This is a genomic window from Mycobacterium shunyiense (assembly GCF_058270075.1).
The window spans coordinates 1-102145 of record NZ_JBZDPU010000004.1 but is presented as its reverse complement, the minus strand read 5'-3'; the positions used below and the strand labels follow the sequence as shown (position 1 = coordinate 102145).

Below are 102145 nucleotides of genomic sequence, written 5' to 3'. Positions count from 1 at the left end.
CTACCTCTGCCTCGGCGGCCTGAACCCTCAACTACCCACAAGAACATGAGGAGTAGCACATGTGTTCGATATTACGCCGATGCACTGACACGCGTCGGCGAAACTATCGCTGACTACCCGGAATGCTCGTGCTCACCGGGTAGGTCGATCACCCCGGCCCGGACCAGGAACAACAGGCTGACCGCCAGCACCCAGGTCGGGAACGCCAGCGTCAACCACATGCTCAGATCGCCGGCAACCAGAAGCGTCACCGCGAGGAGGTATGTCACGAACGCCAACGGACGCGGCATCAGGCCGGTCTTCAACCAGATCGTGGCCAGCGAGATCATGAACACCGCTGCCATGCGGATGCCGTAGGTCTTGCTCAGCACCAGCAGCAACATCTGCCCGAACGTGGCGACCTCGGAATGCGCCGCGGCGTCGACCATCCCGGCCTTGCTGGCGATCAACGCGGCACCGACACCAGAGGACACGAACATCATGGCCAGGAACAAGATGCCGCTGCCGAGAAACACGGACGAGAAGAACCGGTCCTCAAACCGGCCGAACCCGTCGCGCACCACGCCGATGAACCACAGGAACGCTATGCCCGCGAACGGCATCAGGACGGACGCGATGCGCAGCCGGGTACTCGCTCCGTCGATCCACTGGGAGCCCGGCTCGGCACCCTCGGGCAGCGCGGTGCGGATCAGTACCAGCGATGCCCCGAACAGCAGGGCGAACAACACTCCCGCGATCGCCGCGGCGCGCGGCGTCGACAAACGGTGCAAAGGTCGTTGATCCACGGCGTCATAGTGACACCCCGACTCCCGAACTGCGATGACATTCGCCCCCTTACGATGACCCGGTGTCATTGAGTGGAAAAACCGCACTGGTCACCGGCGCGACGAGCGGGATCGGCCATGCCACCGCAATACATCTCGCGGAACGCGGCGCTCATGTTCTCGCGAGTGGTCGAGACGCCGACCGTGGGGCCCGGGTGGTGGCCGAGATCCGTGACGCCGGCGGCAACGCCGATTTCTTGTCGGCCAATCTGACCGACGCCACCAGTGCCCGAGACTTGGTGGACAGTGCACTCGCCGTCGCAGGCCAGATCGACATCCTGGTCAACAACGCCGCCATCGCGGTCTTCGGGCCCACCGCGGCCATCGCCGAAGACGACTTCGACGACTGCTTCGACCTCAATGTGAAGATCCCGTTCTTCCTCGTCGGAGCGACCGCGCCGGCCATGGCCAAGCGCGGAAACGGCGCGATCGTGAACGTCAGCACCATGGTCTCCATGTTCGGCACGCCAGGTTCGGCGGTGTACGCGTCGTCGAAGGCCGCGCTGAATCTGCTCACCAAATCATGGGCCGCCGAATACGGGCCCAAGGGTGTCCGGATCAACGCCGTCGCTCCGGGACCGACGCTTACCGAAGGCACCACGGCTCAGTACGGCACCGACCGGCTGACCGCCCTCGCAGCACAGGCCCCGGCGCGACGGGTCGCTGACCCCACCGAAATCGCAAGGACCATCGGCTTTTTGGTGAGCGAGGACGCCAGTTTCATTCACGGCGCGGTGCTGCCCGCCGACGGCGGCCGCACTGCGATCTAGCTCTAGGGCTGGCCCGGCAGCAATCTGAGCATGAGGCCGTTGGCCTCGGCGAGCAGGTTCTCGTCGGGGTCACGCAGTTCGGCGTTCACAAATGCCTTGCGCCCCTCCGACTCCCGCACCCAACCGCGGGCCGTCAGCACCGTGTCGATCGGGGTCACCTTGCGGTAGTCCACATGCAGGAACGCGGTACGGCTGATCGGCCGGCCCGCGGCGTGGATCACCATGCCGAATACCGAATCGAACAGCAGCGGAAGCACACCGCCGTGCACCGCATAGTTGCCGCCGACGTGGAATCGGCTGAACTCGACCTTCAATTCGACGCCCTCGGGCTCGAACTTCGACACGGTGAACGGCGGCATGAGCAGACTGCCCACACCGGGCAGGGACGGCACCCGGTTGGCCGGCCCGACGCCCTCGGCGGCCTCGTACGGGCTGAGCAGCTTGACGAGCTCCTCAACCCGATCCGCGGCGTCGTCCCAGGTGTCACTGTCTGGATCGGCCGACACGGCGAGATCCTGCGCTCGGCGCATCGCGGTCAGGAAACGCGCGAAACCCGGTCCGGGATCGGCTGTTTCGAATACCGGGAATCCGCCGTGCTGCTCAAAGACCGATGGCCGCTCGTCCGTCACTTGGCGGCCAGGATGTCACGGCGCACGATCGTCTGCTCGCGGCCCGGACCCACACCGATGCACGAAACATGGGCGCCGGCAAGCTCTTCCAACCGCAGCACATAGTCCTGAGCCTTGGCGGGCAGGTCGGAGAACTCGCGGGCGGTGGAGATGTCCTCCCACCAGCCGGGCAGCTCTTCGTAGATCGGTTCGGCGCGGTGGATGTCGGACTGCGTCATGGGCATCTCGTTGGTGCGCTTGCCGTCGACCTTGTAGCCGACGCACACCGGAACCGTCTCCAGGCTGGACAACACGTCGAGCTTGGTCAAGAAGTAGTCGGTGATGCCGTTGACCCGGGTCGCGTACCGCGCGATCACCGCGTCGAACCAGCCACAGCGCCGGGCCCGGCCGGTCGTCACACCGACCTCACCGCCGGTCTTGGCCAGGTACGCGCCATGCTCGTCGAACAATTCGGTGGGGAACGGGCCCGACCCGACGCGGGTGGTGTACGCCTTGAGGATTCCCAGCACGGTCGTGATCTGCGTCGGCCCGATCCCGGAACCGACCGCGGCACCGCCGGCGGTCGGGTTCGACGAGGTGACGAACGGGTAGGTGCCGTGGTCGACGTCGAGCAGGGTGCCCTGCGAGCCCTCCAACAGCACGGTCTCGCCCTTTTCCAGCGCCTGGTTCAGCAGCAGCCGGGAATCGGCGATGCGGTGCTTGAAGCCGTCGGCCTGGGTGAGCAGGTTCTCGAGCACCTCGGCCGGCTCGAGCGCCTTGCGGTTGTAGATCTTGACCAGCACCTGGTTCTTGAATTCCAGTGCCGCCTCGATCTTTTCGGCCAGCAACTGCTCGTCCAGCACGTCGGCGACCCGGATGCCGATGCGGGCGATCTTGTCCTGGTAGCAGGGACCGATGCCGCGACCGGTGGTGCCGATCTTCTTGCTGCCCGCGTAACGCTCCACCACCTTGTCGATGGCGACGTGATACGGCATCAGCAGATGCGCGTCGGCGGAGATCAGCAGGCCCGAGGTGTCGACGCCTCGCTCTTCCAGCCCCTGGAGCTCGGTGAGCAGCACACCCGGGTCGACCACCACGCCGTTACCGATGACGTTGGTTACCCCTGGCGTCAGGATGCCCGAAGGGATCAGGTGCAGTGCGAAGTTCTCCCCCGTGGGGAGCACGACGGTATGCCCGGCGTTGTTGCCCCCCTGGTAGCGAACCACCCACTGCACGCGGCCACCGAGCAGATCGGTGGCTTTACCTTTGCCCTCGTCGCCCCATTGGGCGCCGATGAGGACGATTGCCGGCATGGCGTAATCTCCCGCTCAATCTTCCGCACTAGTGTGGTGCAGCCGGTAGGTCACCTTATCCCAGCACACGCTGTGAACCACATTTTCTCGACCGCGAGGAGCAGTTTTGTCCGCCTCACCCGGGGTCGCATTGGTCGGCACAGGCCGTGTTCCGCGCCCGCTCCGCGACCTGCAGAGGGTCGGTGTCGATGAGCTCGGGGCGCACCGCAGGGTGGTCGTGACCGGCGGCGAAGCCGAACTTTCCGCCGTGCTCACCGCGTTGCTGCGGGCCGATCGGCTCGATGTCGAGGTCGCTGTGGCGTCCGGCAGCTGGTCGGCCCGGCGCGCACTCCGAGGATCTGCCCGGCGTGTCCCGCTGATCCGCGACGAGACGGGAACTGTGCTGGTCGGCGCGGCGCAGTGGCACGGGCCCGACGGAGCGGCGCTGCAGGGTGAGGCCATCGTCGACGACATCGTGCTGTTCGACGGCGAGGCTCCAGGTGTCCGGGTCGAGCCGACGACGAGCATGCCGGGGCTGCGCGCGAGCGTGCTGTCGGACCGTGGCCGCCCGCGCCGGTGGGTCGTCGGCCGCGCCGCGCAGTTGGGCACCCCGGGTGCTCAGGTGATCCGGGACGGGGTGGCCGCGCCGCGGACGGTACGACGCTCGACGTTCTATCGGCACACCGAAGGCTGGCTGCGGGTCGGCTGAGCAGGGCCGGATTGCCGGCCGAATTGCCGTAGCGTCGAATCGTGAACATCCGCCCGCTGCATCAGTCGGTACGGCCCAGCCCGGTCTTCTTGGCCGTCGTCGCGATCACCGCCGCAGGCGGGGTGGTGGCCTGGTTGGCCGCCGACACCGTGAAGCCGCTGTCGTACGTGGGCGTGTTCATCCTGGTGATCGCAGGCTGGCTGGTGTCGTTGTGCCTGCACGAGTTCGGCCATGCGTTCACGGCGTGGCGTTTCGGTGATCACGACGTGGCGGTGCGCGGTTATCTGACGCTCAACCCGCTCAAGTACTCCCATCCCCTGCTGTCCCTGGGTTTTCCGGTGCTGGTCATCGCGCTAGGCGGGATCGGGCTGCCCGGCGGCGCGGTCTATGTCCGGACCTCGTGGATGACGGCACGGCAGAAGACCCTGGTCAGCCTCGCCGGCCCGGCCGCCAACCTGGTGCTTGCCGTCCTGCTGCTGGCCGTCACCGCGGTCTTCTTCGACCCGGCCCACCTGGTGTTCTGGTCTGGGCTGGCCTTCCTGGGATTTCTGCAGGTCACTGCCCTCGTGCTGAATGTGTTGCCGGTCCCCGGGCTGGACGGCTACGGCGCACTGGAACCGCATCTGAGCGCGGACACGCAACGCGCGCTCGAGCCGGCCAAACAGTGGGGCCTGTTCATCCTGCTGATCCTGCTGTTCACGCCCGCGCTCAACCGATGGTTCTTCTCGGTGGTCTTCTGGTTCGTCGACCTCTCCGGCGTGCCGGGCCAGCTTGTGTCCATCGGCAGCCAGTTGACCCGCTTCTGGTCCGCCTGGCTGTGAGGGTTCGGCGCCCTCACCCACCTCGCCCGCTTCTTGCCACGCTGGCGTGACGCTCGACGGCGAGCGCCACTCTGGCGTGACAAAGTGCCCGCAGCTCGGCGCACCCAACCCGCCACCGCCACGCTGGCGTGACGCTCGACGGCGAGAGCCACTCTGGCGTGACACAGTGCCCGCCCGGCTCTGACGCTTGCCACATATGCGTACTTCCGCATATATTTCGGGCATGGGTGCCGGCCACGATCACAGTCACAGCAGCGATACCCGCGTCAGCAGAATGCTCATCGCGGCGGCGATCCTCAGTGCGTTCTTCGTCCTTGAACTGGTCACCGCGCTGCTGATCAACTCGATCGCACTCCTCGCCGACGCCGGCCACATGCTCACCGACCTGGTCGCCATGTTCATGGGATTGACCGCGGTGTTGCTGGCCAAGCGCGGCAGTACCTCCCCGGCACGCACCTACGGCTGGCACCGGGCCGAGGTCTTCACCGCCGTCGCCAACGCCGCACTGCTCCTCGGCGTGGCGGGCTTCATCCTGTACGAGGCCTTCGAACGCCTCGGCAATGCGCCCGACGTCCCCGGCGTGCCCATGATCGTCGTGGCGCTGGCCGGCCTGGCCGCCAACGCCGTCGTGGTGCTGATGCTGCGGTCGCACTCCAAGGACAGCCTCGCCGTCAAGGGCGCCTACATGGAGGTCGTGGCCGACACCGTCGGCAGCATCGGCGTGCTGGTCGCCGGCGTCGTCACCGTCACCACCGGCTGGCCCTACGCCGACGTCATGGTCGCCGTCCTGGTCGCGCTCTGGGTCCTGCCCCGCGCCATCGCGTTGGCCCGGGCAGCGCTGCGGATCCTGAGCGAGTCCTCCCCCCAGCACATCGACGTCGAAGAGCTGCGTACCGCACTGGGCGCGGTGGACGGCGTGACGGGCGTACACGATCTGCACGTGTGGACGCTGGTACCCGGCAAGGACATGGTCACCGCGCACCTGACCAGCAACGCCAACACCGCCCGGGTGCTCGACGACGCCCGCGCGGTACTGAATGCCCGGGGGCTGGCCCACGCCACCGTGCAGGTGGAGCCGCCCGAATCAGCGGACGACTGCTCCTGCGAGGCGAAGGACTGAAGCTCAGGCCAGGCCGAGTTCGGCCCGCGCCGACGGATCGCAGTCGTCGAGCAGATCGAGGCACCGCTGGAACTCGTCGGTCTCGCCGATGTCATCGGCGGCCCGGGCCAGCGAGGCCACACACCGCAGGAACCCCTGGTTCGGCTCGTGGGCGAACGGCACCGGGCCGAAACCCTTCCAGCCGTTGCGGCGCAGCTGATCCAGCCCACGGTGATAACCGGTGCGGGCGTACGCATACGCCGTGACGGCCTTGTCGTCGGCGAGGGCCTGCTCGGCCAGCACCGCCCACGCGATCGACGCCGACGGGTGGGCGGCGGCCACCACGGCAGCCTTTTCACCCGCAGCCAATTCGTCCTCGGCCTCGGGGTCCCCGGGAAGGAGGACCGGATCCGGCCCCAACAAATCACCCATCCGTGTCATGGGCCTATTGTGCACCGACCGATAAGCTCCACCGGTAGCGACGTACGGGAGGACCGCAGCAGGGATGTCGAACCCAACGGGACCTGGCGAAGACCGCACCGACCAGAGCGACACACCGACCGAGAAGGTCGAGTTACCTTCCACGGCCGAGTTGTCCGCCCTGTCCGAGCCGGCCACCGAGATCTTCAGCTCGGCCGACGAAGTCACCGGGGAGGTACACCTCGGTGAGGAACGGCGCTTCACCGCGCCGTCCGGCTTCGACAGTTCCACCCAGAAGATCGACACCCCGCCCGATCCGGAGACCGAGGTGTTCGCTCCGGCCGATGGTGACACCGTCGCCGCCGAGGTGCCGAAAGGTGCTGCCCCGAAAGTCATCCCGCCGCGCGAAGAACAGGAGCAGGCCCCGCAGACCACGACCCGCCGCAGCTGGGGATGGGTGGTGGCGGTCGTCCTGGTGATCGCGGCCCTGGTGGCGATCGCGGTGCTCGGCACGGTCCTGCTGACCCGCAAATCGTCGTCGGCGGCCTCCCAGGAGGACGACGTCCGCACCACCATCCAGGACTTCGACTCGGCCATCCAGCGGGGCGATCTCGCCGCCCTGCGATCGATGACCTGCGGCACCACCAGCGACAACTACGTCAAATATGACCAGAAGGCCTGGGACGAGACCCACGCCCGGGTGGCGGCCGCCAAGCAGTACCCCGTCGTGGCCAGCATCGACCAGGTGGTCGTCAACGGCGACCACGCCGAGGCCAACGTCACGAGCTTCATGGCGTTTGCCCCGCAAACCCGGTCCACCCGCAGCTTCGACCTCCAGTTCCGCGACAATCAGTGGAAGATCTGCCAGGCGCCTACCGGCTAATCTGGTCCGGTGACCCTGCGCGGACCCAAGCTCTGGTTGACCCTGTGCGCGTTCGGCGCGGTCATCGTGGTCGGCCTGGCCACCCTTCTGGTCCGCCAGCCCGGCGCGATCGACCTGCTACCAGGCAAACCCGTCGCCTTTCCCCAGATCGACCGCACCGCACTCGATCCGGGCCAGGCACGCATCGTCGACGTGCTGCAGGCACAGTACGACGCCCAACCTGGCGGCAGCCACTTCTCCGAAGGCGTCGAGGAGCCGTGGTGCGCGGACTTCGTCAGCTGGGTGCTCAACGAGGCGGGCCGGCCGCTGTCCAATCCCAACTCGGGGAGTTGGCGGATCCCGGGCGTGTACACACTGCAGGAGTACTTCCAGGCCGCCGGCCGGTTCGCCGAACCGCCCGGATACCGGCCCCAGACCGGCGATGTGGTCATGTACGCCGATGGCAGCCCGCTCGGGTTGCACACCAATTTCGTTGTGGTCGTGGATGACAACGCGATCACCACGGTCGGCGGCAACGAGGAGGGCGGTATCCGCGTGCACACCCTCGACGACGCCGAGATCGCGGGGATCTTCGGGTACGGCCGACCGGCCGCCTGAGGCGCCTAGCCCGCGGTGACGCTGCGCCCGGCGCTGTGCAGGTCGTTGCAGGCCTCGATGACTCGCTCGCTCATCGACGCCTCGGCCTTCTTCAGGTAGCTGCGCGGGTCGTAGACCTTCTTGTTGCCCACCTCGCCGTCGATCTTGAGCACCCCGTCGTAGTTGGTGAACATGTGCGCGGCGAGCGGACGGGTGAAGGCGTACTGGGTGTCGGTGTCGACGTTCATCTTCACCACGCCGTACTTGAGGGAATCTTCGATCTCGGACTTCAGCGAACCCGACCCGCCGTGGAAGACGAAGTCGAAAGGCTTTGCGTCACTTGCCAATCCGAGTTTGGCGGCGGCCACCCGCTGCCCCTCGGCCAGCACCTCGGGCTTGAGCACCACATTGCCGGGCTTGTAGACACCGTGCACGTTTCCGAACGTGGCCGCCAACAGGTAGGCACCCTGCTCGCCGGCGCCCAGCGCGTCGATGGTCTTCTCGAAGTCCTCCGAGGAGGTGTAGAGCTTCTCGTTGATCTCGGCCTCGACGCCGTCTTCTTCGCCGCCGACCACGCCGATCTCGACCTCGAGGACGATCTTGGCCGCCGCGGCGAGCTTCAGCAGTTCCTGCGCGATGCTCAGGTTCTCGTCGATGGGGACGGCCGAGCCGTCCCACATGTGCGACTGGAACAACGGATTGCGGCCCGCGGCGACCCGCTCGGCGGAGATGGCCAGCAGCGGCCGCACATAGGTGTCCAGCTTGTCCTTCGGACAGTGGTCGGTGTGCAGGGCGACGGTGATCGGGTACTTCTCGGCGATCACATGGGCGAACTCGGCCAGGGCGACGGCCCCGGTCACCATGTCCTTGACCCCGAGCCCCGAAGCGAACTCCGCCCCTCCGGTCGAGAACTGGATGATGCCGTCACTGCCCGCATCGGCGAAACCCTTGATGGCGGCGTTGATCGTCTCCGACGAAGTGCAGTTGATGGCCGGGAAGGCGAAGGAATGCTCCTTGGCCCGGCCCAACATCTCGGCATAGACCTCGGGCGTAGCGATCGGCATGACTTGTCCTTCCATCTGGACGCGGGTTATCGCAGGTGAAGACCGGTGGTGGGGCACAGGTACCCTAGGGAGTCGTGATCGACATCGCCCTCCCTGAGGCTACGACCAATCTGGCGCTCATGCCGGATTTCATGGATCCGCTGCACCTCATCGGATCCTTCGGCACCTGGGCCCTGGTGGGCATCCTCGTCGTCGTCTTCGTCGAGTCCGGGGTGCTGTTCCCGGTCCTTCCCGGCGACTCGTTGTTGTTCGTCGCGGGCATGCTCGCCGCGGGCACCGCCGCCCAGGGAACGGCGGTGGACGCCAACTTCGCGCTCTGGCAGCTACTGGTGTTCATCCCGCTGGCGGCCATCCTCGGCGGTCAGGCCGGCTACCTCATCGGCCGGTTCATCGGCGTCGAGATGTTCAAGCCCGACGCCCGGGTCCTCAAGCAGAAGTACCTCGACGAGGCCCACGCGTTCTTCGAGCAGCGCGGCCCGTTCGCGATCGTCATCGCCCGGTTCGTGCCGATTGTGCGCACCCTGGCACCGATCGTCGCCGGGGCCGCCAAGATGCGTTATTCGGTGTTCACCACGTTCAACGTGCTGGGCGCGATCGTGTGGGGTGTCGGCCTCGTCCTGCTCGGCTACTGGCTGGGCCAGTTCGAGATCATCCAGAAGCTGCTCGAGCCGATCTTCATCCTGATCGTCGTGGCCTCGGTGGCGCCGATGTTCTACGAGTGGTTCAAGCGCCGCCGGGCCGCCAAGAAGGGCACCGAGCAGGTTCAGCCGAACCCCTAACCGAAACCCAACGCGGCGGCCAGTTCACGCAGGGCCGGACGCGGATCGGCCGTCGGGTTTTCCCCCAGCGCCTGAACGACGACGTGGTCGGCGCCGGCATCCAGGTGGGCGGTGATCACCGCTGCTGCCTGATCGGCCGAACCCATGCCGACAAGTCCGCGCGCCAGCCGGTCCGAGCCGCCCCGCACCAGGTCGGATTCGTCGAAACCCTGCCGCAGCCACGAGTTTCGGTAGTTGGGCAGCCCGCTGTACACCTCAAGGTGCTTGTGCGCCCGAGCCAGCTGGTCGGCGTCGTCACCACCGATCGCGACCGCCTGCTCGGACACCACCCAGCGGTCCGGGCCGAGGAGCTCGCGCGTCGTCGCGGTGTGCTCGGGCGTGACCAGGTAGGGGTGTGCACCGTCGGCGTGGGTGCCGGACAACTCGATCATCTTCGGGCCGAGTGCAGCCAGCAGCCGGGGCGGGCGCCCGACGCCCGGTTCGATCTGCTCGGGCACCGCGGCCATCCGCTCCAGGTAGGTGCGCATCGTGGCCAGGGGCTTGGCGTAGGTGCCACCCAGTCCGTGCTCGACGAGAGGTCCGTGGCTGACGCCCAGCCCGAGCACGAACCTGCCCGGGTAGAGCGCCGTGAGAGTGCGTGCCCCCGACTCGGCCGCCGACGGCACCCGGACGTGGATGTTGGCGATGCCGGTGCCCACCACGAGGCGTTCGGTGGCGGCCAGGAACGCCGCTGACTGGGTGAGAGCCTCCTTACCGACCACTTCCGGAAGGAACAACGAGCCGAAGCCGAGAGCTTCGATGTCCCGGGCAACCTGCTGCGCGTCCGGCATCGACCAGGTGTCGCTGGCCCACCACACACCGATCTGGCTCGGGAAATCGATCTTGGCTCGTGTCACTGACCACTCCTCAATTCACTCGGTTCGTTGTGTTCGTGATGAATACGGCCACCAGTGTCCGCCAACGGTGTGCCGGTGCCGCCCCAGCGTTGGGCGATGATCTCGGCCGCGATCGACACCGCGGTCTCTTCGGGCGTCCTGGCGCCCAGGTCCAGTCCGATCGGACTCGACAGCCTCGCGAGCTCTTCGTCGGTCAGGCCGACTTCGCGCAGCCGGGCGATCCGGTCGTCATGAGTGCGCCGCGAGCCCATCGCACCGACGTAGCCGATCTCAGGCAATCGCAGCGCCACTTCGAGCAGCGGCACGTCGAACTTCGGATCGTGGGTGAGCAGGCAGATGACCGTGCGGCCGTCGATCGCGCCGGTGGAGGCCTGCGCGGCCAGGTACCGGTTGGGCCAGTCGACGACGACCTCGTCTGCGGTCGGGAAGCGGGCCGCGGTGGCGAAGACGGGGCGCGCGTCGCACACCGTGACGTGGTAGCCGAGCAGTGAGCCCTGACGGGCGACGGCCGCCGCGAAGTCGATGGCACCGAACACCAGCATCCGCGGCGGTGGCGCGAAGCTCGCGACGAACACCTCCATGCCCTCACCGCGACGCTCACCGTCGGGGCCGAATGTCAGGACCGCACTGCGGCCGGTGTCGAGCAGACCGCGCGCATCATCGGTGACCGCGCTGTCCGCGCGGGTCGAGCCGAGTGTGCCGGTGACCTCACCGGTGCGGATGACCAGTCGGCGGCCCAGCCACGCGGGATCGGGATGGGCGATGACCGTCGCGGTCGCGGCGGGCCGATGGGCTTCGATGTCGTCGACCAGAGCCTGCAGCTCTGGGAACGTCCGCTTCGACACCGGCTCGACGAACACATCGAGGATGCCGCCGCAGGTCAGGCCCACGGCGAAGGCGTCGTCGTCACTGACTCCGTAACGCTGCAGCACCGGCACGCCCTCGGCGACGACCTCACCGGCGAGTTCGTACACCGCGCCTTCGACGCAGCCACCGGATACCGAACCGGTCACCGTGCCGTCGGGGGCCACCACCATCGACGCCCCGGCGGGCCGCGGTGCGGAACGGAATGTGCGCACCACCGTCGCGAGGCCCACGGTGCCACCGGCACGCCAGACCGACAGTGCATCGGCGAGCACGTCTCTCACGATGACCAAAGTAGCCCGGGCTGGGCACATGCTCAGTTTCGGGTCGCACGTCCCGAAGGCAAGTCAGCTACCGACCGCGTGCAGATGGCGTTCGTGCACGTCGAGCCCGTAGATCGCGGCACGGGTCGCCGCACCGTGGTCGCCTCGTTGGATCGCCTGAAACAGATCGGTGTGGAAATCCCGGTATGCATCCTCGGGAACGCCCATGCACAACGCGCCGTGAGCCGGGTCGCGCATGGCATTTTCGAAAGAGCTGTAGAAATCGAGCAGCAGCGTGTTGTGCGAGGCGCGGGCCACACCGATGTGGAAGGCGACGTCGTGTTCGATGAACGCGTCCAGGTCAGCTCTGGCCTTCGCGGACCGACGTCCATGGAGGGCGACACGCAGCGCATCGATATCGGCCGCCGAGCGGTTCGTCGCAGCTTCGCGCGCGGCGAGCACTTCGAGCGTATGGCGCACCAACTGCACCTCGTCGCGATCCGCGGTGTCGACCACGCGCTGCAGCGCCACTGTCGTCTCGTCCTCGGCGACCACGTAGGTGCCGTCACCCTGCCGCGATTCGAGCAAGCCGAGCTGGACGAGCGACCGCACCGCCTCGCGGACCGATGGGCGGCTCACCCCCAGTGCCTCAACAAGTTTCGCCTCGGTGGGGATCTTGCTCCCGACCGGCCAACCACCCTTGCGAATCTCGTCGCGCAATCTGTCGACGACCACGTCGACTATGGAGGTCCGTGCGACCCGTTCCATTCAGGACCTACTTCACACATTCGTCAGACAGCTACACGGCCATTATGGTCTGACCATTTTTCTATTTGGTAGGCAGGTCTTGCCGGCGGGGATCACCCGGCGAGGGTATGCGCCGCCTCCATGAGCATCCACCCCGAAACCTGAACTGACAGATCACGTTCCGGGATCGCCGACGCGTTCACCGCGCCGTCGACGAACTGCGCTTCCTGACCTTCGGCCCCGGGCACCTCGGCGGTGCGATCCCAGAACGGTCCGAACAGCGGGAGCCCGTCGACGTTCTGCCGGTTGTCCCATGCCGCCTGTGCGGACTTGAGCACGAGCGACCGGGCCGTATCGCGCGCGGCCTGATCTTGTGCGTCGTCCCCCGGCAACATGGTGGCCACCAGTGCCAGGTACCGCGCCAGGATGCTGTTGAACAAGCCACCGTCGCCCCCGCCGGCGCCCTTGATGACACCGTCGGTGGCCATTTCCTTGTCCACCGCGGTCACCAGACGCCGGACCCTTTCGGCGTGCCGGGTGTCGCCGGTCCGCACCGCCAGTTCGACCTCCAACCCGAGCACCACGCCCTGGCAGTAGGTGTACTGCGCACGCACCATCGAGCCGGCCTTGATGCCGTCGAACACCAGGTGGGTCTCCGGATCGATCAGGGTGTCGTCGATCCAGTCCGCCATCTGCTGGGCCCGGCGCAGTCGATCGTCATAACGGGCCAGGAAGATCCCCGCCGGACCATTGGCCGGGGCATTGAAGAACTGGTCCTGCTTGCGCCATGGGATGCCGCCGCCGTCCTCGGGCACCCAGGCATCCACGAACTGCGCGCACAACTTCCTGAGCGCATGGGCTTTTTCCACCCCCACCAGGCGACCGGCCCGCTCGAGGGCCAATGCCAGCCAGGCCATGTCGTCGTAATAGCTGTTGGTCCAAGACAGGTTGTTGCGCATCCAGTGCCCACGGATCTGCCGCTCGATACGGGTTTTCCGCTCGGGCTGCGGATCACGCACCTGCGCATCGACCAGGGTGTCCAGCAGATGCGCCTGCCACCAGTAGTGCCACGTTCCGAACTTTCGGTACTTCTTGGTCGCCGGCCAGGCCACCACTCCGAGTTGGGTACCCGGCAGACCCCAGAGCTTGGTCAGGTGTCGTTGGGTGATCGCAGCTTCGGCGCTGGCCGCACGGTTAGCCCATAGCTGATCCATGTTGACGATCCTGCCTTACCAGGCGTTCGAATTGTCGGCATGTCGAGCAGTTTCCGGGCCTGCGTCAGGTCAGGATGCATGGTCCGCCGGGCGCACCACCCGGCCATCGTGCAGGACAAGCAGCCGCTCGGGATGGCCGGCCACCGCCTCGGCCGGGTTTGCCGCGGCGATCACCACCAGGTCAGCTCGGTTGCCGGGGTGTACGCCGTAATCGGCGAGCCCGAGCGCGGTGGCTGCCGAGTCGGTGACCAGTCCAACCTGCCTTGTTCGAACCATAGTGTCCAAGACGCATTTCTCATCGCAGCAATAGACGCCACCTATACATTGGGCCGATGGAGTTGCGTCACCTCCGGTACCTGCTCGCCGTCGCCGACCACGGCAACTTCACCCGAGCCGCCGAGGCCCTGCATGTGTCGCAACCCACCTTGTCGCAGCAGATCAAGCAGCTCGAACGGGAAGTGGGAGTCCCGCTGCTCGACCGCTCGGGGCGCACCGTCCGGCTCACCGATGCCGGCGAGGCATACGCCCAGCACGGACGACTGGCCCTACAGGATCTGGACGCCGCCGAGCGGGCGGTCCATGACGTACACGACCTGAGCCGCGGCCACCTGCGGATCGCGATGACACCGACCATCACCGCGTATCTCATCGGTCCGCTGGTGCGCCAGTTCCACGCCGAGCACCCCGGTGTCACCCTCACGGTCATCGAGACCACTCAGGACCTGATCGAAGCCGACCTGCTCGCCGACCGAGTCGACCTGGGCATCGCCTTCGCCGGCCCCCACGCTGCGGGGGTAGCCGCATCGGCGCTCTTCACCGAGACCCTCAGCCTGGTCGTGGGTGCCGCTCATCCTCTCCACCCGCGCGCCACGACGTTCGCCATCGCGGACCTTCCCGCCCAGCCGTTGGCGTTGCTCAGCCGAGACTTCGCGACGCGCAACTACATCGACGAGTTCTTCGCCGCCCAGAACGTCACGCCCCGCATCGCGATCGAGGCGAACTCCATCAGCGCGCTGATCGAGTTCGTGCGCCTCGGCACGCTCGCCACGGTATTGCCGGACGCGATCACGCAGGCGCATGCCGACCTTTATCCGATCCGGCCCGTTCCGCCTCTTCCATCACGCGAGGTCGTACTCCTACACCGGTCGGCGGGATATCAGTCCGCCGCCGCGCGGGCGTTCAGCGCGATCGCGGTGCACTACTCCCACCATCACCAGCCATAGACACGAACTATCGCTCCGATGGAAATTAAGTATTGGACGCTATAGAAGTTCGCGCGCAGGGTGGTTGATATACCGCCGGTTTTCCAAGTCCGGCTCCCATCGAATGGAGTGAACCCATGCACGCGCAGTTCGACCCGACCGCCCGCCAGGCCCTGGCCATCGCAGCGGTCGAGGCCAAGACCCGCAAGGATCTCACCTGGCAGCAGATCGCCGACGTTGCCGAGCTCTCAACGGCATTCGTGACCGCTGCCGTCCTCGGCCAGCACGCGCTGCCTGCCCAGTCGGCCGTCGCGGTTGCCGCATTATTGGGTCTCGACGACGACGCGGCAATGCTGCTGCAGACCATCCCGACCCGCGGTTCGATCCCCGGCGGTGTCCCCACCGACCCGACGATCTACCGCTTCTACGAGATGCTCCAGGTCTACGGCACGACGCTCAAGGCATTGGTTCACGAACAGTTCGGCGACGGCATCATCAGTGCCATCAACTTCAAGCTCGATGTGCGCAAGGTCGCCGATCCGGAGGGCGGGGAACGCGCCGTGATCACTTTGGACGGCAAATACCTTCCCACCAAACCTTTTTGATCGAGTCCGAAATCGAGGAGGTCTCATGGACTTCGCACAACACACCATCGACATCGCACGCCGGAACGTCACCGAGGGCGGCCGTCCGTTCGCCACCGTGATCGTCAAAGACGGTGCGATCCTGGCCGAGAGCCCGAACCTGGTTGCCCAGACCCATGATCCCACCGCGCACGCGGAGATCCTCGCGATCCGCAAGGCGTGCACCAAGCTCGGCACCGAGCACCTGACCGGTGCCACGATCTATGTCCTGGCCCAACCCTGCCCGATGTGTCTGGGCTCGCTCTACTACTGCTCGCCGGACGAAGTCGTGTTTCTGACCACCCGGGACGCCTACGAACCACATTACGTCGACGATCGAAAGTACTTCGAGCTCAATACGTTCTACGACGAGTTCGCCAAGCCGTGGAATGAACGGCGCCTGCCGATGCGCTACGAACCGCGCGACTCCGCGGTCGATGTCTACAAGCTCTGGCAGGAGCGAAACGGTGGCGAACGCCGGGTGGCCGGAGCGCCCACCCCTACCATGCCTGCGAAAAATCCGCGTGGCGAGTGATCCACGCGTGCATGGCAATTCCCGCGGCGACACCGGCGTTGATGCTGCGGGTCGAGCCGAACTGAGCGATCGAGACCGTGACGGCAGCCCCGCCCTGCGCCTCCGGCGTGATGCCCGGACCCTCCTGACCGAAGATCAGCAGGCAGTCGCGGGGTAACTCGGTCTGCTCAAGACGTACGGCGCCGGGCACGTTGTCGACTGCGACGACGGTCAATCCGGCGTCGGCGGCGAACGCCAGCAGTTCGGCGGTGCTGTCGTGGTGGCACAACCGCTGATAGCGGTCGGTGACCATGGCGCCCCGTCGGTTCCAGCGGCGCTTCCCCACGATGTGCACGGTGTCGACCGCAAAGGCGTTGGCGGTGCGCACCACCGCACCGATGTTGGCGTCGTTGCCGAAGTTCTCGATCGCGATGTGCAGCCGGTGCCGCCGCCGGTCGATGTCGGCGATGATCGCCTCACGGGTCCAATACCGGTAGGCGTCAACGACATTGCGGGTATCGCCGTCGCGCAGTAGGTCGGGATCGTAGCGCGCGGCTTCATCCCCGGAGGGTGGAGCGCCTACCCAGGGGCCCACGCCCGGGCTCTCGCCCCACTCGGTCGGGCCGACGGCGTCAGCCACCGGTGGTCCACAGTGCCGCGTGCGTGCCGATGACCGAAACCGACGCGTACAGCAGCGCCGCGGTCATCTCTCCCTGGGTGCACAACGAGGCCCGGACGTTGACCGCCTCACGGCTGGCTTCCGGCAACAGCAGCACCGACGAGCCGTACACCGAGCAGAGATGACTGAGCCCCGGCGGGGGCAGGGTAGGGCCGGCCACCACCATCAACGGTCCACCACGCCCCGCCGAATCCTCGGCGTAACGCTTTGCTGCACCGGCGATTTCGAGGCCGAGCAGCATGTAGCCCTTGCCGCTGAAAGCCGTGGGGTCACCGATCGCCGTCGGCGCCAGTTGCCCGCCGTCGGCACTGAACCCGTCCACGCTGGAGGTCCTGACGGTGATGCCCGTGTCGTTGACATCAGTGGGCAGCATGCCCACCGGGAAGGCCGCCGGGTAGGCCACGGTGGTCTTGGGGATTCGCTCGCGCGGCGAGTACACGTAGACCCCGCGTACCTGGCTCTGGTCGCGTTGCGGCCCCAGACAGACTGTGCCGCTGAGCTTGTCAGGGGCCGGCGCGGACAGCGGCCGGATCCCCAGGTTGGTCATCGCGTCGCAGCCGTGGAGTGCGTCGGCCTCGATCGGATGCGCCAGGGCACCGTACAGACCGAACCGGATGTCCTCGGGTTTGGCGTGGGCGTCACCGCCGGCCGAACCCTCGACGTCGACCAGTACGTGGTCAGAGTCGAATCGAAGATTCGACACCTTCAGGTTCCAGCCCAGGATGTCGAGCGACTTGCCGAGCGCAGCAGTCGAAGCCTCGTACGTGCGTCCCGGTTCATCGGATGTGCAGCCCGCGGTGACGACGAGAAGTACCGCCATCACCGCCGCGATCAGCGCCCGCACTGCCACGGCAGTTCTGTCCTAAGTTCTCCCACGACCTTTTCCCACTGCTTTTGTCATGGCGCGCACCAGGTTTCGCGGAGCCATCCGCCCCCCAGTGGTGAGCACCTTGTACTGCAGGCCGGGCACGATGACCACTTTGCCTGCGGCCACGTCGGCCAGGCATTCGCGCACCACGTCCTCGACCTGCAGCCACAGGAACGACGGTGTGCCCGCCATGTCGATGCCCGCACGGGCATGAAACTCGGTGTGGACGAACCCTGGGCACAGGGCATGCACCCCGACGCCGGTACCGCCGAGCCCGTTGGCCAACCCCTCCGTGAACGAGACCACCCAGGCCTTCGACGCCGAGTAGGTCGATCCGCGCCCCGGCACCAGACCGGCGACGCTGGCCACATTGATGACGGTGCCGCGGCCGGCCTCGATCATCGACGGCAGCGCGGCGTGCGTCAGTTCCATCACCGCGGTGACGTTGACATCCAATTGGGCCTGCAGCTGGACGAGGTCGGCAGTCCAGAATTCACCCGATGTGCCGAAGCCGGCGTTGTTTACCAGGACCTGCACCCCGGCGCGCAGCCGGTCGGCGACCTTGGCCCGGTCGGCGGCGGACGCCAGGTCCGCCGGGAGTACTTCGACGTCTACACCGACCTCGGCGTGCAGCTCGGCGGCGAGGTGTTCCAGCCGTGCCGCGTCACGGGCCACGAGGACAAGGTCATAGCCGTCGCGCGCGTAGCGGCGGGCGAATCCGGCGCCGAGCCCCGAGGTCGGTCCGGTGATCAGCGCGAGGGGACGAGGCACGACCTAGAGGGTACTTATCTGCTCTGCCGCGCCGGCTAGCGCTGGTAGTGCGGTGCGTGACGCCCGTTGCGGGCCGGCGGCGGGGTGCGACGGATCGCATCCGGGCGGCCCGGCTCCTGCCGCGGCTGGGTGTAGCGGCTCACGTCGCCACGTCCGGGTGCCGCATCGGCCCGGCCCGGAGGCAGTTCGCGACGCCCGGCCGGGGTCGGCGCCAACGGGCGGCTCGGCGAGCTGGCGCGACGAGCCAGTGCAGCCTGGCTGCCCTGACCGGACTGTGGTGCCACGCCGTTCTGCGGAACCGGGGGCAATACCCGCAGCAGGTCGTTGAACTGACGCACCGTGCGGAGTCCCTCGTCCCACTGGGCACGGGTGCTCGTGACCGGCATGCTGACGAGCGTCCAGTTCTGCTCGTTCCACATGATCTCGGCACAGTCCGGAGCCGTGTGGGCGAAAGTGACCATCCGGCGGTCGCACGCGCGACGGGCGGCATCGAGGTTGGTGGAGTACACCATCCGCGGACCGATCGCACCGAGCAGCCAGATGTCGCTCTCCCGGGGCTCCTTGATGCCCTTGAGCCGCAGATCGACGACGACGTTCGTGCCGACCTTGCGGTGCAGCGCGATCACTGTCGCGACTTCTTCGATGTCAAAGATGAACACCGCCTCGCCACGAATCTGGCCGAGGACGACGTTCTTGGCCGTGACGTCACCGACGGTCGACATCACCCCGCGCTTCCAGCGCTTGAGGATCTCGTGCGACTCGTGCTCGTAGTCGAAGCCATGCGACTTCGCCCACGACTTGCGGCGCCGTCCCAACCCACGCCGACGGTCGATGTCGACGTACAGCAATACGGCCGCACCCACGAAACAGAGTGCGGACAGCGTGAACCAGAGCGGGACCATCGGGCCTAGCCTACTTGTTGACGGCGGAAATGCCCCCACCTTGTGAGGTCACAACCCGGTTACTGGTGATCAGAGCGCTGTGACCGGGACGCTTCGAGGTAGGTGACGATCGCATTCGTGAGCCCCCGCCGGGCCACATCGAGGTCGGTATAGGTGCCGAGTTGACGCTCGGAGGTGATGCCGCGCATTGCGCCGGGGATGAAAGATGCCACCTCACGAACCCGCTCGGGATCCACGTCGAGGTCGGCGAAGGCCTGCTGGCAGGTCTGCAACCAGCTCTGCCCCCACGACGAGAGTTCGGCCGCGGTCTTCGGGTAGAGCCGCTCGAGTTCGGCGTGGTCCCGCGGTAGGGCTGCGCGCAGGTTCTCGATCGCCCGCGAATCGCTGGCCGTCAGACCGTCGTAGAGCAGGTCGATGATGCCGGCGACGCGGTGCCGCAGCGGCGCACCGTCGTCGCGGTGGCCCAGCATGCCCGCGCGGCGTTCCGCTGTGCGCTGCAGGACGGCCGCCCAGAATCCGTCGATGTCGCCGAACTGGTACTTCACCGCGCCCCAGGTGGCACCGATCTCTTTGGCGATCCGGTTGGCCGACACCGCGCCCGGGTCGCCGGTGGCCAGCGCCTTGCGCGCGGCTTCCAGCATGTTCTCCCGCGTGGCCAGGCCGCGTCGGTTGGTCCGCCGCGCTCCCGCCTCCGTCTCGGTCATCTCCGAGAGATTAGCCGGTCGGGGACGAGTTTCGCAGAACCCTCTACTAAACCCTTCACAAGTTTCACAGATCCTCCTACGATTCCCGTCATGGCCAAACCACCGTTGTCGATGAAACCGACGGGATGGTTCCAGGTCGCCTGGTCCGACCAGGTCGAGGTCGGTGCAGTGCATGCCATGAAGTACTTCGGCGAGGAGATGGTCGCCTGGCGCTCGGCAGCCGGGCAGGTGACCGTGATGAACGCCTACTGCGAACACCTCGGCGCCCATCTCGGATTCGGCGGCCAGGTCGTCGGCGAGGTCATCCAATGCCCGTTCCACGGTTGGCAGTGGAATGCCGAGGGCCGCAACGTTTGCATTCCCTACCAGGACCGGCCCAACCGCGGCCGCCGGATGCGCACCTACCCCGTCGCCGAGCGCAACGAGGCCATCTACATCTGGCACGACATCGACGGACGTGAGCCGTTCTTCGAGGCGCCCGACGTCTTCGCGTCGTTCGCCGACGGCAGCAGCGCCGCCGACTATTACCCCCAACAGCGACTATTTCGCGCCGGGCTCGAGCTGCATCCGCAGTACGTACTGGAGAACGGCGTCGACTTCGCCCACTTCAAGTACGTCCACCAGACCCCGATCGTGCCGGTGTTCACCCGCCACGACTTCGCCGCGCCGATCTCCTACGTCGACTTCACCATCACGTTCGAGGGCGATGACCAACAGTCGATCGACGATGTCCGCAGCGGTGTCGAGGCCATCAACGGCGGTCTGGGCATCGCGGTGACCAAGAGCTGGGGCATGATCGACAACCGCACCATTTCCGCGGTCACCCCTGTCGACGAATCCACCTCCGACGTGCGGTTCATGGTCTACATCGGCCGAACCCCCGGCAGGGACACTCCCCGGGCCGGCGAGCGCGCCGCCGAATTCGGCGACGAGGTGATCCGCCAGTTCACCCAGGACATCCACATCTGGTCACACCAGCGCTATTCCGATCCCCCGGCGCTGGCGACCGCCGAGTACGAGGGCTTCACCGCAATCCGCAAGTGGGCCATGCAGTTCTATCCGGACGGTCTGGGCGGATCCGCCGCAGACCTGGCAAGTGTGAGGAAAAAGGACACCCTATGACCGAGAAGATCCGGGTTTTCCAGGTCGCCACCGGCAATGTCGGCACGGAGATGATCAAACGCATCGGACACCGACCCGATCTCGAACTGATCGGATTGCACTGCTACACAACGGAAAAGGTAGGACGCGATGCCGGTGAGATCGCCGGCATCGATCCCATCGGGGTCACCGCCACCGGCTCGATCGACGAGATCATCGCCACAAAGCCTGACGTGCTCACTTTTCATGGCGTCTTTCCGGACGAGGACCTGTATGTGAAAGTCCTTGAGGCCGGGATCAACATCGTCACCACCGCCGACTGGATCACCGGCTGGCACCGCGACACCAATCACCCGCACCCCTCCGGCAAGCCGGTGTCGCAGCTGCTGGCCGAAGCGTGCGAAAAAGGTGGTTCCACGTTCTACGGCACCGGCATGAACCCGGGCCTCAACCAGATCCTGGGCGTGGTGTGCTCCGCCGATGTCGCCGAGATCGAGAATGTCACCACCATCGAATCCGTCGACGTGTCATGCCATCACAGCAAGGACACCTGGATCGAGGTCGGTTACGGTCTGCCAGTCGACGATCCCTCGATCCCGGGCAAGCTGCGCAAGTACACCGAGGTGTTCGCCGACAGCGTGTTAATGATGGCCGACTGCTTCGGGTTGGAACTCGACGAGGTCAAGTTCACCTACGAGCTCGGCGCCTGCACCAAGGACGTCGACCTCGGCTGGTACACGCTGCCCAAGGGATCCCTCGGCGGCAACTACATCAAGTACCAGGGCATGGTCGACGGGGTGCCGCGCGTCGAAACCCATCTGGAATGGCAGATGACCCCGCACACCGATCCCAGCTGGGACATCAAGGGCTGCTACATCACTCACATCAAGGGCGATCCCTGCGTCTACAACAAGCACATGATCTTCCCGAAACCCGGTGTGGACCTGTCCGATCCGGCCTCATTCGCGTCGATAGGCATGACCGTGACCGGACTGCCCGCGCTCAACGCGATCGCGTCGGTGGTCAAGGCACCGCCGGGATTGTTGACAAGTGCCGACGTGCCGTTGCGCGGCTTCGCCGGCCGGTTCAACATCTAGCACTCACCTCTAGCACTCACCTCTCGCGCCGAAACGGTATTCCAGCAGGCGTCCTCTCGAACTTTCTCTGCTGGAATACCGTTTCGCGGCAATGGCGGCTGGATCAGCCCAGGATCAGGCCTTCACCGTCCGCGCTGACATTGACGGGCACCACGTCGCCGTCGTGCACCTCGCCGGCCAACAACATCTTGGCCAGCTGGTCGCCGATGGCCTGCTGCACCAGGCGGCGCAGCGGGCGGGCACCGTAGAGCGGGTCGAAACCACGCTCGGCCAGCCACGTCTTGGCAGGCAGCGACACCTCGAGGGTGAGCCGGCGCTGTCCCAGCCGCTTCTGCAGCTGCTGCAACTGGATGTCGACGATCGACACCAGCTGCTCGGGATTCAGTGCGTCGAACAGGATCACGTCGTCGAGCCGGTTGATGAACTCCGGCTTGAACGCCGCCCGCACCGCCGCCATCACCTGCTCCTCGGTGCCACCGGCACCCAGGTTGGAGGTCAGGATCAGGATCGTGTTGCGGAAGTCGACCGTACGGCCCTGGCCGTCGGTCAACCGGCCCTCGTCGAGCACCTGCAGCAGCACGTCGAACACGTCCGGGTGGGCCTTTTCGATCTCGTCGAACAGCACCACCGTGTACGGACGCCGCCGCACCGCTTCGGTCAGCTGACCGCCCTGGTCGTAGCCGATGTATCCCGGAGGCGCACCGACCAGCCGAGCCACCGAGTGCTTCTCGCCGTACTCGCTCATGTCGATGCGGACCATGGCACGCTCGTCGTCGAAGAGGAACTCCGCCAACGCTTTTGCCAGCTCGGTCTTGCCGACACCGGTCGGGCCCAGGAACATGAACGAACCTGTCGGCCGGTTGGGGTCGGCCACCCCGGCCCGGGTGCGGCGCACCGCATCCGACACCGCGGTCACCGCGGCCTTCTGGCCGATGACGCGCTTGCCCAGCTCCTCCTCCATGCGCAGCAGCTTGGCGCTCTCGCCTTCGAGCATCCGGCCGGCTGGAATACCGGTCCACGCCTCGACCACCTCGGCGATGTCGTCGGGACCGACTTCTTCCTTCAGCATCACGTTCTCGCGTGCCTCGGCCACGGGAAGTGCGGCATCGAGCTTCTTCTCGACCTCCGGGATGCGCCCGTAGCGCAGCTCGGCGGCCTTGGCCAGGTCACCGTCACGCTCGGCCCGATCGGCCTCACCGCGCAACGTGTCCAGCTGCTCCTTGAGCTCGCGGACGATGTCGATGGCGCCCTTCTCGTTCTGCCAACGGGTGGTCAGCTCCGCGAGCTTCTCCTTGTAGTCGGCCAGCTCACCGCGCAGCTTCTCCAGACGTTCCTTGGAGGCGTCGTCCTCTTCCTTCTCCAGCGCCATCTCCTCGATCTCGAGGCGACGGACGAGCCGCTCGACCTCGTCGATCTCGACGGGCCGAGAGTCGATCTCCATACGCAGCCTGGATCCGGCCTCGTCGACCAGGTCGATGGCCTTGTCCGGCAGGAATCGCGAGGTGATGTAGCGATCGGAAAGCGTTGCGGCAGCCACCAATGCGGAGTCGGTGATGCGCACACCGTGGTGCACCTCGTAGCGGTCCTTGAGGCCGCGCAGGATGCCGACGGTGTCTTCGACGGACGGTTCGCCGACCAGTACCTGCTGGAACCGGCGCTCCAGGGCGGCGTCCTTCTCGATGTACTTGCGGTACTCGTCGAGCGTGGTCGCACCGACCAGTCGCAGCTCACCACGGGCGAGCATGGGCTTGATCATGTTGCCCGCATCCATCGCGGATTCACCGGTGGCACCGGCGCCGACGATGGTGTGCAACTCGTCGATGAACGTGATGACCTGCCCGGCAGACTCTTTGATGTCGTCGAGCACGGCCTTGAGCCGCTCCTCGAACTCACCGCGGTACTTCGCGCCTGCGACCATGGCGCCCAGATCGAGTGAGACCAGGGTCTTATTGCGCAGGCTCTCCGGAACATCGCCGGCGACGATGCGCTGGGCGAGGCCCTCGACGATGGCGGTCTTGCCGACACCGGGCTCACCGATGAGCACGGGGTTGTTCTTCGTGCGCCTCGAGAGGACCTGCACGACGCGGCGGATCTCGTTGTCGCGCCCGATGACCGGGTCGAGCTTGCCTTCCCGGGCGCGAGCGGTCAGATCGGTGGAGTACTTCTCCAACGCCTGGTAGCTGCCCTCGGGGTCGGGGCTGGTGACCCTGGCACTACCGCGCACCTTGGTGAAGGCCTCGCGAAGCGCCTCGGGTGAGGCACCGTGCCCGGTCAGCAGTTTGGCGACCTCCGAGTCGCCGGTGGCCAGGCCGACCATCAGATGTTCGGTGGAGACGTACTCGTCGTCCATCTCGGTGGCCAGGCCCTGGGCCGTGGTGATCGCCGCGAGCGATTCCCGGCTCAGTTGAGGTTGGCTGCTTGCGCCGCTGGCGCTGGGTAACTGGTCGAGCAGTCGTTGCGCCCCCGCACGAATCGTCGCGGGGTCCACGCCGACGGCCTCGAGCAGGGGTGCGGCAATGCCCTCGTTCTGAGTGAGCAGTGCCATCAAAAGATGGGCGGGACGGATCTCCGGATTGCCTGCGGAACTGGCCGCCTGCAACGCCGAGGTCAGCGCCGCCTGAGTCTTGGTCGTCGGGTTGAACGAGTCCACGACACCTCCCTTTTTCGATAGAGAAAATGCTTGTCGTGATCTACAACGTAGTCAAGGTTGAGTCTGTTCCGCTCAACTTTAGAAATTTTGTGACGCAGCTTTCAGACGACTCAGGACTCCCATGACGGGCGAGACAACCCGAACGCAGCCCTGTCGAAGAAGCTCTCTCGATCCTCCATCCGGTCATAGAAATAGTGAGCGAACAGCGCGGCCAACAGCAGGGCGGGCAGAGGCTGAGCTACTGCCCGTGAGCACTCCAGCTGGTACTCGAACCGATTCCGCTGCGGGGCAGGATTCCGTCTCCGCCGAGTCAGGGTTGCAATCACCGCGCCGGCCGAGTCATGGATCTGCTGATGAACCACATCGAGGCGGTCAACCGGGTTCAGGTAGAACTCGGTAGTGGCAAGACACTGCTGACTGTCCTGCAACCGCATGGACATCCGAGCACCGTGGACCCGTCGCCAGAAGGAACTGGTCTGAACAAGCCGGCCGTACTCACGGTGCTCGGGGTCGGTTACGGCGAGCTGCTGGGCCCGCCTCCCGCCCGTTCTGGTGATCAACCACAGCGGCTCACCTGATGGGGCCGTGACTTCAAACTCGACCGTGCGGGTGTCCCTACCGACAAACCCAGGGATCGGCGTCGCCGGATGAACGACGGCAAGTTGACGACCATGTCGGTCACCGATCGAACAATCGATGTCCTCGGCACGACGGCCCGGCAGCTCGCGAAGGAGAAGAACCTCCTGCCCGAGTGGGTAACCGAAACCTCGACGGTGCCCGGGAATCGCCGCGTCGGCAGACCATCCTGAGTGTGGCAACGTCATAGCAGCTCCCCCACACACCATGTCGATTCGCTCGCGCCAAACCCACCGTAGCGCGTGCATTCCGCCGAAATTGGCAGGCAGACTCGATCACGTGCACATCGCCGTCGTCGCCGCCTCCGCACCCAGCCATATGTACCCGCATTTGGCGGTGGTTCACGAGTTGGCGCGCCGCGGCCATCGGGTGAGCTACCTGGTCGGCGGGCATCTGGCCGGCCTGGTCACCCCGACCGGGGCGGACGTCATCTCCTGCACCTCGGTGCTGCCCGGTGCGCCCGGGGCACCGGAGAGCTTCGACGACGCCGATCCGGTGGCCGGCATGCGGATGTTCCTCGACGAGGCCATCCACGTGCTGCCCCAGCTTCACGCCGCTCTGGATGATGATCGGCCCGACCTCGTGCTCTACGACATCGGCGGCATGGCCGGTCCGGTGGCTGCGGAGCAGTGGGGTGTACCGGCCGCTCAGTTGTCACCCAGCGAGGTGGCATGGGAGGGCTATTTCGACGACATGGCCGAGATCCTCGGTCCGATCCTCGGCAGTCCCAGTGGCCTGGCTTACCGCCAGACGTTCGACGACTGGCTGATCGATTCGCGATCAGGTTTGACGTTCGACGAGGTGACCGGCATACCCCGACGTTGCCTGGCACTGCTCCCCCGCGTGATGCAGCGCAACGCCGAACGGGTCGGTGATCGCTATCGGTTCGTGGGACCGTGCATCGATCCGCGTCGCGAGGATCCGGGCGACTGGAGCCCGCCGGACGGCGACGGTCCGCTGGCCCTGCTGGCCTTCGGCACGGCCTACACAGACCGAGCCGACGTGTACCGCAACGTGATCGGGGCGCTCGACGGACAGGGCTGGCGCCTGGTGCTGGCCGCCGGCCGCGCCGACGTCGATGACTTGGGTGCCGTCCCTCCGTGGGTCCAGCTGCGCACTACCGTCCCCCAACCGGCGGTGTTGCAACGGGCCGACTGTTTCATCACCCACGCCGGAATGGGCTCGTGCACCGAAGCGCTGTGGTTCGGAGTACCGATGGTGGCGATGCCCCAGGCCGTCGACCAGCCGGCCAACGCCGCCCGCCTGGAGGCGATCGGCGTCGGCCGTCACCTTCCAGACGATCTACCCGGCACGACGGAGATCCGCGACGCAGTACTCGGCGTCGCGGGCGATCAGCAGATCCGGGCGAACCTCGACGCAATTCGCGACGAGATCCGTTCCCACGGCGGGCCCGGACATGCCGCTGATGCCGTGGAGGACGTTGCGACCGGACGTTGGTGAGCACTCACCTCCCAGGCGACTCGATGCTTGCTAGGTTTTGCTCGGGACTGCATCGAGAGGGCGGCAATGACTGAAAGCTGGGGTTCGGTGCTTGCCGAACTCATTCCACTGGCAATGGTGGTGGCGCTGTCGCCGCTGTCGATCATTCCCGCAGTGCTGGTGCTGCACACCCCTCACCCCCGGCCCGCCGGCCTGGCCTTCCTCACGGGGTGGCTCGTCGGACTGGCCGCGCTGACCACGATCTTCGTCGGCGTCTCCAGCATGCTCGGCGGGCTCAACGCAGCCCCGACCTGGGCCTCGTGGTTACGCATCGTGGTGGGCGCCGCCCTCATCGTCTTCGGCGTCTACCGCTTTCTCACCCGGGCCAAATCCGAGCACATGCCGGGCTGGATGACCAAGCTCAGCACGCTCACGCCGGTCAAGGCGGGGGCCGCCGGCGCGGTGCTCACCGTGGTGAATCCCAAGGTGCTGTTCATCTGCGCGGCAGCAGGATTGGCCATCGGTAGCGCCGGCCTGGGCCAGCCCGGGGTGTGGGCAGCAGGGCTCTATTACGTGTTGGCGGCCGGATCGACCGTCGCGCTGCCGATCCTCGCCTATGCGGTGTCGGGAGAGCGCTTGGACCCCGCGCTGGTCCGGCTCAAAGACTGGATGGAACGCAACCACGCCGTGTTGGTTGCCGCCATTCTCGTTGTGATCGGCCTGCTAGTGCTCTACAAGGGAATTCACGCGCTATAGGCGACGTATTCGGCGCAGGAGACGCTACGGTGTGCGCATGTCCGAATCCGGTTTCGGTGATTTCGAATTCGAGCGGAAGTTCTTTGTCCGCGAATTGCCCCCAGTGGCAGCATCGGATCCCGCACCAGCACTGATCGTCCAGGCATATCTGTTCGCTTCCGACGGATATGCGGTCCGCGTTCGCGTCCAGGGTCCCGCGCCCGCAGAATTGGGCGGCGCTCCCGCCGAACTCGTCGCGACATTAGGAGATGAATCGCTCGGGACCATGACTGCGAAAGGTCCCGCCGTCGGCGGCACCCGATACGAGGCCGAACGCGAGCTCGACCCATTGATCGCGGCGCAGATCGTCGGTCGATCCGAACATGTGGTTGCCAAGGTTCGCTATTCGATGTGGCTCGGCGAGGACGGCTGGATCATCGACCAGTTCCTGGGCCGGAACGCACCGCTATTGCTCTCCGAAGTCGAACGCGGCGGGCCGGTTGTCGATCTGGCCATTCCGTCATTCTGCGTTTCCGAGGTGTCCGAGGACGACCGGTTCCGCAATGAATACCTGGCACACAAGCCATTCGGCACCTGGGCCGAAGAATACCGGGGTGAGCTTGCGCGCCGCGGCCCTACCTTCGTGGATACGTTGGGCCAGAATCAGTTCGAGGGCAGCTGAGGTCCGCGGCCCTGACTGACGGTTGCCCGAGCGCGCCCAGATCACCGCTGAGGGCTGTCCGCCTCGAATTCCGGCAACCCCAGCTCCGCCGCATCGGCGGTGAGATAGCGAGTCACTGTCGGCGCGAGTAGCCGCACAACCTCCTCGCCGGACAACGTCGCCATCGGCGGCACGGCCATCACATACCGCAGCATCGCGGTACCGACAAGATTCGATGCGGCGAGCATGGCCCGTAATCGAGCCTGCTCGCCGCCACCAAGCACGCCGGACACCGCGGCGAGCACATAGTCCTGCATGAACGTTCGAAATGCCACGTGCGCATCGGAATTCGATGTTGCGGACTGCAGCATGACCCGCATGCTGGCTGCGGTGTCGGGTGATTCCCACATCGTCAGGTAGGTGCGGACCATCCGTTCGCCGATCTCCGCCTCCGGCCCTTCCAGGGCGGCCACCAGCACGTCGGGATCGAGGATCAGCCGCAGCGACTCCCGGAACAGGTCGGCCTTCGATCCGAACAGGTAGAGCACCATCGACGCGTCGACATGCGCGTCGGAAGCAATAGACCGCAGCGTCGTCTTCTCGTACCCCTCGGCCGCGAAGCGCTGCTTGGCCGCCGCAAGCACTGCGTCCCGGGACACCGGGTCGCCCTGACGGCGCCCCCGACGCGTGACAGTTTTCCCTGGTGAAGCCATACGTCGACAGTATCATTTCAACAGCTATTGAAATTTTACCCACGCAAGCCTTACCCTCACATCAACCGATTAATTCAACGCCGGATGAAAAGAGGGAATGATGCTCTCGACACAGGTCTCCACGCCCCACCACGCGGCACCTGAACATGCGCCACCCGCCGCCCTGCGCGCCATGGGTATCGTCGCCGCCCTGACCGTCGCGATCGCGGTCGTTGCCATCGCCTTCGCCCTGCCCGCCTCACGCTCCAAGCCCCACCAGATCCCGATCGGCGCGGCGGGCCCCCAGGCCGCAACCAGCCAGGTCGCCGAAAAACTTGAACAGCAGGCCCCTGGTGCGTTCAAGGTCACCTACTACCCCGGCGAGGCCACCCTGCGGGAGGCGATCCTCAACCGAAACGTCTACGGCGGCATCGCCTTCGGCCCCGAGGGCCCGACCATGCTGACCGCCACCGGCGGCAGCCCGGCCGTCGCTCAGCTGCTCACCCAGATCGGTGGGGGCATCGCGGCGCACTCGGGACTGACCCTGCACACCGAGGACCTGGCCCCACCGACCGCCCAGGATCCGCGCGGGACCGGACTGGCCGCCTCTGCCCTGCCGATCACGCTGGCCGGGATGCTGCCTGCAGTCGCTCTGACCCTGGTGCTGCGCCGTGAGGTGTGGACCCGCCTGACGGCGACCATCGTGTTCTCCGCACTCGCCGGCGTCACGGTGGCAGCCCTGCTGCGTTACGTCTTCGGTTCGATCGACTCGAACTTGTGGGGGGTGGCCGCAGGCCTGACCTTGGGAATCGCTGCCGCCGGATTGTTCATGCTCGGCTTGGGGTCGATGTTCGGCAAAGTCGGTTTGGGCGTGGGTGCGGCGCTGGCCCTGCTGCTCGGCAACCCGCTGTCCGGGCTGACCGCGGCGCCGGAGATGCTGCCGTCCGGCTGGGGCCAACTCGGCCAGCTGCTGCCACAGGGAGCCACCGCGACGCTGCTGCGGTCCGCCGCCTACTTCGACGGAGCCGGGGCCGACTCGGCGATCATCGTGCTCGGTTGCTGGGTCATCGTCGGCCTGTCATTGGTGATCATGGCCGCTTTACGGCGCCCGAGCCGCTCCGCGCCTATGATGCAGCTCCGTGGGCCTCGATGACCGTGCAGCACTGGAGACACTCCAGAACGCCGTCGACCTCGCACAGGGCTCAGAGCCGCTGATCCGCGATTTCTACACGCGCTGGTTCGCCACCGACCTCTCGGCCCGCGATCTGTTTCCCCCCGATATGGACAGCCAGCGCAAGGTCTTCGCCCGCGCCCTGACCTGGCTGTTCGGAGAGTTGATCGCCCAGCGGGCGGAGGAGCCGGTGGCGTTCCTGGCTCAACTCGGCAGAGACCACCGCAAGTACGGTGTGACGCAGAGTCATTACGACTCGATGCAGGAAGCGCTGTTCAACGCGCTGCACGACCACCTCGAGGCCGATTGGGACGACGCCCTGGCCGAGACCACCCGCGACGCGGTGGCCCTGATCATCGGGGTGATGCGCGGGGCCGCCGACGCCGAGGAATCTCCGGCGTACTGCGACGGCACTGTCATCGAACACCACCGGGTCACCCGCGATGTCTCGGTGATCCGGCTGCAGCTCGACCAGGCGCTGTTCTACTACCCCGGTCAATACGTCACGGTCCAGGTGCCCCAGTGGCCGCGGCGCTGGCGCTATCTGAGCCCGGCCATTCCCTCGGACCGCTCGGGAGCCATCGAGTTCCACGTCCGGTCCGTGCCCGGCGGCATGGTGAGCACTGCCGTCGTCGCGGAGACCAAGATCGGCGACCGTTGGCGCCTGTCCAGCCCGCACGGCGGCCTGCAGGTCGACCGCGATGGCGAAGATGTGCTGATGGTGGCGGGCAGCACCGGCCTGGCCCCGCTGCGCACCATCATCATGGACATGACGCTGCACGGCGAGAATCCCCGCGTGCACCTGTTCTTCGGGGGCCGCTATCCGTGCGACCTGTACGACCTGAAGACGCTGTGGCACATCGCCTCGACCAATCCGTGGCTGTCGGTCACCCCGGTGTCGGAGTACAGCACCGATCCCCCGTGGGCCGGCCAGTATCCCGACGTCCGGCCGCCGCGCGGGCTGCACGTGCGCCAGACCGGCACGCTGGCCGAGGTCGTGACGAAATTCGGCAACTGGGGTGATCGGCAGATCCTCATCTGCGGTGGACCGGACATGGTCACTGCGACGAAGGCCGCGCTGGTTGAGCGAGGTGCACCGGCCGAGCGCATCCAGCACGACCCGCTGACGCGCTGACGCGTGCCAGACTGGCGGCATGGCCGAGGTTCACCCAGTCACCTTGTCTGACCCGTCGTCGTCACTGACGGCCACCTACGTTCCGGACGCAGGGATGATCTGCACGTCGTTGACCGACGGCCCCGTCGAGTATCTGGGCCAGCGGCGCGGTCTGCACGCCTATGTCGCCGACGGCAAGACCATGGGGATTCCCATCCTGTATCCGTGGGCAAACCGACTGAGCGCCAACGAGTACCGTGTCGACGACACCACCGTGCAGGTGACCCCAGGGGTCAACGGTGTGCGCGCTGATGCGCACGGGGCGCCGATGCACGGTGTGCTGGCCGCCAGTCCGGACTGGCAGGTGATCGAAAAACTCGGGAACGTACTGATAGCGGAATTGGACTGGAGTGCCCAGCCAAGCCTGCTGGCGACGTTCCCCTTCCCCCACCGCCTCACGATGGCGGTGACGCTGGCCGACCGGACCCTTACGGTGGCCACCACCGTGACACCGACGGCCCAACAACACGTCCCGCTGTGCTACGGCTATCACCCGTACGTGACGATTCCCGATGTGCCGCGCGAGGATTGGCAGTTGCAGTCCCCCGCCATGCGGCACCTGCTCGTGGATGAGCGGGGCCTACCCACCGGCGAATCACGGCAGTGGCCGGGTGGGAGGCAACGTCTCGGTACCACCGAACTGGACGACGGGTTCGACGATCTCGAGCCGGGGGCGGTGTTCGCACTGTCCGGTGCGGACCGCCGCGTGGAGGTCACCTTCGACGCGGGCTACACCGCAGCGCAGCTGTTCGCGCCGGGCAGCGATGCCGTGGTGGGCATCGAGCCGATGACCGCACCGACCGACGCGCTACACCGCGGAAGTTACAAAATGGCCGCCCCCGGAAGTCCGGAGACGGCCACCTTTTCGATCAGAGTCAGCTAGCGTGCACCCCTGCGCGGCTGCCACAGGACCACCGCTTTCGACGCCACCGAAACGTCGCGCCGCTGGTCGGTGAGTTGGTCGACCTGTTGGGTCAACTCGGAAACCCGCGTGCGCAGCGCGTCAACCTGATTGGTCAGTTCGATGATCCGCTTGATCCCGGCGAGGTTGACGCCCTCGTCCTGTGACAGCCGCTGCACCTCACGGAGCAGGTCGACGTCACGTTCGGAGTAGCGACGCCCGCCGCCGGAACTGCGCTGCGGGCTGACCAGGCCGAGCCGGTCGTATGTGCGCAGGGTCTGCGCGTGCATACCGGCCAGCTCGGCGGCCACCGAGATCAAGAACGTACGGGCTTCCTCTTTCCGCTGGCTCATATGTTGCCTGCCCATCCGGCCCGCGGATCGAAACCACTGGCCCGTTCGGCTTTCGCATACGCTTCCAGCGCCTCTGCCGCTTCACCTTCCAGGTTCGGCGGCACTGCGACCTTCACCGTGACCAGCAGGTCACCGTGGCCGCCGGAGCGCTTGGGCACCCCCCGCCCGCGCACCCGCAGGATCCGGCCGTCGGAGGTGCCCTTGGGCACCCGCACACCGACCTTGCCTTCCAGGGTGGGAACGGAAAGCGTTGTCCCAAGAGCTAATTCGTGGAAACTGACCGGAACGCTCACTGTCAGGTCGTCGCCGTCACGCCCGAACACCTTGTCCGGACGCACGTGCACGGTGACGTAGAGGTCGCCCGAGGGTGCACCTCGTAGCCCGGCCTCACCCTGGCCGGCCAGCCGAATACGCTGACCGTCCTCGACACCCGGTGGGATCCGCACGTTGATCGTGCGGGTCCGGGTGGTGACGCCGGTGCCCTGACATTCGGCACACGGGTGCTCGATGATCGAACCGCTGCCCCGGCATTCGGTGCAGGGCTCGGAGAACCCGAATGCCCCCTGGTTGCGGTTGACCACACCGGAGCCGTTGCAGTTCGGGCATACCTTGGGGCTGGTTCCCGGCCGCGCACCGCTGCCGTGGCAGTTGGTGCACGGTGCCGGGCTGGTCAGCCGCAGCGGCATGGCCACGCCCTTGGTGGCTTCCAGGAAGGACAGCTCGGTTTCGGTTTCCAGGTCGTTGCCCCGGCGGGGCCGGCTCGGCCGCGGTTGTGCACCGCGCCCGAACAGCCCGCCGAAGAGGTCACCGATGTTGGCACCGCCGCTCTGGCCGGCCGCATCGAACAGGTCGCCCAGGTTGAATTCGGCTCCGTCGGAACCGAATCCGCCACTGAAGTTCCCGCCCTGGTTGAACCGACGCCCACCCCCGGCGAACAACCGGCGGGTCTCGTCATACTCCTTGCGCTTCGCGGGGTCCGACAGAACACTGTTCGCCTCGGAAACCGCCTTGAACCGCTCTGCCGCTCCCGCATCGGGATTGCGGTCAGGATGCAGTTCCGAGGCCAGTTTCCGGTAGGCCTTCTTGATCTCGTCGGCGCTGGCGTCAGAGGAGACGCCGAGTTCTTTATAGAAGTCCTTCTCGACCCACTCGCGTTGGGCCATGCGCCACCTCCTTACCTCTTCTCTCTAGTTGGATGGACTAATTGTCTGATTCTGCGGCCTGAGCGCCTGCGGCGTCAGCGTTATCCGCTGTCCCCGACGGGGAATCACCGCCGGACTCGGCCTCGGGCACCGTGTCGACCACGCCGACGAGGGCGTGCCTGACCACCTGGTCACCGATCTTGTAGCCGCGGCGCATCACGGTTCCGACAACGGGGTGGGTGCCCTCGCCCTCGTGCTGCACGGCTTCGTGCAGTGACGGGTCGAACTCGTCACCCTCCGCGCCGAACGCGGAAAGACCCTGCCCCTCAAGGGCACCGACGAGCTTGTCGGCAACCGACTTGAGCGGCCCGGATTCCAGGTCACCGTGGCTACGGGCCCGGTCCAGGTCGTCGAGCACACCCAGCAATTGGGTGATGACGGTGGCCTTGGCCCGGTCGGCGGTGACCTGCTGATCACGCAGTGACCGCTTGCGGTAGTTGTCGTATTCGGCCTTCACGCGTTGCAGCGTGGACTTGAGCTCGGCAACCTCGTCGCTGTCGCTCGCCGGCGCACCGGCATCGGAGGCGGCGGACGCCGGCCCACCAGGGGCCGGCGCCTGCTCACGAACCTCACCGGTGTCGGGATCGATGCGCCGTTTGTCGGTGATGGTCACCGGCTCGTGCGAATCGTTCTCGCTCACTTGGTCTCCTGATCATCGTCGACAACCTCGGCGTCCACCACGTTGTCATCCGCAGCACTCGAGCCTCCGGCTTCAGCCCCCGAGGCCTGCTCGGCCTGGGTGGCTTCGTAGATCGCCTGGCCCAGCCCCTGCGACTCGACGCCGAGCTTCTCCATCGCCGTCTTGATCGCGGAGATGTCGGTGCCTTCCAGCGCCGACTTGGCCTCGGCGATCGCGCCGTCGACCTTGGTCAAGGTGTCCTCGGGAACCTTGGACCCGCCTTCGGCCTCACGCTGCTCCTTGACGAACTTCTCCGTCTGGTAGACCAGCGACTCGGCCTGGTTGCGGACATCGGCCTCTTCGCGACGCTTCTTGTCCTCGTCCGCGTGCGCTTCGGCGTCCTTGATCATCCGGTCGATCTCTTCCTTGGACAGGCCGGAGCCTTCCTGGATCTTGATCGTGTTTTCCTTGCCGGTGCCCTTGTCCTTGGCGGTGACGTGCACGATGCCGTTGGCGTCGATGTCGAAGGTGACCTCGATCTGCGGCACGCCGCGGGGGGCCGGCGGGATGCCGGTCAGCTCGAAGGAGCCGAGCAGCTTGTTGTGCGAAGCGATTTCGCGCTCACCCTGGAAGACCTGGATCTGCACCGACGGCTGGTTGTCGTCAGCGGTGGTGAAGGTCTCCGACCGCTTGGTCGGGATGGTGGTGTTGCGCTCGATCAGCTTGGTCATCACGCCACCCTTGGTTTCGATACCGAGGGACAGCGGGGTGACGTCAAGCAGCAGAACGTCTTTCACCTCGCCCTTGAGCACGCCGGCCTGCAGCGCAGCGCCCACCGCGACAACCTCGTCGGGGTTGACGCCCTTGTTGGGCTCCTTGCCGCCGGTCAGTTCCTTGACCAGGTCGGTGACCGCGGGCATACGCGTCGAGCCACCCACCAGGACCACGTGATCGATCTCGCCGACCGAGATGCCGGCGTCCTTGATCACCGACTGGAACGGCTGACGGGTGCGGTCCAACAGATCCTGAGTGATCTTCTGGAACTCGGCGCGAGTCAGCTGCTCGTCGAGGAACAGCGGGTTCTTGTCGGCATCGACGGTGATGTAGGGCAGGTTGATCGAGGTGCTCTGCGAGGAGCTGAGTTCGATCTTGGCCTTCTCGGCGGCTTCACGCAGCCGCTGCATCGCCATCTTGTCCTTGGTCAGGTCGATGCCGCTGGTGGCCTTGAACTTGTCGACCAGCCACTCGACGATCCGGTCGTCCCAGTCGTCGCCACCGAGGTGGTTGTCGCCAGAGGTGGCACGCACCTCGACGACACCGTCGCCGATCTCCAGCAGCGAGACGTCGAACGTGCCGCCACCGAGGTCGAAGACCAGGATGGTCTGTTCCTTGCTGCCCTTGTCCAGACCGTAGGCCAGGGCGGCCGCGGTCGGCTCGTTGACGATGCGCAGCACGTTCATACCGGCGATCTGGCCGGCTTCCTTGGTGGCCTGACGCTGGGCGTCGTTGAAGTACGCGGGCACGGTGATGACGGCGTCGGTGATGTCCTCACCGAGGTAGGCCTCGGCGTCGCGCTTCAGCTTCTGCAGCGTGCGCGCGCTGATCTCCTGCGCCGTGTAGTTCTTGCCGTCGATCTCGACGGTCCAATCGGTGCCCATGTGACGCTTGACCGAACGGATGGTCCGGTCGACGTTGGTCACCGCCTGGTTCTTGGCGGGCTGGCCGACCAGCACCTCACCGTTGCGCGCGAACGCGACGACGGACGGGGTGGTCCGGGAGCCTTCAGAGTTTGCGACGACGACGGGGTCGCCGCCTTCCAGGACCGCCACGCATGAGTTGGTGGTCCCGAGGTCGATACCGACCGCACGAGCCATGGTGTTGCCTCCTGATACAGATAGGGGTCTGAGCGGACTGCGCTCAAGCTTGCTCCGGGTGACCATAGATTGTCAACCCAGACTTGAGTCATCCCCACTCAACTTGCTGTCGATGTGGTCAACGGGGGTTTCGGGGGTTTTGTTCCCGGGATTCCAGGAAATTTTTGCCGATCCGAACTCAGCATTCGACGACGTTGACGGCAACGTTGACCGCCAGGCCACCCGTGGATGTCTCCTTGTACTTGGCGCTCATGTCCATTCCGGTGGCACGCATCGTCTCGATCACCTGATCCAGGCTCACTCGATGGGTTCCGTCGCCCCGCAGTGCCATGCGGGCCGCGTTGATCGCCTTACCCGCCGAGATGGCGTTGCGTTCGATGCACGGGATCTGCACCAGGCCACCGATCGGATCGCAGGTCAGGCCGAGGCTGTGTTCCATCGCGATCTCGGCCGCGTTCTCGACCTGTCGCGGGGTCCCGCCCAGGATCTCGGCGAGCCCTCCGGCAGCCATGGACGCCGCGGATCCGACCTCCCCCTGGCACCCGACCTCGGCACCCGAAATCGAGGCCCCTTCCTTGTACAGCGCCCCGATGGCGCCGGCGGTGAGAAGGAATCGGACGGTCGTGTCGTCCGGCTCCGCAATTCCGACCGGGGTGTAGCACAACGCATAGTGCAGCACCGCCGGGATGATCCCGGCTGCACCGTTGGTGGGCGCGGTCACGATCCGGCCGCCCGAGGCGTTCTCCTCGTTGACCGCGAGTGCGACCAGGTTCACCCAGTCCTCGGCGAAGACCGGATCACGCTGTGGGTCTTCGGCATCGAGCCGGACATACCAGTCCTTGGCCCGACGCCGGACCATGAGGTTGCCGGGCAGGTAGCCGTCCCGGGACATGCCGTTGGCCTGACACGAGACCATGACGTCACGGATCCGCAGGAGACGGTCGCGTACCTCGGCTTCACTTCGGGCCACACATTCATGGCGCATCATCACCTGGCTCACCGACAGTCCGTCGCGTTCGGTCAGGCCGAGCAATTCGGCAGCCGTGCGGAAGGAGCGGTCGGCGTGTGGTTCCGGATCCTCGCGTTGGTCCCGCTCGGATTCGGTGACGACGAAGCCGCCGCCCACCGAGAAGTAGGTCTCCCGGAAGACCGGGTCACCAGCGGACGAGAATGCCGTCAATGTCATGGCATTCGGGTGCTGGGCGAGCCGGCGGCCGGGCTGCAGCTGCATGTCGGATTCGGTCAGCCCGATGATGATTCGGCCGGCCAACAGGATCTTGCCCTCGGCGCGAATGGCCGCAAGACGCCGTTCCATCTCGTCGGTCTCGATCGTCTCGGGCCGGTAGCCCTCCAGACCCAGCAGGATTGCCGGCATCGTGCCGTGGCCGGCACCGGTTGCCGCCAGCGAGCCGAACAGGTCCACCCCGACCTCGGCGACCCGCTCAACTACCTCGCGACCGACGAGTTCGTCGGCGAACATGCCCGCCGCCCGCATCGGGCCGACAGTGTGCGAGCTCGACGGGCCGATCCCGATCGAGAACAGGTCGAAGACACTGACCGCCATGAGATGACTCCAATTCCGGGCATCACAGCTTTGTGATGCATCGTGTGGTGACACCTCCCCGCTCTGTCCTGAAACCTGAGAGTTGCAGCGCGCCGCGCCTTTCCCCTTCGGTAAGCGCGACGCATGCGGCCGCACTGTTCTCCAGAGTTGTCTCGACACTGCGGTATTGGGCCTGAGAGATTCCCGGGGAGGATTTGCTCCTACGGCGCCTCCGGAAATCGGAGGTTCTCCCACAGTGCGTCGTCGACGTTTTGAGTTGTGTAACGGATGCTACTCGGCCGCGACTCCGCGGCGGCGAGACCGGAATAACTACGCCGGCTCCCCGGTTACACCGACCGTCAACAAAACTAAACTGATCGTACAGTTCAGTTAAAACCGAGAACAGGTGGTCAAAGACATGAGCGTTTGGTTCATCACCGGAGCTTCCCGCGGGTTCGGCCTGCAGATCGCCCGGGACGCACTGGACCGCGGCCATCAGGTGGTCGCGACCGCACGTGACGCGTCCGCCGTCACCGCCGCCCTAGGCAAGAACGACAACGTGCTGGCGGTGGCGCTGGACGTCACCAACGAAGAGCAGGCACAACAGGCGGCCCAGGCCGCCGTGGATCGCTTCGGCCGCATCGACGTCCTGATCAACAACGCCGGACGTGGGCTGCTGGGAGCTGTCGAGGAGGCCACCGACGCCGAGGTGCGGGCCGTGTATGACACCAACGTGTTCGGGCTGCTGACCGTCACCCGCGCGGTCACCCCGGTGCTGCGGGCACAACGGTCCGGCACCATCGTCAACATCTCGTCGGTCGGCGGATTCGTCGGCTCACCCGGCTGGGGCGTCTACGCATCGACCAAGTTCGCCGTCGAGGCGATCTCCGAGGCACTCAACGCCGAACTGAAACCGCTCGGCGTGCACGTCATGGTGGTCGAGCCCGGCTACTTCCGCACCGACTTCCTCGACTCGTCGAGCCTGCAGACCCAGCGCAATATCATCGACGACTACGCCGACGGGCCCGCCGGACAGATGCGCGTCGCCGCCGGTGAGCGCAACCACGACCAGCCCGGCGATCCGATGAAGGCGTCCCGCGCCATCATCGATGTCGTCGAATCCCCGCAACCACCATTGCGCCTGCTGCTGGGCAACGACACCATCGCGGCCGTCGAGGCCAAGATCGCCCATGTTCAGGCCGAGCTGGCACAGTGGCGAAGCGTCTCGGAATCAACGGATTTCGACGATGTCAGCCAGCACTGACGGAGCGGCCCGTGGGGCGGGCGAGTTCGTCCGCCCCACCGGCGCACGCAGCGACCGGATCCATCAGGCCATCCTGGTCGCCACCGCCGAGCTGCTCGACGAGGGTGGTTTCCCGGCGGCCACCATGGACGCGATCGCGGCGCGGTCCGGCGCCAGCAAGGCCACCCTCTACAAACACTGGCCATCGCGGACCGCCGTCTCGGCCGAGGCGTTCGGCACCACGATGGCCGAAGCGTTGCCCTTGCCCGATACGGGCAGTACGGCAGGTGATCTGACCGAACAGGTGGTCCGGGTCTCGGCGTTCTATGCCAGCCCCCGAGGCGAGGTGTTCGCCCAACTGCTCGCCGCCTGCGTCGAAGACGCAATGGGCGCAGCGTATTTCCGGGAGTACTTCCTGAGCGGTCGGCGCGCGGCCATCACCGAACTCTGGCAACGCGGACTGGACCGCGGCGACGCCGACGCCGGCACCGCCATCGACGATGTGATCGACATACTGTTCGGTCCGCTCATCTTCCGTCGGATGACCGGCCACTACGCGCTGACCGAGGAGCATGCCCGGCAACTGGCCGTGACGGCGTTGCGCGGATTGCTCCCCAACACCACCTCCTAGCTCACAAACCCCACCAACCACCTGGGACTTCGGCACCTCACAAGGCGACCAGGTACGGTGCCCACAGCTCGGGGACAGCGGTAGGTGGGGAGGCGATCGATCGGTCATGTCAGAAGAACTGTCGAAGAGGGGTCCGGACGACACGGCGTCTGATGACGCCCCGGCACGCCGCAAGAACATGCAGCGACGGGCGTTCAGGTTCGCCACACCCGTCGGCGAGATCGCCATCGCGATCCGCACCCCGCGCAACGAGCGCCCGCTTCTGCCGAAGCGGTACGACCCGTTCGGCATCGCCGATCGCGCGCTCGACGCCGCCAAGACGAGCATGAAGCTGGCGGCCTGGGGTGAGGAGCAGCTGGCCACACTGGTGAAGAACCGCCTGGAGGCCATCGATTCGGCGGCGCCCCGACCCGTGACCATCGCCACCCCCGAAGAGCCGACGCCCGAATCGCTCAACACCAAGATGGACCGCCTGCTGGACCGGGCCCTGGATCAGAGCACGTCGGGCAGTCAGGTGGAGCTGTACCACCGGCTGCTCGACCAGCTGGTGGCCGACGAAGCGCGAATCCTCGGCGCGCTCTCCGAAGGTGATGCCTCGCCGCTGGTCAACATCCACACCTGGACCCGATCGCGCACCCCGGGTCAGGCGGTGTTGGAGAACGCCTGCCTGATCGGACGCACCGCCAATGTGGCGTTGCCCGCCATGGTCCCGCAGTACGTCGGCCACCTGCTGTCGCTGGGTCTGGTCGAGACCGGTCCCGAAGACCCTTCCCAGAAGGCCGAGTACGAGGTGCTCCTGGCGGAGCCGATGGTGTTGCAGGCGATCAAGAACGGATCCCGCGGTCCGCTGGCCGCGCGGGTGGAGAAGCTGACGCTGACGCTGTCGGGGCTTGGGCGCGGCTTGTGGGAGTCTGCGGTGCAACGGAACGGTTTGTGACGCTCCAGCGAGAAGCCGAAGGCGGATCGCGCATGAACGTCAGCGAGAAGCCGAAGGCGGATCGCGCATGAACGCCAGCGAGAAGCCGAAGGCAGATCGCGCATGAGCACAACGGAGACGATCCTCGCCGTCCAGACGTGGCAGGAGATCAAGGCCGATTTCAGTGTCAACTGGCTGATCTATCTGTCCATGCCGTTCGTCGCTGCGTTTGTCGGCTGGAGCACCAAGATCGTCGCGCTGGAGATGATCTACCGGCCGATGGAGTTCAAGGGCATCGGCCCGTTCGGCTGGCAGGGCATCGTGCCGCGCCGGGCAGGCAAGGTGGGCTCGAAGACCATCGAGCTACTCACCCAGAACCTCCTCAAACCGGAGGAACTGCTCGAAAGGGTCGACGCGAAGGAAGCCGTCAACGCGCTGCGCGAGCCGCTGACCCAGGTGGTCGACGAGATCTCCCGCGACCTCGCCGAGCAGATCCGCCCCGGGCTGTGGGACTCGCTGCCCGATGCGGCGCGCAACGCGATCCAGGCCCGCATCCACGACCAGACCCCCAAGGTCGTGGAGAAGATGCTCAACGAGATGCGGGCGGACCTCAACCGGTTCGTCGACATCCAGTTCCTGGCCGTCACGACGCTCGTCCGCAACAAGGACAAGCTGAACAAGCTGATGCGCGGGCTCGGCGACAACGCCATGGCGTTTGTCCGGCGCAGCGGCATCTACTTCGGCCTGGTGATCGGCGTGGTCCAGATGGTGGCCTGGGCGCTGTTCCAGAACCCGTGGATCATGCCGGCATTCGGTTTCGGCGTCGGCTTCATCAGCGATTACATCGCACTCAACATGTTGTTCCGGCCCGTCCACCCGACGAAGTATCTCGGCTTCATCCCCTTCCAGGGGTTACTGCACGCTCAGCGCGACATCATCACCAAGGACTACGCGCGGATCCTGGCCGAGGACCTGTTCTCACCTGAGATCCTGTTCGACGGCGTGCTGCGTGGTCCGGGTGCCGACAAACTGTTCTCACTCGTCGGCAGGGAGGTCGAGGCGGCCATCGACGCGCAGACCGGCATCGCCACACCGCTGGTCAAGTTCGCGGTCGGCACGCAGCGCTACAACGCGTTCAAGGACAACCTGGTGCAGATGGTGCTGGAACGCCTCCCCACGACATTGGTCGACGCGCAGGACTACGCCATGGGCGCCCTCGATCTTGAACAGACCATCATCGACAAGATGGGTCAGCTCACCAATGAGGAGTACGAGTCGATTCTGCGGCCCGTGTTCAAGGACGATGAGCCGACCATGATCGCCGTCGGCGCCGTCCTGGGCGGTGTGGTCGGCGAGATCCAGGTGCAGGTCATCGAGCACTTCGGGCACGACCCCGAGTCGGTCGGTGCGCTGCCGGATCTCGTGCGGACCGTCCTGCACCACTAGACACAGCCGCAGGTCTCCCCGACCTTCAGCATCGGTACGAAACCATCGTCGGCGAGCGGGGAATCGCCCAGTAACCGGCCGAGAGCCTGATGGGCCAGCGCGTCGACCGGTTGCTGCACGGTGGTGAGCCGCGGTCGTCCGTAATCGGCAGCACTGCCGTCGAACCCGACCACCCGGATGTCGTCGGGGATCCGCAGGCCCGCATCCGCGACCGCACGGATCGTGGCGGAGGTCTGGCCGTAGGTCCCGACGACGAACGCCTGCGGCGCCCGTGCGTCACCGCGCAGAAACGCGCTCACCGCACCGTAGGCGCCGGACGGGGTGAGATCCGTGCGGATGATCGGTAGGTCCTGGCCGACGACGGAGGCGACGCCTTCGAATCGCTGCTGCACGGTCTCCCGGTCGCCGTGGCACACATCGGCTTCGGTGAAACCGCCGACGAAAGCGACGTCGCGACAATCGTGAACGTCGAGCAGGTGGCGAGCGATGAGTTCGCCGGCATGGACGTGATCGATTCCCACGATGTCCGCTTCGACCGCGCCCCTGATGTTGTGCATCCACACCACGGGAATGTGTTCTCGCCGACAAAGATTCGCTGTGCGTGGGGCGTTTGCCGCACCGACCACCAGCAGCCCGTCGATACCGACCTCGGCGAACGCGGTGGCGAACTCGAGCTCACGCTCGGGGTCGTATCCGGTGTTGCCGATCAGGGTCAGGTGATCGCGCGCCCGGGCTTCCACTTCGATGCGCCCCACGAATTCACCGAACAGAGGCAACGTGAGGTCGGGAACCAGCAGTCCGATCTGCCGCCAGCGCCGCGGCCGACGCAACGCGCGGGCACGCCCGTCCGGCCGATAGTTCAGGTCGTCGATCGCACGAAGCACCTTGGCCCGCAGAAACTCTGACACCGGACGCGGCCCGTCGTTGAGGACGTAGCTCACCACCGCCGTCGAGGTGCCTGCGCGGTTGGCCACGTCGGCCAGGGTCGGACGTTTACCACTCACAACGGCTGGAGCCTCCGCTCGTCGGTGACCGCTCGAAAGAGTTTGAATCACCTCGATTGTGACGGTTACGCCCACAATTCGCCTGCCTACGCTAATCGATTAGAACCGTAACGAGGAGGACCCGTGGTTGTAACCGGTCGTTGGTGGAGTAACTGACATGGCATTCGTACGACTCACCGGAGTCACCTATCTCGACCCCGAACTCGCCTACGACAGCTACGTCCTGTTCACCGGCGCCGACGGGGCCACCCGACTGATCGACCTCAACGGCACCGTGGTGCACGAATGGCCGTATGCCGGTGTGCCACCGCGCATCGTGGATCCGGCCCTCAACGGTGGGCGTTTGGGCGACGTCGGGGTGCAACTGTCCGACAGCGACGACGCCCGCGGTGGCATCTACGCGAACGGCACCGTCGGCCAACTGGACTGGGAAGGCGAGACCGTCTGGGAGTGGGGCAACCAGGCCCCTGGCGGAGCGGCCCGCCAGAACCACGACTGGGAGCTGCTCCCCAACGGCAATCGCCTGATCCTCACGACCGTTCCTCGAGTGGTGCCCGGTCTCGGTGACCACACCGTCGGAGATCAGGGGCTCTACGAAGTGACGCCCGAGGGTGAGATCGTCTGGCAGTGGCTTGCCGGCGACCACCTCGATGAGTTCGGATTCTCCGAGGCAGGTTGGGATGCGTTGCGCCAGACCGTGGCTCGCGATCCCGACGATCCATGGGGCTATCTGGAGATGAACAGCGCCAAGACCCTCGGACCCAACCGGTGGCATGTCGAAGATTCCGATTCCGTGTTCCACCCCGACAACATCCTGATCAGCTTCCGCAAGGCCAACATCATCGCGCTGATCGACAAGGCCTCCGGCGCGATCGCCTGGAAGCTCGGACCCTATTACGACACCGAGTTCGGCGCCCAGCATCAGCGCATCAACGTGCACAAGGTGCCGCGTCCGGTCGATCAGACGTCCGGCCAGCACAACCCGCACATGATCGCCGCGGGCCTGCCCGGGGCGGGCAACGTCCTGGTGTTCGACAACCAGGGCGGCGCCGGTTACCCGGCCGCTCCCCTGGGCATCTACGCGGGGTCCCGGGTACTCGAAATCGACCCTGCCACCAGGGAAATCGTGTGGCAGTACACCGCCGAGGACTCGGGGCTGCCGTCGTGGACCTTCTTCAGTTCATTCGTGAGCAATGCGCAGCGCCTGCCCAACGGCAACACCCTGATCACCGAAGGGATGCAGGGACGGTTGTTCCAGGTCACCCCGGACGGTGACGTGGCATGGGAGTACCACAGCCCTTATCAGGGCTACGGGGTGGCCGGTGAGCCCGAGGTCAAGCAGACCAGGGTGCCCGGGGTCGACCGCCTGACCCGCACGGCGCTGGTGTACCGGTCGCAGGCCGTACCGTTCGACTGGGTGCCCGCGGACACCGCGCGAGAACCACTGAGGGCCGTCCAGCCAGACCCGGAAGTCCTTCCATGACAGCCAGTTTGGCCGTCCTGGGCAAGGCATCGAACCCGCCACTGCACCCGGCTCCGGTCCGGCTGCGGTCGGCGTTCGCCCGGCTCGGTGTCCTCGGCTGGACGCTCACCGGACTGGGGATCGCCGCGGCCCTGTGGTCGTTGATCGTGGCGACCGGGCGGTTCCCGCGACAGCTGTTCCCGAGCGTGCCCGAGATCCTCGCCGCCGGTCACACCCTGTGGACCGAGGGGCTGCTGGCCGACGACATCCTCGCCAGCCTGCAAAGGGCAGCAGTCGGTTTCGCCCTCGGTGCCGGTATCGGCATCATCGTCGCCATACTCACCGCGACGACAACGGCCGGTCGCAATCTGCTGCAACCGGTGCTGCGGGTGTTCTCGCCGATCCCCACGATCGGTCTCGTCCCGCTGGCGATCCTGTGGTTCGGGCTGGGCGAGAACAGCAAGCTCCTGGTCATCGCGCTCGGAGTGTTCGTCCCGGTGTGGATCAACAGCCACTCCGGTTTGGCGAGCACTCCGGTCGACTATCTGAAGGCCGCCCGCTGCCTGGGTGCCGGCCGTTGGCAGACCCTGTCGCGAGTGGTGCTGCCCGAGGCGGCCCCCGACATCGCGTCGGGACTACGGGTAGGTGCCGCGATGGCATTCGTGCTCATCGTGGTGGCCGAGATGACCGGCACCACATCAGGTATCGGATATCGGATCTCTCAGGCGCAGTTGTTCTCCCAGGCCGATCGGCTGATCTTCTGCCTGATCGTCCTGGGCATCATCGGCGCCCTGTGTGACCTGTTGGTCGCCTCGGTCACGTCCCCGTTCACCCGTTGGGCCCAAGAGGAGCGCTGAGATGTCCATCCAGACCCACGACCTCGTGGTGAGGTTCCCCGGCAAGCAGGAGCCGACCCTGAAGGGCATTTCGCTGACCATTCCGGACGGCTCCTTCTCGGTTCTCGTCGGCGCCTCCGGCAGCGGCAAATCGACTCTGCTGCACTGTCTTGCCGGCCTCATCACCGCAACCTCGGGCGCGGTGACCGACAACGGCGAGACGGTCACCGCGCCGCATCCTCGCCGGGGCGTCGCCTTCCAGCGCGACGTGCTGTTCCCGTGGATCACGGTCGCGGACAACATCGACTTCGCCCTGACGGCCCGTCGTTTGCCGAAATCGCAGCGCCGGGACACCATTCACGAGTTGCTCGAGTTGGTAGGTCTGCGTGACGAAGTGGCCGCGCAGCGCCCCGGTGAGCTGTCCGGTGGAATGCGACAACGCGTCAGCATCGCCCGCGTGCTGGCCGGGGAGCCGTCCGTCATGCTGATGGACGAGCCGTTCGCGGCGCTCGACGCACTGACCCGGCTGCGCATGCAGGATCTGCTGATCGATCTATGGACGCGGCTGAACCGCACGGTCGTGTTCGTCACGCACGACATCGACGAGGCGATCCGGCTGGGGGACACCGTCAGCGTCCTGCGCGACGGGCAGATCGCCGATCAGATCACCAATCCGCTCAGCCGCCCCCGTCCGGCCGATGCGCTGGCAGACCAGCCCGGCTACAGCGAGATCCGCAAGACCCTGCACCACCAGCTCGGCATCGACCACGCCGTGCACTGACATCCACCCACAAAGGAACCCATAACGTGAAGACCCCTTTCCGGCGCATCGTCGCCGCAGCAGTCGCCGCTGCCGCCCTCGCTGCGACAGGCACCGCCTGCACCGACTCGGGCACCGCGAACGCCGATCAACTCACCGTCGGGTTCGTCGTCGACCCGTCCTGGGCGCAGGTCCCCGTCGCCGCCGGCACCGACCTGTTCGGCAAGCACAACGTCGACGTCAAGGTGGTGAACTTCCAATCCGGTGTCGAAGCACTGCAGGCCGCGGCCGCCGGTCAGGTCGACATCACCACCGCGGCGGACGTGCCCACCTCGGCGGCGCTGACCCGCACACCCACGCTGCGGGTGATCGCCGACGGATCCCGTTGGCAGGGCTCGCGGATCGTCGCCCGGCGCAGCGCGGGCATCAACACCGTCGCGGATCTGGCCGGCAAGTCGATCGGCACTCCGCTGGGTACCAGCGCCGCCTACTACGTGTCGAATGCCCTGGCGCAGAACAACCTCAAGGCTGAGCTGGTACAGGTCGCACCGTCGGCGATCGTCACCGCCGCCACCCAGCGCAATGTCGACGCGGTGTCGATCTTCCAGCCCTACCAGGCGCAGACCATCAAGGCACTCGGCGACGACGCGGTGGCACTGAGCGGCGGAACCTACAACCAGCACAGCCTGTTCATCGCGACCGAATCCGCCGTCGCAACCAAGGGCAACGCGATCGCCGCCTTCCTCACTGCCCTCGATGACGCAGGTGCCGCCCTGTCCCGGCACGACAAGGCCGCCACCGACGCCGTCGCCAAAGCCACCCAGCTGGATCCGGAGCTGCTCGGCACCGTACTCGGCGAATTCGACTTCACGCTGCAGCTGAATCCAGACCTGGCCGACAAGCTGGCCGAACTCGGGGCGTGGGCCAAAACCCAGAAGTCCATCGACCCCGGCACGCAACTGCCCGACTACGCCAAGTTTCTCGACAACCAGTTCCTGCCGCAGCCGAGCAAGTCCTGACAGCTAGGTGGCTCGAGCCCGCAGCTCGCGCCGTCGCAACAGCGCCGTACCGAACGCGCCGATCACGACCAGATCAGCAGCCACCCCACTGCTGACCGTGGCCAGCAGCCAGCCTGCGACACCGGTGGCAAGTACGAACGGCGGCAGCCACTCGAACACCCGCGACCATGACGGCACCGGGTGTAGCGCATGCGCAGCCTCCGTGGCGCGGGCGTAGTCGGGATAGAACTCGGTGACCGCCACCGCGAAGAACAGTGCCGCCAGCTGGAGAATCCAGCCGGTCCAGAAATTGTCGGTGCTGCCAAAGAACACATCCCCGAGGAAACCGACCGACGCCGAGAAGCCGAATGCCGCCGCCCACACCGCGGTCACCACCATGTTCGTGCGTTTGAACAGCGGCGTGTCCCAACGGTCCGACGGGGTGATGTCGCGTGCGTACGCCGTCGTATACGGCCGTCCGATGATCAGGCTGACCAGGGCGAAGATCGCTAACGACGCGTTCGTGATCTCCCCCGACCACATCTCCAGCCATGCCTTCTGCCCTCGGGAGGCAACCAGCCCGACAGCGGCCAGCACCACGAAGAAGGACACTCCGAGCATCTCCAGCACGTGGACCGGAATGTTGCGGCGACGGTCCAGTGCCAGCACCAGCAGCGAAAAACCGAGCGCACCCCACACTGCGATCTCATACCTGCCGGGCCCGGCCAGGATCGCAATCAACGCCCACGGCACGATCCCGGACAGCGGAGAGTCCAGGAACGCATCGAGGGTTTTGCCGAGCACGCGACGACCGTAAGTGACGTAGCTGGGAGATTCCCGGGCAAGTCCTGAGCTCTGTCGCCCTCCCACAACGACACCCGCGCTTTTCAGCCTTTCGCGACAAGCCCGCGCCGGCCCAACTTGGCTAGCGTTCCCCCGCGTGAACACAGCTACCGCGCGGGTCGCAGCCCATCTCACGCAACGGCTGCTGCCGTTGGTACCCACCCCGCGCAGTTTCAGCTCCGCGACACGGCGCGTCGCCCCACCTGAGACCGTCGAGGTACCGACGCGCCACGGTGCTGTCCGGTGCCTCATCTATTCGCCGCACCCCGACGCGCCGCTCGCCAGGGCCGGCGCTGACGGTCCGCCGGTCAACCTGCACCTGCACGGCGGCGCCTTCATCGTGCGCAACCCGCGGCAGGAGGAATACATCACGCACCACATCGCGGCGGAGGCCGGCGCGGTGGTCATCTTGGCCGACTACGCCACGGCGCCGCAGGTGCGATATCCGGTGGCCGAACAACAATGCTTCGACGTCGCGCTGTGGGTACGCGGCGAAGCCGCTCGCCGCGGTTGGGATGCGGCCCGAATGTCGGTGACGGGTGCGAGCGCCGGCGCGAAGCTCGCTGTTAACGTGTGCCAGCAGGCTTATCGCACAGGAGAAGTCGGGTTGCGCGCAGCGGCGCTGGCCTTCCCCGTCGTCGACCTCAGCCGGGCCGACCGCACCTCCGTCAAGGCGCGTCCACGCATATCGCGAAGGATCCAACGACTCGTGATCGACTCGTATCTCGTGGACACGAGCCGCTCACGGGAGCCGCTGGCCTCTCCCCGCTTCGATGACGAGCTGACGGCCGCGATGCCGCCGACACTGATTCTGACCGGCGCCCTCGACACTCTCGGCCCCGAGGGCGACGAGCTGGCGGCACGATTGTCCGGCGCGGGTGTCCCGGTCACGCACCATTGCTTTGAGGGCATCGACCACGGCTTCACGAGGTCAGAAGCGGCCACTGCGCATGACGCGACGAAACGCATTGCCGCCCATCTCGTCCAGCATCTGCGGTGAACACTCCCGATTAGCGCATCGCGACAACCGGCCGGGCACACGTTGGCTCATCCGCACGAGCGAGCGGCCACGCTGTGTCCATAGCGTCGGTGCATGCCCATAACTGGACCTCGATTCAAGACCGCCGACCTCACCGATCGGGTTGTGGTCGTCACCGGCGCCGGCAGCGGTATCGGCCGAGAGCTGGCGCTGTTGTGTGCCCGACGGCATGCCCGGCTGGCGCTGTGCGACGTCGACGAGGCCGGCCTGTCCGACACCGCTGAGGCGGCCCGCGCCCTCAGTGCGCAGGTGCTGACTTCGTGGGCAGATGTTTCCGAGACCGAGTCGATGACACTGTTCGCCGACGCTACCTCCGACTATTTCGGCCGGGTGGACCTGTTGGTCAACAACGCCGGAGTCGGCCTGGTGGGCGGCTTCTTGGATACCAACGTCAAAGATTGGCAGTGGCTGATCGACGTCAACCTGATGGGCGTGGTGCACGGCTGCGAGGCCTTCCTGCCCACCATGATCGGCTCGGGTCGCGGCGGCCACATCGTCAACCTGTCCTCGGCGGCCGGCCTCCTGGCCAATCCCCAACTGACCGCCTACAGCGCAACGAAGTTCGCGGTACTCGGGTTGTCGGAAGCACTGCGCATGGAACTGAGACCCCATGGCATCGGTGTCACCGCGGTGTGTCCCGGCATCATCAACACCGCCATCACGCAGAACAGCCCCATCCGCGGTGGCGGGGACGTCGACGAACGGCGCAGGCAGCTCGAGTCGACCTATCGGAAGCGCGGCTACACCCCTGAGCGTGTGGCCAGGAACATCCTGCGCGCAGTGGACCGAAACCGCGCGGTGGCGCCGGTCGCCGCCGAAGCGCACCTGATGTATGCGCTCTCGCGGACTGCCCCGCCGATGGCCCGGTGGATCGCGACACGCATGGCCGAATTATCCAAGTAGACAACATATTCGAGGACATGACATGCAACTTGAAGGCCGCAGCGCGCTGGTAACCGGAGCGACGGGAGGGATCGGCCGGGCCATCGCACGCGAGCTCGCCCGGCGCGGGTGCGCACTCACGGTGACAGGCCGGCGCGAACTGGAGCTCAAGAAACTGGTCGGTGAGCTGGGACCGCCCACGCGCGCGTTGACGGCAGATCTGACCGACCTCGGCGAGGTGCGGGATCTGATGGACCGTGCAGGCGATGTGGACATCCTCATCGCCAACGCCGGCGTCGGCATCCCGCAGGATCTCGCGATGCTGAGCGACAGTGAGATCGAAGAAGCCGTGCGTATCAATCTGCTGGCCCCGGCCGCGCTCGCCCGGGCGGCGGTGACGTCGATGCGACACCGCGGCCAGGGGCACATCGTCTTCATCTCCTCGGGAGCCGGACTCATCGCGACACCCGGCAACGGCGCGGTGTACACGGCCACAAAATGGGGCCTGCGTGGCCTCGGGCTTGCCCTACGTCAGGAGTTGCACGGCACCGGAATCGGCGTGTCCACGATCTTTCCCGGTCCCATCCGTGATGCGGGGATGTTGGCGGACACCGGTGTCACTCTTCCGCGAGGGTTCGGTACGAGTTCACCGGAGGATGTCGCCCGGGAAGTGGCCAGGGCCATCGAGCGCGGCACACCCGAGACCACGGTCGCTTCGTTAGGCGTGCGTATTCTGACCGGAATCGGGGCTGTCGCACCGGTTCTGATCGGTGACCTCGCGCGCGTGGCCGGGGTCGGGCGGGTTCGCGACGCGATGCTCGGCCGGGTCTGACCCGGGGCGCGAGCCAATCAGTTGGCCGTACGCAGGGAGGCGGGCGTCGTTTCGGAATCAGAGGTTTCGGTGACGACATCGGCCAGGGCCAGCGCGACACGCAACTCGAGGGTGCGCCGCTCCAACGACCTGCCCAACAGTTCCTCCGCCTGACGAATCCGGTAGGCGACGGTGTTGTCGTGGACGTGCAGCCGCTTGGCTGTCCGTCCACGGCTGCAGTTCTCGTCGAGATAGGCACGCACTGTGGCAGCCAGGCGACGGGTGGTTTCGTCCATCTCGCCGAGCGGTCCGAGTTCGCGTCGCACGAAATCGCGCGCCTGGTCGAGGTTGGCAGTCGCGATGGCCCGCAGCGACACATTGTCGTAGCGGGTGACGCTACCGGCCGCACGGCCGGCAAGGCGTGCGACTCGTTGCGCCTCAACCGCTTCCACATAGCTCGACCGGATACCCCCGATCCCGGGCGCAGGCTCGCCAATCGCGACCCGCACACCGGGCGCATTCGCAGTCCGGAACCGTAACTCGTCCAACACCTTCGACGGGATATGACTGTGTGAGCTGATCCAGGCGGCCGTCGACAGGATTCCGAGCGGATGCACAAGCGGCTTCTGATTGCCGATGGCCGAGGCGATGTCGCGGATCGCCGCTTCGAGGACGGCCTGCGTGTTGCGCCCTTCTTCGTGGGTTTCGAGCCATGCGATCGCGGCAACGTGGACCCGGCGGACATCGTGGCGAAGCCGCCGGGTCGCCACGTCGGTGTCGATGGGTTCACCGGCCAGGATGGTGGCGATGGTCTCGGCTTGGCTGGCGGCGGCGCTGCGCAGCCATCGGTCGCGTTCGGCGGTGTACACCTCCTCCACCAGGCACAGCGCGGCGTCGACATAGGCGAACATCCACGCCGACCCCAGCTCCGAGGCAAGGTGCAGTTCCTCGGCATTGCGCGAATGGTTCTGCAGAATCGCGTTGAACTGAGTCGCGGTTGCGGCGTGCGCGAGGCGATAACTGCGCATGAGCGTGGTGAGCGGGATGCCGTGTTGTGCACCGTCCCGTGCATAGTCGAGCGTCGGCGACTGCAGCTGCACCGCCGCCAGCGGATCTTCGCCGGACGACAACACCTGCGCGAAGTCGAGAATGCTTGCCTCGGTACTCGCCCGATTGACCTCGAGAGCCTGTTCGTCGGCCAGCAGGTCGCTCAGCCGAGCTCGGGTGTAATCGTTCACCGCTGCTGAGATTTCGCGGGCCCGCTCGGTGAGTTCGGCAGCGGCCGGCCGCAGCACCGCCGACCACACTCGTCGCTGCTCAGCATCCTGTGCGTCTGCCCAGGCCGGCTCCATGCAGTGCACGGTAGCGCCGCCCCCGGCCCACGGTAGGCAAATTGAACAACCACCGGGCGCGGCGTTGGCGCACGCAGACAAGAGAATGCCGGCCCCGCTGACAGACGATCTTCACATGCGACAACTGACCAGCCTCGACGCGCAGTTCCTGGCCATGGAGAACGATCGTGTCCAGGGGCACGTCAGTGTTCTCGGCATCTACGACTCCCACACCGCATCGGGCGAGCCGCTCGATGCCGCACTCGTTCGTGGAGTCATCAGCGAACGCCTGCACCTGCTGCCCACCTTCCGCTGGCGGCTGGCCCAGGTGCCCTTCTCCCTCGACTACCCGTACTGGGTCGACGACGGCTCCTTCGACATCGAGTACCACGTCCGCGAGCTGGCCCTACCCGCACCGGGCGACCAGCGCCAGCTGGCCGAGCAGGTGGCCCGGATCATCGGCCGCCAGCTCGACCGGGCGCGCCCGCTCTGGGAGGTGTACGTCATCCACGGACTCGAAGACGGCGGCGTCGCGGTGTTGACGAAGATGCACCACGCCGCGGTCGACGGAGTGTCCGGCGCCGAGGTCATGAGCATCCTCCTCGATGACGCCACCGGCCGTGAGCGCGAAGCTGCACCCACGATCGTCGCGGAGAAGTACCCGTCGGAGGTGGAGATGCTGGGTCGCGGTCTGGTCGGGCTGGCAAGCCAGCCGCTGCGGGTTCTGCGCGCCGGCCCCACGGCACTGCCGCACCTCGACGACGTTCCGACCATCCGGCATCTCCCCGGTGTGAAAGCGATCGCGCGCAGCAGCCGGCTGGTCAAGCGAGCCATGAAGGCCGGCAGTCCGGTGGCCGCGCTCCGGGGCAGCGACGTCACCGCTCCCCGGACCCGGTTCCAGGCGCGGGTATCGCCACACCGCCGCGTCGCTTTCGGCTCCATGCCGCTGTCCGAGGTCAAAGCGATCAAGAACGCCCTCGGCTGCACCGTCAACGACGTCGTGCTGGCGATCTGCACGGCGGGTCTGCGGGCCTGGCTCGACAAGCAGGGTGAACTGCCCGCCGAACCTCTCGCGAGTTTCATCCCCATGTCTGTGCGCACCCCCGAGCAGCAGGGCACCTTCGGCAACCGGGTGTCGGTGATGCTCACCCAGCTGCCCACCGATGAGGCGGATCCCGTCGAGCGCGTGCGCCGGATCAACGAGGCGATGAACACCGCCAAGGAACGGCAGCGCGCGTTGCCGGCCTCACTTCTGCAGGACGCCAATCACTTCATCCCGCCGGCCTTGTTCGCCCAGGCCGCCCGGTCGCTGTCCCGCCTGGCCGGGGTGCGCGGGCTCAATCAGCCTGCGAACGCCATGATCTCGAACGTCCCCGGGCCGGCTACTCCCCTGTACCTCGGCGGGGTCAGACAGCGCGCCCAGTTCCCGGTCTCCGGGGTGCTCGACGGGATCGGCATCAACATCACGGTGATGAGCTATCAGGATTCCCTCGAGTTCGGAATCGTCGTCGACCGCGAGTTGGTCGACGACCCGTGGCCGATCCTGGCCGCCCTCGGCGAAGGCCTGGAAGAACTGCGGAACGCCACCCGGGTCGTGCGCCGGAAGAAGACGACGTCGTGACCGCAAACATGTTGGGCAGCAACAGCATGGACGATTATCCGCTCACACTGACGAGCATCGTCGGTCGCGCCGAGCGCTTCCATTCCGACGTTGACGTGGTTTCGCGCAGGCCCTCCGGCACGGTCACGCGCACCACCTTCGGCGAATGCGCGGTCCGCGCCCGCCGCCTGGCGAGTGCGCTGAGTACCCTTGGCGTCCGCGAGGGCGATCCGGTGGCCACGCTGTTGTGGAACCAAAGCGAGCACCTGGAGGCATACTTCGCGGTGCCCGCCATGGGAGCCGTCATTCACACCCTCAACCCCCGGCTGTTTCCCGACGAGTTGGTGTTCATCGTCGACGATGCCGACGACAGGGTGATCATCGTCGACGAGTCCCTGCTGGACGTATTCGAAACTTTCAGTGCCCGACACGATTTCCGCCACGTCATCGTCGTCACCCACGATGGGGACGCGCCCGCGGGAACGCTCGGCTACGAAGCTCTGATAGCGGGGGCCGAGCCAATGGTCTGGCCCGCGCTCGACGAACAGCGCGCCGCCGCCATGTGTTACACCTCGGGCACCACCGGGCGCCCCAAAGGCGTCGTGTACTCCCACCGAGCGCTGGCCCTGCACTCACTGGTCGCGGCCCTACCCGACCAGCTGTCGGTATCGTCCAGGGACACAGTCCTTCCCGTCGTCCCGATGTTTCACGCCAACGCGTGGGGCCTTCCCTACGCTGCCGCTCTTGCCGGCGCGCGTCTGGTCCTGCCGGGCCCGCGCCTGGACCCGGAAAGTGTCCTCGACTTGTGTGCCCGCGAGCACGTCACGATGACGGCCGGCGTCCCGACGGTGTGGATGGGCATGCTCGCCGCACTCGATACCGACCCGAACAAGTGGGACTTGTCGGAACTCGACCGGCTGGTCGTCGGAGGCGCGGCAGTGCCGCGGTCGATGTTCGAAGGATTCGACCGCCACGGGCTGACCGTGGTGCAGGCCTGGGGAATGACCGAAACCGCTCCCCTGGGCGCGGTCTGCCGCGCTCCGGCGCACCTCGACGCGGGTGAGCGGGACGAGCAGTACGACTACCGCATGCGGCAGGGTGTCGCGAGCCCGTTCTTCGACATCCGGGGGCGTGACGAGAACGGTGATCTCATCGCCTGGGACGACGCCGCCATGGGCGAACTCGAAGTGCGCGGACCCTGGGTCGCGGGCAGCTACCACGGTGGCCGCGGGGCGGACAGTTTCACCGCCGACGGCTGGTTCAAGACCGGCGATGTGGTGCGCATCGATCCCCACGGTTGTGTCCGGATCTGCGACCGGTCAAAGGATTTGGTGAAGTCCGGCGGCGAGTGGATCTCGTCGGTGGACCTGGAGAACCAGCTGATGTCGCATCCCGCCGTCGCACAGGCCGCGGTGATCGCCGTGCCCGACGAGCGCTGGGGCGAGCGCCCGCTGGCCGTGGTGGTACTTGCGGACGGTGGCCGGGCCTCCGCCCAAGCGCTGCGCGACCACCTCGCACAGGACTTCGCCAGGTGGCAGCTGCCAGACCGCATCGAATTCGTCGAAGCGCTTCCCTGCACTGCCACCGGCAAATTCAAGAAATCCGAACTCCGAATCATGTTTCTCACAGCCTGAAAGGAAACGAAAAAATGAGTCGATACGACATCACCCAGACCAACCGAGCCGTGGAGCGCTTGATCGAGACGACGGACAATCCCCGTCACCTCTACATGCTGCACGCCTACAACCGGCACCGCTACCTGGAAATGGCCGGGCGGTACGAGGAGATCTTCGCCCCGGACATGACCGTCGAAAAGCCGGTGTACCACTTCAACATGCTCGGCAAGAGCGTCACGGTGGAAGGCACCGAGGCGGTCAAAGGGCTCTACCATGCGTGGAAGGACACCGCCCAGTGCATCTTCTATGCCGACGACGAGAAGCTGGCGATCAGCGATGACATGATCGTGTCGACGTCGTACATCTACCAGCAGACGCCGGGCGTCCTCCTCGCCGCCGAAGGAATGGCCGCGGATCCCGAGGCCACCTATCTGGTGAAGACCGCCGAGCACATGATCTGGCCCTACGACAACGGCCGGCTGGTCGGTGAAGACGTCTGGGAGTACGACGAGAGCGCGCGGGGGTTCATCCAGCTCGACCCGGCCGACGTCCTGAGTGTCGAACAGTCGGCGAAGCTGCTCGATCCGCTGATCAAGCCGCTGCCGGAGCACAACCCGTTCCTCACCTGACCCGACATCCCGGGAAACCCGCTCTGTGTGGTTTCCCGGGGCGGACCATGAACTCATGGCCTCCGACCTGGAAACCCGCGTCGACGAGATCTCCCCGGACACCTACCGGCTGTCCACCTGGATACCTGGGATCACCGAGCATGGCTTCACCTTCAACCAGTTCCTGCTGACCGGCGACGAACCGTTCCTGTTCCACACGGGCCAACGGTTCCTGTTTCCGCAGGTGTCGGCGGCCATCGAGCGAGTTCTGCCGCTGACCCGATTGCGCTGGATCGCATTCGGGCACGTGGAAGCCGACGAGTGCGGTGGGGTCAACCAGTTCCTGGCGGCCGCACCGCACGCCGAGGTGATCCACGGCCCGCTGGCCATCGGGCTGTCGCTGACCGACATGTGCGATCGACCGCCCGTCGAAGCACCTCTGGACGGCGTGCACGACACCGGTGGGCATCGCTTGCGGCTTCTCGCCACACCGCACGTACCGCACAACTGGGAGGCCGGGCTGTGGTTCGACGAGGCCACGTCGACACTGCTGGCCGGCGACCTGTTCACCCACACCGGCCAATGCCCGGCTCTGACTGAGTCCGATTGCGTGGCACCGGCATTAGCGGCCGAGGCGCTGTTCCACGCCACCGGCCTGACCACGAATCTGATACCCACGTTGACCCGGCTCGCCGAGCTGAGCCCCACCACTTTGGCCATCATGCACGGCGCTTCGTTCCGCGGCGACGGGGCCGCGCAGCTGCGGGCGCTCTCCGACGGATACGCGGGGTTGTTCGGCGCGTCATGACCCGCCGTGACCACCCGCGATGCGTAGCCTTGGCGCCGTGAAGGCGTGGCAATCTTTGGGCGCCCTGCTGGCTGCGGGTGCGCTGTTGTCCGGCTGCCAATCGAGCATCGAAGGCACTCCGGCCACCAGCCCGCAATCACCCACCGAGCCCAGTTTCCCGACCGCACGGCCCACCCGGTCCACCCCGGCGCCCCCGTCGAGTACCACCCCAGCTACCCCCAGTCCCTCTGCTGCAGCTCCGCCGGCCGGGGCCGCCCCATTACAACCGGAGAACGGGTACGTCTTCATCGAGACCAAATCCGGTCTGACCCGCTGCCAGCTGTCCAAGCAGTACGTCGGATGCGAATCCGACTTCACCGACGCACCGGTGATCGACGGCGAGCACGCGACCGGGGTCAGGCTGACGCCGGATGGCCAGATCAAGTGGGTCGTGGGCAACCTCGGTGACATTCCGGTGGTGACCCTCGACTATCGCAAGTACAGCGCTGTGGGCTGGACCATCGACGCGACCGAAGACGGCACCCGGATCAGCAATGACAGCACCGGCCACGGAATGACCATCGCTGTCCAGGGCGTGAAAACCTTCTAGAGTTGGTCCATGACTGTCGCTCGGCGGGAACGTGCCGCCCTCGTCGAATCCATGCGTGCCGCCGGTCCCGACGCGCCCACCCTGTGTGAGGGCTGGACCGCCCGCGACTTGGCTGCCCATCTGGTGGTGCGCGAGCGTCGCCTCGATGCCGCCCCCGGCATCCTCGTGCCTCAGCTCGCGGGCTACACCGAGCGCGTGCAGCAGAAGGTCACCGAGAGCACCGAATGGGCCGACCTGGTGGATCAGATCGCTGCGGGCCCCCCGCTGTACTCTCCGTTCAAACTGCTGGACCCGCTGGTCAACGTGGCCGAGATGTTCATCCACAACGAGGATGTCCGACGGGCCCAACCCGATTGGGAACCAAGGGATCTCGATGACGCGACGGCCTCCGCGCTGTCCCGCGGGATCGGCGCTATGGCCCGGATGACAATGGGCAAATCCCCGGCCCGGGTGGCCTTGACCACCCCGGCGGGCAAAACACTGGCCACGGTCGGCGCCGGCCCGGAGGTGACGGTGACCGGAGATCCGGGCGAGTTGCTGCTGTTCGCCGCAGGCCGCGAACCGGCCCGGGTGACGTTCGCTGGCGACGACGCCGCCGTCGCCGCCGTGCGCGCTGCCCGTCGCGGCCTGTAGAAGCCCAGGTCATCCCGGGCTTTACCCGTTCTTGACTGGGCGCTGAATCGCCCCACCGACGATCAATGCGTGAGTACGCTTTCATCGGTGGAACTGGGGGTTTTGGGACCTCTTCAGGTCCGAATGGACGGTGCGCCCGTCGTAATACCGGGCGCGAAGCCGCGTGCCATCCTCACGATGCTCGGACTCCACGGTGGTGCGGTGGTACCGGCCGACGTGCTCACGGAATTGCTCTGGGGCGACGATCCACCCCGCACGGCCGCCAAGGCCCTGCAGACCCACATCTCCTCACTGCGTCACACTCTCGGCGACGGCTTCGTGTTGACCCAGGGCACCGGCTGGCGGCTGAACACGGCCGAGACCGATGCCTCGCGGTATCAGTCGCTCACCAAGGCAGGCCGGGATGCCCTGGGCGCCGGCGACACCAGCACTGCGGTGACCCGGTTCGACGAGGCGGCCACCCTGTGGCGCGGTATCCCGGAACTGCCCGACGGCCGGCGGGGCGTCTCCGAGAAGACTCGGTGGATCGAGGCCCACGCGGCCCTGGTGGAGGATCGGGCGGACGCGCTTCTCGCGACTGGTCGTGCCGCGGAGATCATCGGCGACCTCGAGGCCGCTGTGGCGGACGCTCCGCTACGCGAACGACGTTGGGGTCAGCTGATGCTCGCGCTTTATCGCGCCGGCAGACAAGGTGAAGCCCTAGGGGCATTCAAGCGCGCACAGTCGGTACTCGCCGATGAGCTGGGGGTCGACCCGGGCCCGGACCTGCGCCGGCTCGAAGCAGCGATCGTCGCACAGGACACCGCGCTGGAAGTCCCTGCTGTACAGAGTATTTCATCTTCCATGCGGGCAGTGACGTTCCTGCTGACCGATATCGAAGGTTCCACCGCCGCATGGGAGGCGGACGCAGGTGCGATGGCCATCGCACTCGCCCGTCACGACGAGCTCGTCGAACAGGTCGTCACCTCCCGCGGTGGGCGCCTGATCAAGACGCGTGGCGAAGGCGACGCCACCTTCTCGGTCTTCGATCGTCCGTCAGCCGCCGCCTCAGCAGCGATCGAGTTGCAGGACGCCATCTTTCACGAGCCGTGGGCGCTGGCTGAACCCATGCGTATCCGCATCGCGTTGCACACCGGGGAAGCCGAGCTTCGCGATGGCGACTACTTCGGCCGTGCCGTCAACCGCGCCGCCCGGCTGCGCTCGCAGGCCTCCGGTGGTCAGATCCTATGTTCGGGTGCGACAGCGGAGCTGGTCATCGACTCTTTATCCGACGACGTTGCGCTCGTCGACCTGGGCATGCGCCAATTGAAGAACCTGGCACGGCCCGAGCACATCTTCGAGCTCCGCCTCCAGACCGCCGAAAGCCCTCCACCGGCAGGCGATTCCCCCATTGAGCGGGCTGCCATACCGGCGGTTCTCGCGGGACCGGGTCCGTTTGTCGGGCGTGGCCGTGAACTGGCGGAGCTGCTCGCCGCCTGGCACCAGACGGTCATCGCCGGCACCCGCGCCGTACTGATCGCGGGAGAACCGGGCGTGGGCAAGACCCGCCTGGCCGGCGAATGGTGCCGGCAGGCATACGAACAGGGAGCGCTCGTGCTGTACGGCCGTTCCGACGAGGATCTCGGTGCGCCGTACCAACCGTTCGCCGAAGCCCTGCGCACACTCGTGCCCGGCGTCGGTTCCGATCGGTTGCGCGGAATGCGCGGCATAGAGGCGCTACTGCCGCTGGTTCCCGGGTTGACCGACGTGCTGCCCGATGTCGCCGCACCCCCACACGGCGATCCGGACACCGAACGCTATGCACTGTTCGACGCCGTCGTCGCCCTGCTGGGCATCGCCTCGTTGGACGTGCCCATCGTCCTGGTACTCGATGATCTTCATTGGGCGGCCAAGCCCACCCTGCTCCTCTTGCGCCACCTCTTACGTTTCGGCGAGCATGCCCGCGTCCAGATCGTGGGTACCTACCGGAGTACCGACCTCGACCGGTCCCATCCCTTGGCCGCGATGCTCGCCGACCTCCACCGCGACGGCAGCGCCGAACGCATTGCCCTCAACGGCCTCGACGAGGACGACGTGACGGCGTACGTGGCCGAAGCCGGATACGACGACGAAGAGCTGGCCCGGGCATTGGCATCGGTCACCGGTGGCAACCCGTTCTTCCTCATCCAGGCATTGCGCCATGTCGACGAAAGCGGTGGGCATTGGGACCCGAGCACGCTGCCGCAGGGCGTCCGGGAAGCCGTGAGCCGCAGACTTTCCCGTCTTCCGCTCGAGACGAACAAGGCGCTCGCCGCGGCCGCGGTCGTCGGTAGCCAGTTCGCCCTCGACCTGGTCGAGCAAGTGGTCGGCCAGGATCTCGTCGACGCATTCGACGAGGCGTGCCAGGCCGGCATCCTCATCGAGGAGCCCGGCGGTCTCTACCGCTTCAACCACGCCATCGTCCGGCAATCGCTGCTCGCTGAACTCGCCTCCGTGCGCCGCATGCGGCTGCACCAGCGGATTGCCGCGGCGCTGGAGAATCTGCCGGGTACCGGCGACGAACTTCTGGCCGATCTGGCCCACCACTACTTCGAATGCGCCTGGGCGGGAAACGCGGTCAAGGCCGTCGAGTACTGCCGTCGTGCCGCAGACCAGGCAATGGCGCGCCTGGCCTACGAGGGTGCCGCCGACCTGTACGACCATGCCCTGCACGCGCTGGACGAACTGGACGACGAGTTGCCCGACCGCGACGACCAGCGAGTTGAGCTCCTGGTCGCCCGGTGCGAGGCGCTGCTGGCCGCGGGCGATGTGTCCTCGGCGGCGGGTGCGGTAGCGCAACTGAAAGAGGGCACCCGTGATTCGGCACGGCTCGCGGCATGGGCGACGTGCTTCGACGGTGAACTCTCAACGCTCGTCGACCCGGAGAGCCTGGACGAGATCGAGGCCGCAGTGGGCACGGCTGCGGCAGCCTTGGCCGAATTGGGCGACGCCGCGGGGGAAGCCAAGGCGTACACCGTCCGGGCCGGGTGCCTGGCGCGCCTCGGGCGCATCGGTGACTGCGAAGTGGCGTTGGACAACGCTCTCACCGCCGCGCGCCGGGCACGCGAGCACCGACGGGTGAACGAGGTGCTCGCGGGCGCTCCCCTGGCGGCATTGTGGGGGCCCAACCCGGTTCCACGCGCGGGTGGTCGATGCCTCGACGTGGTTCGCCTACTTCGGATCACGACCGATTCGCCTGCGGTCGAAGCGACTTCGACCCGGTGCCAGGCCGTGTTGGAAGCGTTTCGCGGCCGGGCGGCTGCCGCCCGGCGGATGATCGACTCCGCGCGACGCACCGTCACCGAACTGGGGTTGCGCCATGCGGTTCTCGAAGTTGAGCACTTCGCCGGGCTCGTCGAGTTGGTGCTCGATGATCCCACTGCATCCGAGCAGCATCTTCGTCTTGCCTACAACGGCTTGCGCCGGATGGGTCTCGACGCAGATGCTGCTGAGACGGCGGCGCTGTTGGGCCGCACCTGTCTACTGCTCGACCGGGGCGACGAGGCCGACGAATTGTGTTCCGAGAGTGAGCGGCTCGCCGGCCATGCGCTGAAGGCATCGATCACCTGGCGGACAGTTCGGGCCCAGCTGCTTTCGCGCCGCGGAGATCACGATGGGGCAAGGCGGATGGCCGAGGAGGCCGTCGCCATTGCGGCGCGCACCGATGCACTGATCGACCACGGCGATGCATGCTTGGCACTGGCGGTGGTGTTGGACGCCGCTGGCGACACGGTGGGCGCACAGGCTGCGGCCGAACGCGCCGCCGAGCTCTACGACCGCAAAGGCGCTGTGGCACTTGCGGAAAAGACGCACAGACTTCTCGGGAAGCGGCCCTTTCCGAACCCGCCGGCCGCACCCGCTCAGCCCGAGACCTCGGTCGAAATGCACACCCCGGCCGTCGCAGCGAGCGAGCGTGTGGCCGAACTCGAAGCCCTGCATGTTCAGTTCGAGGAAGAACGCCCACAAGTCTCGAGGCTGGAGAACGTCGCCAGCCACGTATATCAAGACATCATCACGAGCTACGCCATCCGCGACTGGGATGCAATTCGAAATGTCCTGGCCGAGAACATTTCAACCGAGGATCGCCGTCCGGTAGTCAATGCCGGCCGCAGAACGGGGCGCGATGCGGTGATCCCCGAGATCGTCGCCATCTGTGAAGTCGGAGTAACGGAACTCCGGTCAGACGTCATCGCGATCCGCGGTAGAAATCTCGTCTTGTGTCGCAGCCGAGCGGCCGCGAGCCGGCAACCCCAGCCCTTCCACAGCGACCTTCTCGAGATCATCGAAGTGAATTCCGACAACCAAATATCGAAACGCTTCGTATTCGACGTCGACGACGTCGATGCCGCCTTCGAAGAACTCGACGCCCGCTATCTCGCCGGTGAAGCAGCGCCATACTCGCAGGTCTGGACGGCAGTCACGGACGCGTACGCAGCATTCAACCGACGCGAGATCCCTCCGACGACACCTGACTGGGTGAACTTGGATCATCGGCACACCACCGCGATGGCTTCTGGTGAAGGCGTTGCCTACTTCCACGCTTCGTGGGAGCTAGCAGCGGAGCTGAACGTCCGCATCGAGGTTGTGCACCGGCTGAACAAGTTCGGAGCGGTGTTCACCCATGTAGGAAAGGGAAGATCGAGGGAAGGATTCGAGGCCAAGTGGCGAGCGATCGTCATCATGACGGCCGAAGGCCACCTGATCAATCGTGCCGAGCTGTTCGACGAGGCGGACCTGGACGCAGCACTCGAAAAGTTTGACGAACTCATCCGGCCATCCCGGCGGCTGCAGAATGCCGCGAGCCGAGCGACCGATCGCTTTCTGGAGCGATTCGCCGCCCACGACTGGCACGCCATGGCGCAGATGGTGATCGATGACATCAGCCTCGACGACCGTCGTCGGGTGATCAGCGCCGACCTACAAATCGGCCGGGATACATTCATCGAAAACTTCCGGATAGCAGCCGATCTCGGCGCCACACAATCGCCGAACACCGTAGCGACGCGCGGGGAACGCCTCCTTCTCACCCGCGCTCGATTCTCGCTCAACGGTGGGGAGCCCGACGAGTTTGGCCTCGATCTCCTGCACGTGATCGAGATCGCCGCTGACCATCGGATCGCCGCGACGGTCACATTCGACCCCGACGACCTCGACGCTGCCTTTGAAGAACTCGACGCCCGGTATCTCGCCGGTGAAGCGGCCGGCCGTGCGCACACCTGGTCGGCAGTCATCGGCGTATACGCCGCACTCAACCGGCGCAAGCTCCCCGCAACGACGCCCGACCACGTGAGTCTCGACCACCGGCGGGTCACATCGTTCGCGCCCGGCGACATCAAGGAATACACCCGCCTCGCCTGGAATCAGATGCCGGACATCAGCTTCCGCATCGCGGATGTCCATCGGCTGACCGATTTCGGAGTCGTCGTCACGCACGCGTTGCACGGCACCTCACGAGACGGCTTCGAGGCAGAGTGGCGCGAGATCCACCTCATGACGCTCGACGGTGACCTGTTCAATCGAAGCGAGATGTTCGACGAGGCAGACCTCGACTCTGCGCTCGCGCGGCTCGAGGAGCTCAGTCGCCCGGTGCCGCTGCTGGAGAACGCGGCGAGCCGCGCGTACGAGCGCTTGCAGAAGTGTTTTATAAGAGCGGATCTGGACGCGTTGGCGACCATGCTGGCCGACAACTTCTGCAGTGAGGACCGCCGCCACATCGTAAGCACTGGCATTCGTCGCGGTCGGGATGCCGCCCTCGAAGACGCCCGCGCAGTCGTAGGGCTCGGCGTCAGCAACACAGCGGCGACCGTCATTGCGACACGCGGTGAGCGCCTGGCGCTCAGGCGCTCCCGATACGCAAACCGCGATGAACAGGTCGACGGGTTCCACGTGGAAATTCTCGAAATCATCGCGCTGGGTGCCGACGGACTCATCATCGATGTGGTCACCTTCGACTCCGACGACTTCGGCTCCGCCGTCGCCGAGCTCGACGCCCGATACCTGGCCGACGAGGCCGCGTCGCATGCCCATACGTGGTCGACGGTCATCAATGCGTATGCCGCGCTCAATCGGCATGAGCTTCCCGCGGCGACGCCGGACTCGACCAACGTCGACCACCGACGACTGATCGCCATCGAGACAGGCGCCCTGAGCGCGTCGCTGCAAGCGATATGGGACACCACGTCACAAGCCAGAATCTACGTCGAAGCGGTTCATCAGCTCAGTGACGTCGGGGTGGTCGTCGCTCATACAGCGTCGGCAACCTCGCAGGACGGGTTGGATGTCGAATGGCGAAACATTGCCATACTGACCATCGAAGGCGATCTCGTCAGCCGCGCCGAGGCGTTCGACGAGGACGACCTCGACGCCGCACTCGTCAGATTCGATGAACTCAATCGGCCGCGGGGACCGCGGCCGGAGAACACTGCGAGCCTGGTGGAAGCGCGCTGCCAGGAATACTTGTCGGCCGGGGATCTGACTGCGTTGTCGCAGCTGATGGCTGAGGATATCTCGATTGACGATCGTCGTCGGGTGATAAACGCCGATCGTCGGCGCGGCCGAGACGTGGTGATCGAAGATCTCCGAGTCGGCGCCGAGGTCGGTCTCACGCAAATAGCGCCGGCCGCCATTGCGACCCGCGGCGAGCACCTCACGCTCCGCCGTATCCGGTATTCGGGTGAAGACCAGCGCCCCGAAGCATTTCTGATCGATCTTGTTCAAATCGTCGAGATCGACGCGAACCAACGTATCTGCGCGCTCGTACTTTTCGACCCCGACGACATCGACTCCGCGTTCGCCGAACTCGAAGCGCGGTATGTCGCGGGTGAGGCAGCCGACCACGCGCAGACGTGGTCGGCTGTGGCCAATGGTTACGCCGCACTGAACCGACACGAGATACCCCGTGCGGCGCCTGACCTCGTGAACGTCGACCACCGGCCAGGCGTCGCCTTCATGCCGGGTGACTTGTTCCCGTACATCCATGCCGCGTGGGATGTGTCGCCCGATCTGAAAGTCCACATCGAGACAGCGCATCGCCTGAACAGACTTGGCACAGTCATCACCCAAGCGGCGAACGGGAGTTCGCATCACGGTTTCGATGCCGAGTGGCGACAGATCGTGGTGTTCACGGTCGACGGCGACGCGGTGAACCGCTGTGAGATGTACGACGAGTCCGACCTCGATGTCGCGCTCGCAAGGTTCGATGAGCTCACTGAGCAGCCGCCGCGACTCGACAATGCGGCGAGTCGCGTGGAGGAACGCTGTCTAGATTGCTTTGCCGCCCGTGACTGGGAGTCGATGAACCAGTATCTGGCGGACGATTTTTCCTTCGACGACCGTCGGACCGTCGTCAATGCCGGGACTAGGTACGGTCCAGATGCAGCAATCGCCGACGCGAGGGCAGTCGCAGAACTTGGCGCCACGCGCATCACTTCAGATGTCGTCGCCACGCGCGGTGAGCGCCTCTTCCTCGCTCGTACTCAGATGGCGAGTGGGAACCAGGGACCAGATGTGTTTCACACCGAATCACTGTGCGTCGCGGAGATCGATACCCATGACCGGATCTCTGCGCGCGTGGTGTTCGACCCCGGCAATCTCGACGCCGCCTTCGAAGAACTCGATGCGCGCTACCTCGCCGGTGAAGCGGCACCGCACACGCAAACATGGTCGACGATCGTGAGCGCATACGCTGCGCTGAATCGGCATGAGCTTCCCGCGGTCGCACCAACTTGGACGGACATCGACCACCGGCCAACAGTCGCTATCGCGACCGGTGGTCTGGGTGCGTCACTGCGTGCGATCTGGGACATCACGACACACGCCACCATCTACGTCGAGGCGGTTCATCAGCTCAGTGACGTCGGAGTGGTCGTCACTCATGTGGCGACAGCAACGTCCCAGGAGGGTTTCGATGCCGAGTGGCGAGACATTTGCCTCGTGACGGTCGAAGGCGATCAGCTCAGTCGGGCCGAAGTCTTTGACCCAGCCGACCTCGACGCCGCGCTCGCCCGCTTCGATGAACTCACTCAACAGCCGCCCACTTCAGATCGCCGATAGGCTGGCGGTCGTGGATTTCCGTGTATTCGTCGAACCCCAGCAAGGCGCTACCTACTCTGACCAGCTCGCGGTGGCCCGCGTCGCTGAATCGCTCGGATATTCGGCGTTCTTCAGGTCTGACCACTACCTGGCGATGAGTGGTGACGGCCTGCCCGGGCCGACGGATTCCTGGGTGACGCTGGCCGGTCTCGCACGCGAGACCTCGACGATCCGACTGGGCACCATGGTCACCTCGGCCACGTTCCGCCATCCAGGGCCGCTGGCCATCTCGGCGGCACAGGTCGACGAGATGAGCGGTGGCCGTGTGGAATTGGGCCTCGGCGCGGGCTGGTTCGAGGCCGAGCACCAGGCCTACGCCATCCCGTTCCCGCCGCTGAGTGAGCGTTTCGACCGGCTCGAAGAGCAGCTGCGCATCCTCACCGGTATGTGGAAGACGCCGGTTGGGCAGACTTTCGACTTCACCGGCAGGCACTACTCCGTCGTCGACTCACCGGCGCTGCCCAAGCCCGCACAGTCAACTCTGCCGATCGTCATCGGCGGGCTGGGCGCCAAGCGCACGCCCGCACTGGCCGCGGAGTTCGCGTCGGAGTTCAACGTGCCGTTCGTGCCGCTGGACACCCTGAAAACACAGTTCGCGCGAGTGGCCGACGCGGTGTCCGCAGCGGGACGAGCCGCGGACGCCGTGACCTACTCGGCGGCCTTCGTGCTGTGTGCAGGCCGCGACGAAGCGCAGATCGCCCAGCGCGCCGCGGCGATCAACCGCGAGGTGGACGAGCTGCGCAGCAATTCGCCCCTGGTCGGCACACCCGCCGAGATCGTCGACAAGCTGGGACCGTTCCTGGACGCCGGTGTGCAGCGGGTCTACCTGCAAATGCTCGACCAGTCCGATCTGGATCATCTCGAGCTCTTCGCCGGTGAAGTCATCCGTCAGTTGAGCTGACCGAAGCCCGCTTCAGGGCCGGGCATAGTATCGGTGCCCGTGGCCGGTGACGAGGACGATCAGGGGCAGCCTCCCGAGGCGCCCTGGCATCACTCGACGCCGGCAGTCGCGGGGGCCAGCGCTGCTGCGCTCGCCGTGATCGGCTTGCTGCTGTGGGCGGTGATCTCGCTGACCAGCTCCGGAGGGCCTGAGAACGCTCCCATCGATTTCGTCCCGCCCACCTATACGTCGACCTCGAAGACCACGAAGTCCACCACGACCCGGACCACCACCTCCCGCCTGCCGGTGACCACCGAGTTCGGCGTGCCGTCCGACACCACGACCACCTCGTCCTCGGAGACGACCGAGACCTCGCCCACCACGACGTCCGAGACCACCACTACGACGACAACGACGACCACGACAACGACCACGCCGTCGTACACGTCGCCGGGCGCCGACTACGGCGAGTACCCCACGACGCACTACCGGCCGCGTACCAACGTGACACGCACGCTGTATCCCCCGCCGGGCGGCTGAGCGCGCCTACCATCGGCGCGTGTCGAACTATTACGACGACGACGACGAGCCCACCCAGTACGCGCCCAGCTACGGCGAGTACTCCGAAGCGCCCGCGCCGCCCACTCCCGAGGCCGTCCCGTGGTACCGCAAGCCCGCTGCGCTGGTCGGCATGGGCGCTGCTGGTGCAGTGATCGCGGCGCTGGTCATCTATGCCCTGGTGCAGTTGTTCTCGTCTGATTCCTCGTCGACGACCACGACTACCACCACGTCGACCACGGCAACCACCACCACATCGGTCGCCAGCTCGGCCCCGGTGGTTCCGGCGCCCACTCACACGGTCACCGAGACGGTCGTACCGACCACCACGGTCGAGGAAACCACCGCCACGACCACAACCACTGAGCCCGTCACGACGACCGAGACCACGACCACGACCACGACGACGCCCCCGCCGACGACAACCACCACTGCGCCGGTGACGACGACAACGCCGCCGCCCGCGGGTAACCCCTAACCGGCTCGGCGCAGGTTATCCACAGGTCCTCGAAATGCTTCTTTTCGCCGTCGCGCCTGTCCACAAGTATCGAGTTGGTGGAAGTTGACGACGTGCTCCGCCAACAGAATGGGGTGATCTCGCGTCGACAGGCGTTGGATGCGGGTCTGCTGGAGCATGAGATACGGCGGCTGCTCAGACGCAACGAGTGGGCGCGAGTCCACGCCGGGGTGTATGTCGACCACACCGGCCCGCTGACGTGGGCGCAACGCGCCTGGGCCGCAGTCCTTTACGCGTCGCCGGCGGCGCTGTGTTTCGAATCGGCCATGGGAGCCGACGCGTTGCCCATCCATGTTGCGGTCGCGCAATACCGGGCGATATTGGCGGAACCGACCGGAGTCCGCATCCACCACCTTGTGAATCTTGACGAGCGAGTGCTGTGGAACGTCGGCCCACCGCGGATGCGTTACGACGAAGCCGCGCTCGACGTCGCATGCCGCGCCGCGTCCGAACTCGATGCCATTGCGGTCCTGGCCAATGCCTGTCAATCGCGGCGAACCACCGCCCATCGGTTACTGCAAGTGCTCGATTCTCGGGCACGGGTCCGCCGTCGCCGGTGGTTACGCTCGGTGTTGGTTGATATCGCCGAGGGCACCTGCTCGGTGCTCGAGCACGGCTATCTCGTTCGCGTCGAGCGCCCGCACGGTCTCCCCCGAGCCGAGCGGCAGAAACGGGCCACGTCATCCGTCGGTGTCTGCTATCGCGATACCGAGTAAGGCGAACAGCTCATCGTCGAACTCGACGGCCGGGTGTATCACGATTCGGCGACCAGGCGCGATGCGGATTTCGAGCGGGATCTCGACGCCGCCGTCGACGGTCGTTCGACAGTCAGGCTGTCCTACGGGCAGGTCTTCGACCGGCCTTGTCAGACAGCAGGCAAGATCGCCCAGGTGCTCGAGCGACACGGAATCGCGGTCGCCGGCCATCCATGTGGGCCGGAGTGTGAGTTCACTCGACTCGACCGCGCCGCATAGTCGTCAACACCGAGGATTGCAGTCACTATCGAGCAGTAATCCTCGGTGTTGATCCATTCAGGGTGCCGGGGCAGCTGAAGTGGGCGTGGCTGCGGGCGTGGGCTCGGGTGCCTTGGTGGGCTCCGGCGTGTGCGTCGGCTCTGGCGCATGTGTCGGCTCCGGCGTGAGTGTGGGCTCTGGCGCATGTGTCGGCTCGGGCGTCGGCGAAGGAGTCGGCGACGGGCCAGGTGAAGATGATGGGCTCGACGGCGGCGTGAACGTCGGGATCGGCAACTGTGGAAGCGCGACGGGCGGAAAAACCAACGGCGGCACCGCAATCGGCGGCAGTGCTACCGGAGGTGCAGGCAGCGGCGCGGGTGCCGGGGCGGCCGGCGGTGGCAGGGGCGCCTGCGGCGCGGGAGCCACTCGCTGCGGTGCGGCTGGGCTCTGCGCACTCTGCACCAGCCGTGGTGCGGCCGCCGGACGCGGCGCAGCTTGTGCGGGCGCACCGGGACCAGGATCTGGCCAGGACGGATCACGCACAACCACGGTCCGGGTGGGCGGTGCGGGCGCGGCCTGGGCCAAGGGGGATTCGGCCGGAACGGTTTGTGGCCCCAGCAGTCCGGACACTGCGGCGTCGAGGCGATCGGCCCGCGCCGACAACACCATGCCGACGGTGCCGACCACGGCCAGGAACACCGCTGCATAGGTCACCACACCGCCACGCCGGTACCAGGCAACACGCGCTGGAGCGGGCGCCATAGGCGGTTCGGAGAACACGAATTCGGGCCGGGCCGAATCCTCGGTCACCGACTCGGGAACGAACTCGGCGACCTCAGCCGCCGAGTCTTCCACCGACCAGGCCAGCGCGGATGCGGCCACCGTGCCGGTCGCCGAAGCAGCCGAAGCCGAGACAGCAGACGCAGGCGCAGGAGCGGCCACAGGACCAACCGCCACCTGCGTTGCCGTCTCGTCGACCCCGCGTCGGGCCAGCAGGCCGGCACCGACCGCGGCGATCACCTGGGCCTGCGGCACGGTGGTGACCGGAAGCCGGAAAGCCGATGAAAGCCGTTGGGTGACAAGTGGTATCCGCGCTCCACCACCGACGGTTACCAATGCCGCCAGCTGCGCAGGGTGAATACCGTTGCGACGCAGCAGGTCCAGCATGGCCTCGATGACGCCACCGAGCGGCTGGTCGACTACCGCGTCGAGTTCGGCACGGGTGAGCCTCATTGCACCGCCAACCCCGGCCAGGCTGGTGGCACTCTGATCGCTCAACCGTTCCTTGGCATCGCGGCACTCATCCCGCAGCCGCGCCAGTGTGCTCACCGCTGCAGTGCCGGCGGGTTCGGCCTCCAGATTGCGCAGGACGAGTCGCAGCACTTCCTGGTCGATCAGATCGCCGGAAAACTCGTCGAACCGCACGGTCTGGCCGATGGTCGCGAATCCCGCGGCAGCGTCGGCCAAGGTCAGGCTGGTACCTGTCCCGCCGAAGTCGCACAGGGCGACCACGCCGCGGGCCGGCAGGCCCGGATACGACTGGATGGCCGTGAGCGCGGCGACCGAATCGGGAACCACCCGGACGCCGGGCATCGCCCGCCGCACAGAATCGACAGCCGCCGAGCTCCAATGCGAGGGCACCGCCACCACCGAGGCATCCGGACGCTGCGCGGGGCTCACCTCACGCGTCAGCGCCTCGATCGCCCCGGCCAACAACTGCTCCGCGCGATGCATCGAACCGTCGGCGGCGACCAACGGCACCGGATCGCCGACCCGTCCCACGAAATCGGTGAACACCAGCCCGCCATCGGCCAAGGACGGCGCACCGACCACAGGCCCACGATGCCCGGACACGGTGAGCACCGCCCGCCGCACCAACGGCGTGTGGTCGGCGATCGCCACCAGATTGGTCGCCCCCACGGACAACCCCAGGCAATCACGCATACCTGTATGTCGGCGGCGGAGCCCGATTCGTTAGTGCCGCGCCGAGTACTCGGCCACCAGCGCCTCGGCGCTGCGGACCGCGGCCCGACAGGCCCGCGTGGTGAAGGGGTCGTTGAGGGGATGCTCGGCGCGCCGCCGCCAACGCTGCGCCGCCGCGAAGGCCGCGCGGGGCCCGTCGAACGGCGCATCGGGCTGCAGCCCGAGCCGGCTGGCCGCATCGGTGCCCGAGCCACCGATGATGCGGCGAAGTGAGGCCATCTCGTCCTCGTTCAGCGTCGTGGGACGCGAGCGCAACAGGCTGAGCAACCGCAGCTCCTCGAAGGCATGCGTGTCGGCGAGCAGCGGGTCGATGTCGGCAAGGATGTAGGGCGTCGCATAAATCGGGTTGCGCTGCACGAACTGCCGCAACGACAGCAGCGCCGTGTGCGCCTTGAGCAGCTCCGACCGTTGTGCGAACTGCTGGTCGATCACGTCGCGCAGGGCGATCAGGCCGCTGCGTTCCAGCAGTTCGTCGGCCAGTGCCACGGAATCGGACACCCCGGCGTGCATCACCGCGATCGAGATCCGGATGCCGAACATGCCGAACCGGTCCAGCAGCGCCGCGCGGGTGGCCGCGTCGACCGGCAGCGAGCTGTCCTCGCGGACGAACCGGTCCACCGAGAGCATCGCCTTGGTCAGCTGGGCGGGTTCGATGCCCGCGAGCTTCTGCAGCGCGACGAACTCGCTCTGCCGCAGGGTGCGGGCGGTCAGGGCGAGGAGACCCGACACCGGGACCACGGCCTGGCAGATCCCGGTCTTGTCCATCTCCTCGGTGAACCGCTTGGCGACGTCTTTGGCCGACATCATCGCGTCGATGCGCCCGGCACCGATCTCATCGGCCCGCGAGGCCACGCCGATGACACCGAGTGCACCCGAGGACCCGCCGACGAGCTCACCGATCTGTTTGAGCAGGGCGATGTCGGCGGCGTTGAGGGTGCGCAGCAGGAACACCACGGCGTCGACACGAGGAACGCCGTCCTCGGGCACCAGGAGCCGGTGAGTCCGCATCGATACGTCTCGCGACAGCGACGAGGTTCCCGGGGTGTCGATGATCGTGGTGTCGATGAGCTCGGCGGCCGGCCACTCGACGTCGAGATCGACGACGTCCTCGGAGTTCAGCCCGGCGAAGCTGAACGTCAGGCCGCGGTCATGCGGGTCCCGCGCGATCGGCACATTGGCACGCCGCCCGCCGCGGTGGTTGGCGGTCACCTTGGGCGTGGGCCCATGCCGAAACCAGGTGACGATGCGGGTCGCCTCGGTGGCATCGGTGGGCGCGATGTCCTCCCCGACCAGCGCGTTGACGAGGGTCGACTTGCCTGCCTTGAGCGTGCCGGCCAGTGCGATGCGGATCGGCTGGTTGAGCCGGCGTCCGATGCGGTCGAGCTCGTTGTGGACGTCGGGCCGATTGCGGTAGGCCGGGTCACCCCGGTACGCCTTGATGGTGCCGCCCAGAATCGAGCGCACCTGATCGGCCGTGCTCACGCTGCGGGGTCCAACCTTTCGACGCCAGGTAACCCTTCGAGCTTAAAACGTGCCGAACACGCTTGAATATTCACCGGGGCGATCGCGCGGTCGGCCTCTCGGTCCGCCGGCACGGAGGTGCAGCACATGGAAACTGCGAGCAGAGTCAGTTCCGCCACCTGGCGGGCCGCCACCTGGTCGGTACCGCTGGTGTTCCAGTTGGTGCTGATGCTCTTCCTGTCGACCACCTGGGCGGCACGAAAGTGGGTGTTGGTCGGCGACCCGTTCCCGATAGTGATGTCGGCCGGGGCTGCGATGTCCGCCGTGATCGCCCTCGTGATCAGCATTGCGCTCCTGAAAGCCCAGGTCATCGCGCTGGCGCGGCGTCGGTCTGGCTGTCGCCGGCTCGGCTGCAGCCGTGTTGATCGGTTGGCTGCTCGCTGCGTTCTGGATCTACGAATGACGGACAGCCCCGCGCCGACCAAGTTCGGTCCTCTCAGCTTCGTGGCGGCTCTGATCACCAGTCTCATATTCGAATTCACCGCTGTGACAATGGGATACTTCGTGATCTTCCTGCTCTACATCGTCTTGCCCGCGCTCCTGATCGTGGCTGCGATCGGAGGCCTGCTCTACTTCTCGGGAGGCAAGGCAACACAGGTCGGTCTCGGAATGCTGATCGGCTGTCTGGCAGCTCCGTTGACTGCGACGATCGCGGTCATCGTCCTCGTTGTCTCCTATTCCGGAGCCTAGTTGCCCACCCCGGCCAGGTTCTGGGCGTGGTCGACCACCTGAGTCAGGATGTTCTTCTGGCGTTCCAGTTCCCTGACCCGGGTGTTGCGCTCGTTCTCCTCGACCTTCGCCGCAGCAAGGGTGGCCTGCAGCGATTCGTTGAGCGAGCGGGTGGTCTGGTTCGCGATCCCCCGGTAGTGGTCGCGCAGTTGCCGCTGAATGCCCTTGAGCCGGTCCCGCGATTCCTTGCCGACGACGAAGGCGACGTCATCGATGAACTTGCGCATGTTGGTCTTGGCCTCGCCACGCACGCGGAGCATGCGGTTCTCCATGTCCTCCTTGTAGGCCTTGCGACCCAGCACCAGACCGGCGCCCAGCGACAGCGGGTTGAACATGCCGAGTCCGGCGAAGGACGTCAGCATGCCGAACATCAGCACACCGCCGTAGGAACCGCGCATGCCGGTGATGACCTTGTGCCCGGCCTTGATCGGCTTGGCCTCCAGCCGGGCCAGCGATTTCATCTCGCCGAATCCGGCGCCCATGTCGCGGGCGTCGATCTGAGGCAGCTGCACCGCCTCCAGACCTGCCTCGGTGAAGGTGCGGGCCACCTCGGCGGCCAGTGCCTCGGCACGCTGGTAGGCCCAGACGAAATTGTCGCCGACGGCGGTTGCCACCGCTTCCTCCAGCTCCGAGCCGATCTCGGCCCAGTGCAGGGTGGGGTCGCCGGTGTCGATCACCTTCTCTGCGTGCTGGGTGATGTTGCGGAACCGGTTACGCAGATCGTGGTCGACGTCGGCGGTCAGGTCGGCGATACCGTCGTTGAGCACCTGCTGCCACAGGGCGGTCTGCTGCAAGGCGTCCTGGGCTTCCTGCTTGCGCCGTTCCAGCTCGGCGGTGAGCCGCTCACGTTCGTCGGGATCGGTGAAGGCAGACAGCTCGGAGTCAACCGACAACAGCAGATGCTCTGCAGCTGACTGGATTTCGGCGACCACCTGGTCGCGAATCCGGTCGCTCTCGCGGGTCAGCACGCGGTCGGACAGGAACTTCACGATGGCCGGGAAGTTCGACTCCTCGTTGAGTTCTTTGTCGTTGAGCTGGATGGCGTGGCTGCGCAGCACACTGGAGACAGGCGTGATCGGGGTCGATATACCCGCCCGTTGCAGGTGGCCGGTATTGGCGCCGACGATCTCGCGCCAGTGCGGGTAAAGGTCTGTCTTGGTGGCGACAACCGTTGCCACCGGACAGATTTCGATCGCCTGGCGAATGAAGGTCATTTCCGGCTCGGTGAATTCCTGGCTGGTGTCGCTGACCATCAGCAGCGCATCGGCGTCGGGCAACAGGCCCAGGGTCGCCGAAAGGTGCGGCTGCCCGAGCCCGCCGACTCCCGGGGTGTCGACGAAGGCCAACCCGCCCTTGAGCAATGGGCTCGGCGCGGTGACCTCGACTCGCAACACCTCACGGCCGCCGGCCTGCGGAGCGCGACGCAGGTCGTTGGTCACCTCCGAGGGCGGGATCTCAATCAGTTCGGGTTCGGCCCCGTCGGGCCGGGCCACCACCAGCCGTGCCGACGGCTGCTCTCCGTAGGCGACGACGGTGGCCAGGACGGTGGATTCGTCATCGCCGACGCGGGCCACCGGAATGTTGAGCAGCGAGTTGAGCAGTTGGCTCTTGCCCTGCTTGAGCTGGCCGGCGATGACCACGCGGATCTGTGGGTCACTGATGCGCACCTTCGCCACCCGGAGCCGCTCCACCAGATCGCCGCGATCGTAGGTGTCGGCAATCGTGCTGGTGTGGTCGATGAGTTCGACGATCACCTTGACCTTGCGCGGGTCATTCGGTTGCGTCATCAGATTTCCTCCTGCATGCCGGGCTCAACGGTAGGCGCGCCAACGGGACGGGGGCCACCCGCGTAACGGATGGCCCCCGCCCCTGTGGGATCGGATCAGAAGGCGTCGAACCCGGTTTCGATCGGGTTGTGCGACGCGACATCGGTGTGGGACTGCGAGTGCGAGTCGTAGCTGTTGCCCGAGCCCAGCGCCGAGCTGGTGTCGTTGTGCGACCCGAAGGACGTGTCGTTGTGCGACGCGGTGTCGTTGTTCGACGCGAACGCGGTGTCGTTGCCCGACCCGATGTTCGAGGTGTAGCTCGACGAGTTGTCCTCGACACTGTGCGTCGATTCGGTCTGAACCGAGGTGTGCGTCGAGTTGTCCTGGGTGTTGCGGCTGCCGTAGTCACCGTCGACCGTGGTCTGGTTACCGCCGACCGCGTGGGTTGAGGCATCGGTGAGGATGATCGAGCCGGCGTTGCCGCCGTCGCCACCGGACGCACCGCCGCTGCCGATCCCGATCAGGCTGTCGCCGCCGGACGCGCCGCCGCCGTGGCCACCGCTCATGTCGACGTCCTTGATCACCGGACCGTCGTTGCCGGACACCACGTCGCCGCCGGCGTGCTGCGAGCTGTCCTCGATGGCGTTGCCCTCACCGACGTTGACGTGCGAACCGGAACCGGCCCAGACGTCACCGTTGTTGGTGGTGTTGCCGTCGCCGAGCACGGCGCCGTCACCGCTGACGATGTCGCCCTTGTTCTCCCCGTCGACCACCACGCCACCATTGGTGGCGGTGTTGGTGCTCTTATCGCCGAGGGTGATGTCACCGAAGCCCAGGTTGAAGGCGCCCTGCTGGGCGTTGGCACCGGCGTCCTGGTTGGGGCTCATCACCGGCACGTTGTTGTGACTGGCCCACTCGGTGTCGTTGTTGCTGGCAACCTCCGGCGCGAACTGCGTCTGCGGGGAGAAAGGCGAGGCGACCTGGTTCCCGAAGGAGGCCGGGATGCTGTGGTGGTCGGCGACCGCGCGCTGCAGGCCGAGTACCGGGTTGCCCCCACCGAGCAGGACACCGGCCGGGGCGGCGGTGGCCGCAACGGCGTGCAGCTGGGCCGCGGTCACGTTCGGCAGGCCGGCGTCACGCAGGCTGCCGTCCGGGTCGGCGATGAACGAAGCTGCCGAGGCGGGGCTGCGGAACAGGTCCAGGATGAAGTCGATCAGAGTGGTCATTGCTCCAACCTTTCGGATGTTTCTGTGGAGTGTCTGGTGACTCCCCGTGCCGGGCTCTCCGGCGATCTGGAGACAACGTTATGGGCGCGCCGCAACACCGGAAACGGGGTCGATTCCCCTCCCCGCATCTTCCCCACCCGGGGTGCTGGGGGTTCCCCCAATAGGGGTATAGGGGATCCGTAGGGGATGGGCCGACAGCCCCGCACGTCCTGATGTTTCCGCAGGTAAAACGCAATAAGCGCGCGACCGCATGGGTCGCGCGCTTATTGGAAGGTCTGGGGGCTTCAGTCGAAAATATCGAAGCCGCCCGGGTCGTCTGTGTGATGCTCGGTGTCGACGACGTGGTGATCCCACACGGCATCCGATACCGGATCGGCGACCGGCACATCCTCGATGACCGGCTCGTTGAGCTGTAGCGATACGTCTTCGAGCGGCTGTTGAAGGACGCCGATGTCGTCGATGACCGGCCCGGTGGACACCAGATGGTCCAGCGAGCCCGACTGGTCGATCACCTGCCCCGCCGTCGTATCCCAGGCATGGTTGGGGGCATCGACCGGCACGTGATCGCCGAAGGCGTCGAACGCCGCCGTGGCCGCGCCACTGGCCCAGACGTTGCCGCCCGGGTCGGCGGCACCCAGGTCACCGAACGCGCCGCCACCGCCGGATGTCGACAACGACTCCGACACGACAGGAATCAGATTGTTTACGTCCGCGCTGGTCACATCAGTCAGATGCGCGTCGGCGATGGCCTGCGCCGGATCGGCGGCATAGTGGGCAGCAGCGTCAGGGTCGCGCACCAGCGACATCACAAAGTCCAGCAATGTGTTCGCCATGCTCCACCTCCTCAACGGTTCGCTTCGAATGCTAGCCAGCTGTGGTGGTGCTGGGATCGGTGCCGAGCCCACCCCCGCCCACCCGCCATTAGGGGGGTGGACATTAGGGGATTGACGCCACTAGGGGAACAATGCCGAGTCCTGGATGCCTCAGCGGTTAGGGTGAGGGTCGGCCGAGACAACAGGAGTGACGCCTGATGACCGACTCACTGGGGTTGTCGATCGGGATGACCAACCTGGTGGCAGCCCGCGAAGGCCGCCAACCGGTGATCCGCCGATCGATTTTCACGCTGCACAACGACCGGGCGCCGGACGTCGGCGAGTACACCGGCAGCGGGTTGCCGCTGGCCGGCTTCGTGGAGCGCGTCGGCGACCCGGTTCCCCTTGTCGCAGCCGACGGGTCCCAGCACCGAGGTGAACTGGTACTGGCCGAGGCCCTGGACGTCATGGCCCGCACCGCCGGCGGTGGTGCGCCCGTGGTGATCGCGGTACCTGCGCACTGGGGTCCCAGCACCGTGGGCGCCTTACGTGGCGCACTGCGCAACAAGCCCGCGCTGTCACCGGCCGGTGTGCCGCCGGGACTGGTGCCCGACTCCTTGACCGCGCTGGCGGCGCTGCAGGCTGATCCGGGGTTACCCGCCGACGGCGTCGTGGTGTTGTGCGATTTCGGCGGCAGCGGGACGAGCGTGACGCTGGCCGACGCCGGCGCCAATTTCGCCACGATCGCACCGACTTTCCGTTATCCGGACTTCTCGGGCGATCAAATCGACCAGGCGCTGCTCAACCACGTGCTCAGCGGGATCGCGACGGCCAACGATTCCGACCCGGCCGGTACCGCGGCGGTCGGTTCTCTGGCGAAGCTTCGGGCCGAATGCCGTCAGGCCAAGGAGCGGTTGTCTGCCGACACCGCGACAGCGATTCCCACCGAACTGCCCGGGTTCAACTCCGACGTCCGAGTGACCCGCCCAGAACTAGAGCAACTCATGTCCGCGCCACTGGCCGGCCTGTTGGACGCCGTCGAAGACACGTTGCAGCGCAACAACATTGCGCTGTCGAGTGTGACCGCGGTCGCCACCGTCGGCGGCGGAGCGGCGATCCCTCTGGTGACCCAGCGACTGTCCGAGCGGTCGCGCGCCCCGGTGGTGACAACCCAGCGACCGCAACTCGATGTGGCCCTGGGGGCCGCTCTCGTCGCCGAGCGCGTCATCGACGCCGCTGCACCGACCGGCATGGCCCCCGAGGTGGCGGCTGCGGATGCTCCCACCGGCATGGCTCCCACCAGCCTCGGACCGGCTGCCTGGGCGGCGGGCGCCACCATGGCGCAACCGTCGGCCGACGACGGGGATGCGGGGAGTGCCCTGGCCTGGTCGCAGGACGATGCACCCGGAAATGAACCGGTTCCCTATGCGGGCGGCGAGTACGAAACCGCGCCGGGCACGACCGCGGCGCGGCCACCTGTCCAGTTCAGCCATGAAGAGGAGATGTTCGACGCCGAACCGGCGCCGCTGCCCTGGTACAGACGTCCGGGGATCCTGTTCGGGGCCGCGGCTGCGGCTGTACTGCTGGCTGCAGGCGGCCTCGCGGTGACGTTGACCAGTTCCGAGGGGGATTCCACCCCGCTCACCGAGACCAGCACCACCTACTCGATGGGGCCGTCCCCGGAGGGGCCGCCGCCCGAGCCGATCACGACCGTGACCGAGGGGCCCGACGGGGTCAAGACCACCACTGTCGTCGTCCCGCCACCACCGCCGCCGGAGACGACGACGTCCGCGCCGGAAACCACCACGACGACCAGTCCGACCACAACCACCACGACAACGACGACCACCACAACGACCACCACGCAACCGACGACAACGACCACGACGACGCAACCGCCGACGACGACCACGCAGCCTCCGACGACGACGAAGCCGCCGACCACCACCCAGCCGCCGGTTACCACCACTGCGGCGGCGGAGGCCCCAGGCGGCGGAGCCTAGGTCAGCGCTGATGACCGCCCCGGCACCGGAACCCGTTCCGGAGCTCCCGTTGGCTGCCCGGACGGCGATCGGTGCGGTGCAGGCCGACCCGGCCGCGCCGGTGAAGCTGCTGCTGTCCGGCGGCAACGGAACCGGCAAGAGCACGGTGCTCGCCGAGATCCGTGGCGCACTGCGCGAGGCCGGCCGTACCGTGCTGACCCGCGCTCCCCGACCGGGCGATGCCGCCGAGGCGGCATTCGTCGTCGACGATGCAGACCAGCTGAGCGACACCGAAATCGATTGTCTTGCAGAGAAAGTCGCGGATCCTTCGGCGACGGTGGTGGTGGCGTGCGAGCCGTTGACCCACCGCCCCCAGTTGCACGCGTTGGCCACCGCTCTGGAGCGGGAGAACCCGGTGCTGCGGCTCGGCCCTCTGCCGGCAGCCGAGGTGGGCCGGGTGCTGACCGCGGCGCTGGGGTCACCGGCGACCGTGGAAACCGTGAGATCGGTGCTGGCCGCGACCGCCGGTTTGCCGTTTCTGTTGCGGGCAGCGGCAGATGCGGTCGAGGCCCCGGCCGATGCGGCAAAGTTCGCACTGCTGCACCGATTACGACTGGTTGACGACGCCACCCGCGATGCGCTGCTGATCCTGTCACTGAGCCACGATCTCGGCCCCGACGACGTCGCGGCAGCACTGCGGTTGACCGGTGCCGAGGCGTCGGCACTGGTGGATCGGGCCCGCGCCGGCGGCTTGGTAGAGCCGTCTCACGACCGGCGGTTCGTCCGGTTGGTACACGAATCGCTCGCCCAGATCGCCGGTGCCGCCCGCCACCATGAGATCGAAACCTCCCTGCTCACTTCGCAACTCGAACTGTCGACCCTGTCTGCCGACCTCGCGGTACGTCTGGCCGAGCACGGACTACGCGATGACCGGCTGGCCGAGGCGCTGGCCGAGCACGCTGCCCACAATCGCGCCCGGCCGGCGCGGGCGGCTCGGCTCTACCGCGCCGCGGTCACAGCCGGGGCCGCCGCGGTGAGCACCCGACTGGCCGACGCACTGGCGTTGGCCGGAGACTGCACCACCGCGGCCCGCATGGCCGATGAGCTGCTCGGATCCGAGGACCCCTCCGAACGCGCCACCGCGGTGCGGGTCGCGGCCAGCGTCGCCATGCACGACGGCGGCGCAGCCCAGGCCGCCGACCTGTTCCGGTGGCTCGGCCCCTATCCGGACACTTTGATCAGCTCAGCCGCCGCGACCTCTTTTCTTGCCGCGGGTGACGCCGACGCGGCGCGGGCGTCGTCGAACTCGGAGGTGGCCGGACCACCCACCTCGACAGCGCGGGCGGCACGCAACCTGGCCGAAGGCCTGGTGCTGTCGTTGGATCAGCCGTTCGCCGTGACCGTGGCCCGGCTGGGGCAGGCGGTCACCGCGGAATATCAGGCCGGCGGCGTCGCCCCCGATACCCCGGCTGCTCTCGTGACGTTGGCCGCCCTGCACGGCGGTGACTCGGTGCGGGCACGCAGCGTGATCAGCCGGGCGGTGCGAGCCGGCAGCGGCGACGAGGCGTTCAGCGCGGCGCGCCACCGGCTGCTGTTGGGCTGGGTGAAGATGCAGGATGGCCAGCTCGGCGCGGCAGGCGCGGATGCTGCCGCCGCCGAAGCGGGAGAGGATCTGCACCGTCGCGACGCGTTGTGGGCGGCGGCGCTGCGTACCGCGATCGCCCGGCGAAGTGGAGACAGCGGCGCCGTCCAGAAGCACTGGTTTACCGCGGTCGAGGTGCTCGCCGAGTATTCGATCGACCTGTTCTCGCTGCTGCCGCTCGGTGAGTTGTGGGTGGCCGGGGCCAGGATGCGTCAGGTCGACCGCCTGGAACACACGCTGTCCGAGGCGTGGAGCCTGCTCGCGGCACTCGGCAATCCGGTGTTGTGGTCGGTGCCGCTGCACTGGGCCGGTGTGCACGCCGGGATCCTGGCCAACTCGCCGGGAGCCGTTGCTCCGCACGGACAGGCACTGACCGCGGCGGCCGGTCAAAGCGCGTTCGCCCGCGCGCTGGCCAATGCCGGGCGCATCTGGCTGCGGGTGCTGGCCAATCACGTCGACACCGACGAGGTCACGACCGCGGCACGTGGGCTGTCGCAGTTCGGCCTGACCTGGGACGGCACCCGGCTGGCCAGCCAGGCCGCACTGCAGACGCCGGATGCCCGGGTGTCCCAGGCGATGCTGCAACTGGCCCGCGACCTCAAGCAGACCAGTGCCGTGCAGGACGTCGAAGTCGTCTCGGCCCCTCCGCCCGGCGCCGCACCCCGGGCGCCGGCTCCGTCGTCGACCAAGCTGTCCGACCGCGAACGTGAGGTGGCCGAACTGCTGCTGCTCGGCATGCCCTACCGCGACATCGGCAGTCAGTTGTTCATCTCGGCGAAGACCGTCGAGCACCATGTGGCGCGCATCCGGCGGCGCCTCGGCGCCGAGTCGCGCACGGAGATGTTGTCGATGCTGAGGGCGATGCTGGCTCCGCAGGGCTGAGATCCATACCACAGTGACCTCAAAGTTAGGTAAGCCTCGGTAGCGGTGGGAAACACCGAAATGTCACTATGAGCTGAAGGAAGCTAAGTTACTGACGGGTAACTATGCCCAAGTTACTCACGGGTAACATCCGAATGGAGGCGTTTCTGTGGAGAGTCTCGAACACACACTGGTTGTGTCGCGACTGATTCTCGGTGTGCTCGCAACGCTCGTCGTGCTGGTGTTCGCCGGCAAGCGCGTGCTGTGGCTGACCAAGCTGATCAGCTCGGGACAGAAGGTCGGCGACGAGCGTGGCCGCAAGGACCATCTCGTCCAGCGTTTCCTGAACCAGAACAAAGAAGTCTTCGCGCAGTCGAAGCTGCTGAAGTGGTCCATCCCTGGCCTTGCGCACTTCTTCACCATGTGGGGCTTCTTCGTCCTCGCCACGGTGTATCTCGAGGCCTACGGGGTGCTGTTCAACCCCGAGTTCCACATTCCGTTCGTCGGCCGCTGGGCCGTGCTGGGCTTCCTGCAGGACTTCTTCGCCGTCGCCGTGCTGGCCGGCATCATCGTCTTCGCGATCATCCGCATCCGTAAGAACCCCGAGCAGCTGGGTCGCGAGTCCCGCTTCTACGGCTCGCACAACGGCGGCGCCTGGACGATTCTGATCATGATCTTCCTGGTCATCCTGACCTACGCGATCTTCCGCGGTGCTGCCGTCAACGTCCTGGGCGAGAACTTCCCGTACCAGTCCGGCGCCTTCTTCTCCGACGGCATGGCCGCGCTCCTGGCTCCGCTTGGCCACACCGCCAACGTGTGGCTCGAGACCATCGCGCTGCTCGCCCACCTCGGCGTCATGCTGGCCTTCCTGCTGATCGTGCTGCACTCCAAGCACCTGCACATCGGTCTGGCCCCGATCAACGTCACCTTCAAGCGCCTGCCCGACGGCCTCGGCCCGCTGCTGCCGATGGAATACAAGGGCGACAAGATCGACTTCGAGGATCCCGCCGAAGACGCGGTGTTCGGCAAGGGCCGCATCGAGGACTTCACCTGGAAGGCCAACCTCGACATGGCGACCTGTACCGAGTGCGGTCGCTGCCAGTCGCAGTGCCCGGCCTGGAACACCGGCAAGCCGCTGTCTCCCAAGCTCGTGATGATGAACCTGCGCGATCACCTGTTCGCGAAGGCTCCATACATCATCGAGGGCAAGCCGATGCCCGAAGAGGGTTCGGTCGACTTCGCCAAGCTGGGCGACAGCCTGCATGGGCACGGGGTTCCTGAGGACGGCTTCGCCCGCATCGAGGGTTCCGGCCCCGAGCAGGCACTGCGCCCGCTGGTCGGCACCGCTGAGCAGGGCGGCGTGATCGATCCCGACGTGCTGTGGTCCTGCACCAACTGCGGCGCCTGCGTCGAGCAGTGCCCGGTGGACATCGAGCACATCGACCACATCGTCGACATGCGCCGCTACCAGGTCATGGTCGAGTCGGAGTTCCCCGGTGAGCTCGGTGTGCTGTTCAAGAACCTGGAGACCAAGGGCAACCCCTGGGGCCAGAACGCCAAGGACCGCACCAACTGGATCGACGAGGTCGACTTCGACGTCCCGGTCTACGGCGAGGATGTCGAGAGCTTCGACGGCTTCGAGTACCTGTTCTGGGTCGGCTGTGCCGGCGCCTACGAGGACCGGGCCAAGAAGACCACGAAGGCCGTCGCCGAGCTGCTTGCCGCCTCGGGCGTGAAGTTCCTGGTGCTCGGCACCGGCGAGACCTGCACGGGTGACTCGGCCCGCCGCTCCGGCAACGAGTTCCTGTTCCAGCAGCTGGCCGCGCAGAACGTCGAGACCATCAACGAGCTGTTCGAGGGTGTCGAGACGGTCGACCGCAAGATCATCGTCACCTGCCCGCACTGCTTCAACACGATCGGCCGCGAGTACCCGCAGCTGGGCGCCAACTACACCGTCGTGCACCACACGCAGCTGTTGAACCGCCTGGTCCGGGACAAGAAGCTGGTGCCGGTCAAGTCCACCGGCGGCCCCGAGGTCACCTACCACGACCCGTGCTTCCTTGGTCGTCACAACAAGGTCTACGAGGCTCCGCGTGAGCTGGTCGAGGCCTCCGGCGTGACGCTCAAGGAAATGCCCCGCCACGCCGACCGCGGCCTGTGCTGTGGTGCCGGTGGCGCGCGGATGTGGATGGAAGAGCACATCGGCAAGCGCGTGAACGTGGAGCGCACCGAAGAGGCGATGGACACCGCCTCGACCATCGCGACCGGCTGCCCGTTCTGCCGCGTGATGATCACCGACGGTGTCGACGACGTGGCCGCGGCGCGCAACGTCGAGAAGGCCGAAGTGCTCGACGTGGCTCAGCTGCTGCTGAACTCGCTGGACAAGAGCGGCATCACGCTGCCCGAGAAGGGCACGGCGGCAAAGGAATCCGAAAAGCGAGCCGAGGCACGCGCGGAAGCCGAGGCCAAGGCCGCAGCGGCGGCACCGGCTCCGGCACCGGTGGTCGAGGAAGCTCCGGCGGCTGAGGCAGCACCCGCTGCCGAAGCTCCCGCAGCCCCGGCCGCAGCTGCGGCCCCGGTCAAGGGTCTGGGCATGGCCGGAGGCGCCAAGCGTCCCGGCGCCAAGAAGACCGCGGCTCCCGCTGCGTCGGCAGCTCCGGCTGCCGAGGCCGCCGCTCCGGCAGCTCCGGTCAAGGGCCTGGGCATCGCCGGAGGCGCCAAGCGTCCCGGCGCCAAGAAGACCGCGGCCCCTGCCGCCTCTGCCGCTCCGGCTGCCGAGGCGCCTGCCGCTCCGGCAGCTCCCGCGGCGCCGGTGAAGGGTCTGGGCATGGCGGCCGGCGCGAAGCGTCCGGGTGCCAAGAAGGCTGCGGCCCCTGCTGCGTCGGCTGCTCCTGCAGCTCCCGCCGCGGAGGCACCGGCTGCCGCTCCCGCGGCGGCTGAGCCGGCCAAGCCGGAACCGCCGGTCGTGGGCCTGGGCATCGCCGCAGGCGCGCGTCGGCCGGGTGCCAAGAAGGCTGCTCCGGCTGCTCCGGCAACCCCGGCCCCGGCTGCACCCGCCGCCGAGCCGACGCCGGAACCGGCTGCTGAGAAGCCCGCCGAGGCGCCGGCCGAGCCCGCCAAGCCGGAACCGCCGGTCGTGGGCCTTGGCATCAAGCCGGGCGCCAAGCGTCCCGGTAAGCGCTGAGCACGTCGTAACGCACCGAACGGCCATCTCCGCGAGGAGGTGGCCGTTCGGCGTTCTGCCCCCTGATGTCCTGTCCCAGCCCCTGTGACGAGTGTGCAGCTTATTGCGCCGTCCGACACCTGCCGGAGCGATAACCTGCACACTCGTCACAGTGCGCCACACCGGACTATCCAGCGGAGGCCTGCGCCGATCAGCCGCCGCTACCGCCATAGGGTGGCGCCTTTACCGCCGGCGCCGCCACAGCCGGCGCGATCGTGCCGGTGTAGGTGACGGTCGTGGTCTCACCGAGGGTCATCGATCCGCCGGAGACGACGGTGGCCGGGCCCTCCGGTGTTCCACTCATGGTGGCGGCGATGACGCCCATTGTGACCACGGCGCTGCCGCCGAGGACCGCAGCCAAGGTGTTGACTCGGAGGATGCTGGTAATTCGTGCCATCTGGATTGCCAATCTGGTTGAACTTGTTGCCGATGAAAACACCATCTGACCTGGGTAGATAGTCGGCCTTTTGCGTTCCAGCCATAGTTGCGCAGGTTCTGGGACAGTGCGCGGCCACCGAAGCGAACACACAGGCGGCTTGCATATGACTGCCAGGAACGGGCACGGATGGCGCGTCTCGGCAAATCAGCGCATTGTGGCGGTGGCCACCTACCACATGGGCAAATTCCAAATTCAGTGGACGGTGATGAGACCATGGTGAACGTGACTACCCATCAGTTGCCGTGGCAGACCGGTCAGCACCCGAAGCCGCGTACGTTCGCCCAGTCCACGAAGCTGCAGGACGTCCTGTACGAGATCCGTGGACCGGTACACGAGCACGCCTCACGGCTGGAAGCTGAAGGGCACCGCATCCTCAAGCTGAACATCGGCAACCCCGCGCCGTTCGGCTTCGAAGCGCCCGACGTGATCATGCGCGACATGATCCAGGCGCTGCCGAACGCGCAGGGCTATTCCGACTCGAAGGGCATCGCCAGCGCACGCCGGGCGGTGTTCACCCGATACGAGCTGGTCGAGGGCTTTCCCAAGTTCGACATCGAAGACGTTTATCTGGGAAACGGCGTCTCCGAGCTCATCACCATGACCCTGCAGGCGCTGCTGGACAACGGCGACCAGGTGCTCATCCCCGCACCGGACTACCCGCTGTGGACGGCCTCGACCGCGCTCGCGGGCGGCACCCCGGTGCATTACATGTGTGACGAGACCCAGGGCTGGAATCCCGACGTCGCCGATATCGAATCCAAGATCACCGAGCGCACCAAGGCGCTCGTCGTGATCAACCCGAACAACCCCACAGGCGCGGTGTACAGCCGCGAAACCCTGGAACAGATGGTGGAGCTGGCCCGCAAGCACCAGCTCCTGCTGTTGGCCGACGAGATCTACGACAAGATCCTCTACGACGACGCCAAGCACATCTCGCTGGCAACGCTGGCGCCCGACCTGCTGACCCTGACGTTCAACGGGCTGTCCAAGGCCTACCGGGTGGCGGGTTACCGCTCCGGCTGGCTGGTCATCACCGGCCCCAAGGAGCATGCGACCAGCTTCATCGAGGGCATCAGCCTGCTGTCCAACATGCGGCTGTGCCCGAATGTGCCTGCCCAGCATGCGATCCAGGTGGCGCTCGGCGGCCACCAGAGCATCGACGACCTGGTGTTGCCGGGCGGCCGGCTGCTCGAGCAACGTGACACCGCGTGGACCAAGCTCAACGAAATCCCGGGAGTTTCCTGCGTGAAACCGTCGGGCGCGCTGTACGCGTTCCCGCGCCTGGACCCCGAGGTGCACGACATCCACGACGACGAGCAGCTGGTGCTCGACCTGTTGCTGCAGGAGAAGATCCTGTTGACCCAGGGCACGGGATTCAACTGGCCCACACCGGATCACCTACGCATCGTCACCCTGCCGTGGTCGCGTGACCTGGCCCAGGCCATCGAGCGTCTCGGTAACTTCCTGGCCGGCTACCGCCAGTAAGGCCTGCTACCACCCGTTGTCACGTAGCCCGCACATCCACCAGCCGTCACCGAGATCGACCGGATCGGCGCAGATGAAGCCGTACATGTCGGCCCCTTCGGGAGACTCGACGGGGTCGTACAAGTAGCCGCCGGCATCGTCGGGAATGCCGATCCACTGCGGGAAGAAGCGGCTTCCGTCCCGGACCGATGCTCTTCCCTCCGCTACGAGAAACCTCAGCGTCCAAGGCAATTGGTTCCCGTAGTACTCCTTGCCGGGGTCGGTTTGCAGTGCCCGCTCGAACAACGGCCGGTGCATCGCGAACCACGTTCGGGGTGCCACCTTCCACGTCGAGTTCACCACTATGGTGACGACGACGAGTACCGGCGCCGCCGTCGCGAGAACCACCCAACGGCGGCCTCCTATCGCCGCGGCCACCACCGCGGCCAAGCCGAGCAAGTACAGCGCCCCCATGAGCGGGTTCATCAGGATGTCGAAGATCCACCACGATGTTCTCGACCAGTGCCACCAGAACCCGACCAACCAGCACGCCAGGCCACCCCACAGCAGCCAGACCCACCACCTACCCACCCGCTCAGTATCGCCGCCTGACGTGCAGTGCCCGGTGCGGACGCCAGGAACCCGACAGCCACCCCCTCTACGCTGTCCGGGTGGCGCATACGCATTCCCACTCCCATTCTCTGGCCGGTCCGTCGCCCTTGGGCCCGCTGGCCGCCCGCATCGTCGTCGGCCTGTTGGTTGCCATCGGTCTCGCGATGCTCATCGGCGCCGCGGTGCTGTGGCCCAGCCACCAGAAGGTCGACATTCCGCTGCCCTTCCAGAACGCTGCGGGCGGTGCCGTCACCACCGAGGCCGGGCACGTCACGTCCAGCACTCTGGCCGATTGCGGCAGCCCGTCGGCCGGAGGCGTGTTGACGTCGGCACCGAGGCCCGCCGAACCCGGCGGCGGTACCTGCGTGCAGAACCTGGTTGCCATCGATTCCGGGCCGAACAAGGGCGCCAAGACGCTACTCGAATTCACCACCGGCCCCGGCCAGCCGAATCTTGCTGCCGGAGACAGTATTCGGGTGAGCCGGCAGGTCGACGAGGCCGGCACGACGACCTATGCGTTCTTCGATTTCGAGCGCACCTGGCCGCTCATCGCTCTGGCCGTGGCGTTCGCTGTGGTGATCGTTGCGGTGGCGCGCTGGCGCGGGCTGCGGGCCATTGTCGGCATCGTCGTGGCGTTCGCGGTACTGATGATCTTCCTGCTGCCTGCCCTGCGCGACGGTGCCCCGGCGATCCCAGTGGCTCTGGTGGCGTCGGCGGCCATCCTCTACGCGGTGATCTATCTGGCCCACGGTGTCAGCCTGCGCACCAGCGCGGCCCTGCTGGGCACTCTGACCTCGCTGTTGCTGGCGGCGATACTGTCCTGGGCGGCAATCGAATTGGCCCATCTGACGGGACTGTCCGAGGACCAGAACAACGAGGTCGCGGCGTATATGGGCAACGTGTCCATCACCGGACTGCTACTGGCCGGGTTCATCATCGGCTCACTGGGTGTGCTCAACGACGTGACCATCACCCAGGCCTCGGCGGTGTTCGAGCTCGCCGAGCACGGTGGCAGCCGGCGCTCGATCTTCGTGGGCGCCATGCGGGTGGGCAGCGACCACATCGCCAGCACGGTCTACACGCTGGTGCTGGCCTATGCCGGCAGCGCCCTGCCACTGCTGCTGTTGTTCAGCGTGGCCAACCGGTCGCTGGGCGACGTACTGACGGGTGAGAGTGTGGCGATCGAGATCGCTCGCTCCGCGGTGGGTGGCATCGCCCTGGCGCTGTCGGTTCCGTTGACGACGGGGATTGCCGCGGTGCTGGCCACTCCGCAGACCAGCAGGCACTGAGCCGTCACGTTTGGCCACCATCAGCCGGGGTACCCGGCGACGGTGAGCCAGCCCGATCGTCATCACAGCGAGTTGTCCCTCGAGGTCGACGGGACCCGTCGTGATCTGACGGTCGACAACCGCATGACACTGCTGGACGCGCTGCGTGAACGGCTGGGCGTCACGGCACCCAAGAAGGGTTGCGATCACGGCCAGTGCGGATCGTGCACGGTGCTGCTCGACGGACGCCGCGTCACGACTTGCCTGACGTTCGCCGTTGCCGCCGACGGGGCACAGATCACCACAGCCGCCGGCCTCGAGCAGAACGGTCAACTGCACCCGGTGGCGCAGTCCTTCTACGAGGAGGACGCCTTCCAGTGCGGCTACTGCACACCCGGCCAGATCTGTTCTGCGGTCGGCATGTTGGACGAGGCCAAGTCCGGAGCCCCCAGCTTCGTCACCGACGATGTCGAACTCAGCCCGGTGCTCACCGACGATGAGATCCGGGAACGGATGAGCGGCAACCTTTGCCGGTGCGCCGCGTATCCGAACATCGTCGCGGCGATCGGGCGGGCGGCGACTCGATGAAGCCGTTCGACTACCACCGTGCGACGAGTCCCGCCGATGCGGTGGCTGTGCTGGCCGACCACCCGCACGGCGCGTTTCTCGCTGGAGGCACCAATCTGGTCGATCACATGAAACTCGGTGTCGCGCAACCTGATCTCCTGGTCGACGTCAGCCGGCTGGATCTGACCGAGACCGTTCACACCACAGACGGTGGCGTTCGCATCGGCGCAAATGTCCGCAACAGCGATCTCGCGGCCGACCCGGTGATCCGCGCGCGCTATCCGATGCTGGCCCGGGCCTTGCTGTCCGGTGCGTCCGGACAGTTACGCAACGTCGCCACCACGGCCGGCAACCTGCTGCAGCGAACCAGGTGCGTGTACTTCCAAGATGTCACCACGCCATGCAACAAACGATCTCCGGGCACCGGTTGCTCGGCGCTCGACGGCTACGTGCGCTACCACGCCATCCTCGGAGCATCCCCGCACTGCGTGGCCGTGCACCCTTCGGACATGGCAGTGGCGATGTGTGCCCTCGATGCCCAGGTGGTGGTGCAGACCCGAGATGGCGAGCGTCGGATCCCGCTCGACGAGTTCTACCGGCTGCCCGGCGACGAACCGGACCGTGACACGGTGCTGCGGCACGGCGAGCTGATCACCGCGGTTGAGTTGCCCGCGCCACCGAGCGGGGCGGTGTCGGATTACCGCAAGGTCCGCGACCGCGCGTCCTACGCCTTCGCGTTGGTGTCGGTCGCTGCGGAGCTGACCTTCACGTCGACGTTCCAGATCGGTTCGGCGCGAGTCGCATTGGGCGGGGTGGCGCACAAACCATGGCGGGCGCGGCGAGCCGAGCAGGTTCTGACCGGCGATCAGCCCTCTGCGGAGACGTTCGCCGCTGCGGCCGACGCCGAACTCAAGCAGGCGGTACCTCTGCCGGGCAACGAGTTCAAGGTGGACCTGGCCCGCCGCACGATGATGGCGCAGTTGCGCATGCTCACAGAACGGAGGCGGCCGTGACTCTCGTCGAACCACACGCAATCGGAAAGCCATTGGCCCGCGCCGACGGCCGAGCCAAGGTCACCGGTACCGCCCGCTACGCGTTCGAGCAGCAGGTCGAGCATCCGGCGTATCTACATCCGATCCAAGCCACCATCGCACGTGGCCGGGTGACCGCCATGGACGTCACCGCAGCCCTCGCCATGGAGGGGGTCCTCGACGTGCTGACCGTGTTCGACGCCCCGACACTGGCAGATTCCTCGGACGGTGAACTGGCCATCCTGCAGGACGACCGGGTGCATTTTCGCGGACAGATCATCGGCGGGGTGGTCGCCGAGACCGCTGAGATCGCCCGGGAGGCAGCCGCTCTGGTGCGGGTCGAGTATCGGCGAGAACCGCATGACGCAGAACTGACCGCGCATCATCCGGGCCTGTACACCCCCGAGTCGGTCAATCCGTCATTTCCCGCCGACACCGACGAAGGCGACGTCGAGGCGGCACTGGCGGCGGCCGAGGTGACGGTCGACGCGACGTACCGGACTCCGATAGAGCACAACAACCCGATGGAACCCCACGCATGTGTCGCGCAGTGGGCGATGCGCGACGGCCGCCCGGCGGTGACGCTGTACGACTCGACCCAAGGCGTGCACGTTGTGCGCAAGACCCTGGCACCGATGCTCGACCTGGAGCCCGAGCAACTGCGCGTCGTGGCACCACATGTGGGTGGCGGATTCGGGTCGAAAGGCGCGCCCCATGCCCACGACGTCCTGGCCCTGTTGGCCGCCCAACGGTCCGGGGGTCGCCCGGTGAAACTGGCGCTCACCCGACAGCAGATGTTCGCCCTCGTCGGCTACCGCACCCCGACCATCCAACGGCTGCGGCTCGGCGCGGACAAGAGCGGCCGGCTGACCGCACTGGTGCACGACGTGATCGAACAGACCTCGACCGTCAAAGAGTTCGCTGAACAGACCGCCGTCACCTCCCGCAAGATGTACGCCAGCCCCAACCGGCGCACGACGCACCGCCTGGCCGCACTCGACGTTGCCGTCCCGTTCTGGATGCGGGCACCAGGTGAGTGCCCTGGCACGTTCGCCGCGGAGGTGGCGATGGACGAGCTCGCGGTCGCCTGTCATCTGGACCCGATCGAGCTGCGCTTACGCAACGAACCCGACGTCGATCCCGAATCCGGCAAGCCGTGGTCGGGCCGTCACCTCGTCGAGTGCCTGAGGCTCGGTGCCGAGCGGTTCGACTGGGCTCCGCGGGATCCCCGCCCCGCCAAACGCCTGGCCGGCCATTGGTTCATCGGAACCGGCGTGGCGGCAGCGACGTACCCGGGGATGGCGATGGAAGGCAACACCGCCCGCGTCACCCACACCGGACAAGGCCGCTATACGGTCCAGATCGGTGCTGCCGACATCGGTACCGGCACATGGACCGCTCTGGCCCAGATCGCCGCAGACGCGCTCGGTTGCGGCGTCGAGGCAATCGATCTGCAGATCGGTGACTCCGACCTACCGCAGGCCTCGGTGGCGGGCGGCTCGTCGGGCATCACGTCGTGGGGTTCGGCAATCGTCGCCGCGGCCAATCAGTTTCGCCGCGAGCACGGGGACCACCCGCACATCGGTGTGACAGCGGAGGCCGAGGCGCCGCAGAACCCCGACGCGGACAAGTACACCGTGCAGTCGTTCGGAGCACACTTCGTCGAGGCCCACGTCAATTCCGACACCGGAGAGATCCGGATCCCACGCATGCTCGGCGTTTTCTCGGTGGGTCGGGCGATCAACGCACGGACCCTGCGCTCACAGCTGATCGGCGGGATGACCATGGGCCTGTCCATGGCCTTGCACGAGGAGAGTGTGCGTGACATCCGGTTCGGTCATGTGGTCACGCAGGATCTCGCGTCCTATCACTTCAGCGCCCACGCGGATGTGACTGGTATCGAAGCGATCTGGCTCGACGAGGTCGAGGAGCACCTGAACCCGATGGGCTCCCGCGGCGCCGGCGAGATCGGTATCGTCGGTGCCGCGGCCGCAGTGGTCAACGCCGTCCACCATGCCACCGGAGTGCGGGTCCGCGAGCTCCCGGTGACCCTCGACAAGGTGTTGCCGGGGCTGCCGCGAGCCGTCGAATCAGCCGACGAGATCCTTTTCGGTGAGTTCGGTGGCGGCCAGCGCGGCGGCCAGGGTGTCGTGACGGAACGCCGAGGTGACGTGATCGTGCACCACCCGGAATGCCGCAGCACCGGTGCGGGTGGTCCCGTCAGCCGCCATGATGGTCTCTTCGACGACGACCACGCCGTCGTGCACGAACATCCGCCCCGGCGTCACGGTGTCCCCGCCGGTTGCAGCCCACTCACGTAGGGCGGCGTGCCCTTGGGCGGCACCGTTGGCATCGCCCACCTCGATGTCATCGCTGGACAGCGCGATCAGGGTGTCGATGTCGTCTTCGTCCAGCGCGTCGTGCCAGGCCAGAACCGTGGCGATCTCGGATGTGGTCATGAACGAAACGTACGCCTCTCAGAACGGTGTGCGGTCGAGCCACGCATCCCAGGTTGCGGTGTCGCCGAACACTTCCAGCCCGAGATCGGCAGCCGTGCCCCGCCGCGTGACCGCCATCAGCAGCTTCTGGGCCGGGCCCTTGAGCGCGACGGTGCCCTTGCCGTGGCTGTGGGCCCACCCGAGCCCGTCCTCGTCGTGCTCCACCGTCCACTCCCCCGTCGGCCCCAGACCGTCGTCGGTCGCGTGCAGGTGGATGCTGGTGCCGAATGCGAGCGGCTCTCCATGCCGTTTCTTCGCCATGGCGGTGGCGATCTCCAGCCATTCACTGACCGCGTCGGCCGCGAGGTCGGCCGGCAGCACGAACTCGGTTCCCACGGCCAGCGCGGCGTCAGCGTGGTGAACCGCCGCCTCGTGGACGCGTCGCCGCACCCACCAGCCCGCGGGTTTGGGGCCCAGGAACGTCCAGATCCTGGCGTCGGTGCCGATCTGGTCCACCGACTTGAGGACCTGGGCCGCGCCCGCGTTGAGCCACTCGATGGCAGCGTCGGGATCGTCGGGCGGCTTCCCGTCATGGACCTCGCGCGGATCGAGCGGTGAGACCCGGCGCTCGGAGATAATCTGTGCCGCCCAACGGTTTCCGCGCCCGACATGGCGGAACAGTTGTTTGAGCGTCCAGTCCGGGCAGGTCGGCACCGGCGTCTCCGGATCGCTGGAGGCGATCAGCTCCCCGAAGCTCCGGGTCTGGTCGAGCAGAGCGGCTCGGAAGTCCACGTCACGAACCTACCGCTGTGTGTGCCTTTCCGAGTGTGATCGGCAGAGTCGACCAGCCGCGCAGAATTCGGGTATCGCGGCGACTGCCTTCGCCGGCGGCCCGCGCGTCGGGAAAGCGGTCGAAGAAGGTCTGCAGACCCACCTGGCCTTCAGCTCTGGCCAAGGCCGCGCCGAGGCAGAAGTGACGGCCGCCGGAGAACGACAGGTGCCGTCCGGCGTTGTCGCGTTCGATGTCGAAGCGGTGCGGGTCGGTGAACACCGCCGGGTCGCGGTTGGCGCCGGCCAGGTGAATGATGACGAGTTCGCCGGCCTGCACGGCGGTGCCGGCCACCTCGGTGTCGCGCAGGGCAACCCGCGCGCTCATCAGCACCGGTGAGTCCAGCCGCAGGATCTCTTCCACCGTGTTAGGCCATAGCTCGGGGCGGGCCGCCAAGGTGTGCAGATGCTCAGGATGGTCGAGCAGCATGCGGATGCCGTTGCCCAGCAGGTTGACCGTCGTCTCGAATCCGGCTGCCAGCACCAGCCCGGCCAGCGCCCGCAGTTCGGACTCGTTGAGCGGCTCTCCGGCCGCGCCGGCGTCGGAGGCGGCGATGATCTGGCTGAGCAGGTCGTCACCGGGGTTACGCCGCAGGTGGCGCAGATGATCGGTCAGCCAGGTCTCGAATCCGTGGATGCCGGAGTTCACCTGTTGGTACTGCTGCCAGCTGAGTCCGATGTCGAGACTCGGCGCGCCGAGTTCACCGAAGCGCAGGACCTGGGGCCGATCGGCGTCGGGGACACCCAGGATGTCGCTGATCACCGCGACGGGCAGTTGAGCGCAGTAGCGGTCGACGATGTTGACCACTCCGGCGTCGTCGTCCATGGAGTCCAGCAGGGTGTTCGCGGTTTCCTGGACACCTTCCCGCAGCCGGGCCACCGCGCGGGTGGTGAACACCGAGGAGACCAGCTTGCGGTAGCGGGTGTGATCGGGCGGCTCCGTCGCGAGCAGCGACGGCGGCAGCAGCGGATGCAGCATCCCGGTGTCGGTTTTGTCGGCCACCCAGCGCAACGGCTTCGGCAGGTTGCCGCCGAGCCGCGACACCCGGAAGTCGTCGGAGCGCAGCAGGTCGGTGGCCACGTCGTGGTCGAAGGTCATCAGGAGGGCGCGGCCGCGCACAAGCGGCCCGTGCCGGCGCATCTCGTCGGCGAAGGGCGCCGGGTCGGCCCGCACCGCCGGGTCGGCGATCAACCGAGCCTGCGGATCCCCGCGACGTATGCCGACCGCAGAAATGCCTCTAACCACCCCGTGCAGGGCCATCCACCGGATTCGTTCCCGCATGGCCCGAGCCTACGACCGCGGAATTTGTTCTACAAGCGTCAAACAGTGGCGACGGGCCGTCCCAGCGCGTACACCCGCCACCCGGCTGCCCGCCACCGCTCCGCATCCAGGCAATTGCGGCCGTCCACAACGACTTTGACCCGCACCGTGTCGGCCAGCTCGGCCGGGTCCAGGTCGACGAACTCGGCCCACTCGGTGAGCACCAGCACCGCGTCGGCCCGGTCGCAGGCTTCGATGACCGAAGTGGAGTAATTCAGTGTGGGGAACACCCGCTGCGAGTTGTCCATGGCCTTGGGGTCGTACACGTTGACCGCGGCCCCGTTCAGCTGCAGCATGCCGGCGACGTTGAGGGCGGGCGAGTCGCGCACATCGTCGGACTCGGGTTTGAACGCCGCGCCGAGGACTGCGATGTTGGCGCCGAGCAGTGATCCCCCGCAGGCCCGGGTGGTCAGCTCCACCATGGCGGTGCGACGGCGCATGTTGATGCTGTCGACCTCGCGCAGGAAGGTCAGCGCGTGGTTGGCGCCCAATTCACCGGCACGGGCCATGAAGGCGCGGATGTCCTTGGGCAGGCAGCCGCCACCGAAACCCAAGCCGGCGTTGAGGAATCGCCGCCCGATGCGTGGGTCGTAACCCAGGGCGTCGGCCAGCAGTGTCACGTCGGCACCGGCGGCCTCGCACACTTCGGAGATCGCGTTGATGAAGGAGATCTTGGTGGCCAGGAACGCGTTGGCCGACACCTTGACCAGCTCGGCGGTCTGGAGATCGGTGACCAGGAACGGCACCCCGTCCTCGATCAACGGCGCGTAGAGTTCGCGCACCGCGGCCTCGGCGCGCAGTGAATCATGCTGCACCCCAACCACAATGCGATCGGGGTGCAGGGTGTCGTGCACGGCGTAGCCCTCACGGAGGAACTCCGGGTTCCAGGCCACCTCGACGTCGACGCCCGCCGGGGCGAGTCCGCGGGCCCGGTCGGCCAGGTCGGCGGACGTGCCGACCGGGACGGTCGACTTGCCGACGATCACCGCGTTGCGGCGCAGGCGTGGCACCAGGGTGTCGATGACGGCGTGCACGTGGCGCAGATCGGCGCTGTATTCGCCCTTCTTCTGCGGGGTGCCGACGCCGAGGAAATGCACATCGGCGAAGTCGGCGGCCTCGTCATAGTCGGTGGTGAACCGCAGCCGTCCGGCACTCAGGTTGTCGTTGAGCACCTTGCGCAGGCCGGGCTCGTAGAACGGGATGTCCCCGGCGGCGAGTTTGGCCACCTTGCCCGGGTCGATGTCGACCCCGATCACTTCGTGGCCCAGCTCGGCCATCCCCGCCGCATGTGTCGCGCCCAGATAGCCGGTACCGAATACGGTGCATCGCATACTGCCTGGATAGGCGCCGAGGATGAGCTAGCCGCTACGTGACACTGAGCGGCAGGCCAACGTCAGGTGACGGTTGAGGCGGAGGCCTAGACCCACGAGATCAACGCCGTGGTCGTGGTCGTGCGCTGCGGACAACCATGGCGTTGCATTCGACGCGATTGGCGTCAGTGGCCGCCGAACGACGGGAAGGGCCACAGCCCTCCGCCGTCACCGCCACTACGCGAACCACCGGACCGGCCTGGGTTCCAATCGCCGGATCCCGAGTTACCCGGGTTCCAGTCACCCGAGCCGCCCGAACGGCCGGGATTCCAGTCGCCCGAATTCCGGCCGGGGTTCCAATCGCCGGACCCCCGACCAGGGTTCCAGTCATCCGAGCCCGAGCCCGGCCACTGCGGGGTCTGGGGTTCGTGGCGCGACGGCGGATCCCACGGCCGCTGACGCTGCGGCGGGTCCCACGGAGGACGGAAGATGTTCGGCAGCCGCGGCGCAGGCGGCAGTACCACCAGCGGCGGGATGTACGGCGCCGGCGGGTTGTAGATTGGGGCCGGCGGCGGCGCCACAGGCTCCGGGGCCGGCGGCGGGGCTTCGGGGGCTGGAGCGGGCGCCTCGGGTGCCGGCGGCGGGGCCGCCGCGGGCTGCTCGACGTAGACCGTGCGCGGCGGCGCCTGCGGTGCGGGCGCCGGCGCTTCCTGGACCACCGGGATCGGGGCCTTGATGGTCTCGGGCGGCGGAGCCGGTGGCGGGGGCACCGCCGCTTCCGGCGGCGGAGCCGGTGGCGGGGGCACCGCCGCTTCCGGCGGCGGAGCGGGTGCCGGAAGTTTGGCCGGAGCGCTGGGCGCCACGGCACCTTGAGCCGGAGAAGGCCGTTGGTCGACCGTCGGCCGGATGCTCACTGCAAGCGAAATAACCAGGGCCACAACGCCAACCACGAACACCGATGTCAACGCGGACCCGACGAGAAGGAACGGTTTGCGCTCGCCTTCCATCGGCATCTCGTCACCGACGAGCTCCACACCGTCGACCGGCGCGTCGCCCAGCGGGGCCATCTCGGTGGCCAGACCGGCCAGCGCGTAGGCGCTGCCGGCGGTGGTGCCGTCGGGGTCCTGCGAATAGGCCAGCCCGACCGTGGTCGCCTCGAATGCCGGCGCATTGGCCGAGGCCAGCGCGGCGCCGCGGGCCAGCGCCATCTCCGGCTCGTCGGGGGCGCTGACCGGCAGCGACACCAAGTTCTCCAGGTGCGCCTTCACCGAGGCGACGTCCACTCCTGAGCCCAGGACGAAGATGCCCTGCGGTGCGGAGTCGGACGCCTCGACCGCCGCGGCCATCTCTGAGAGGACGGCCATGGCGTCGGTGGTGTGCAACGACTGGGCCAGCACCTTGACCACCGAGCCGTCGTCGGTCTTCACCACCGACAAGGTCGCGGCGTCACGGTCGATGAACAGCAGCGCGGTGGTGTCGTAGCCGACCGCGCGGCCGACCGCCTGGGCCAGTGCCGCGGCAGCGTGACTTTCGGAGACCAGCATGACGTCGTCGATGCCGTGCGCGGACAGTGTGTCGCGCAGCGCCGCGGCGTCCGAATGGTCCGTCCAGGTGACGCCGATCGCCTTCAGATGGTGACCGCCCGATGTGGCGCTCTCCTGAGTTCCGAGGATGGCCGAGACCACCTGATCGGACGCAGTGGTGGTTGCCGAATCATCACCGGCGGTGACATCGAAGACGTCGTGATCGACTGTGACCCCGTCGGCCTTCTCCCCCTCGACCAGCACCATGCGGACCGTCGTAGGTGCCATCGCCACACCCAATACGATGTCCACCAAGCCCTCCAATGTGTTTGCTGCACTGCCTTGTCGCCATTGCGCACACATTCCGCACGAACCGACAACTAGAACCTTTTTCGGCGTATCCAGGTCGATCGTTACACCTGACCGCATTAGCTGCGCCGCTAGATTCTGGTCGGACCGCGACGGCATGCTGCGCGCCGGCGCCGGTTAGTTAGACCCTACTCGGCATTACGACAAACAGCGCCGCCCGGTTCATCCCGCGCTGTCTTCCTCGGCCGGATCGGGGCGATGCGTCAGGCCGCCGGGCTGGCCCAACTGGCCCAGGGTTCCACCGAACAAACCGGGCCGGCGCTGAGGCAGATGCCCGTGCACACCTTCGGCGTAGGCGGACTCGGCGTGCTGGGTGAAATCGACGCCGGTGGTCTCATCCTCGGGACTGAGCCGAAAGCCCATGAACCGGTCGATGGCCTTGGCCAAGAGGTAGGACATGGTGAAGGCGTAGGCGGCCACGACGACCGCGGCGAGCAGCTGCTTACCCAACTGCGTCAGCCCGCCGCCGTAGAAGAGGCCCTGCGGGCCCTGGGTCATCACCTCGGTGGCCAGGAATCCGATCAGCAGCACGCCGACCACGCCGCCGACGAAGTGCACGCCCACCACGTCGAGCGAGTCGTCGTACCCGAAGCGGAACTTCAGGCCGATTGCAAAGGAACACACCACACCGGCGGCCAGGCCGACCACGACCGCGCCGAGCGTGTTGACGGTGCCGCACGACGGGGTGATCGCCACCAGGCCGGCCACCACGCCGGAGGCCGCGCCGAAGGTGGTGGGCTTGCCGTCGCGGACCTGCTCGACCGTCAGCCAGCCGAGCATGCCCAGGCAGCCGGCGACCAGGGTGTTGAGGAAGATCGCGGCGGCGGTGCCGTTGGCGGCCAGCGCCGAGCCCGCGTTGAAGCCGAACCAGCCGAACCACAGCAGGCCGACGCCGAGCAGCACGAAGGGCAGGTTGTGCGGGCGCATCGCGTCCTGTTTGAAGCCGATGCGGGGGCCGAGCACCAGGGCCAGCGCCAGCGCCGAGGAGCCGGAGACGATCTCGACGACGAGGCCGCCCGCGTAGTCGAGGACGCCGAGGCCGGCCAGCCAGCCGCCGGGACCCCAGACCCAGTGCGCGACGACGGCGTACACCGCGACCGCCCACACCGGGACGAACAGCATCCAGGCGGCGAACTTCGCGCGGTCCGCGATGGCCCCGCTGACCAGGGCGGCAGTGATGATCGCGAAGGTCAGCTGGAACGTGGCGAACAGCAGCTCGGGTACCGCGCCGTGGGCGGTGCCGGGCGTGATGCCGAGCATGCCGAAGTGCTGAAGGCCGCCGATCAGACCGCCACCCGCGTCATCGGAGAAGGCCAGGGTGTAGCCGACCAGCAGCCAGGCCACGGTGACCAGCGGGATCGAGATGAAGCTCATCATGATCATGTTGAGCACACCGGTGGTGCGGACCATGCCGCCGTAGAAGATGGCGAGGCCGGGGGTCATCAACAGGACCAGCGCGGTACTGGCCAGCAGCCAGGCAGTGGCAGCCGGATCGATTTCGGGCACGTCGAGCTCCTTTGGTCTCGACGAGAATCTCCGGCCCGCGTTTCAGCCACGCGGCAAGCGTGTTTCAGCCGTGTTTCGTGTTGCGGTGTGGTTACTGAAAGTTCACCGGGTTATGTGTTGCGCGCTTGGCGTGGCCCGGCAGAGCCCGCTTCAGCAGAGCCCGCTTCGGCTGAACTTCGGCACGGTTTTCTACACCAGGGCTGTTGACGGGCCATGCCCACAGCCCCCACGTAGAAAACGGCGCACGCGTCGGGAGCACGAGCCTCACCAGTCACGCCCAGTGGCCAGTTATGGCACGCGAATCACTGGTCGGCGCGAGATAAGTGGCCACTCGGCGGCGCAGGCAGGCGGTGCCCTACGACTTGATGAAGTTCAAATGCGAGCGTGACGGCGTCGGACCACGCTGACCCTGGTATTTCGAGCCGACCTTGTCGCTGCCATACGGGTGCTCGGCCGGGCTGGTGAGCCGCAGCAGGCACAGCTGGCCGATCTTCATGCCGGGCCACAGCGTGATGGGCAGGTTGGCGACGTTCGACAGCTCGAGGGTGATGTGCCCGGAGAAACCGGGGTCGATGAACCCGGCCGTCGAGTGCGTCAACAATCCGAGACGGCCCAACGAGGACTTGCCCTCCAGGCGTCCGGCCAGGTCATCGGGCAGCGTGCACACCTCGAGCGTGGAGCCGAGCACGAACTCACCCGGATGCAGCACGAACGGCTCGTCCTCGGCGGGTTCGACCAGGGTGGTCAGCTCGTCCTGCTGTTTGGCCGGGTCGATATGGGTGTATCGGGTGTTGTTGAACACCCGGAACAGGCTGTCCAGGCGGACATCGACGCTCGACGGCTGCACCAGGGCATCGTCGAACGGCTCGATGGCCAGGCGTTTCGCGGCGATCTCGGCCCGGATGTCCCTATCGGAGAGCAGCACCCGACGAGCGTATCGGTTAGCGACGGACCACCCCCGTCAACGGCGGCCCCGAGGTGTCGGCGTAGGGCGCGGTCAACGATTTCTCAGCCGCCCGACCCGCCAGCGGCACCACCTTGCGCACGACGGTGTGGATGGGTGGCTCGGCCGGCGGGGGCGGCGCAGTCTGTTCGACCGGGGTCGACGCCTGCGACGGCGGAGTGTCGTCGTTTCCGTGCACGGTGATCGCCAGGAACACCGAACCCGCCACGATGAGCATCGCCGTCGTCAGGATCGTGGCCAGAGTTCGCATCACTGGGTCGTATTTGGGAGCCGGCGCAGCCTCGTCGCGAAACTCGGAGCTGGAGAACAGCGCACCGCGCGCCAGCAGCAGGGCCGCGTCGTCGCCGAGCACGACTGGCCGCGACATCACTGAATTAAGCTCCTCGACAAGGTTTTCCACGTCCGGGGCGGATCCCGCGATGGCAACTTCGGCGATCGGCTCGGGGAAGCTCTCGCAGACACCGCGAAGCGACAGCACCGCGGTTGCCTCGTCAGCCTCGTCCAGACGGCGACTACGCAATCGGCGTGTGCCGTCCTCTTGCTCGGCGCCGATCACGGCCAGCATGGTCTCCTCGGGTTCCACCACGCACAGGGCGATGGAGTCGCAGTCAGCGACCTGGACGGTGTATTCGGCAGCGGCTTCGAACGCATCGGTCGTGGAGACCACTGCCACATTCGCGACGCCTTGCTCCGAGAGGGCGTCGAGCACCAGTTTGGCGTGAGCGTCGACGGCGTCGGTCCAGGTCAGCGCGACGCGGGTGACGGTGTATCCGTTCGCGGGCGCGTCTGCGTAGGTGTCGAGCACCGCCTTGACGACGTACTCGTGAAAGCCAGGGTGCTCGACACCGATGCGCGTGTCCGTGTCGAGCGAGTCGTGGTCGATCACCGCGCCGTCGCCCTGAGCGCCCTCCACCAGGAGAAGCCGGGCGTCGCGCGAGGTCATGGCAATACCGATAACAACATCCATGGGTAGAACCCCTTGCTTGGTTCGGCCCGTCGTGCGGACCTGTTCGCTCCATTCAGCGCCGGATGGAGCCCACGGGTACCGACGGTAGAGGCGGCGCCTGAGAGCTATGGCCCGAGGTTTTACCTGACTCTCAGGGTCGGGCGTGGACAGCAATCATGTTCTGGGGTCATATGTTTCGCCACGCCGTCCGAGGCTCCGGGTCCGCACTGCGCAGCCGCGCGTCGAGCGCGCCGGCGACCTTCGCCAGTTGCCGGCTATTGACCCCGGCATGAACCGGCGTCAATTTCTTAGACTCGCCGAGACGATGTCCGCCCGCCTTACCCACATCGCCGGCCGGGTTGCTATCCTTCGTCAGCACCATGCCGATGTAGTTCAATGGCAGAACATCAGCTTCCCAAGCTGAATACGCGGGTTCGATTCCCGTCATCGGCTCCATACATGCAGGTCAGCAACGCATAGTAATCAGCCAGCTAGCTCGAGTCGGCGGACCAGTGATCACCCGCGGCACATAGTGTCCTTCGGTGGTCGCGAGCTGCGCGGGCCCGAGCTGAGTCGCGCGGCCTCGACGCCGAGCCCATCCCCGACAACAGTTCCGGTAGTACGTCGGAAGCTGTGCGGTGTCACCCATTTGAGGTGTCCGTGAGGGGCTAGCGCTTCCCGCTGCGACAAGCATTTCCAGCTCACCTGGCAAATCTGGCGCGCGATCATCGTGAGGGGGACCCGTTTGGTGGTCCAGTCGCTATGCGACTTGGGGTTGGTGGGTCGTGGCCCACTGTAGG

The 102145-nt window shown here is 66.7% G+C and carries 90 protein-coding genes, 1 tRNA gene, 3 pseudogenes and 1 riboswitch; of the genes and pseudogenes, 52 read left to right on the top strand and 42 right to left on the bottom strand.

The window, feature by feature from the left end:
- Positions 1–113: 113 nt before the first annotated feature.
- Positions 114–785, bottom strand: coding sequence for a hypothetical protein (locus tag AC4ELH_RS02560; protein ID WP_498883167.1), 672 nt, complete (start codon positions 783–785; stop codon positions 114–116).
- Positions 786–847: 62 nt separating this feature from the next.
- Between AC4ELH_RS02560 and AC4ELH_RS02555 the strand changes: the two genes are divergently transcribed.
- Positions 848–1594, top strand: a complete 747-nt coding sequence (locus AC4ELH_RS02555; RefSeq protein WP_498883166.1) for an SDR family NAD(P)-dependent oxidoreductase — start codon at positions 848–850, stop codon at positions 1592–1594.
- A 2-nt stretch (positions 1595–1596) separates the two neighbouring features.
- Here the strand turns inward: AC4ELH_RS02555 and AC4ELH_RS02550 are convergent, their stop codons facing one another.
- Positions 1597–2223, bottom strand: coding sequence for a PaaI family thioesterase (locus AC4ELH_RS02550; protein ID WP_498883165.1), 627 nt, complete (start codon positions 2221–2223; stop codon positions 1597–1599).
- Entirely contained in the window at positions 2220–3515 is a 1296-nt protein-coding gene (locus AC4ELH_RS02545; protein ID WP_064881688.1) for an adenylosuccinate synthase, read from the bottom strand. Before AC4ELH_RS02545 ends, AC4ELH_RS02550 begins: the two co-directional genes overlap by 4 nt.
- 106 nt (positions 3516–3621) lie before the next feature.
- Here AC4ELH_RS02545 and AC4ELH_RS02540 point away from each other — a divergent pair, with 106 nt between their 5' ends.
- The 3 genes from AC4ELH_RS02540 (at position 3622) to AC4ELH_RS02530 (ending at position 6144) form a co-directional block, all read left to right on the top strand.
- Positions 3622–4203: a hypothetical protein gene (locus AC4ELH_RS02540; protein WP_498883164.1), complete on the top strand. Its 582-nt coding sequence runs from the start codon at positions 3622–3624 to the stop codon at positions 4201–4203.
- Between the two features lie 41 nt (positions 4204–4244).
- Positions 4245–5024 carry a site-2 protease family protein gene (locus AC4ELH_RS02535; protein WP_498883163.1) on the top strand — a complete coding sequence of 260 codons (780 nt, stop codon included), beginning with the start codon at positions 4245–4247 and terminating at the stop codon, positions 5022–5024.
- 223 nt (positions 5025–5247) lie between these two features.
- Positions 5248–6144, top strand: a complete 897-nt coding sequence (locus tag AC4ELH_RS02530; protein WP_448448463.1) for a cation diffusion facilitator family transporter — start codon at positions 5248–5250, stop codon at positions 6142–6144.
- A 3-nt stretch (positions 6145–6147) separates the two neighbouring features.
- Here AC4ELH_RS02530 and AC4ELH_RS02525 read toward each other — a convergent pair whose 3' ends face one another.
- A complete protein-coding gene (locus tag AC4ELH_RS02525) occupies positions 6148–6564 on the bottom strand; it encodes a DUF3151 domain-containing protein (RefSeq protein WP_055110668.1) in 417 nt (138 codons plus the stop codon).
- Positions 6565–6628: 64 nt separating this feature from the next.
- Between AC4ELH_RS02525 and AC4ELH_RS02520 the strand changes: the two genes are divergently transcribed.
- Positions 6629–7426, top strand: coding sequence for an Rv0361 family membrane protein (locus AC4ELH_RS02520; protein ID WP_055110669.1), 798 nt, complete (start codon positions 6629–6631; stop codon positions 7424–7426).
- Positions 7427–7435: 9 nt separating this feature from the next.
- Complete coding sequence (locus tag AC4ELH_RS02515) at positions 7436–8023, top strand: CHAP domain-containing protein (protein WP_064961004.1); 588 nt, start codon at positions 7436–7438, stop codon at positions 8021–8023.
- A 5-nt stretch (positions 8024–8028) separates the two neighbouring features.
- On the opposite strand, the gene fbaA is transcribed toward AC4ELH_RS02515, so the two are convergent.
- Positions 8029–9066, bottom strand: a complete 1038-nt coding sequence (fbaA, locus tag AC4ELH_RS02510) for a class II fructose-bisphosphate aldolase (RefSeq protein WP_448448454.1) — start codon at positions 9064–9066, stop codon at positions 8029–8031.
- Positions 9067–9140: 74 nt separating this feature from the next.
- Here fbaA and AC4ELH_RS02505 point away from each other — a divergent pair, with 74 nt between their 5' ends.
- Positions 9141–9845, top strand: coding sequence for a DedA family protein (locus AC4ELH_RS02505; protein WP_064881695.1), 705 nt, complete (start codon positions 9141–9143; stop codon positions 9843–9845).
- Here the strand turns inward: AC4ELH_RS02505 and AC4ELH_RS02500 are convergent.
- The 5 genes from AC4ELH_RS02500 to AC4ELH_RS02480 all read right to left on the bottom strand — a co-directional run bounded on the left by AC4ELH_RS02500 (position 9842) and on the right by AC4ELH_RS02480 (position 14105).
- Complete coding sequence (locus AC4ELH_RS02500) at positions 9842–10741, bottom strand: LLM class F420-dependent oxidoreductase (RefSeq protein WP_498883162.1); 900 nt, start codon at positions 10739–10741, stop codon at positions 9842–9844. The genes AC4ELH_RS02505 and AC4ELH_RS02500 overlap by 4 nt on opposite strands.
- On the bottom strand, positions 10738–11889 hold the full coding sequence (locus tag AC4ELH_RS02495) for an XdhC family protein (RefSeq protein WP_448448452.1): 1152 nt from the start codon (positions 11887–11889) through the stop codon (positions 10738–10740). Before AC4ELH_RS02495 ends, AC4ELH_RS02500 begins: the two co-directional genes overlap by 4 nt.
- Positions 11890–11952: 63 nt before the next feature.
- Positions 11953–12636, bottom strand: a complete 684-nt coding sequence (locus AC4ELH_RS02490) for a FadR/GntR family transcriptional regulator (protein ID WP_064881702.1) — start codon at positions 12634–12636, stop codon at positions 11953–11955.
- A 92-nt stretch (positions 12637–12728) separates the two neighbouring features.
- Positions 12729–13829, bottom strand: coding sequence for a glycoside hydrolase family 76 protein (locus AC4ELH_RS02485; protein WP_064881704.1), 1101 nt, complete (start codon positions 13827–13829; stop codon positions 12729–12731).
- Between the two features lie 69 nt (positions 13830–13898).
- On the bottom strand, positions 13899–14105 hold the full coding sequence (locus AC4ELH_RS02480; protein ID WP_448448451.1) for a hypothetical protein: 207 nt from the start codon (positions 14103–14105) through the stop codon (positions 13899–13901).
- 56 nt (positions 14106–14161) lie between these two features.
- Here AC4ELH_RS02480 and cynR point away from each other — a divergent pair, with 56 nt between their 5' ends.
- The 3 genes from cynR to AC4ELH_RS02465 all read left to right on the top strand — a co-directional run bounded on the left by cynR (position 14162) and on the right by AC4ELH_RS02465 (position 16189).
- A complete protein-coding gene (gene cynR, locus AC4ELH_RS02475) occupies positions 14162–15052 on the top strand; it encodes a transcriptional regulator CynR (RefSeq protein ID WP_064881708.1) in 891 nt (296 codons plus the stop codon).
- Positions 15053–15168: 116 nt separating this feature from the next.
- Positions 15169–15636, top strand: a complete 468-nt coding sequence (gene cynS / locus AC4ELH_RS02470) for a cyanase (protein WP_064881710.1) — start codon at positions 15169–15171, stop codon at positions 15634–15636.
- A gap of 25 nt (positions 15637–15661) precedes the next feature.
- Entirely contained in the window at positions 15662–16189 is a 528-nt protein-coding gene (locus AC4ELH_RS02465) for a nucleoside deaminase (RefSeq protein WP_448448450.1), read from the top strand.
- Here AC4ELH_RS02465 and AC4ELH_RS02460 read toward each other — a convergent pair.
- Genes AC4ELH_RS02460 through AC4ELH_RS02440 form a run of 5 tightly spaced genes read right to left on the bottom strand, consistent with a single transcriptional unit; the run spans position 16155 to position 20092 of the window.
- Entirely contained in the window at positions 16155–16808 is a 654-nt protein-coding gene (locus AC4ELH_RS02460; protein ID WP_064881713.1) for a TrmH family RNA methyltransferase, read from the bottom strand. The two genes, AC4ELH_RS02465 and AC4ELH_RS02460, sit on opposite strands and share 35 nt — an antisense overlap.
- Positions 16801–17691, bottom strand: a complete 891-nt coding sequence (locus tag AC4ELH_RS02455; protein WP_463790812.1) for a hypothetical protein — start codon at positions 17689–17691, stop codon at positions 16801–16803. Before AC4ELH_RS02455 ends, AC4ELH_RS02460 begins: the two co-directional genes overlap by 8 nt.
- An 18-nt stretch (positions 17692–17709) precedes the next feature.
- Positions 17710–18486: an SDR family NAD(P)-dependent oxidoreductase gene (locus AC4ELH_RS02450; RefSeq protein ID WP_064881715.1), complete on the bottom strand. Its 777-nt coding sequence runs from the start codon at positions 18484–18486 to the stop codon at positions 17710–17712.
- Between the two features lie 35 nt (positions 18487–18521).
- Positions 18522–19388, bottom strand: coding sequence for a trehalose monomycolate transport factor TtfA (gene ttfA, locus AC4ELH_RS02445; RefSeq protein ID WP_055110682.1), 867 nt, complete (start codon positions 19386–19388; stop codon positions 18522–18524).
- Between the two features lie 59 nt (positions 19389–19447).
- The gene (locus tag AC4ELH_RS02440; RefSeq protein WP_064881717.1) at positions 19448–20092 is read right to left on the bottom strand and encodes a TetR/AcrR family transcriptional regulator; all 645 of its coding nucleotides are present in this window, start codon (positions 20090–20092) and stop codon (positions 19448–19450) included.
- Between the two features lie 90 nt (positions 20093–20182).
- Here AC4ELH_RS02440 and AC4ELH_RS02435 point away from each other — a divergent pair, with 90 nt between their 5' ends.
- Together AC4ELH_RS02435 and AC4ELH_RS02430 are read left to right on the top strand one after the other, a co-directional pair.
- Entirely contained in the window at positions 20183–21214 is a 1032-nt protein-coding gene (locus AC4ELH_RS02435; protein WP_498883161.1) for an aromatic ring-hydroxylating dioxygenase subunit alpha, read from the top strand.
- On the top strand, positions 21211–22290 hold the full coding sequence (locus AC4ELH_RS02430) for an NAD(P)H-dependent amine dehydrogenase family protein (protein WP_498883160.1): 1080 nt from the start codon (positions 21211–21213) through the stop codon (positions 22288–22290). Before AC4ELH_RS02435 ends, AC4ELH_RS02430 begins: the two co-directional genes overlap by 4 nt.
- A gap of 103 nt (positions 22291–22393) precedes the next feature.
- On the opposite strand, the gene clpB is transcribed toward AC4ELH_RS02430, so the two are convergent.
- On the bottom strand, positions 22394–24940 hold the full coding sequence (clpB, locus tag AC4ELH_RS02425; protein ID WP_064881723.1) for an ATP-dependent chaperone ClpB: 2547 nt from the start codon (positions 24938–24940) through the stop codon (positions 22394–22396).
- Positions 24941–25293: 353 nt separating this feature from the next.
- Here clpB and AC4ELH_RS02420 point away from each other — a divergent pair, with 353 nt between their 5' ends.
- The 5 genes from AC4ELH_RS02420 to AC4ELH_RS02400 all read left to right on the top strand — a co-directional run bounded on the left by AC4ELH_RS02420 (position 25294) and on the right by AC4ELH_RS02400 (position 28433).
- Complete coding sequence (locus AC4ELH_RS02420; protein ID WP_498883159.1) at positions 25294–25518, top strand: hypothetical protein; 225 nt, start codon at positions 25294–25296, stop codon at positions 25516–25518.
- Positions 25519–25587: 69 nt separating this feature from the next.
- Positions 25588–25749: a hypothetical protein gene (locus tag AC4ELH_RS02415; RefSeq protein WP_498883158.1), complete on the top strand. Its 162-nt coding sequence runs from the start codon at positions 25588–25590 to the stop codon at positions 25747–25749.
- 106 nt (positions 25750–25855) lie between these two features.
- Entirely contained in the window at positions 25856–27037 is a 1182-nt protein-coding gene (locus tag AC4ELH_RS02410) for a macrolide family glycosyltransferase (protein ID WP_498883157.1), read from the top strand.
- A gap of 66 nt (positions 27038–27103) precedes the next feature.
- Positions 27104–27772, top strand: coding sequence for a GAP family protein (locus tag AC4ELH_RS02405; RefSeq protein WP_064960990.1), 669 nt, complete (start codon positions 27104–27106; stop codon positions 27770–27772).
- A 37-nt stretch (positions 27773–27809) separates the two neighbouring features.
- On the top strand, positions 27810–28433 hold the full coding sequence (locus tag AC4ELH_RS02400; RefSeq protein WP_448448446.1) for a CYTH domain-containing protein: 624 nt from the start codon (positions 27810–27812) through the stop codon (positions 28431–28433).
- 41 nt (positions 28434–28474) lie between these two features.
- Here the strand turns inward: AC4ELH_RS02400 and AC4ELH_RS02395 are convergent, their stop codons facing one another.
- A complete protein-coding gene (locus tag AC4ELH_RS02395; protein WP_448448445.1) occupies positions 28475–29125 on the bottom strand; it encodes a TetR/AcrR family transcriptional regulator in 651 nt (216 codons plus the stop codon).
- 100 nt (positions 29126–29225) lie between these two features.
- Here AC4ELH_RS02395 and AC4ELH_RS02390 point away from each other — a divergent pair, with 100 nt between their 5' ends.
- From AC4ELH_RS02390 to AC4ELH_RS02380, 3 genes are read left to right on the top strand one after another with little or no spacing between them, the layout of a single operon-like run.
- Positions 29226–30257, top strand: coding sequence for an ABC transporter permease (locus AC4ELH_RS02390; protein WP_498883156.1), 1032 nt, complete (start codon positions 29226–29228; stop codon positions 30255–30257).
- Positions 30244–31410, top strand: a complete 1167-nt coding sequence (locus AC4ELH_RS02385; protein ID WP_498883155.1) for an FAD-binding oxidoreductase — start codon at positions 30244–30246, stop codon at positions 31408–31410. Before AC4ELH_RS02390 ends, AC4ELH_RS02385 begins: the two co-directional genes overlap by 14 nt.
- A 19-nt stretch (positions 31411–31429) precedes the next feature.
- Positions 31430–32332: an aldose 1-epimerase gene (locus AC4ELH_RS02380; protein ID WP_498883154.1), complete on the top strand. Its 903-nt coding sequence runs from the start codon at positions 31430–31432 to the stop codon at positions 32330–32332.
- Here AC4ELH_RS02380 and AC4ELH_RS02375 read toward each other — a convergent pair.
- The 5 genes from AC4ELH_RS02375 to AC4ELH_RS02355 form a co-directional block, all read right to left on the bottom strand.
- Entirely contained in the window at positions 32329–32703 is a 375-nt protein-coding gene (locus AC4ELH_RS02375) for a heat shock protein transcriptional repressor HspR (RefSeq protein WP_064881745.1), read from the bottom strand. The genes AC4ELH_RS02380 and AC4ELH_RS02375 overlap by 4 nt on opposite strands.
- On the bottom strand, positions 32700–33866 hold the full coding sequence (dnaJ, locus tag AC4ELH_RS02370) for a molecular chaperone DnaJ (protein ID WP_055110693.1): 1167 nt from the start codon (positions 33864–33866) through the stop codon (positions 32700–32702). Before dnaJ ends, AC4ELH_RS02375 begins: the two co-directional genes overlap by 4 nt.
- Before the next feature lie 37 nt (positions 33867–33903).
- Positions 33904–34545, bottom strand: a complete 642-nt coding sequence (grpE, locus tag AC4ELH_RS02365) for a nucleotide exchange factor GrpE (RefSeq protein WP_064881747.1) — start codon at positions 34543–34545, stop codon at positions 33904–33906.
- The gene (gene dnaK, locus AC4ELH_RS02360; protein ID WP_064881749.1) at positions 34542–36398 is read right to left on the bottom strand and encodes a molecular chaperone DnaK; all 1857 of its coding nucleotides are present in this window, start codon (positions 36396–36398) and stop codon (positions 34542–34544) included. The genes grpE and dnaK overlap by 4 nt, the downstream gene beginning before the upstream one ends.
- Before the next feature lie 178 nt (positions 36399–36576).
- Positions 36577–37962, bottom strand: a complete 1386-nt coding sequence (locus AC4ELH_RS02355) for an L-serine ammonia-lyase (protein ID WP_498883153.1) — start codon at positions 37960–37962, stop codon at positions 36577–36579.
- Between the two features lie 151 nt (positions 37963–38113).
- Positions 38114–38205: riboswitch (glycine riboswitch) on the bottom strand.
- Between the two features lie 154 nt (positions 38206–38359).
- Between AC4ELH_RS02355 and AC4ELH_RS02350 the strand changes: the two genes are divergently transcribed.
- The 4 genes from AC4ELH_RS02350 (at position 38360) to AC4ELH_RS02335 (ending at position 42177) form a co-directional block, all read left to right on the top strand.
- A complete protein-coding gene (locus AC4ELH_RS02350; RefSeq protein ID WP_498883152.1) occupies positions 38360–39205 on the top strand; it encodes an oxidoreductase in 846 nt (281 codons plus the stop codon).
- A complete protein-coding gene (locus AC4ELH_RS02345; RefSeq protein ID WP_498883151.1) occupies positions 39189–39815 on the top strand; it encodes a TetR/AcrR family transcriptional regulator in 627 nt (208 codons plus the stop codon). The genes AC4ELH_RS02350 and AC4ELH_RS02345 overlap by 17 nt, the downstream gene beginning before the upstream one ends.
- A 106-nt stretch (positions 39816–39921) precedes the next feature.
- Positions 39922–40752: an Abi-alpha family protein gene (locus AC4ELH_RS02340; RefSeq protein ID WP_174554328.1), complete on the top strand. Its 831-nt coding sequence runs from the start codon at positions 39922–39924 to the stop codon at positions 40750–40752.
- Positions 40753–40854: 102 nt separating this feature from the next.
- Positions 40855–42177 carry a DUF445 domain-containing protein gene (locus AC4ELH_RS02335; protein ID WP_448448437.1) on the top strand — a complete coding sequence of 441 codons (1323 nt, stop codon included), beginning with the start codon at positions 40855–40857 and terminating at the stop codon, positions 42175–42177.
- Here the strand turns inward: AC4ELH_RS02335 and AC4ELH_RS02330 are convergent.
- Positions 42174–43151, bottom strand: a complete 978-nt coding sequence (locus AC4ELH_RS02330; RefSeq protein WP_498883150.1) for a LacI family DNA-binding transcriptional regulator — start codon at positions 43149–43151, stop codon at positions 42174–42176. The two genes, AC4ELH_RS02335 and AC4ELH_RS02330, sit on opposite strands and share 4 nt — an antisense overlap.
- A 187-nt stretch (positions 43152–43338) precedes the next feature.
- On the opposite strand from AC4ELH_RS02330, the gene AC4ELH_RS02325 reads away from it, so the two are divergent.
- From AC4ELH_RS02325 to AC4ELH_RS02310, 4 genes are read left to right on the top strand one after another with little or no spacing between them, the layout of a single operon-like run.
- The gene (locus AC4ELH_RS02325; RefSeq protein WP_498883149.1) at positions 43339–44664 is read left to right on the top strand and encodes an aryl-sulfate sulfotransferase; all 1326 of its coding nucleotides are present in this window, start codon (positions 43339–43341) and stop codon (positions 44662–44664) included.
- A complete protein-coding gene (locus tag AC4ELH_RS02320) occupies positions 44661–45500 on the top strand; it encodes an ABC transporter permease (RefSeq protein WP_498883148.1) in 840 nt (279 codons plus the stop codon). The genes AC4ELH_RS02325 and AC4ELH_RS02320 overlap by 4 nt, the downstream gene beginning before the upstream one ends.
- A 1-nt stretch (position 45501) precedes the next feature.
- Complete coding sequence (locus AC4ELH_RS02315; RefSeq protein ID WP_498883147.1) at positions 45502–46260, top strand: ABC transporter ATP-binding protein; 759 nt, start codon at positions 45502–45504, stop codon at positions 46258–46260.
- 26 nt (positions 46261–46286) lie between these two features.
- A complete protein-coding gene (locus tag AC4ELH_RS02310) occupies positions 46287–47258 on the top strand; it encodes an ABC transporter substrate-binding protein (RefSeq protein ID WP_498883146.1) in 972 nt (323 codons plus the stop codon).
- A gap of 3 nt (positions 47259–47261) precedes the next feature.
- Here the strand turns inward: AC4ELH_RS02310 and AC4ELH_RS02305 are convergent, their stop codons facing one another.
- Positions 47262–48041, bottom strand: a complete 780-nt coding sequence (locus AC4ELH_RS02305) for a DUF3159 domain-containing protein (RefSeq protein WP_498883145.1) — start codon at positions 48039–48041, stop codon at positions 47262–47264.
- A gap of 136 nt (positions 48042–48177) precedes the next feature.
- Here AC4ELH_RS02305 and AC4ELH_RS02300 point away from each other — a divergent pair, with 136 nt between their 5' ends.
- From AC4ELH_RS02300 to AC4ELH_RS02290, 3 genes are all read left to right on the top strand, one after another.
- Positions 48178–49080 carry an alpha/beta hydrolase fold domain-containing protein gene (locus tag AC4ELH_RS02300; RefSeq protein ID WP_448448430.1) on the top strand — a complete coding sequence of 301 codons (903 nt, stop codon included), beginning with the start codon at positions 48178–48180 and terminating at the stop codon, positions 49078–49080.
- Between the two features lie 93 nt (positions 49081–49173).
- Positions 49174–50022, top strand: coding sequence for an SDR family NAD(P)-dependent oxidoreductase (locus AC4ELH_RS02295; protein ID WP_448448429.1), 849 nt, complete (start codon positions 49174–49176; stop codon positions 50020–50022).
- A 22-nt stretch (positions 50023–50044) separates the two neighbouring features.
- Positions 50045–50833 (top strand): SDR family NAD(P)-dependent oxidoreductase, encoded by a 789-nt coding sequence (locus AC4ELH_RS02290; protein ID WP_498883144.1) that lies wholly within the window; start codon positions 50045–50047, stop codon positions 50831–50833.
- A gap of 17 nt (positions 50834–50850) precedes the next feature.
- On the opposite strand, the gene AC4ELH_RS02285 is transcribed toward AC4ELH_RS02290, so the two are convergent.
- The gene (locus tag AC4ELH_RS02285; RefSeq protein ID WP_448448427.1) at positions 50851–52164 is read right to left on the bottom strand and encodes a PucR family transcriptional regulator; all 1314 of its coding nucleotides are present in this window, start codon (positions 52162–52164) and stop codon (positions 50851–50853) included.
- Positions 52165–52279: 115 nt separating this feature from the next.
- On the opposite strand from AC4ELH_RS02285, the gene AC4ELH_RS02280 reads away from it, so the two are divergent.
- The 11 genes and pseudogenes from AC4ELH_RS02280 (at position 52280) to AC4ELH_RS02230 (ending at position 69035) form a co-directional block, all read left to right on the top strand.
- Complete coding sequence (locus AC4ELH_RS02280) at positions 52280–53764, top strand: WS/DGAT/MGAT family O-acyltransferase (RefSeq protein WP_064886155.1); 1485 nt, start codon at positions 52280–52282, stop codon at positions 53762–53764.
- Entirely contained in the window at positions 53761–55377 is a 1617-nt protein-coding gene (locus AC4ELH_RS02275) for a long-chain fatty acid--CoA ligase (RefSeq protein ID WP_498883143.1), read from the top strand. The genes AC4ELH_RS02280 and AC4ELH_RS02275 overlap by 4 nt, the downstream gene beginning before the upstream one ends.
- Before the next feature lie 14 nt (positions 55378–55391).
- Entirely contained in the window at positions 55392–55988 is a 597-nt protein-coding gene (locus AC4ELH_RS02270; protein WP_498883142.1) for a hypothetical protein, read from the top strand.
- Between the two features lie 67 nt (positions 55989–56055).
- The gene (locus AC4ELH_RS02265; RefSeq protein ID WP_498883169.1) at positions 56056–56775 is read left to right on the top strand and encodes an oxygen-binding di-iron domain-containing protein; all 720 of its coding nucleotides are present in this window, start codon (positions 56056–56058) and stop codon (positions 56773–56775) included.
- A gap of 37 nt (positions 56776–56812) precedes the next feature.
- On the top strand, positions 56813–57364 hold the full coding sequence (locus AC4ELH_RS02260) for a hypothetical protein (protein WP_436971768.1): 552 nt from the start codon (positions 56813–56815) through the stop codon (positions 57362–57364).
- Positions 57365–57373: 9 nt separating this feature from the next.
- Positions 57374–57997 (top strand): TIGR03085 family metal-binding protein, encoded by a 624-nt coding sequence (locus AC4ELH_RS02255; RefSeq protein WP_498883141.1) that lies wholly within the window; start codon positions 57374–57376, stop codon positions 57995–57997.
- 87 nt (positions 57998–58084) lie between these two features.
- Entirely contained in the window at positions 58085–66067 is a 7983-nt protein-coding gene (locus tag AC4ELH_RS02250) for an ATP-binding protein (protein WP_498883168.1), read from the top strand.
- A 10-nt stretch (positions 66068–66077) separates the two neighbouring features.
- Positions 66078–67007: an LLM class F420-dependent oxidoreductase gene (locus tag AC4ELH_RS02245; protein ID WP_498883140.1), complete on the top strand. Its 930-nt coding sequence runs from the start codon at positions 66078–66080 to the stop codon at positions 67005–67007.
- Positions 67008–67046: 39 nt separating this feature from the next.
- The gene (locus tag AC4ELH_RS02240; protein WP_448448422.1) at positions 67047–67526 is read left to right on the top strand and encodes a hypothetical protein; all 480 of its coding nucleotides are present in this window, start codon (positions 67047–67049) and stop codon (positions 67524–67526) included.
- Between the two features lie 19 nt (positions 67527–67545).
- On the top strand, positions 67546–68022 hold the full coding sequence (locus AC4ELH_RS02235) for a hypothetical protein (protein WP_498883139.1): 477 nt from the start codon (positions 67546–67548) through the stop codon (positions 68020–68022).
- 77 nt (positions 68023–68099) lie between these two features.
- Positions 68100–69035 (top strand): annotated as a pseudogene (locus AC4ELH_RS02230) (type IV toxin-antitoxin system AbiEi family antitoxin domain-containing protein).
- Between the two features lie 57 nt (positions 69036–69092).
- On the opposite strand, the gene AC4ELH_RS02225 reads toward AC4ELH_RS02230, so the two are convergent.
- Positions 69093–70958 (bottom strand): Hsp70 family protein, encoded by a 1866-nt coding sequence (locus AC4ELH_RS02225; protein WP_498883138.1) that lies wholly within the window; start codon positions 70956–70958, stop codon positions 69093–69095.
- A 30-nt stretch (positions 70959–70988) separates the two neighbouring features.
- Positions 70989–72479: a dynamin family protein gene (locus AC4ELH_RS02220; RefSeq protein ID WP_448448418.1), complete on the bottom strand. Its 1491-nt coding sequence runs from the start codon at positions 72477–72479 to the stop codon at positions 70989–70991.
- Between the two features lie 126 nt (positions 72480–72605).
- Here AC4ELH_RS02220 and AC4ELH_RS02215 point away from each other — a divergent pair, with 126 nt between their 5' ends.
- Positions 72606–73208 (top strand): hypothetical protein, encoded by a 603-nt coding sequence (locus AC4ELH_RS02215; protein WP_498883137.1) that lies wholly within the window; start codon positions 72606–72608, stop codon positions 73206–73208.
- Here the strand turns inward: AC4ELH_RS02215 and iniA are convergent.
- From iniA to AC4ELH_RS02200, 3 genes are all read right to left on the bottom strand, one after another.
- Positions 73205–75034 (bottom strand): isoniazid-induced dynamin-like GTPase IniA, encoded by a 1830-nt coding sequence (gene iniA, locus AC4ELH_RS02210; RefSeq protein ID WP_448448415.1) that lies wholly within the window; start codon positions 75032–75034, stop codon positions 73205–73207. The two genes, AC4ELH_RS02215 and iniA, sit on opposite strands and share 4 nt — an antisense overlap.
- Before the next feature lie 95 nt (positions 75035–75129).
- Complete coding sequence (locus AC4ELH_RS02205; RefSeq protein ID WP_064886118.1) at positions 75130–76239, bottom strand: IniB N-terminal domain-containing protein; 1110 nt, start codon at positions 76237–76239, stop codon at positions 75130–75132.
- A 284-nt stretch (positions 76240–76523) separates the two neighbouring features.
- A complete protein-coding gene (locus AC4ELH_RS02200) occupies positions 76524–77072 on the bottom strand; it encodes an Rv0340 family IniB-related protein (protein WP_064877829.1) in 549 nt (182 codons plus the stop codon).
- Between the two features lie 197 nt (positions 77073–77269).
- Between AC4ELH_RS02200 and AC4ELH_RS02195 the strand changes: the two genes are divergently transcribed.
- The 3 genes from AC4ELH_RS02195 (at position 77270) to AC4ELH_RS02185 (ending at position 84720) form a co-directional block, all read left to right on the top strand.
- On the top strand, positions 77270–79054 hold the full coding sequence (locus AC4ELH_RS02195) for an Hsp70 family protein (protein WP_448448414.1): 1785 nt from the start codon (positions 77270–77272) through the stop codon (positions 79052–79054).
- A 10-nt stretch (positions 79055–79064) separates the two neighbouring features.
- Entirely contained in the window at positions 79065–81557 is a 2493-nt protein-coding gene (iniR, locus tag AC4ELH_RS02190; protein WP_498883136.1) for an isoniazid response ATPase/transcriptional regulator IniR, read from the top strand.
- A 175-nt stretch (positions 81558–81732) separates the two neighbouring features.
- Positions 81733–84720 carry a heterodisulfide reductase-related iron-sulfur binding cluster gene (locus AC4ELH_RS02185; protein WP_236734598.1) on the top strand — a complete coding sequence of 996 codons (2988 nt, stop codon included), beginning with the start codon at positions 81733–81735 and terminating at the stop codon, positions 84718–84720.
- A 190-nt stretch (positions 84721–84910) separates the two neighbouring features.
- Here the strand turns inward: AC4ELH_RS02185 and AC4ELH_RS02180 are convergent, their stop codons facing one another.
- A complete protein-coding gene (locus AC4ELH_RS02180) occupies positions 84911–85156 on the bottom strand; it encodes a hypothetical protein (protein WP_064877821.1) in 246 nt (81 codons plus the stop codon).
- Positions 85157–85393: 237 nt separating this feature from the next.
- On the opposite strand from AC4ELH_RS02180, the gene AC4ELH_RS02175 reads away from it, so the two are divergent.
- A complete protein-coding gene (locus AC4ELH_RS02175) occupies positions 85394–86683 on the top strand; it encodes a pyridoxal phosphate-dependent aminotransferase (RefSeq protein ID WP_064877819.1) in 1290 nt (429 codons plus the stop codon).
- Between the two features lie 6 nt (positions 86684–86689).
- Here AC4ELH_RS02175 and AC4ELH_RS02170 read toward each other — a convergent pair whose 3' ends face one another.
- Complete coding sequence (locus AC4ELH_RS02170; RefSeq protein ID WP_498883135.1) at positions 86690–87253, bottom strand: hypothetical protein; 564 nt, start codon at positions 87251–87253, stop codon at positions 86690–86692.
- A gap of 80 nt (positions 87254–87333) precedes the next feature.
- Here AC4ELH_RS02170 and AC4ELH_RS02165 point away from each other — a divergent pair, with 80 nt between their 5' ends.
- From AC4ELH_RS02165 to AC4ELH_RS02150, 4 genes and pseudogenes are all read left to right on the top strand, one after another.
- The gene (locus tag AC4ELH_RS02165; RefSeq protein WP_135361921.1) at positions 87334–88563 is read left to right on the top strand and encodes a YibE/F family protein; all 1230 of its coding nucleotides are present in this window, start codon (positions 87334–87336) and stop codon (positions 88561–88563) included.
- Between the two features lie 42 nt (positions 88564–88605).
- Positions 88606–89130: a 2Fe-2S iron-sulfur cluster-binding protein gene (locus AC4ELH_RS02160; protein ID WP_064877813.1), complete on the top strand. Its 525-nt coding sequence runs from the start codon at positions 88606–88608 to the stop codon at positions 89128–89130.
- The gene (locus AC4ELH_RS02155; protein ID WP_064960954.1) at positions 89127–90122 is read left to right on the top strand and encodes an FAD binding domain-containing protein; all 996 of its coding nucleotides are present in this window, start codon (positions 89127–89129) and stop codon (positions 90120–90122) included. Before AC4ELH_RS02160 ends, AC4ELH_RS02155 begins: the two co-directional genes overlap by 4 nt.
- A pseudogene (locus AC4ELH_RS02150) lies at positions 90119–92218 on the top strand (xanthine dehydrogenase family protein molybdopterin-binding subunit); the annotation flags it as partial. The gene AC4ELH_RS02155 and the pseudogene AC4ELH_RS02150, both read left to right, overlap by 4 nt.
- A gap of 12 nt (positions 92219–92230) precedes the next feature.
- Here the strand turns inward: AC4ELH_RS02150 and AC4ELH_RS02145 are convergent.
- The 9 genes from AC4ELH_RS02145 to AC4ELH_RS02105 all read right to left on the bottom strand — a co-directional run bounded on the left by AC4ELH_RS02145 (position 92231) and on the right by AC4ELH_RS02105 (position 101742).
- Positions 92231–92599: a nuclear transport factor 2 family protein gene (locus AC4ELH_RS02145; RefSeq protein ID WP_055110724.1), complete on the bottom strand. Its 369-nt coding sequence runs from the start codon at positions 92597–92599 to the stop codon at positions 92231–92233.
- A gap of 18 nt (positions 92600–92617) precedes the next feature.
- Complete coding sequence (locus tag AC4ELH_RS02140) at positions 92618–93370, bottom strand: maleylpyruvate isomerase family mycothiol-dependent enzyme (RefSeq protein WP_498883134.1); 753 nt, start codon at positions 93368–93370, stop codon at positions 92618–92620.
- Between the two features lies 1 nt (position 93371).
- Positions 93372–94688, bottom strand: a complete 1317-nt coding sequence (locus AC4ELH_RS02135; protein WP_064877805.1) for a cytochrome P450 — start codon at positions 94686–94688, stop codon at positions 93372–93374.
- A gap of 38 nt (positions 94689–94726) precedes the next feature.
- Positions 94727–96058, bottom strand: coding sequence for a UDP-glucose dehydrogenase family protein (locus AC4ELH_RS02130; protein WP_448448408.1), 1332 nt, complete (start codon positions 96056–96058; stop codon positions 94727–94729).
- A gap of 164 nt (positions 96059–96222) precedes the next feature.
- A complete protein-coding gene (locus tag AC4ELH_RS02125; protein WP_498883133.1) occupies positions 96223–97872 on the bottom strand; it encodes a DUF7159 family protein in 1650 nt (549 codons plus the stop codon).
- Positions 97873–98091: 219 nt separating this feature from the next.
- Positions 98092–99435 carry an ammonium transporter gene (locus tag AC4ELH_RS02120; RefSeq protein WP_498883132.1) on the bottom strand — a complete coding sequence of 448 codons (1344 nt, stop codon included), beginning with the start codon at positions 99433–99435 and terminating at the stop codon, positions 98092–98094.
- Between the two features lie 355 nt (positions 99436–99790).
- A complete protein-coding gene (gene dcd / locus AC4ELH_RS02115; protein ID WP_064877797.1) occupies positions 99791–100360 on the bottom strand; it encodes a dCTP deaminase in 570 nt (189 codons plus the stop codon).
- Between the two features lie 16 nt (positions 100361–100376).
- Complete coding sequence (locus tag AC4ELH_RS02110; protein ID WP_498883131.1) at positions 100377–101366, bottom strand: DUF7159 family protein; 990 nt, start codon at positions 101364–101366, stop codon at positions 100377–100379.
- 166 nt (positions 101367–101532) lie between these two features.
- Positions 101533–101742 (bottom strand): hypothetical protein, encoded by a 210-nt coding sequence (locus AC4ELH_RS02105; RefSeq protein WP_131811542.1) that lies wholly within the window; start codon positions 101740–101742, stop codon positions 101533–101535.
- On the opposite strand from AC4ELH_RS02105, the gene AC4ELH_RS02100 reads away from it, so the two are divergent.
- Positions 101728–101801 (top strand) — tRNA-Gly (locus tag AC4ELH_RS02100). The genes AC4ELH_RS02105 and AC4ELH_RS02100 overlap by 15 nt on opposite strands.
- A 10-nt stretch (positions 101802–101811) precedes the next feature.
- Here AC4ELH_RS02100 and AC4ELH_RS02095 read toward each other — a convergent pair.
- Positions 101812–102032 (bottom strand): annotated as a pseudogene (locus AC4ELH_RS02095) (site-specific integrase); the annotation flags it as partial.
- Positions 102033–102145: the final 113 nt, after the last annotated feature.

Excerpts from the sequence above, each read along its gene's own strand:
- AC4ELH_RS02215 (WP_498883137.1), top strand. The coding sequence starts at position 72,606 with ATGGAAACTGCGAGCAGAGTCAGTTCCGCCACCTGGCGGGCCGCCACC.
- fbaA (WP_448448454.1), bottom strand. The coding sequence starts at position 9,066 with ATGCCGATCGCTACGCCCGAGGTCTATGCCGAGATGTTGGGCCGGGCC.
- AC4ELH_RS02340 (WP_174554328.1), top strand. The coding sequence starts at position 39,922 with ATGTCAGAAGAACTGTCGAAGAGGGGTCCGGACGACACGGCGTCTGAT.
- AC4ELH_RS02155 (WP_064960954.1), top strand. The coding sequence starts at position 89,127 with ATGAAGCCGTTCGACTACCACCGTGCGACGAGTCCCGCCGATGCGGTG.
- AC4ELH_RS02200 (WP_064877829.1), bottom strand. The coding sequence starts at position 77,072 with ATGGCGAACACATTGCTGGACTTTGTGATGTCGCTGGTGCGCGACCCT.
- AC4ELH_RS02255 (WP_498883141.1), top strand. The coding sequence starts at position 57,374 with ATGACTGTCGCTCGGCGGGAACGTGCCGCCCTCGTCGAATCCATGCGT.
- AC4ELH_RS02525 (WP_055110668.1), bottom strand. The coding sequence starts at position 6,564 with ATGACACGGATGGGTGATTTGTTGGGGCCGGATCCGGTCCTCCTTCCC.
- AC4ELH_RS02180 (WP_064877821.1), bottom strand. The coding sequence starts at position 85,156 with ATGGCACGAATTACCAGCATCCTCCGAGTCAACACCTTGGCTGCGGTC.
- AC4ELH_RS02325 (WP_498883149.1), top strand. The coding sequence starts at position 43,339 with ATGGCATTCGTACGACTCACCGGAGTCACCTATCTCGACCCCGAACTC.
- AC4ELH_RS02545 (WP_064881688.1), bottom strand. The coding sequence starts at position 3,515 with ATGCCGGCAATCGTCCTCATCGGCGCCCAATGGGGCGACGAGGGCAAA.
- AC4ELH_RS02320 (WP_498883148.1), top strand. The coding sequence starts at position 44,661 with ATGACAGCCAGTTTGGCCGTCCTGGGCAAGGCATCGAACCCGCCACTG.
- AC4ELH_RS02285 (WP_448448427.1), bottom strand. The coding sequence starts at position 52,164 with ATGGAGCCGGCCTGGGCAGACGCACAGGATGCTGAGCAGCGACGAGTG.
- AC4ELH_RS02135 (WP_064877805.1), bottom strand. The coding sequence starts at position 94,688 with ATGCGGGAACGAATCCGGTGGATGGCCCTGCACGGGGTGGTTAGAGGC.
- cynR (WP_064881708.1), top strand. The coding sequence starts at position 14,162 with ATGGAGTTGCGTCACCTCCGGTACCTGCTCGCCGTCGCCGACCACGGC.
- AC4ELH_RS02130 (WP_448448408.1), bottom strand. The coding sequence starts at position 96,058 with ATGCGATGCACCGTATTCGGTACCGGCTATCTGGGCGCGACACATGCG.
- AC4ELH_RS02345 (WP_498883151.1), top strand. The coding sequence starts at position 39,189 with ATGTCAGCCAGCACTGACGGAGCGGCCCGTGGGGCGGGCGAGTTCGTC.
- AC4ELH_RS02295 (WP_448448429.1), top strand. The coding sequence starts at position 49,174 with ATGCCCATAACTGGACCTCGATTCAAGACCGCCGACCTCACCGATCGG.
- AC4ELH_RS02390 (WP_498883156.1), top strand. The coding sequence starts at position 29,226 with ATGCTCTCGACACAGGTCTCCACGCCCCACCACGCGGCACCTGAACAT.
- AC4ELH_RS02315 (WP_498883147.1), top strand. The coding sequence starts at position 45,502 with ATGTCCATCCAGACCCACGACCTCGTGGTGAGGTTCCCCGGCAAGCAG.
- AC4ELH_RS02520 (WP_055110669.1), top strand. The coding sequence starts at position 6,629 with ATGTCGAACCCAACGGGACCTGGCGAAGACCGCACCGACCAGAGCGAC.
- AC4ELH_RS02435 (WP_498883161.1), top strand. The coding sequence starts at position 20,183 with ATGGCCAAACCACCGTTGTCGATGAAACCGACGGGATGGTTCCAGGTC.
- dnaJ (WP_055110693.1), bottom strand. The coding sequence starts at position 33,866 with ATGGCCCAACGCGAGTGGGTCGAGAAGGACTTCTATAAAGAACTCGGC.
- AC4ELH_RS02430 (WP_498883160.1), top strand. The coding sequence starts at position 21,211 with ATGACCGAGAAGATCCGGGTTTTCCAGGTCGCCACCGGCAATGTCGGC.
- AC4ELH_RS02480 (WP_448448451.1), bottom strand. The coding sequence starts at position 14,105 with ATGGTTCGAACAAGGCAGGTTGGACTGGTCACCGACTCGGCAGCCACC.
- AC4ELH_RS02405 (WP_064960990.1), top strand. The coding sequence starts at position 27,104 with ATGACTGAAAGCTGGGGTTCGGTGCTTGCCGAACTCATTCCACTGGCA.
- dnaK (WP_064881749.1), bottom strand. The coding sequence starts at position 36,398 with ATGGCTCGTGCGGTCGGTATCGACCTCGGGACCACCAACTCATGCGTG.
- iniR (WP_498883136.1), top strand. The coding sequence starts at position 79,065 with ATGACCGCCCCGGCACCGGAACCCGTTCCGGAGCTCCCGTTGGCTGCC.
- cynS (WP_064881710.1), top strand. The coding sequence starts at position 15,169 with ATGCACGCGCAGTTCGACCCGACCGCCCGCCAGGCCCTGGCCATCGCA.
- AC4ELH_RS02400 (WP_448448446.1), top strand. The coding sequence starts at position 27,810 with ATGTCCGAATCCGGTTTCGGTGATTTCGAATTCGAGCGGAAGTTCTTT.
- AC4ELH_RS02440 (WP_064881717.1), bottom strand. The coding sequence starts at position 20,092 with ATGACCGAGACGGAGGCGGGAGCGCGGCGGACCAACCGACGCGGCCTG.
- AC4ELH_RS02490 (WP_064881702.1), bottom strand. The coding sequence starts at position 12,636 with ATGGAACGGGTCGCACGGACCTCCATAGTCGACGTGGTCGTCGACAGA.
- AC4ELH_RS02420 (WP_498883159.1), top strand. The coding sequence starts at position 25,294 with ATGAACCACATCGAGGCGGTCAACCGGGTTCAGGTAGAACTCGGTAGT.
- AC4ELH_RS02110 (WP_498883131.1), bottom strand. The coding sequence starts at position 101,366 with ATGGATGTTGTTATCGGTATTGCCATGACCTCGCGCGACGCCCGGCTT.
- AC4ELH_RS02225 (WP_498883138.1), bottom strand. The coding sequence starts at position 70,958 with ATGCGTGATTGCCTGGGGTTGTCCGTGGGGGCGACCAATCTGGTGGCG.
- iniA (WP_448448415.1), bottom strand. The coding sequence starts at position 75,034 with ATGACGCAACCGAATGACCCGCGCAAGGTCAAGGTGATCGTCGAACTC.
- AC4ELH_RS02290 (WP_498883144.1), top strand. The coding sequence starts at position 50,045 with ATGCAACTTGAAGGCCGCAGCGCGCTGGTAACCGGAGCGACGGGAGGG.
- AC4ELH_RS02350 (WP_498883152.1), top strand. The coding sequence starts at position 38,360 with ATGAGCGTTTGGTTCATCACCGGAGCTTCCCGCGGGTTCGGCCTGCAG.
- AC4ELH_RS02485 (WP_064881704.1), bottom strand. The coding sequence starts at position 13,829 with ATGGATCAGCTATGGGCTAACCGTGCGGCCAGCGCCGAAGCTGCGATC.
- ttfA (WP_055110682.1), bottom strand. The coding sequence starts at position 19,388 with ATGGTCCCGCTCTGGTTCACGCTGTCCGCACTCTGTTTCGTGGGTGCG.
- AC4ELH_RS02415 (WP_498883158.1), top strand. The coding sequence starts at position 25,588 with ATGAACGACGGCAAGTTGACGACCATGTCGGTCACCGATCGAACAATC.
- AC4ELH_RS02270 (WP_498883142.1), top strand. The coding sequence starts at position 55,392 with ATGAGTCGATACGACATCACCCAGACCAACCGAGCCGTGGAGCGCTTG.
- AC4ELH_RS02205 (WP_064886118.1), bottom strand. The coding sequence starts at position 76,239 with ATGACCACTCTGATCGACTTCATCCTGGACCTGTTCCGCAGCCCCGCC.
- AC4ELH_RS02195 (WP_448448414.1), top strand. The coding sequence starts at position 77,270 with ATGACCGACTCACTGGGGTTGTCGATCGGGATGACCAACCTGGTGGCA.
- AC4ELH_RS02355 (WP_498883153.1), bottom strand. The coding sequence starts at position 37,962 with ATGGCGGTCAGTGTCTTCGACCTGTTCTCGATCGGGATCGGCCCGTCG.
- AC4ELH_RS02530 (WP_448448463.1), top strand. The coding sequence starts at position 5,248 with ATGGGTGCCGGCCACGATCACAGTCACAGCAGCGATACCCGCGTCAGC.
- AC4ELH_RS02280 (WP_064886155.1), top strand. The coding sequence starts at position 52,280 with ATGCGACAACTGACCAGCCTCGACGCGCAGTTCCTGGCCATGGAGAAC.
- AC4ELH_RS02380 (WP_498883154.1), top strand. The coding sequence starts at position 31,430 with ATGGCCGAGGTTCACCCAGTCACCTTGTCTGACCCGTCGTCGTCACTG.
- AC4ELH_RS02375 (WP_064881745.1), bottom strand. The coding sequence starts at position 32,703 with ATGAGCCAGCGGAAAGAGGAAGCCCGTACGTTCTTGATCTCGGTGGCC.
- AC4ELH_RS02335 (WP_448448437.1), top strand. The coding sequence starts at position 40,855 with ATGAGCACAACGGAGACGATCCTCGCCGTCCAGACGTGGCAGGAGATC.
- AC4ELH_RS02395 (WP_448448445.1), bottom strand. The coding sequence starts at position 29,125 with ATGGCTTCACCAGGGAAAACTGTCACGCGTCGGGGGCGCCGTCAGGGC.
- AC4ELH_RS02145 (WP_055110724.1), bottom strand. The coding sequence starts at position 92,599 with ATGACCACATCCGAGATCGCCACGGTTCTGGCCTGGCACGACGCGCTG.
- AC4ELH_RS02465 (WP_448448450.1), top strand. The coding sequence starts at position 15,662 with ATGGACTTCGCACAACACACCATCGACATCGCACGCCGGAACGTCACC.